This window comes from Pseudarthrobacter sp. MDT3-1, assembly GCF_054510755.1.
The window spans coordinates 1-98051 of record NZ_JBTNDX010000015.1 but is presented as its reverse complement, the minus strand read 5'-3'; the positions used below and the strand labels follow the sequence as shown (position 1 = coordinate 98051).

93 protein-coding genes and 2 pseudogenes are annotated in these 98051 nt (G+C 64.3%); 36 read left to right on the top strand and 59 right to left on the bottom strand.

Annotated features, from left to right (window positions below; genetic code table 11):
* A pseudogene (locus tag ACX80X_RS13355) lies at window positions 1–498 on the bottom strand (HNH endonuclease signature motif containing protein); the annotation flags it as partial.
* Window positions 499–742: 244 nt separating this feature from the next.
* On the opposite strand from ACX80X_RS13355, the gene ACX80X_RS13350 reads away from it, so the two are divergent.
* Window positions 743–1243 (top strand): hypothetical protein, encoded by a 501-nt coding sequence (locus ACX80X_RS13350; protein ID WP_252614681.1) that lies wholly within the window; start codon window positions 743–745, stop codon window positions 1241–1243.
* Between the two features lie 173 nt (window positions 1244–1416).
* On the opposite strand, the gene ACX80X_RS13345 is transcribed toward ACX80X_RS13350, so the two are convergent.
* Entirely contained in the window at window positions 1417–1728 is a 312-nt protein-coding gene (locus ACX80X_RS13345) for a thioredoxin family protein (RefSeq protein WP_252600480.1), read from the bottom strand.
* Between the two features lie 132 nt (window positions 1729–1860).
* Window positions 1861–3210 carry an MFS transporter gene (locus tag ACX80X_RS13340; protein WP_459312289.1) on the bottom strand — a complete coding sequence of 450 codons (1350 nt, stop codon included), beginning with the start codon at window positions 3208–3210 and terminating at the stop codon, window positions 1861–1863.
* A gap of 214 nt (window positions 3211–3424) precedes the next feature.
* Between ACX80X_RS13340 and ACX80X_RS13335 the strand changes: the two genes are divergently transcribed.
* From ACX80X_RS13335 to ACX80X_RS13285, 11 genes are all read left to right on the top strand, one after another.
* Window positions 3425–4156, top strand: coding sequence for a GntR family transcriptional regulator (locus ACX80X_RS13335; protein ID WP_459312287.1), 732 nt, complete (start codon window positions 3425–3427; stop codon window positions 4154–4156).
* A 136-nt stretch (window positions 4157–4292) separates the two neighbouring features.
* Window positions 4293–5639, top strand: a complete 1347-nt coding sequence (locus ACX80X_RS13330) for an enolase C-terminal domain-like protein (protein ID WP_459312285.1) — start codon at window positions 4293–4295, stop codon at window positions 5637–5639.
* A complete protein-coding gene (locus ACX80X_RS13325) occupies window positions 5636–7135 on the top strand; it encodes an aldehyde dehydrogenase (NADP(+)) (protein WP_459312283.1) in 1500 nt (499 codons plus the stop codon). The genes ACX80X_RS13330 and ACX80X_RS13325 overlap by 4 nt, the downstream gene beginning before the upstream one ends.
* A complete protein-coding gene (locus tag ACX80X_RS13320) occupies window positions 7132–8337 on the top strand; it encodes a fumarylacetoacetate hydrolase family protein (protein WP_459312281.1) in 1206 nt (401 codons plus the stop codon). The genes ACX80X_RS13325 and ACX80X_RS13320 overlap by 4 nt, the downstream gene beginning before the upstream one ends.
* Entirely contained in the window at window positions 8334–9176 is an 843-nt protein-coding gene (locus ACX80X_RS13315) for a fumarylacetoacetate hydrolase family protein (protein WP_459312279.1), read from the top strand. The genes ACX80X_RS13320 and ACX80X_RS13315 overlap by 4 nt, the downstream gene beginning before the upstream one ends.
* Window positions 9177–9190: 14 nt before the next feature.
* Complete coding sequence (locus ACX80X_RS13310) at window positions 9191–9940, top strand: SDR family NAD(P)-dependent oxidoreductase (RefSeq protein WP_252600526.1); 750 nt, start codon at window positions 9191–9193, stop codon at window positions 9938–9940.
* A 294-nt stretch (window positions 9941–10234) separates the two neighbouring features.
* Complete coding sequence (locus ACX80X_RS13305; protein ID WP_459312277.1) at window positions 10235–11074, top strand: transporter substrate-binding domain-containing protein; 840 nt, start codon at window positions 10235–10237, stop codon at window positions 11072–11074.
* An 85-nt stretch (window positions 11075–11159) separates the two neighbouring features.
* On the top strand, window positions 11160–11831 hold the full coding sequence (locus ACX80X_RS13300; RefSeq protein WP_252600468.1) for an amino acid ABC transporter permease: 672 nt from the start codon (window positions 11160–11162) through the stop codon (window positions 11829–11831).
* Window positions 11824–12513 carry an amino acid ABC transporter permease gene (locus ACX80X_RS13295; RefSeq protein WP_058931152.1) on the top strand — a complete coding sequence of 230 codons (690 nt, stop codon included), beginning with the start codon at window positions 11824–11826 and terminating at the stop codon, window positions 12511–12513. Before ACX80X_RS13300 ends, ACX80X_RS13295 begins: the two co-directional genes overlap by 8 nt.
* A gap of 8 nt (window positions 12514–12521) precedes the next feature.
* On the top strand, window positions 12522–13250 hold the full coding sequence (locus ACX80X_RS13290; protein ID WP_459312275.1) for an amino acid ABC transporter ATP-binding protein: 729 nt from the start codon (window positions 12522–12524) through the stop codon (window positions 13248–13250).
* 144 nt (window positions 13251–13394) lie between these two features.
* The gene (locus ACX80X_RS13285; protein ID WP_252600466.1) at window positions 13395–14630 is read left to right on the top strand and encodes an NYN domain-containing protein; all 1236 of its coding nucleotides are present in this window, start codon (window positions 13395–13397) and stop codon (window positions 14628–14630) included.
* Window positions 14631–14691: 61 nt separating this feature from the next.
* Here ACX80X_RS13285 and ACX80X_RS13280 read toward each other — a convergent pair whose 3' ends face one another.
* The 8 genes from ACX80X_RS13280 to ACX80X_RS13245 all read right to left on the bottom strand — a co-directional run bounded on the left by ACX80X_RS13280 (window position 14692) and on the right by ACX80X_RS13245 (window position 22457).
* Complete coding sequence (locus ACX80X_RS13280) at window positions 14692–15606, bottom strand: hypothetical protein (protein WP_252600465.1); 915 nt, start codon at window positions 15604–15606, stop codon at window positions 14692–14694.
* Window positions 15607–15776: 170 nt separating this feature from the next.
* Window positions 15777–16367, bottom strand: coding sequence for an AAA family ATPase (locus tag ACX80X_RS13275; RefSeq protein WP_252600464.1), 591 nt, complete (start codon window positions 16365–16367; stop codon window positions 15777–15779).
* Between the two features lie 55 nt (window positions 16368–16422).
* Window positions 16423–17199 carry an SDR family oxidoreductase gene (locus ACX80X_RS13270; RefSeq protein ID WP_252575942.1) on the bottom strand — a complete coding sequence of 259 codons (777 nt, stop codon included), beginning with the start codon at window positions 17197–17199 and terminating at the stop codon, window positions 16423–16425.
* On the bottom strand, window positions 17196–18695 hold the full coding sequence (locus ACX80X_RS13265) for a mannitol dehydrogenase family protein (RefSeq protein WP_459312272.1): 1500 nt from the start codon (window positions 18693–18695) through the stop codon (window positions 17196–17198). Before ACX80X_RS13265 ends, ACX80X_RS13270 begins: the two co-directional genes overlap by 4 nt.
* An 86-nt stretch (window positions 18696–18781) precedes the next feature.
* Window positions 18782–19762: an ABC transporter substrate-binding protein gene (locus ACX80X_RS13260; protein ID WP_252575940.1), complete on the bottom strand. Its 981-nt coding sequence runs from the start codon at window positions 19760–19762 to the stop codon at window positions 18782–18784.
* A gap of 45 nt (window positions 19763–19807) precedes the next feature.
* Window positions 19808–20893 (bottom strand): ABC transporter permease, encoded by a 1086-nt coding sequence (locus ACX80X_RS13255; RefSeq protein WP_252600462.1) that lies wholly within the window; start codon window positions 20891–20893, stop codon window positions 19808–19810.
* Entirely contained in the window at window positions 20890–21654 is a 765-nt protein-coding gene (locus ACX80X_RS13250; RefSeq protein WP_252600461.1) for an ATP-binding cassette domain-containing protein, read from the bottom strand. Before ACX80X_RS13250 ends, ACX80X_RS13255 begins: the two co-directional genes overlap by 4 nt.
* 98 nt (window positions 21655–21752) lie before the next feature.
* Entirely contained in the window at window positions 21753–22457 is a 705-nt protein-coding gene (locus tag ACX80X_RS13245) for a nucleoside/nucleotide kinase family protein (protein ID WP_252610989.1), read from the bottom strand.
* A 362-nt stretch (window positions 22458–22819) separates the two neighbouring features.
* Between ACX80X_RS13245 and ACX80X_RS13240 the strand changes: the two genes are divergently transcribed.
* Together ACX80X_RS13240 and ACX80X_RS13235 are read left to right on the top strand one after the other, a co-directional pair.
* The gene (locus tag ACX80X_RS13240) at window positions 22820–23830 is read left to right on the top strand and encodes a LacI family DNA-binding transcriptional regulator (RefSeq protein WP_459312292.1); all 1011 of its coding nucleotides are present in this window, start codon (window positions 22820–22822) and stop codon (window positions 23828–23830) included.
* A gap of 78 nt (window positions 23831–23908) precedes the next feature.
* Entirely contained in the window at window positions 23909–24235 is a 327-nt protein-coding gene (locus ACX80X_RS13235) for a TOBE domain-containing protein (protein WP_459309606.1), read from the top strand.
* Between the two features lie 232 nt (window positions 24236–24467).
* On the opposite strand, the gene ACX80X_RS13230 is transcribed toward ACX80X_RS13235, so the two are convergent.
* The 5 genes from ACX80X_RS13230 to ACX80X_RS13210 form a co-directional block, all read right to left on the bottom strand.
* Window positions 24468–25229 (bottom strand): GntR family transcriptional regulator, encoded by a 762-nt coding sequence (locus tag ACX80X_RS13230; protein WP_459312270.1) that lies wholly within the window; start codon window positions 25227–25229, stop codon window positions 24468–24470.
* A gap of 180 nt (window positions 25230–25409) precedes the next feature.
* Entirely contained in the window at window positions 25410–26195 is a 786-nt protein-coding gene (locus ACX80X_RS13225) for an ATP-binding cassette domain-containing protein (protein ID WP_252600457.1), read from the bottom strand.
* Window positions 26192–27280 (bottom strand): ABC transporter permease, encoded by a 1089-nt coding sequence (locus ACX80X_RS13220; RefSeq protein WP_459312268.1) that lies wholly within the window; start codon window positions 27278–27280, stop codon window positions 26192–26194. The genes ACX80X_RS13225 and ACX80X_RS13220 overlap by 4 nt, the downstream gene beginning before the upstream one ends.
* Window positions 27281–27398: 118 nt before the next feature.
* Window positions 27399–28421, bottom strand: a complete 1023-nt coding sequence (locus ACX80X_RS13215) for a substrate-binding domain-containing protein (RefSeq protein WP_459312266.1) — start codon at window positions 28419–28421, stop codon at window positions 27399–27401.
* 246 nt (window positions 28422–28667) lie between these two features.
* Window positions 28668–29690, bottom strand: coding sequence for a LacI family DNA-binding transcriptional regulator (locus ACX80X_RS13210; protein WP_459312264.1), 1023 nt, complete (start codon window positions 29688–29690; stop codon window positions 28668–28670).
* 174 nt (window positions 29691–29864) lie between these two features.
* Here ACX80X_RS13210 and ACX80X_RS13205 point away from each other — a divergent pair, with 174 nt between their 5' ends.
* The 4 genes from ACX80X_RS13205 (at window position 29865) to ACX80X_RS13190 (ending at window position 34297) form a co-directional block, all read left to right on the top strand.
* Window positions 29865–31199 carry a cytochrome P450 gene (locus tag ACX80X_RS13205; RefSeq protein ID WP_252600450.1) on the top strand — a complete coding sequence of 445 codons (1335 nt, stop codon included), beginning with the start codon at window positions 29865–29867 and terminating at the stop codon, window positions 31197–31199.
* Window positions 31192–32166 carry an NHL repeat-containing protein gene (locus ACX80X_RS13200; protein ID WP_459312262.1) on the top strand — a complete coding sequence of 325 codons (975 nt, stop codon included), beginning with the start codon at window positions 31192–31194 and terminating at the stop codon, window positions 32164–32166. The genes ACX80X_RS13205 and ACX80X_RS13200 overlap by 8 nt, the downstream gene beginning before the upstream one ends.
* A 55-nt stretch (window positions 32167–32221) precedes the next feature.
* Window positions 32222–33214 carry a PDR/VanB family oxidoreductase gene (locus ACX80X_RS13195; protein WP_459312260.1) on the top strand — a complete coding sequence of 331 codons (993 nt, stop codon included), beginning with the start codon at window positions 32222–32224 and terminating at the stop codon, window positions 33212–33214.
* Between the two features lie 174 nt (window positions 33215–33388).
* Window positions 33389–34297, top strand: a complete 909-nt coding sequence (locus tag ACX80X_RS13190; protein WP_459312258.1) for an alpha/beta fold hydrolase — start codon at window positions 33389–33391, stop codon at window positions 34295–34297.
* Between the two features lie 10 nt (window positions 34298–34307).
* Here ACX80X_RS13190 and ACX80X_RS13185 read toward each other — a convergent pair whose 3' ends face one another.
* From ACX80X_RS13185 to ACX80X_RS13135, 11 genes are all read right to left on the bottom strand, one after another.
* A complete protein-coding gene (locus tag ACX80X_RS13185; protein WP_256473039.1) occupies window positions 34308–35093 on the bottom strand; it encodes a GOLPH3/VPS74 family protein in 786 nt (261 codons plus the stop codon).
* Between the two features lie 224 nt (window positions 35094–35317).
* The gene (locus ACX80X_RS13180) at window positions 35318–36127 is read right to left on the bottom strand and encodes an HAD family hydrolase (RefSeq protein WP_252568455.1); all 810 of its coding nucleotides are present in this window, start codon (window positions 36125–36127) and stop codon (window positions 35318–35320) included.
* Window positions 36124–38673 (bottom strand): phosphoribosyltransferase domain-containing protein, encoded by a 2550-nt coding sequence (locus ACX80X_RS13175; protein ID WP_459312256.1) that lies wholly within the window; start codon window positions 38671–38673, stop codon window positions 36124–36126. The genes ACX80X_RS13180 and ACX80X_RS13175 overlap by 4 nt, the downstream gene beginning before the upstream one ends.
* Complete coding sequence (locus tag ACX80X_RS13170; RefSeq protein WP_252600442.1) at window positions 38670–39920, bottom strand: HpcH/HpaI aldolase/citrate lyase family protein; 1251 nt, start codon at window positions 39918–39920, stop codon at window positions 38670–38672. The genes ACX80X_RS13175 and ACX80X_RS13170 overlap by 4 nt, the downstream gene beginning before the upstream one ends.
* A 9-nt stretch (window positions 39921–39929) precedes the next feature.
* Window positions 39930–40682, bottom strand: a complete 753-nt coding sequence (locus ACX80X_RS13165; RefSeq protein ID WP_459312254.1) for a hypothetical protein — start codon at window positions 40680–40682, stop codon at window positions 39930–39932.
* 3 nt (window positions 40683–40685) lie between these two features.
* A complete protein-coding gene (locus tag ACX80X_RS13160) occupies window positions 40686–41237 on the bottom strand; it encodes a TerD family protein (RefSeq protein ID WP_252575924.1) in 552 nt (183 codons plus the stop codon).
* Window positions 41237–41740: a hypothetical protein gene (locus ACX80X_RS13155; RefSeq protein WP_252568461.1), complete on the bottom strand. Its 504-nt coding sequence runs from the start codon at window positions 41738–41740 to the stop codon at window positions 41237–41239. The genes ACX80X_RS13160 and ACX80X_RS13155 overlap by 1 nt, the downstream gene beginning before the upstream one ends.
* Before the next feature lie 31 nt (window positions 41741–41771).
* The gene (locus tag ACX80X_RS13150) at window positions 41772–42965 is read right to left on the bottom strand and encodes a toxic anion resistance protein (protein ID WP_252568462.1); all 1194 of its coding nucleotides are present in this window, start codon (window positions 42963–42965) and stop codon (window positions 41772–41774) included.
* Between the two features lie 121 nt (window positions 42966–43086).
* Window positions 43087–43668 carry a TerD family protein gene (locus ACX80X_RS13145; RefSeq protein ID WP_252568463.1) on the bottom strand — a complete coding sequence of 194 codons (582 nt, stop codon included), beginning with the start codon at window positions 43666–43668 and terminating at the stop codon, window positions 43087–43089.
* A gap of 38 nt (window positions 43669–43706) precedes the next feature.
* Window positions 43707–43895: a TerD family protein gene (locus ACX80X_RS13140; RefSeq protein ID WP_374208695.1), complete on the bottom strand. Its 189-nt coding sequence runs from the start codon at window positions 43893–43895 to the stop codon at window positions 43707–43709.
* A 24-nt stretch (window positions 43896–43919) separates the two neighbouring features.
* Window positions 43920–44510: a TerD family protein gene (locus tag ACX80X_RS13135; RefSeq protein ID WP_252568464.1), complete on the bottom strand. Its 591-nt coding sequence runs from the start codon at window positions 44508–44510 to the stop codon at window positions 43920–43922.
* 309 nt (window positions 44511–44819) lie between these two features.
* Here ACX80X_RS13135 and ACX80X_RS13130 point away from each other — a divergent pair, with 309 nt between their 5' ends.
* Complete coding sequence (locus ACX80X_RS13130; protein WP_252568465.1) at window positions 44820–45938, top strand: type I restriction enzyme HsdR N-terminal domain-containing protein; 1119 nt, start codon at window positions 44820–44822, stop codon at window positions 45936–45938.
* A 97-nt stretch (window positions 45939–46035) separates the two neighbouring features.
* Here the strand turns inward: ACX80X_RS13130 and ACX80X_RS13125 are convergent, their stop codons facing one another.
* Complete coding sequence (locus ACX80X_RS13125) at window positions 46036–46797, bottom strand: FadR/GntR family transcriptional regulator (protein ID WP_252611007.1); 762 nt, start codon at window positions 46795–46797, stop codon at window positions 46036–46038.
* Between the two features lie 196 nt (window positions 46798–46993).
* Between ACX80X_RS13125 and eat the strand changes: the two genes are divergently transcribed.
* The 6 genes from eat (at window position 46994) to ACX80X_RS13095 (ending at window position 53230) form a co-directional block, all read left to right on the top strand.
* Complete coding sequence (eat, locus tag ACX80X_RS13120) at window positions 46994–48442, top strand: ethanolamine permease (RefSeq protein WP_252611009.1); 1449 nt, start codon at window positions 46994–46996, stop codon at window positions 48440–48442.
* A gap of 60 nt (window positions 48443–48502) precedes the next feature.
* Entirely contained in the window at window positions 48503–49885 is a 1383-nt protein-coding gene (locus tag ACX80X_RS13115; protein WP_459312252.1) for a glutamine synthetase family protein, read from the top strand.
* Complete coding sequence (locus tag ACX80X_RS13110; RefSeq protein WP_252611013.1) at window positions 49866–50627, top strand: gamma-glutamyl-gamma-aminobutyrate hydrolase family protein; 762 nt, start codon at window positions 49866–49868, stop codon at window positions 50625–50627. Before ACX80X_RS13115 ends, ACX80X_RS13110 begins: the two co-directional genes overlap by 20 nt.
* Entirely contained in the window at window positions 50608–51993 is a 1386-nt protein-coding gene (locus tag ACX80X_RS13105; RefSeq protein WP_459309618.1) for an aldehyde dehydrogenase family protein, read from the top strand. The genes ACX80X_RS13110 and ACX80X_RS13105 overlap by 20 nt, the downstream gene beginning before the upstream one ends.
* Before the next feature lie 26 nt (window positions 51994–52019).
* A complete protein-coding gene (locus ACX80X_RS13100) occupies window positions 52020–52799 on the top strand; it encodes a 3-oxoacyl-ACP reductase (protein ID WP_252611017.1) in 780 nt (259 codons plus the stop codon).
* A gap of 158 nt (window positions 52800–52957) precedes the next feature.
* A complete protein-coding gene (locus tag ACX80X_RS13095) occupies window positions 52958–53230 on the top strand; it encodes a hypothetical protein (RefSeq protein ID WP_252611019.1) in 273 nt (90 codons plus the stop codon).
* A 161-nt stretch (window positions 53231–53391) separates the two neighbouring features.
* Here the strand turns inward: ACX80X_RS13095 and ACX80X_RS13090 are convergent.
* The 4 genes and pseudogenes from ACX80X_RS13090 to ACX80X_RS13075 all read right to left on the bottom strand — a co-directional run bounded on the left by ACX80X_RS13090 (window position 53392) and on the right by ACX80X_RS13075 (window position 57849).
* A pseudogene (locus ACX80X_RS13090) lies at window positions 53392–54194 on the bottom strand (putative hydro-lyase).
* Window positions 54191–55555, bottom strand: a complete 1365-nt coding sequence (locus ACX80X_RS13085; protein ID WP_374210100.1) for an MFS transporter — start codon at window positions 55553–55555, stop codon at window positions 54191–54193. The pseudogene ACX80X_RS13090 and the gene ACX80X_RS13085 overlap by 4 nt, the downstream one beginning before the upstream one ends.
* A gap of 360 nt (window positions 55556–55915) precedes the next feature.
* A complete protein-coding gene (locus tag ACX80X_RS13080) occupies window positions 55916–56956 on the bottom strand; it encodes a metallophosphoesterase family protein (RefSeq protein ID WP_252614666.1) in 1041 nt (346 codons plus the stop codon).
* Window positions 56957–56991: 35 nt separating this feature from the next.
* Window positions 56992–57849 carry a phosphatidylinositol-specific phospholipase C/glycerophosphodiester phosphodiesterase family protein gene (locus tag ACX80X_RS13075; RefSeq protein WP_252611025.1) on the bottom strand — a complete coding sequence of 286 codons (858 nt, stop codon included), beginning with the start codon at window positions 57847–57849 and terminating at the stop codon, window positions 56992–56994.
* Between the two features lie 239 nt (window positions 57850–58088).
* Here ACX80X_RS13075 and ACX80X_RS13070 point away from each other — a divergent pair, with 239 nt between their 5' ends.
* Window positions 58089–58301, top strand: a complete 213-nt coding sequence (locus ACX80X_RS13070; protein WP_252600407.1) for a helix-hairpin-helix domain-containing protein — start codon at window positions 58089–58091, stop codon at window positions 58299–58301.
* A 139-nt stretch (window positions 58302–58440) separates the two neighbouring features.
* Complete coding sequence (locus ACX80X_RS13065) at window positions 58441–58764, top strand: hypothetical protein (protein WP_252600406.1); 324 nt, start codon at window positions 58441–58443, stop codon at window positions 58762–58764.
* A 71-nt stretch (window positions 58765–58835) separates the two neighbouring features.
* On the opposite strand, the gene arfA is transcribed toward ACX80X_RS13065, so the two are convergent.
* From arfA to ACX80X_RS13040, 5 genes are all read right to left on the bottom strand, one after another.
* Window positions 58836–60374: an arabinosylfuranosidase ArfA gene (gene arfA, locus ACX80X_RS13060; RefSeq protein ID WP_459312249.1), complete on the bottom strand. Its 1539-nt coding sequence runs from the start codon at window positions 60372–60374 to the stop codon at window positions 58836–58838.
* Between the two features lie 60 nt (window positions 60375–60434).
* On the bottom strand, window positions 60435–61331 hold the full coding sequence (locus tag ACX80X_RS13055; RefSeq protein WP_252614665.1) for a carbohydrate ABC transporter permease: 897 nt from the start codon (window positions 61329–61331) through the stop codon (window positions 60435–60437).
* A 2-nt stretch (window positions 61332–61333) separates the two neighbouring features.
* On the bottom strand, window positions 61334–62290 hold the full coding sequence (locus tag ACX80X_RS13050; RefSeq protein ID WP_252611029.1) for a carbohydrate ABC transporter permease: 957 nt from the start codon (window positions 62288–62290) through the stop codon (window positions 61334–61336).
* 27 nt (window positions 62291–62317) lie between these two features.
* Complete coding sequence (locus tag ACX80X_RS13045; RefSeq protein ID WP_252614664.1) at window positions 62318–63649, bottom strand: extracellular solute-binding protein; 1332 nt, start codon at window positions 63647–63649, stop codon at window positions 62318–62320.
* 184 nt (window positions 63650–63833) lie between these two features.
* Window positions 63834–64835: a LacI family DNA-binding transcriptional regulator gene (locus ACX80X_RS13040; protein ID WP_252614663.1), complete on the bottom strand. Its 1002-nt coding sequence runs from the start codon at window positions 64833–64835 to the stop codon at window positions 63834–63836.
* 177 nt (window positions 64836–65012) lie between these two features.
* Here ACX80X_RS13040 and ACX80X_RS13035 point away from each other — a divergent pair, with 177 nt between their 5' ends.
* Window positions 65013–66269, top strand: a complete 1257-nt coding sequence (locus tag ACX80X_RS13035) for a D-arabinono-1,4-lactone oxidase (protein ID WP_252614662.1) — start codon at window positions 65013–65015, stop codon at window positions 66267–66269.
* Window positions 66270–66401: 132 nt separating this feature from the next.
* Here ACX80X_RS13035 and ACX80X_RS13030 read toward each other — a convergent pair whose 3' ends face one another.
* From ACX80X_RS13030 to ACX80X_RS13010, 5 genes are all read right to left on the bottom strand, one after another.
* On the bottom strand, window positions 66402–67421 hold the full coding sequence (locus ACX80X_RS13030) for an agmatine deiminase family protein (protein WP_459309630.1): 1020 nt from the start codon (window positions 67419–67421) through the stop codon (window positions 66402–66404).
* Window positions 67418–68407, bottom strand: coding sequence for a nitrilase-related carbon-nitrogen hydrolase (locus ACX80X_RS13025; protein WP_459312246.1), 990 nt, complete (start codon window positions 68405–68407; stop codon window positions 67418–67420). Before ACX80X_RS13025 ends, ACX80X_RS13030 begins: the two co-directional genes overlap by 4 nt.
* Window positions 68408–68506: 99 nt before the next feature.
* A complete protein-coding gene (locus tag ACX80X_RS13020; RefSeq protein ID WP_252600391.1) occupies window positions 68507–69118 on the bottom strand; it encodes a TetR/AcrR family transcriptional regulator in 612 nt (203 codons plus the stop codon).
* Complete coding sequence (locus ACX80X_RS13015) at window positions 69111–70628, bottom strand: purine-cytosine permease family protein (protein ID WP_459312244.1); 1518 nt, start codon at window positions 70626–70628, stop codon at window positions 69111–69113. Before ACX80X_RS13015 ends, ACX80X_RS13020 begins: the two co-directional genes overlap by 8 nt.
* A gap of 217 nt (window positions 70629–70845) precedes the next feature.
* Entirely contained in the window at window positions 70846–71529 is a 684-nt protein-coding gene (locus ACX80X_RS13010) for an SDR family NAD(P)-dependent oxidoreductase (protein WP_459312242.1), read from the bottom strand.
* Between ACX80X_RS13010 and ACX80X_RS13005 the strand changes: the two genes are divergently transcribed.
* The gene (locus ACX80X_RS13005) at window positions 71479–72390 is read left to right on the top strand and encodes an alpha/beta fold hydrolase (RefSeq protein ID WP_252600385.1); all 912 of its coding nucleotides are present in this window, start codon (window positions 71479–71481) and stop codon (window positions 72388–72390) included. The genes ACX80X_RS13010 and ACX80X_RS13005 overlap by 51 nt on opposite strands.
* A 64-nt stretch (window positions 72391–72454) precedes the next feature.
* On the opposite strand, the gene ACX80X_RS13000 is transcribed toward ACX80X_RS13005, so the two are convergent.
* Complete coding sequence (locus ACX80X_RS13000; RefSeq protein WP_459312240.1) at window positions 72455–74050, bottom strand: alkaline phosphatase D family protein; 1596 nt, start codon at window positions 74048–74050, stop codon at window positions 72455–72457.
* A 592-nt stretch (window positions 74051–74642) separates the two neighbouring features.
* Window positions 74643–75344, bottom strand: coding sequence for a GntR family transcriptional regulator (locus ACX80X_RS12995; protein ID WP_252600382.1), 702 nt, complete (start codon window positions 75342–75344; stop codon window positions 74643–74645).
* A 48-nt stretch (window positions 75345–75392) separates the two neighbouring features.
* On the opposite strand from ACX80X_RS12995, the gene lhgO reads away from it, so the two are divergent.
* On the top strand, window positions 75393–76625 hold the full coding sequence (lhgO, locus tag ACX80X_RS12990; RefSeq protein ID WP_252600380.1) for an L-2-hydroxyglutarate oxidase: 1233 nt from the start codon (window positions 75393–75395) through the stop codon (window positions 76623–76625).
* A 14-nt stretch (window positions 76626–76639) separates the two neighbouring features.
* Here lhgO and ACX80X_RS12985 read toward each other — a convergent pair whose 3' ends face one another.
* The 15 genes from ACX80X_RS12985 to ACX80X_RS12915 form a co-directional block, all read right to left on the bottom strand.
* Window positions 76640–77800 (bottom strand): acyl-CoA dehydrogenase family protein, encoded by a 1161-nt coding sequence (locus ACX80X_RS12985; RefSeq protein WP_252600378.1) that lies wholly within the window; start codon window positions 77798–77800, stop codon window positions 76640–76642.
* Between the two features lie 4 nt (window positions 77801–77804).
* Window positions 77805–79019: a CaiB/BaiF CoA transferase family protein gene (locus ACX80X_RS12980; RefSeq protein ID WP_256471163.1), complete on the bottom strand. Its 1215-nt coding sequence runs from the start codon at window positions 79017–79019 to the stop codon at window positions 77805–77807.
* A gap of 36 nt (window positions 79020–79055) precedes the next feature.
* The gene (locus ACX80X_RS12975; protein ID WP_252600376.1) at window positions 79056–79952 is read right to left on the bottom strand and encodes a fumarylacetoacetate hydrolase family protein; all 897 of its coding nucleotides are present in this window, start codon (window positions 79950–79952) and stop codon (window positions 79056–79058) included.
* A 16-nt stretch (window positions 79953–79968) separates the two neighbouring features.
* Window positions 79969–80730, bottom strand: a complete 762-nt coding sequence (locus tag ACX80X_RS12970; RefSeq protein ID WP_308216185.1) for an SDR family oxidoreductase — start codon at window positions 80728–80730, stop codon at window positions 79969–79971.
* Between the two features lie 11 nt (window positions 80731–80741).
* Window positions 80742–81647: a dihydrodipicolinate synthase family protein gene (locus tag ACX80X_RS12965; protein ID WP_252600372.1), complete on the bottom strand. Its 906-nt coding sequence runs from the start codon at window positions 81645–81647 to the stop codon at window positions 80742–80744.
* Window positions 81644–83731, bottom strand: coding sequence for a TRAP transporter permease (locus ACX80X_RS12960; RefSeq protein WP_252614657.1), 2088 nt, complete (start codon window positions 83729–83731; stop codon window positions 81644–81646). Before ACX80X_RS12960 ends, ACX80X_RS12965 begins: the two co-directional genes overlap by 4 nt.
* On the bottom strand, window positions 83728–84243 hold the full coding sequence (locus tag ACX80X_RS12955; protein ID WP_252611056.1) for a hypothetical protein: 516 nt from the start codon (window positions 84241–84243) through the stop codon (window positions 83728–83730). The genes ACX80X_RS12960 and ACX80X_RS12955 overlap by 4 nt, the downstream gene beginning before the upstream one ends.
* A gap of 6 nt (window positions 84244–84249) precedes the next feature.
* Window positions 84250–85272 carry a TAXI family TRAP transporter solute-binding subunit gene (locus ACX80X_RS12950; RefSeq protein WP_252600367.1) on the bottom strand — a complete coding sequence of 341 codons (1023 nt, stop codon included), beginning with the start codon at window positions 85270–85272 and terminating at the stop codon, window positions 84250–84252.
* Between the two features lie 61 nt (window positions 85273–85333).
* Window positions 85334–85975 carry a carboxymuconolactone decarboxylase family protein gene (locus tag ACX80X_RS12945; RefSeq protein WP_252600365.1) on the bottom strand — a complete coding sequence of 214 codons (642 nt, stop codon included), beginning with the start codon at window positions 85973–85975 and terminating at the stop codon, window positions 85334–85336.
* On the bottom strand, window positions 85968–86741 hold the full coding sequence (locus tag ACX80X_RS12940) for an SDR family NAD(P)-dependent oxidoreductase (RefSeq protein ID WP_252600363.1): 774 nt from the start codon (window positions 86739–86741) through the stop codon (window positions 85968–85970). Before ACX80X_RS12940 ends, ACX80X_RS12945 begins: the two co-directional genes overlap by 8 nt.
* 97 nt (window positions 86742–86838) lie before the next feature.
* Window positions 86839–87519 (bottom strand): GntR family transcriptional regulator, encoded by a 681-nt coding sequence (locus ACX80X_RS12935; RefSeq protein WP_252600361.1) that lies wholly within the window; start codon window positions 87517–87519, stop codon window positions 86839–86841.
* Between the two features lie 25 nt (window positions 87520–87544).
* Window positions 87545–90463 carry an FAD-binding and (Fe-S)-binding domain-containing protein gene (locus tag ACX80X_RS12930; RefSeq protein ID WP_252600359.1) on the bottom strand — a complete coding sequence of 973 codons (2919 nt, stop codon included), beginning with the start codon at window positions 90461–90463 and terminating at the stop codon, window positions 87545–87547.
* A gap of 231 nt (window positions 90464–90694) precedes the next feature.
* A complete protein-coding gene (locus tag ACX80X_RS12925) occupies window positions 90695–91108 on the bottom strand; it encodes a nuclear transport factor 2 family protein (protein ID WP_252600357.1) in 414 nt (137 codons plus the stop codon).
* A 224-nt stretch (window positions 91109–91332) separates the two neighbouring features.
* Window positions 91333–91749: a CBS domain-containing protein gene (locus tag ACX80X_RS12920; RefSeq protein ID WP_459312236.1), complete on the bottom strand. Its 417-nt coding sequence runs from the start codon at window positions 91747–91749 to the stop codon at window positions 91333–91335.
* Window positions 91750–91924: 175 nt separating this feature from the next.
* The gene (locus ACX80X_RS12915) at window positions 91925–92953 is read right to left on the bottom strand and encodes a LacI family DNA-binding transcriptional regulator (RefSeq protein WP_252611060.1); all 1029 of its coding nucleotides are present in this window, start codon (window positions 92951–92953) and stop codon (window positions 91925–91927) included.
* 255 nt (window positions 92954–93208) lie between these two features.
* Here ACX80X_RS12915 and ACX80X_RS12910 point away from each other — a divergent pair, with 255 nt between their 5' ends.
* From ACX80X_RS12910 to ACX80X_RS12885, 6 genes are all read left to right on the top strand, one after another.
* Window positions 93209–94579 carry an NAD(P)H-dependent oxidoreductase gene (locus tag ACX80X_RS12910; protein ID WP_459312234.1) on the top strand — a complete coding sequence of 457 codons (1371 nt, stop codon included), beginning with the start codon at window positions 93209–93211 and terminating at the stop codon, window positions 94577–94579.
* A gap of 124 nt (window positions 94580–94703) precedes the next feature.
* Window positions 94704–95015, top strand: coding sequence for a putative quinol monooxygenase (locus tag ACX80X_RS12905; protein ID WP_252611063.1), 312 nt, complete (start codon window positions 94704–94706; stop codon window positions 95013–95015).
* On the top strand, window positions 95015–95551 hold the full coding sequence (locus ACX80X_RS12900) for a gluconokinase (RefSeq protein ID WP_252611065.1): 537 nt from the start codon (window positions 95015–95017) through the stop codon (window positions 95549–95551). Before ACX80X_RS12905 ends, ACX80X_RS12900 begins: the two co-directional genes overlap by 1 nt.
* A 140-nt stretch (window positions 95552–95691) precedes the next feature.
* Window positions 95692–95967, top strand: a complete 276-nt coding sequence (locus ACX80X_RS12895) for a recombinase family protein (RefSeq protein WP_252611067.1) — start codon at window positions 95692–95694, stop codon at window positions 95965–95967.
* 202 nt (window positions 95968–96169) lie between these two features.
* Window positions 96170–96403, top strand: a complete 234-nt coding sequence (locus ACX80X_RS12890) for an Abi family protein (protein ID WP_252611069.1) — start codon at window positions 96170–96172, stop codon at window positions 96401–96403.
* Between the two features lie 101 nt (window positions 96404–96504).
* Entirely contained in the window at window positions 96505–97326 is an 822-nt protein-coding gene (locus ACX80X_RS12885; RefSeq protein ID WP_256471180.1) for an Abi family protein, read from the top strand.
* Window positions 97327–98051: the final 725 nt, after the last annotated feature.

The following is a 98051-nucleotide window of genomic DNA, read 5'->3' as shown; positions in this document are numbered from 1 at the left end:
ATCCGGGTCCAGAAAGTGGGCCTCCAGCGACGCGGCACCGGCCGGGTCAAGGGTTGCGGCTTCATCCACCATGGCCCGCGCGTGCTGCCACGAAATGGTGCCCGCTTGCAGAGCGGACAGCGTCAGCGGCAAAACAGTCATCAGCAGCTGGGACTGGTTCAGCAACGCCCTCGCAGCCCTGTCGCCGATGGCCAGGACGCATGCGATCTCCGCGGTCACCGCCATCTCCTGCGCCTGCACCGGCGCACCTGGCGAAGCGATAGCTTGGGCGGTGTCCGCATATTCCACTGCGGCCCGGGCCTTCAGGGCAGCCATCCGCGCCTCAACTCCCGCGGCGCCGGAGAGGATGTCCAGACACGTATCGCCCAGGCCACGCAAAAGATCAGCCTCCGATGACACTTCAGAACCGGACCCGCCAGCCCCGTTCAGTGCGGAATTCAGCACGGCAATGGCAGCAATGATGTCCGCATATGCCTTCGCCACCGCCGCGTTTCCCATGTTTCCATCATCTAGTGAGGGTCTGACATTTAAGCGAGAATGGATTTCGGGGCGTGTGGCCAAAACGAGAGTCGGTTCTTGGCGATCGATGCAACCGCCCCGGATCATTTCTCCGCCGGGAAACTATCGTCCCCGCTGTCCCCCGGCCCGCCTCGTCGGACTGAGACACCGCATCGTGCCGGGATGGCGCCACGAACGACGGCGCGAGGCCCCGCAGTCGCGCGGCACGTGGAAGTATTCAGGTATGACTATCGATAATGATGATGCCAACACTCCGGCGCCAACGGACTCACAGGGCACAGACGCCGCGGCCGAAGTCAGCCGTGGCTGGTTCCACATCGGGGCCATCATTGTGGATGCCACGCTTCAGCGCCGCCAGAACTACAACGAAACCGTCAAGCCGCGCGTCGAAGCCCTCGTCGCGGAATGGCCGGATGCCGCCACAACCAGTGGATTCCGCCAGCACCTCGATACGGGGAAGCTCTCGGAAGTCATCGACTGGCCATCGCCTGGCCGCCTGGCCCAGATAGAGGACATTACGCAAGTATTCGAGCGTGAGGGCATCGAAACGGTAGCGGAGCTCCGCGGCACGCTCGAGGACCACATCCAGGGTGCGGCCCTCCGGGAAGCCCTTGCGCTAGTGCGGCACGTCAGTCCCAAAACGCTGGATTACATTGGCACATTGAGCGGGATCTCAACAGGTGCGGCCGCCGACCGGGCTGCCGGCGTGGAGGACCTGACCTAAGCGCAGATCGCTTTTAGTCGGCAAGTCAGCAAATGCGTTCAGGGCTGTCTGGCCGAAGCCGGAGGACAACCCATAAACCGCAGCGCCGGCAAATGTAGACGGGTTCGATGCCGAGCACATGCAGCTGCTTGCGACTCATCACCCTGCCGCAGCAGGAGCATCTGCAGGTCCCTTCAGAGTCCATTGTTTTTGAGCGCTTCGGTTATTTGGCTGATCGTCGGAAGACCCGCCAGCCCGCTTGGAGTCGCGTATATCCGGCAGGCCAGATCGTCTGCAGTCGCACCGGTCGGAACAATGTCGGACCCATTGAGGGTGATCGTGGGGGAACCCGCGAATCCCGTGCCCGCCGTATCCGGCGCGGACTCCAGGAGTCGTATGGTCACTGGAATATCGCTGTGTCCCAAGGCGGTCAGGGCTGATTCCAGTCGCTCCTGCGCCTTAGCAAGGTTGGGGCACTCGTCGATGTGGAGCAGTTCGATCCTCATAGAATCATTCTCCACCCCCCAGCATCAGCCTCCGGGACTCACCGGCGGTGTGTGATGTGGACAAGCGGACGACGGCGGGACCTCCCGCCGTCGTCCGCCCGGTGGTTGAGCTTGTCGAAACCTGCCGCTCGACTACGCCGCGGCGGAAGCAGGAACCTTCAGGGGCTCCACCTTGCCCAGGACGAACAGGTAGTTCGCGGCTCCGGCCAGCGACACCAATCCGATGACCGCGAGCGGCGCCACGTAGGATCCCGTCTGGTCCACCAGGACACCGATCAGGACCGGCGTGAAGATGCCTGCCAGGTTGGAGGCGAAGTTCTGGAGCCCGCCGATGGATCCGACGTGGCGGGAGCTCGGGGCAACGTCCGCGGGGAGCGACCAGATGCCGGTGGCGGCGACGGTGAGGCTGGAGTATGCCACCGACAGGAGGGCAAGTGCCATCCATGCCTCGGGGACCACGGCGGCGAACATGATGACCGAACCGCCGATCAGACCGCCAGCGATGGCGGTCTTCCGGACCCGTGTGACCGAGACCCCGCGCTGGACGGCCCGGTCGGCAACGTAGCCGGCCAGCCAGCCGAAGGCCACCGCGCAGATGCCCGGGATGGCACCGAAGAGGCCGAGCTTGAGCAGGTCGAAGCCGCGTTCCTTCACGAGGTAGCTCGGGAAGAAGGTGATGAAGAAGTAGATGGCGCTGTTCAGGCAGAAGAAGCCAAACATCATGCTGAGGATGGTGTGGTATTTGAACAGTGAGCGCCAGGGGAGCTTCGCTGCGTCGACGTCGTCGTTCGCTGCGCTCCGGGCACCGCCTCCCCGGATGTAGGCCCGCTCCTCGTCATTGGCCGTCGGGTGGTCCTCGGGGCTCCGGTACATCTTCCACCACACAACAGCCCAGATCAGGCCGGCAATCCCAATGATGATGAAGACCGCGTGCCAGGACGTGAAGGCGACGATCAACGTGACGATCGGCAGCGCGATGACCGCACCTACACGGGAGCCTGAATCCCAGATGCTGGTGGCAAAGGCCCGTTCGCGGACCGGGAACCAGGTGGCCACCACCTTGGCGGCGGTGCTGGGGGCCGGACTTTCACCGACACCGAGCAGGAACCGCGCGGCGAACAGCGACCAGAAATTCTGCGCAAAGGCGGTGACCATGGTGAACACGGACCACCAAACCGCTGCCAGGGTGAAGGACTTCCGCGGCCCAACCTTGTCGACGTACCACCCGGCGGCCAGCTGGCAGAAGTCATACGCCCAGAAGAAGGCGGCAAAAATGAGGCCCTGCTGGGTTGCCGAGAGCTCAAAATCCTTACCCATAAACGGCAGGGCAACGCTGAGGCTGGAGCGGTCAAGGTAATTAATGCTGAGCCCGACGAACGCGAGCCAGATGATCACCCAGCGCTTGCGGGTCATGGTGCGCGGAGCCTTGGAGGAAAGATCGGGGGAAGTATTGGGGGCGAGCCTGCTGCCTAGGACAGTCATACCGTCTCCTTTGACGTAAACGTGGCTTTCGAGTGCCTGGACACCGGGGAGGGCGCCGAGGATTCCGGCGCATTATCATGTAGGAATCTGAATAATCATATAGTTAATGTGATCCAGAGCAACTTCTGGACGAAAACGCCCCACCCCGCCTGCTCCCACCCGTGGAATATGATTCCCACAGCGACTCCACCAACCAGCACAAAGAGGTAACCGCGTGCCCACACGTCAATCATCCGATGCATCCAAAGGCAAGGCAGCCGTCAGTGACGTCTACGCCGCCATGCGGGCCTCCATCCTCAAGGGCGAAATTGCGCCCGGCGCACGGATCAATATTGATGCGGTCTCCCGCAGCCTGGGCGTCTCACAGACACCGGTCCGCGAAGTTCTGCAACGGCTGGAGGGTGACAACCTGGTGGTCTACAGTCCCGGCCGAGGATACAGCACCACACCCCTGCTGGACCTGCCCGCGCTGCGATCGCTCTTTGAGTTCCGGCTGCTGGTGGAGCCGTGGGCCGCGCGCTCCGCGGCCGTGGACCGCCTCGCCAACCCAGCCGCGGCCCTGGAGAAGGAACTGTCTACCATCCGCAACTCCATGAAGACCACCAGTGGTGACGCCCGGCAGGACCTCGTGGCCCATGACACCCGATTCCATGACACCATCCTGCTGGCAGCGGGGAACCCGGTAGTCCAGCACGCCTTCGCCCAGACCCATTGCCACCTGCACACCTTCCGCCTCTACCCGGCAGACATCGACGGCGCCATCACCATCGCCGAGCACGCCACCGTACGGGAGGCCATCGCGGCCTGCCTGCCCGACCGCGCCGAGGAGGCCATGGCCCAGCACATCCGGAATTCCTTCGCCCGGTTCGCCAAGGCCTTCGAAGGCAAGGCGGACCTCTCGCCACTGGAGAGCGACGGACCACCAAGACGGCATATCGTCACCTGAAATCGAAGCCCCGGCCTGCTGGCCGGGGCTTCTTTTTTCTCCGGCACTTGATCTGCGTCACGGTTCCTATATGATTATGAGAATTCATATAGGAATCGTGCCCACGAAGTGAATTGACCAGAGAGAGAAGAAACCCATGACCTCCATCATTTCCATCCACACCCAAGACGTGCGGTTCCCCACGTCCCTGGAGCTCGACGGTTCCGACGCGGTCAATGTTGACCCGGACTACTCCGCCGCGTACGTCGTCATCCGCACCGACGCGGGCGACGAAGGCCACGGCTTTGTTTTCACCTGCGGCCGCGGCAACGAAATCCTCACGCACGCCATTGACGCCTACGCCGGCCTGCTCCTCGGCCGGGACATCGATGAACTGATCTACGACCTCGGTGGCGCGTCGAAGCGGCTCATCCACGATTCCCAGCTGCGCTGGCTCGGCCCCGAGAAGGGTGTCACGCAGATGGCTGCCGGCGCCCTCGTCAGCGCACTCTGGGACATCCGCGCACGGCGCGAGAACAAGCCCCTGTGGCTCCTGCTCAGCGAGATGCCCGCCGAAGAAATAGTCGACGTCGTCGATTTCACCCACATCCGCGACGCGCTCAGCCCCCAGCAGGCACTGGACATCCTGCGGGCCGGCGAAGACGGCAAGGCCGCCCGGATCGCCGCCCTGAAGGTGGACGGCTACCCCGCCTACACCACATCGCCGGGCTGGCTGGGCTACAGCGACGAGAAGCTCGTACGCCTGAGCAAGGAAGCCGCCGCGGACGGCTTCTCCATGATCAAGCTGAAGGTGGGCGGCGACATCAATGACGACCGCCGCCGCATGGCGCTGGCCCGAAAGGCCGTGGGCGACCTCCCGATCGCCATCGACGCCAACCAGCGGTGGGAAGTCTCCGAGGCCATCGAGTGGGTCAACCAGCTCTCCGAGTTCAACCCGTACTGGATCGAAGAACCCACCAGCACGGACGACATCCTGGGTCACGCGGAGATCCGGAAGGGCGTTGCCCCCGTCCGCGTCGCCACCGGCGAGGCCGTCGCCAGCCGCATCGTGTTCAAGCAGCTGCTCCAGGCCGGTTCCATCGACGTCCTCCAGCTGGATTCCACCCGTGTGGGCGGCGTCAACGAGAACATCGCCAACCTCCTGCTCGCTGCCCGCTTCAACGTACCGGTCTGCCCGCACGCCGGCGGCGTGGGGCTGTGCGAACTCGTCCAGCACTTCTCCTTCTTCGACTACGCGGCCATCACCGGAAGCCAGGACGGCCGGATGATCGAGTACGTTGACCACCTGCACGAGCACTTCGCCGAGCCGGTCCGCATCGTCAACGGCCGCTACGCCGCCCCGGAACTCCCGGGCACCGGCGCCGAAATGCACAGCGCGTCGCGGTCCCGCTGGGAGTTCCCCGCCGGGGCAGGATGGCTCGAAGTGGGCGACCGCGCCGCAGTGACCGGCGCCTCCGTGACGGGAGCCGGTGCACTGCGATGACAACCACAGTCGATGACCTCACCCTGAGTGTCGACGCCGCCCACGCCGCCTTCGAAAAGGGCCGCACCGCAGACCCCGGCACCCGCGCAGCCTGGCTGGAGGCGATAGCGGCCGCGCTGGAGAACGACGCCGATGCGCTGGTGGAAATCGCCGCTCAGGAAACCCACCTGGGCGATCCACGGCTCCGGGGCGAGCTGAAACGCACGGTCTTCCAGCTCAGGCTCTTCGCCACGGAAGTCCGCGACGGCGAGCACTTCGACGCCACCATCGATCACGTGGACGCGGACTGGGGCATGGGCCCGCGGCCGGATCTGCGCCGGCTCAACGTGCCCATCGGCGTGGTGGGCGTCTTCGGAGCCTCCAACTTCCCCTTCGCCTTCAGCGTGATGGGCGGCGACAGCGCCTCGGCACTGGCCGCCGGGTGCGCCGTGGTGCACAAGGCACACGACGGGCACCGGAACCTCGCGCTCCGCACCGCCGAGACCGTCATCGCCGCGCTGGATGCCGCCGGAGCCCCTTCCGGGCTGTTCTCGCTCGTCACCGGCCGGCCTGCCGCGGAGGCTCTGGTGGACCATCCTGCCGTGAAGGCCATCGGGTTCACGGGTTCGACGGCGGGCGGCCGGGCACTGTTCAACCGTGCCGCCGCCCGGCCCGAACCGATTCCCTTCTTCGGCGAACTGGGCGGCATCAACGCCGTGTTCGTCACCGAGAACGCCTGGGCGGTGCGGCGCGACGAAATCCTCAGCGGATACGCCGCTTCATTCACCATGGGAATGGGCCAGTTCTGCACCAAGCCGGGGCTGCTGTTTGTTCCGGCTGGAGAGGCCGACGGCGTCCGGCAGGTTCTGAGCGCCGCGCTGGCGGACTTTGCCGCAGCACGGCTGCTGAGCCCGCGGTTGCACGAGGGCTACCGGCAGTCCGTGCAGGATCTGCGCGGCACTACCGGCGTGGAGGTTCTAGTGGAAGGAGACTTCGACGAGGCACCGGCGCCAACCGTGCTCCACACGACTTCCGCGGCTGTCCGCAGTGATCCGTCAATTCTGCGGCAGGAAATGTTCGGGCCCGCCAGCCTGGTGGTGGAGTACGGCGACGAATCGGAACTCCTGGAACTCACCGGACTGCTGGAGGGACAGCTGACCACCACGCTCCAGGCGGAGCCGGAGGATGACGTGTCAGAACTGGCCGCACGGCTGACGGACATCAGCGGCCGGGTCCTCTGGAACGGCTGGCCCACGGGGGTCACGGTCAGCTACGCCCAGCACCACGGTGGACCGTACCCCGCCACAACATCGGCCACCACCTCGGTAGGAACGGCCGCGATCCGGCGCTTCCTCCGGCCTGTGGCCTACCAGTCGTTCCCGGAAGGTCGCCTGCCCGAACCTCTGCAGGACGCCAATCCCTGGCGGGTTCCGCAGCGAGTGGATGGGGTGTGGCAGCGGCCCGTCCGGCAGGGACAGACTGCAGTCCAGACTGCAGGAATCGAGGTCCGGCCATGAGCGCCGCATTGGACCTCGGCGGGGCCTCGGTACTCCCGGACGACGCGGCACGGGCACTCCTGATCGGCCGCGTCTGGGATGTTGAAACCGGCGGACCACGCGTGGTCGCCGTCCAGGAGCAGGACGTCTTCGACCTCCAGCATCTGGCCGAAACCGTCTCCGAGCTCCTGGAACGGCCGGATCTCGTGGCCGCCGTCCGCGCGGCGATGACACTGCCCCGGTGGAAGACCAGCGAGATCATTCACGCGTCGCTGACGCAGGACGCGGCTCGCCCTCATTTCCTGGCTCCCGTGGATCTCCAGGTCATCAAGGCCTGCGGCGTGACGTTTGTGGACAGCATGATCGAACGGGTCATCGAGGAGCGTTGCGGTGGAGACGCCAGCCGCGCGGCCGAGATGCGGGAACTGGTGGGCCGTGCCCTCGGCGGCAGCATCAGCTCAATCCGGCCCGGCTCCCCCGCGGCTGCCGAAGCCAAGAAGGTGCTCATCGCCGAAGGGCTCTGGTCGCAGTACCTGGAGGTGGGGATCGGGCCTGATCCCGAGGTCTTCACGAAGGCCCCGGTGCTCTCCTCGGTGGGGCTGGGTGCCGGGATCGGGATCCCTGCGTTCTCCTCGTGGAACAACCCGGAACCGGAACTGGTGCTTATAGTCACCTCGGCCGGCACAGTTGTGGGCGCAACCCTGGGCAACGACGTGAACCTGAGAGACGTGGAGGGCCGAAGTGCCCTGCTGCTGGGGAAGGCGAAGGACAACAACGCGTCCAGCGCCCTAGGTCCTTTGATCCGGTTGTTCGACGACGGTTTCACCCTGGAGACGCTGCGCCAGGAGGAAATCCTGCTGCGGATCGAAGGCGAGGACGGCTACTCGCTGGAGGGACGCAATTCCGTGTCCCGGATCAGCCGTCCGTTCGAAGAGCTCGTCGCCGCGACGGTTGGGAAGCACCACCAGTACCCCGACGGCTTTGCACTGTTCACCGGCACTCTCTTCGCGCCGACGCAGGACAGGGGCCATCCGGGACAGGGGTTCACGCACCACATGGGCGACACCGTGACCATCCGCAGCCGCCACCTCGGCGCCCTCGTGAACGTCGTTGGGCCGGCGGAACAGTTGCCGGAATGGTCGTTTGGCCTGCGGCAGCTGTTCGGCTATCTTCAGGCCCAACGCGAAGTCCGTGCATCAAGCAGTAAGGAATATGCCTCATGAGGTTCGCCCAGATTGGCGCCCCGGGCGCCGAACAGCCCGTCCTGGTCCACGGGGACCGGCACTACTCGCTCCAGAGCATCACACCGGCCATCAACGGTGACTTTCTGTCCAACGGTGGCCCCGCGGCTGCCGCCGCCGCACTGGCCGCAGGCACACTGCCGGACGTCACCTCCGACGTCGTACGCTACGGCGCCCCCGTGGTGCGCCCGTCCGCCGTCGTCTGCGTTGGCCTGAATTACGCTGCCCACGCAGCGGAATCAGGCGCCCAGCCGCCTGAGCATCCGGTCATCTTCCTCAAGACGCCCAATACCGTCGGCGGGCCGGACGATGCAGTGGCCATCCCCCGGGGCTCAACCAAGACCGACTGGGAGGTGGAGCTCGGGATCATCATCGGCAAACGTGCCTCCTATCTGGACTCCCCCGAAGCCGCCCGGGACCACATCGGCGGGTTTGTGGTGGTGGATGATCTCTCCGAGCGTGACTTCCAGCTGAACGTTTCCGGCGGCCAGTGGTCCAAGGGCAAAAGCTCACCCGGGTTCTGCCCCACGGGTCCCTACCTAGTCACCCCGGACTGGGTCGACGCCGGCAATCTGCGGCTGCGCAGCTGGGTCAACGGCGAGATCCGCCAGGACTCATCCACGGCGGACATGATCTTCGACGTGGAGACCATCGTCTGGAACCTGAGCCAGTACATGGTGCTCGAGCCCGGCGATCTCATCTGTACCGGCACCCCCGAAGGAGTCGCGCTGTCCGGGCGGTTCCCGTATCTGAAGGCCGGCGACGTTGTGGAAATTGAGATTGACGGGCTGGGGCGGCAGCGCCATGAATTCATCGCATGAACGGAGACCCGGCAATGGAGTTTGAAGGCATCCGTGCCATCGTCACCGGCGGGGCTTCCGGCATCGGAGCGGCCATAACGGCGCATCTGACCCGGCGCGGAGCGAGGGTGGCGGTGCTGGACCTGAATCCTGAGGCGGCGTCCGGAGCGGCGCTGTCGATCCGATGCGACGTGGCCGATGACGCTTCGGTGCGTGCCGCCGTCGAACGCGTTGCCCGGGAATTCGGGGGGATCGACGTTGTGGTCAACAACGCAGGGATAGGGGCCCAGGGAACCGTTGCGGACAATGACGACGCCGAGTGGCAGCGCGTTCTGGACGTCAACGTGATCGGCGCCGTGCGGGTGAGCCGTGCCGCCTTGCCCCATCTCCGGCAGTCCCCCGCCGCCGCGATCGTCAACACGTCCTCCATCGCCGCCACGGCCGGGCTGCCCGCCCGCGCACTCTACGCGGCCACCAAGGGCGCCATCCGGGCGCTGACGCTCAGCATGGCGGCCGATCACGTCCGCGAAGGCATCCGGGTCAACTGTGTCAATCCGGGCACGGCTGACACGCCCTGGATCAACCGGCTGCTGAGCCAGGCGGATGACCCGGTAGCGGAACGCGCGGCGCTGGAGGCCCGGCAGCCGCACGGCCGGCTGGTGACGCCGGAAGAGGTTGCAGCGGCGGTGGCGTATCTGGCCAGTCCGCTGGCCGGTTCGACGACGGGCACTGAACTGGCGGTCGACGGCGGCATGCAGGCCGTGCGCCTGCGTCCCGTCGAGTAGCGTCCCGCCGCGTAACGCCCCGGCGGGGTAACTCCCCGTCGGAGTAGGAAGCTGCGAGGCGCCGTCGTGTCCTGATTTATAGGGGCACCGCGGCGCCTCTGGCGTGTCCGGGAGGGAGGCGCGGTCCCCTTCCGGCGAGCGCACACAAGCGGTTTTCAGGAGGGGCTTGACCTGCGTCACATACACTATATGATAGTGCGTATTCCTATATGATCTTCGACGGCGAACGACCGGGATCCCCGGACTCCGTCACCCCCGCATCCGATCCGCATCAATAATCCCCAGGAGAGCACCATGTTCAAAGCAACACCGAAGTTGCTTCTTGTTCCGGCTATCGCGTTGGCCCTCACGCTGGGAGGCTGCTCCTCCGGCGGCGCCTCGGCCGGCGCTGCGAGCGCAACAGGAGCCGTGGCTGACAGCCACCTCACCCAGATCCTCAAGACGAAGACGATCAAAATCGCCGTCAGTGCCGACTCTCCGGGATACGGCGTGATGACGTCATCAGGTGAGCACGAGGGTTTCGACATTGACGTCGCGAACGCGCTCGGCGCCTCGCTGGGCGCAAAGATTGAGTTCGTCACGGCCACGAACGAAAGCCGCATCCCGCTGCTGCAGACCGACAAGGCGGACGCCGTCATTGCAACCTTCACGGCATCGGATGCGCGGGCCCAGGTGGTGGATATGTCCGAGCCGTACGCCGCCAGCTCCACCGTCTTTATGGTGCCCGCGGGAAGCCCGATCGCCAGCTACGCGGATCTGGACGGGAAATCCGTGGCCACGTCGCGCGGAAGTGTGGGCGAGCAAATCCTCAAGGCCACCTTCCCGAACGCCAAGATCGCCGGCTTCAACACCACGGCCGATTCCATCCAGGCCCTCAAGAGCGGCAAGGTGGACGCGCTGATTGAAAACAACGCGATCATCGGCGGGCTCGTGAAGAGTGAACCGTCCGCATTCCAGGTGCTCAAGGGCGACCCGATCAAGCCGGCGCTGTTCTCCATCGGCGTCAAGCAGGGCGACCAGACGTGGGTTAACTACATCAACAACTTCATCCGGAACTACACCATCTCCGGACAGAACGAGGCCTCCCTGCAGAAGTGGTTCGGGCTGGAACTTCCGCCCTTCCTCGCCCACTAACAGTATTCGGACGCACTCTCCGGTGTGGGTGAAGGACAGGCATTCATTCACCCACACCGCCGTTCACGGATAGGACCCTTTGCTCATGGCTTTATATTTCGGAGACCTTCTCCCGTTCAGCTCGCTATTGCTTGAGGGGCTCTGGACAGCTCTTTACATCACGCTCGTGGCCATGGTGGCAGGAAGCGCACTCGGCGTCTTCCTGTACCTGGGGAAGGTCGGGCCCGGAAAAGCAGTCAGCATCTTCTGCTCGTGCTACATCGAGGCCATCCGCAACACGCCTCTGCTGGTGCAGCTGTACCTGATCTACTTTGCCCTTCCCGCGCTGGGCATCAACCTCGAACCCATCTGGGCCGCCGTTATTGGCCTGACCCTCAACAACGCGGCATACACGGCGGAAATTTACCGGGCCGGCTTCGAGTCGGTGCCACACGGCCTGCGTGAGGCCGGCAAGGCCCTGGGTATGAAGAACGCCCAGATCGTGCGCTACATCGTCCTGCTGCCAGCCACCCGGAATGTTTTCCCTGCACTGACCAACCAGCTGATTCTGCTGTTCCTGGCTTCGTCGATTGGATCCATCATCTCGCTTCCTGAACTGACCAACGCGATCATGAGCGTCAGCAACACCACGTACCGGACCATCGAGGTGCTCGCAGTGGGCGGGCTGCTCTACCTTGGCGTATCCGCCCTGCTGTCCCTGGCCTCGAAACGGGCCGAAACGACGCTGTTCCGGTGGGCGGTGGGCGCACGTGTTTAGGGCCTTTGATTGGCAGGACCTCATTCCGCTGGCCAAGGGGGCCTGGCTGACCATTCAGCTCTGCGCCATGTCCGGCATTCTCGGCATCATCTTCGGACTGATCCTCGGCATTGCCAGGACCTCCCCCAGCAGGATCGCCCGGTGGATCAGCACCATCTATATCAGCTGCGTCCGCGGCATCCCGATTCTGGTCATCATCTTTTTCATCTTCTTCGGAATCCCGCTGCTGTTTCCCGGCCTGGAACTGGACAAGTTCGCCTCGGCCGTCATTGCGCTGACCTGCTTCGCAGCCGCCTATGTGGCAGAAATCGTGCGGGGCAGCATCGAAGCCGTGCCGAGGGGACAAAGTGAAGCGGCAGATGCCCTCGGGCTCAACTACTGGGCGAAGCTCCGGTATGTGGTCATGCCGCAGGCCAGGAAGATCATGGTTCCCCCCGGCGTCGGCTTCATCATTGGCCTGGTGAAGGATTCCTCCCTGGTGACGGTGACCGGGCTGGTCGAACTGACCCACGCGGGCAACATCGTCACCAACCTCACCGGCGACCCCATCATGACGTTCCTGACGGTCGCCGCCATGTACTTCGTCATTTGCTACAGCATCTCCCTGCTGGGGCGCCTGTACGAGAAACGGACCGGCATCCAGGTGGACCCCCTCAAACTTCCCGAGCCCGCGAGCGTTTAGATCGGAATATGACTGTGATTTTTGTTGAGAATTTGAATAAGAAATTCGGCCCGAACCATGTCCTCAAAGGCGTTGACTGCCACATCCGTGAGCGTGAGGTGGTGTGCGTCATCGGCCCCTCAGGTTCGGGCAAGAGCACGTTCCTGAGGTGCATGAACGGCCTGGAATCGATCACGTCCGGCAGCATCGTGATCAACAAGCACCGGTTGGACGATTCGAAAACGAACATCAACCTGGTCCGGCAGGAAGCGGGAATGGTCTTCCAGCATTTCAACCTGTTCCCGCACCTGAAGGTCATCGACAACGTTATGCTGGCCCCGCTCAAGGTTGCCAAGGTCAACAAGGACGAAGCCCGCGCCAAAGCCGAAATGCTGCTGGCAAAGGTGGGACTGGCCGAAAAGATGGAGGCCTTCCCCGGGAGCCTGTCCGGCGGTCAGATGCAGCGTGTGGCCATAGCCCGCGCGCTGGCCATGGATCCAAGAATCATGCTCTTCGACGAGCCAACTTCAGCCCTCGACCCGGAAATTGTCGGCGAGGTGCTCACCGTCATGAAGGACCTGGCCAATGAGGGTATGACCATGGTGGTAGTTACCCACGAAATGGGCTTCGCCCGGGAAGTGGCCGACCGGGTGCTTTTTATGGACCAGGGACTGATCGTCGAGGAAGGCTCCCCCGATGAGATCTTCTCCTCGCCGCGGAACGCCAGGACTCAAGGGTTCCTCAGCAAGGTTCTGTAACGGAGACAGGCAGTGAGCGGACGACGGCGGGAGGTTCCCGCCGTCGTCCGCTCACTGCCGCGGTTCGCGGGGCCATGCCGTCGCCCTTAGCGTGTCGCAGCCGGACCGGTCGCCAGTTCGCGCCGTTCCTGACACACTGAGCCAATGAATGAGGCCCTCCCACCGTCCCGCAGGCCTGGCATCCGAGCTGCGATGTTCGTTGATTTCGACAACGTCTTCACCGGCCTGCAGGCACTGGATCCGCTGGCAGCGAAGCGCTTTGCCGAAGACCCGAAGCACTGGGCGGATGCGTTGTCAGCAGGTGGTTCCGGCGAGGACGCCCGCCGGTTCCTGATCCGCAACTGCTACCTGAACCCGGTGGTGTACTCGAAGTACCGGACGTATTGGACCCGCGCCGGATTCCGCGTGATCGACTGCCCGTCGCTGACGCAGCGGGGCAAGAGCAGCACGGACATCAATCTGGTGCTCGACGCCATGGACGCGCTGTCCGGCAACGTTGGCATCGAAGAGTTCTTCATTGCCTCGGCCGATGCCGACTTCACGTCCCTGATCCAGCGGTTCCGGGCCGCTGACCGCATGACCACGGTTATCGCAGCCGGTGCCGTTGCTTTCGCGTACCGGGAGATGGCGGACCATGTGGTGGAATCCCACGACTTCGTCGCCATCCTCAACGGCTCAACGGTGGAGCCGGTTCATGCGGTGGCGTCCGGGAAGCACCAGACTGTCCCCGCCGCAGCGAAGGCGAAGGCCAAGTCCGCCTCGCCCGCCATCCGTGAGGTCCTCGAGTTCGTCCGCGCCGCTCCCGGACCGGTTAACGGCGCGATGGTGGCCCACCGGGCACTCACTGCAGAGCCTTCCCTGAAGACGGACTGGGGAGGCTGGGGAAAGTTTGGGACGTGGGTGTCCCAGATCGGCCAGGGCGTCGAATATTCTCCGGCACAAGGTGGCTGGGTCTGGGACGCGAAGCGGTTCTCGAGCGAGGATCTTCCTGCGCCCGCGGACCTGCAGCCGGGCATCGAGGAACAGGTCACCAGGGTGACGGACGTGCCGGCACTTTCCGCAGCCCAGTTCCGCCAGATGTTCCATGCCATGGAAGCCAGGCTTCGTGAGCATCCACTCAACCGCACCGAACTGTCCCGGCAGGTGAGGGACGACTGCGTCAACGCGGACCAGCCCGTCTCCCGCAACGCCGTGAGCTTTGTTCTTCAAGGTCTGGCCTACGTCAATTTCCCGCTCACCGACGAGGCGACCGCGGAAGGTCTGGCAGCAGCCTGGACCGCGAACGTGGAAGAGCTCTGCCGCGTGGCGCTCCTGGAGTTCGACGCCGCCGAGAAGCTGGCCGTGCGGCGCTGGGCAAGCGGCGGACTGCTGGACGCCTGAGAACAGAAGACGGACGACGGCGGGACCTCCCGCCGTCGTCCGCCAGCCTCATGGGCGCTGATCAGATGGTGGCGCGTTGGGACGCCACCAGCGTCCCGTCCACAATGGCTTCGAGCTCTTGCAGGCGGGGAAGCGCACGCGTCGTCAGCAGTCGCTCGCGGACTTCTGCCGAGACAGCAAGGCTGTCCTTCCAGAGCGAGCGTCCCGCCATGGCGCCGCCGGCACCGTTTGCGACAGCGATCTCTACCTGCCTGATGAACGTCTCGTGGTCCACGCCTGCAGACAGTACGGCCCACGGCACGCCTGCGGCCGCCTCGGTGACCGAGGCACTGGCCTCACCGGATCCGGGGTACTGCAGCTTAAGCACCTTGGCGCCGCATTCGACGGAGAGCCGGGCAGCACCGGCGACGAGTCCGGGGAACGCAGCAGCGTAGGCTTCCTCGCTTTCGTCTTCGAGGCGATAGACCAGGATCTCGACGATGAGGAGGAGTCCTTCGTCGGTGCATGCCGTGACGAGTTCGCGGATTTCATCCGCGACGCGCGAGCTGGCGTCCTGAAGATCGGGGCGCATGTACCAGAGCATCTTCGCCACGTTGCCGCCGAGTTCGCGCACCCTGCGGGGCGTCATTCCCGAGACGAACTTTGTGTACTGAAGGCCGTCGACCGTGTCGAAGCCCGAAGCGTCAAGACCGACAACCAACGCGGTGTCGCGAGAGAGAACGCCCTCATCCGCCACACGGGGCAGGGCAATCTCAGGATCGAGCAGGATGGCCGGTGCGGCGTTTCCCAGGTAGCGGACCAGATCCACCTTCGCGTCGGAGAGCTGCTCGGCTGTAATGGAGTTCGGCCCGCCGGGTGCGTCGTTCATTACGGCCTTCATGCCGTTGCGCTGGTCGGCTGCAACGATGAGCATCTTGCCGCCAGGGGTCGAGATCGCTGCCATGCCGCGGCGCTCGAGAGTCGTAAGAGTGTTCACTGGTTTCTCCTAATTAGATGGTCTTGGTCTTGTGAGGATCTGGGGTCCGGCGGCCGGATGCACCGGAAACTGCCGTCGTGAGGGCGCGACAAATCGCGCCTCGTAGGGGGTGCGCCTTGGGAGGCATGGCCCCTCGGTGGAGGAATGGCGGGGTGACCGCTAGCGGCGGCTCAGTGCACGGCCTCGCGCACAGCGAAGTCCGAGAGGAAGTGCTCAAGCTGTTGACGCGGCGTAAGCAGGCCATCAATACGGATATGCCCGACGCCGGGGGCCTGCGTAACCTCTGGAGAAAGGAAACGCTCCGGGTTCTTGACCTTGTCGAGGTCGCGGGCCGCTCCGCGGAGCCGCATGCGTCTCACGACCTCGCCCGGCGGGGTGTCCATCCAGGCGAGGTGCACCCGCGGTTCAGGGATCGCGAGGCGTTCAATAAGCCGTGCCCACGCAGCCGGGAACGTGCGTTCGGACGTGAACGGGGCAACAACAACCACGCTGTTGCCCAGTGCGAGATTCTCCCGGGTGGTGTCGAAGAGGCAGGTGTAGCGAATATCGTTCACGCTCGCACGCGCTGCGGGTTGTGCTGTAGGGACATCGACCAGGAATTCGCCGCCCATGTGCTCAAACAAGGGATTCGTGACGGTGTCCAGGTCAAGGATGGTCCAGTGGAGCTCGCGGGCCAGGTCATGAGCAAACGTCGTCTTGCCACTCGCCGGCACTCCGCAGACGATAATCGCCTCGGATGCGCGTTCTTCGGTCAGGTTCATTGTCATCCATTTCACATTGAGGTCGGGTCGCGGCGCCCCGCGCCGGGAACGGCGGTCAGCGGCTGGTGTAGCCGCCGTCGATCGGGAGGGAAGCACCGGTGATCATGGCGGCGGCGTCACTGAGCAGGAAGACAATGGGGCCGGCCACGTCGTCGACGGTGGCCCATCGTCCGAGTGGCATTTGCTCAAGGAAGGGGCCGCCGACGTCGGGTCGCCCCCAGTAGAAGTTGGACATGTCGGTCATGACCACTGTCGGGTTGACGCTGTTGACGCGGATGTTGTGCTTGCCAAGTTCCAGGGCCGACACCCGGGTGATGTTGTCCAGGGCGGCTTTGGAGGAGCCGTAGGAGATGTGGCCATGAAGTGCGACCATGCTGGCCTGGCTGGAGACGTTGACGATTGCACCGCCATTGCCCTGGCGGATCATGGAGGGCACCGCATGTTTGATGACCAGGAGGGCCCCACGGGCGTTGATGCTGATGACCTTGTCGAAGACGTCGATGTCGGTGTCCTGCGGTGTGGCGATTTCGCCGCCGAAGCCGCCGCAGTTCACGACGCCCCACAGGTCCAGGCCCTCGAGGGCGTCTCTGATGCTTTCCTCGGAGGTCAGGTCGAATGCCAAGGGCTGGGCGCCAGTTTCATCGCAGAGCGGCGCCAAGGACTCGAGCGTGCGGGCGCTGGCGGTGACCTTCGCCCCCGCGGCGGTGAGTTGCCGGACGGTGGCGGCCCCGATGCCGCCGCTGGCTCCGGTGACCAGGATGGAGCGGCCGTTGAAGTCGGTTGTTGCAGATCGGGCTTCGACTGCCGTGCTGGCTGTGGGTGAGTCGGTCATGAAGTACTCCTTGTAGGCATCAAGAGTTCGGTCAGGTCCTGAACGGCGGTTCGCGCCCCGGAGCGTTCCAGGGCTTTGCGGGCCTGCCGGTACGCGGCGGCGAAGCGGGCGTTCCGGCCCAGGTCGCCAAATATTTCGGTCAGGTTGAGGAAGGCACCCGGCTCTATCTGGTCCGCACGGGCAGCCGCGCGGAGTTCGTCCAGGCGCCGGTCGGTGATGGCTACCGGTTCGCCATCTTCGTCCGTGCTTTCCAGGAACCGCGCCCAGGCGGCGATCACGAGTACAGCCCGGTCTATTGGGCCTCCGAGTTCAAGCTGTTCACGCACCACCGGAAGCACGAATTTGGGGATCCGTTCGGATGCGTCGACCATTTGGCGGGCGAGGGTGTCACGAATGGCGGGGTTGGCGAAGCGGTGGATGAGTTCGTTCCGGTACGCTTGCAGATCGATTCCGGGCACGGGTCGCAGGGTGGGTGTCGCCTCGCGTTCCATAAATCCGCTGATGAACTCGGCGAACAGCGGATCGGCGCAGACCTCATGGACGAACCGATATCCGGCGAGGTAGCCGAGATAGCTCATGACCTGGTGGCTCGCGTTGAGCAGCCGAAGTTTCATGAGTTCATAGGGCTCGACGTCGTCCACGATCTGCACACCGACGTCTTCCAAAGGCGGACGCCCGGCGGTGAACTTGTCCTCGAGAACCCATTGTTCAAATGGCTCGGCAACGACCGGCCATGCGTCTGAGAATCCGTAAGCTTCGGTCACCGCGGCCCGGTCATGGTCGGTGGTGACGGGGGTGATGCGATCGACCATGGAGTTGGGAAAGGCTACGGTGTCGGCGATCCAGCCGGCCAGTTCGGGATCCTTGAGTCGGGCGAAGGACACGAGCGCTTTGCCGGCGACGTTGCCATTCCCCTGAATGTTGTCGCACGACATGACGGTGAACGGGGCCGTGCCCTGGTCACGGCGGTGCGCCAAGGCTGAGGTGATCAGGCCAAACGCGGAGCGTGGAACGGCGTTCTGCGTCAGGTCGTGGAGAATGTCCGGCGTACGGGGATCGAATTCACCCGTGCCGTCGCTGATGCTGTAGCCGCCCTCGGTAATGGACAGGGAGACTATGCGCGTTGCAGGATCTGAGAGTTTGCGGATCACCGCTGCCGGGTCGTCGGGGGCATACAAGTACTCGGTGATAGAACCGATGATTCTGGCGTCTTCGGTGCCATCCGCTCCCTTCAACACCAGCGTGTACAGGCCATCCTGGTCTTCGAGGACATCGCGCATGCGGGCATCCGAGGCGAGCACTCCGACGCCGCAGATTCCCCAGTCCTGGGAGCCGCCCAGGTTCAGGAGGCGGTCGATGAACATTGCCTGGTGCGATCGGTGGAATCCGCCGACGCCGAAGTGAACAATCCCGGTCCGCACCGCGCGGCGCTGATACGAGGGGATGGGTAGCAGGCCTGCCGTTTCTGGAAGGGCCGCTTCATTCAGGGACGTCATGTCGTTCTTCTCTTTGGTCGGGAGAGGTGGGATGGTGCCGTTGCCAGCTTGCGAGTGGGCGGACAACGGCACCGGAACGCTCGCTGTTAGCAGGAGGACTTGTAGACATACTTCGCGCCGTCACCGCTGATGTTGTCCGCGGTGATCTGCTTGAACCCGGTCTGGATCTCCTTCTCTGTGGGCTCGCCCTTGATGGCCTTGAGGGCCTGCTCCACACCCTGGGTGCCGATTGATGCCGGTTCCTGTGCGATCAGGGCCTGGACGATGCCCTCCTTGAGCTGCTTGACCTGTGCCGGCCCGGCATCGAAGCCGACGATCTTCACCTGATTCTGTTTGCCGGCCTGGCGGATGCCTGTGGCTGTTCCCTCTGCCGCGAAGGTGTTGGCCGCGAAGACTCCGACAATGTCCGGGTCCTTGGCCAACGCAGCGGAAACGAGTCTGGCGGCTTCAGCCGGATCGTTGTGGCTGTACTGCACGCCCAGGTACTGGAAGGTTGAGTCGGCTTTGGCGCCCTCTTCGAAGCCCGCAACACGGGCATCGGCTGTTGAGACTCCGGGGTCGGTGGAAATTACGAGGACTTTGCCCCCGTTGGGGCTAAGGTTTTTGATTGCCTTGAAGGCCTCAAGGCCACCGCCCTTGTTGTCCGAGGCGATCGCAGACGCGGCGAATGAGGGGTCCTGCACCGTGGTGTCAACCAGGATGACCTTGATGCCCGCGGCCGCAGCAGCCTTCAAGGGTGCCTGCATTGCGGCCACGTCCGTTGGCGCGATCAGGATGGCATCCGGCTGGGATGCCACAACAGAATCGACAATGGGCTTTTGAAGGGTCGGGTCGAACTTGGCCGGCCCCTGCGTGTTGATCGTTGCGCCGGCTGCCTTGGCAGCGGCGTCGATGCCGCATTGCATGCTGACGTAGAACTCGTCACCGGCCACACCTTGGATGAAGGTGAGCTTGGGCTGGTCTCCGGCTGAGCTCCCGGCCGAGGCGCTTCCGCCGGCACAGGCCGTGAGGGACGTTGCGGCGAGGAGAGCAGCCGCGAGCAGGGTGGCTTTAGGGGTCAACTTCATTGTGTAGCTCCTAGTTCGCTTGGATAGGTTGATGCGGGGGGAAAATCAGTTGGAGCGTCGGCCGTACAGCTTCTTTTTGCCGTCAGGCTTGGCGGACTGCCCTCGGGCTGCCGCCGCCCGGCGGCGCTGATCGACATAGACGGCGAGGACGAGAACGGCGCCGACTGCCACCTGCTGCCAGAACGGCTGAATGCCGACGATGACGAAGCCGTTTTGGAGTACCGCGGGGATGAAGAGGCCAATGACGGTTCCGAAGATGGTGCCGACACCGCCGAAGAGTGACGTTCCACCGATCACGACGGCGGCGATTACGTTAAGGTTTGTCGCTGACTGACCGGCGATAGCGGTCGTGCCGTACTGGGACAGCGACAGGATGCCTGCCACGCCGGCGAGGCCACCGGAGAGTGCGTAAATGGAAATCAGTTGGCGATCCACTTTCACGCCAACCCGGCGGGCGGATTCCTCATTGGAGCCAACGGCGAAGGTGTAGAGGCCGAATCTGGTCCGGTGGAGTACGGTCCCGAAGATCAGGATCAGGACCATCGCGATCAGGGAAATTGTCGGCCAGGTGGTTCCCGGAACGTTGCCGTATCCGATGGTGTCCTGGAGAACCGCAGGGACTTCGCGGATGTCCACGCCGCCTGTGATGACCTGCGCCAGCCCCAAGGCGCCGCCAAGTGTTCCCAGGGTGACAATCAGCGGCGGCACCTTGGCTTTCGCGATGAGAACACCGTTGAGAAGACCCCAACCGAGCCCGCATCCGACGGCGACGAGGATACCGACAATGGCAGTTCCCCATCCAGAATCGCCCATGGCCTGCATCACTTTTGCCGCCACGACTCCGGAGAAGACAAGGTTGGATCCAACGGACAGGTCGATGCCCGAGGTGACAATGACGAAGGTCATGCCGATACCCAGGACACCCAGGATGGAGACGTTCTGGATGATCTGGCGGACGTTGCCCCAGGTCGGAAACACGTCCGGCGCCAGCGCTGTGAAGGCCAGGAAGATGACCATCAGAACAAGCAGGATCTGGAACGATTGAACGTGGAGAACTTGTCGGAGGGTGTGTGCGCGTGAAATCTCGGGTGCCGTCCCGGCTGTCCGGGGTACGGCTTCGGTTGTGGTCATGAGTGTGCTCCATCAAGTGCGCCGGTCATTGCACCGACTAGTTCTTCCACAGTCGTTTTCTTCGCCTCGTAGGTGGCCACCCGGCGTCCGAGCCGGAGTACCTGGACTCGGTCGGCAACATCGATGACGTGCGGCATCGAGTGGCTGATGAACACGACGCCCACACCTTTGTCACGGACACGCCGGATCGTCTCGAGCACGTTTTTTGTCTGTACGACTCCCAGCGCGGCTGTCGGTTCGTCCAGGAAGATGACACCCTTGGCCCAGGCAACAGCACGTGCAATGGCGATCGCCTGCTTCTGGCCTCCCGACATGCTGCCGACTGGGTCGGACAGGCTTCGAACCGTAGCTCCGAGTTCATCGAAGGCTTCCCGTGACTTGGCACGCATTGTCCTGTTGTCCATGAATCCGAGCCGCCCTTGAAAGCCGGGCTTGGGGATTTCGCGGCCCAGGAACATGTTTTGGGCTGCGTTCAGGTGTGGTGCCAGGGCAAGGTCCTGATAGACGGTTTCGATGCCCAGGCTGCTGGCATGGCTCGGGGAAGTCAGTTCAACCTCGCCGCCGGCAAACAGGATCTTGCCGGAGTCCAAAGCAAGGTTTCCCGACAGTGCCTTTACGAGGGTCGATTTTCCGGCGCCGTTGTCACCTATGAGGGCAACCACTTCGCCTGCGTTGACATCGAAGTCGACGCAGTCGAGGGCGCGTACATTGCCAAAGCTGCGGGTGAGGCCGCGGGCTTCCAAAACGGGGATTGTTGTCATGGTGTAACACCTGTCAGCTGGTACGGGACGAATGCGGCGGCCCCGGCCCTGCAGCCGGAGACACTTCGTTGTGCTGTCACTTCTGTCTTCCTCTTCATTCAGGCCTTCGTGAAGGTCTCACGGCTGTGGGAATAGCTCAGGTCGATGATCAAATCGGCGCGTTCCCGGGTAGCAGCAACGACCGCGGCATTCCTTTGGTCGCTGCCAAGTACCCACGCTTCTGCTTCCGCGGGCGGCTTTCCGAAGGCTTCGTGGCGCCGGAGCAGCCGCAGCTGCCGCTCGTCGTCGCTTAGGTCCAGGAACCAGACCTCGTCGATCTGCGCCCGGCTCTCCCGCCAGCCTTCGGCGTCCAGGAGAAGATAATTCCCTTCGGTAATGACCAGGGGAACCTCGCGGGCCACCGGGATCGCGCAGCCGATCGATTCCTCCAGGCTGCGATCGAACATCGGGGCATAAACAACCGGCTCGCCGTTCGCCTTGAGCCGGCGCAGCAGGTTGGCATATCCCCAAGGGTCAAACGTGTCCGGAGCGCCCTTGCGGTCCGTCGAGCCACGCGCAGCAAGAACTCCGTTAGCCAGGTGGAAAGCATCCATTCCGACCCGGGCAGCCTGGCCATCCAAGGCATCGGCGATAGCCTGCGCCACAGTGGACTTTCCTGCACCCGGCGCTCCCGCAATGCCCAGGATGCGCCGGCTTCCGCTGACAGCGAGGGTACGGGCCCGCTCTACCAGCTCATCCAAGGTGCACGTCAGATGCTCGGCTTCCTGCTGGGAAACCTGGGGTCGAACTTCAGCAGTGTTCATCACTGTCTCCTCCGTTGGTCATGCCACGGTGAAGAAGCTCTGCTGCTACACCCTTGAAGCGCTGCCTTGAATCAAGCTCGCAGGTCTGGATCGAGTGACTCTAACCCTCGGCTTCGAGGAACTCGCTGTGACCTGCCTTACAGAAACTTAGATGCCCCATGTCATCGATGTCAAGGAAAACCGAAAAACTCATGTCATCGATGACATGAGTTGCTTGAAGTTACTGCGGACATCGGGCAGGATGGGGTGGGCGGCGGATTGTCACCGATGACATCTTTAGCAGTGGAGGTGTTCCCGCTTTCGAACAGCCCAGCCTGTAGGGTGTGCCCAGCGAACAATGAAGGAGCCGAACCGTGACTACGATGCAGGATGTGGCCACACGCGCCGGGGTGAGTGCCAAGACGGTTTCCCGGGTTTTTAACGACGACCCGCACGTCACGGAAGACACGCGGCAGCGCGTTCAGTCGGCAATGCGCGAACTCAAGTACGTGCCGAACATGCTCGCGCGCACCTTCCGCGAGGGCAAATCCGCCGTCATTGGCATCGCTGTGCCTGACGTCGCCGATCCTTTCTTCGCTGCCGTCACGAAGGGGATTGAGCTGGCGGCACGCGAACACGACATGGCCATCGTCGTGACCAGCCTCGGGGATAACCCGTCCCTGGAGCAAAGCATCATTGAAGCGACGGTCCGCCGCCAGATCGACGGCCTCATTATCGCCCCGATCGCAGCCGATCAGTCCTACCTCGCACGGTGGCAGGACAGCTTCCCCATCGTCTTCATTGACCGCGTACCCACCAAGCTCAACGCCGACTACTTCGTCGAAGACGATTTCGGCGGCGCCTTCGAAGCGACGCAGCACCTCATTTCCCACGGCCACCGCCGCATCGCCATCGTCGGAGACTCACCGGACGTCCCCACCACTAGGCTGCGCCTGGAAGGCTATCGTGCCGCCCTTGACGATGCCGGTTTGGAGATCGACGAGGATCTGATTGTGCTTGGGTCGCGCGACGCGGACGCTGCCGCCCAGGTCTGCAAGACCCTGCTGGCACTGAGCGATGCGCCTACGGCTATCTTCTCCTCCAACGCGCGGTTCTCAACGGGCGTTTTCCCGGCCCTTCAGGCTTTGAAAAGAAGCGACATTGCGCTCATCAGTTTTGGCGACTTTCCCATGGCGGATGTCCTCCAACCCTCGGTGTCAGTCATCGACCAGAACCCTCGTCAGGTCGGACGGATTGCTGCCGAGCGCATCCTCGCCCGAATCGCGACGCCCGACAAGAGGTTCCGGCGCAAAAACGTCATTCCCGTCAGGCTGATCGAACGCCAGTCGTGCCAGCCAGCAGGCGCGGTGCTGGCATCCTCAGTCGCAGTGTGACGCCTCGAGGTTCCACTCCCCCACCGAATCTTTCCCGCACCGGAAATCAGCAGCCAATGGACGCACAAGCACCTTTGAGTGGGCCTGCGACCGGAGCACCTCACGGTCTCGGCCGACGTCGGCGGCCCGGGTCTGGCCGGTACCGTCCGGCGCATCGAATACCTCGGCGCGGACACCCTGATCGGAGTCCAGCCGGACCCTGCCCTCGGCCTGAAAATGTTGGAACTCAACCAGGACGACCTCATCTGGATCCGCCAGACGGGACAAGCACGCCTGATGGCCGGAGATCCCTGCACCATAGCCCTCGAGGCCAGAATGGCCAGCTACTTCGACAGCGAGACCGGCGCGAACCTGGCATCATCCGACCAGGTCTCGGCCGCTGGGTTGCTGCCAGTGCGTGGCTGACCCGCGACACCTTTGTCCCATCTCAGCAACAAGGAAGCGGCTCAACGCTTCGCTCGAGGGACTCCTGGCGGAACCCGTGGAGGTCGTCCGCCTGGTGCCGATCCCCGCCGGAACTTCCCAACAGGGCGCACTCTAGGCAGTACCCGCTACCGGCAAGAAGCGGACGACGGCGGGACTTCCCGCCGTCGTCCGCTTGCGTTGGTGTCATTGACCTGCAGAGCCGGCCGGCCGCCTACTTGTCGACCAGCGTGATGTCGAATGAGTACAGGTCCGGGCGGTAGGAATGGCGGCCGATGTCGACAGCCTTCCCGAGGCTGTCGTAGACCCGGCGGTTGACGGTAAGGACGGGAGCTCCGGGAGGCATTTCAAGGAGCCGCTCCTCGTCTGGCTCGGCTGTGCGGGCGCCGATGTTCTGCTTGGCCACCCGCATGGTTGCGCCGCGGGCTCGCATCAGCCGGTAGAGGCCGCCTTGCTCCAACTGTCCGTGCGACAAGGCGGCAAACCTTTCCGGCAGGTAGTTCTCGAGGATGGCGAACGGGACGCCGTCTGCGAGACGTATCCTGCGCAGGTGCAAGACCCTGGCGCCAGGTCCGGTGCCGAGGGCTTCGGCAACTTGTGGAGGGGCTGTTATGAGCTCGTGCGTCAGAACGCTGGAACTCGGGCGCTTGCCAATCCTGGACAGGTCTTCAAAGAGGCTGGACAGTGCCACATCCCGGGTGAGCTGGCCGTGGACAACCTGGGTGCCGATTCCCCGGCTTTTCACCAGGAGTCCTTTGTCGACGAGCTCCTGGATCGCGTGGCGGATAGTTGGCCGTGAGAGGCCCAGCCGTCGCCCCAGAACCATCTCGTTCTCCAGGCGTGCACCGGCGGGCAGGCGGCCGGTGAGAATTGCTTGCTCAATGCAGGACGAGACCTGGGAGTAGAGGGGAACGGGACCTGCGCGGTCGACATCCACGAAAAGGTCCTCGGGCAAGACGATGTGATCCTGCAGCATTGTGGTCCTCCGGAATGACGTTGCGAACGGGTGGGGGCAGGAAGCCGGCGGACGTCCGTTGACGATGAGAAACCGTGACGTCTGCTCGACTCGACGGCCCTGCCGCCCCATGGGCAAGGCCGTCGCCGGGGAAACTCTTCCGAGGCGGGTGCCGGGTCCCGTCATCACCGGATTGTCGGGTCAGGCCGCGGTGGCGTTCTCACGGTATCGGCGGATGCCAAGTTCACCTTCGACGACGGCGGCAGTCAGTTCTTCGACGCTCGTGTCTTCGCGGCGAACGTCGAGGATCTTGCGCCCGTGGTTCATGACGATGTGCCGATCGCAGACTTCGAAGGCGTGGTGGAGGTTGTGGGTGACCAGTACGGAGCTGACTCCGTCGGCCTTCAGTGCCCGCAGGTAGTCCAGCAATGCTTCCGTGGCGCGCACCGCGAGCGCAGACGTAGGCTCATCAAGGATCAGGAGGCTGCGCTTGAAGTGGACGGCCCGGGCAATGGCCACCGCTTGCGCCTGACCTCCGGACAGCGACGAGACAAGCTGCTTGGAGCTCTTGATGCCTTCAATGGTCACCACGGAGTCCAGGATTTCGGAGGTGATGGCATCCATCTCCTTGATCTTCATCAGACCTAGGCGGTTCGTGATCTCGCGGCCCATAAAGATGTTGCGGCTAATGGACATCTGCGGGACCAGCGCCGAGTCCTGGAAGATCGTTTCGATGCCCAGGCTCTCGGTCAGGGCCCTGTTCACGTGCGGGTGCTTGGTGCCGTCCCAGGAGAAGTCGCCTGCGGTGGCCGCGACCACGCCTGACATGATCTTGACCAGTGTCGACTTACCGGCACCGTTGTCACCAAGGAGGCCCACAACCTCGCCTTTTCCGATGTCGAAAGAAACATCGTCCAGGACGGTGTTGACGCCGTACTTCTTGGTGATGCCCTCAATCCGGAGCAGGTAGTCCTCGTTGATGGTCATGATGCTTTGCCTTCCATGAGCTTGTTGAAGATGGCGGCGACCACGATGATCAGGCCGACGAAGAGCTGGATGTAGAAGCCGGGCGCCTTGCCCAGGATCAGGCCGTTTTCGATGATGCGGATCAGGGCGGCGCCGACGATCATGCCGATGATGGTGCCCCGGCCTCCGAGGAGGGAGGTTCCGCCTACCACGGCAGCGGCAATGGCCATCAGGGTGTAATCCTCCGTGGAACCGGGCTGCATGGAGGAGGTCCGGACCGAGATCAGGATGCTGGCCAGGCCCACCATCGCTCCGAACAGGGCGTAGGAGAGGAGCTTGACCTTGAGCGGGTTGATGGAGATGGCCCTCGCGGCCGATGCGTTGCCGCCGACGGCGAAGATGTGGTTGCCGAGCTTGTGGCGGTGCAGGAAGAACCACGCCACTACTCCGACCACGATCATCCAGACCAGCTGCGAGCGGAAGAAGCCGAAATCGCCGGCGAAGAGGGTGACGAGTGCTTCGTCTTTGCCCTTGCGCAGCAGCGCCGGTGCCGTGCCGTTGATGAAGATGCTGGCCCCGGTCCAGAAGAACGCCATGCCAAGAGTGGCGATGAAGGACGGGATGCCGGTGATTACCACGATCAGTCCGTTGATCAGGGCAATACCGGTGGCCGCGGCGATTGCGGCCAGGACCCCCCAGCCCCAGCCGAACGAGTTGGAGACGTGAATGAACGTGATGGAAGAGAACCCGATGCTCGCGCCCAGGGAGAGGTCGAATTCTCCGGCGATCATCAGGATGCCGACTCCGATGGCCAGGATGGCCAATACCGGAATGCTCTGGGAGATGACGCCCGAGAGGTTGTTGGCCGACAGGAATGGGAAGGCGGGGCTGGCGATGCTGGCGATGACGAAGCCGATGATGACGACCGCCAGGATCGCGCCGATTTCGAGGGCTCCACGGCCACGGGTGTAGCGGATGTAGTCCTTGAATTTCTCGGCTGTTGTGACGGGTTGGTTATCGGCAAGACGGCGGACTTTGGTGATGGCCCCCGTTTCCAACGGCGCCGTGAGGACGTGTTGGCCGGTGCCTGTGTCTTGTGGTGACATGACCTGATCTTTCGATGACAGCGGCGTCGGTGCCGCGGAATGGAAGAGGTGGGCACTGAGGCCCGGACGGGGGACGGAGCGGGGGCGTGGCCGCCGCTCCGTCCCCCTTATGACGCAGTTACCAGCGGACGCCCTGGAGGTCCGGCGCTTCGAGGTTTCCCACGTTTGTCTTGTCGATGAGGGAGACGCCGCCGGAGTTGATGTTCGCCGGTGCCAGGCCGAAGTCGATGGCAAGGGCGCTCTGCATCAGCGACTGGAATCCCTGGACGAAGCCCTGCTGGTCGGCCGTGGCGATGATGTCCCCGGCCTTGATGCCGTCGATGACCTGGGGGGAGGTGTCAAAGCCGACGATAGGAACCTTCACGCCGGCTGCCTCCATGGCAGCAAGGATGTTGCGGTGCGGGGTGCCTCCCAGGGGGGCCACTGCCTTGACGTCCTTGTTGGCGATGAGCCACGAGGTGAGGGAGTTCAGTGCTTCCTCATCGGAAGCGGAGGTCCGGAGGTACTCGCCCTTCGCACCCACCTCGTCGAGCGCTTTCTGCACGCCGCCGCCCCGCTGGATGGCGTAGTTCTGCTCGGGCTCTTCGGCTGGGAAGAGGACCTTGTCACCGGCGCCCAGCTTGGCCTCCGCAGCGAGACGCTCGCCAACGAGCGTGCCGACTTCAAAGAAGTCCTGACCGACGAAACCGCTGACGCAGTCGGCGGCACTCTCGGGTGCCGGCACGTTGTAGGCAACAACCTTGATGCCTGCCTTCGAGGCGTCACACGCCACCTTGACCCACTTCTCGCCTTCGTTGAACGGCATCACGATGACGGCGGGCTTGGACGCGGTGGCTGTTGCCACGAGGTCCACCATTTTGTCCGGATCGGCATCGGCGGTCTGGTGCGTCAGCTGCAGGCCACCGAGAGTGGAGGCGTCTTCCGCGCCCTTGAGGATCTGGGCCCAGAATGCGTCGCCGGCAGGGTTGTAGTAGGTCAGGAAGTACACACTGCGGTTTTCGGCGCGGCTGCCGAACTTGTCGGCCAGGCCGGTGGTTGATGATGCATTGGACGTTGCGGTGCAGCCTGCCAGCGCCAGCGTAGCCACGCCCGCCATGGCAATTACGCCGAGTCCCCGCTTGAAGGTAGAAATAGGTTTCACTTCGTCGTGTCCCTCTCATAGGTGCCGAAGCCTGCCTCCATCCGGAACTGGTGTCCGGTGGGAGCGGCCGATCTTCGACTTATTGTCAGGACATTCTTACGCCTAATCCCTGGCACGTGCAAGGCTTTTTGAAAAAGTCCTGTCTCGTGCCAGTTTTGTGACGCGGGGCACACGGCGTGGATTGCGGATGCGGGCATGCAACTTCCGCGGGAAACGCTGCGCCGGGACGTCGGCGGCAGCGCCGGCCTACCTGGGGTGCAGCTGCGCCTCTGACCGGGGCTGGCCCGTACTTCCCCTGATGACCAGCGTGGGAACGATCATGCGTTCCTGGGGCGCCGACTCCTGGTCTGACATCATCTGAACGGCGGCCTCAACGGCTGCCGTGCTCATTTCCGCGGGATCCTGGCGGACGCTCGTCAGGTCAAGGAACGACAGCCTGGCGATGCGGCTGTCATCGTAGCCCGTGACCGAAACATCCTCGGGCACCCGCAATCCGGCACGCAGAAGCCTATGGATCAGGCCCATGGCAGCGTGGTCGTTGGAGCAGACCACCGCGGTGGGCATGACCGGCTCCGCGAGAAGCGACTCGGCGGCACTGGCGCCGGATTCCTCGGTGAAGTCCCCGCCGATCTCCCGGACCCGCGAGGGCAGTCCGTGCCTGTCCATGGCCGTCACGTATCCCTGGTGGCGGGCAGCGAATTCAGGAAGTGACCGCGTCAGCACGTAGGCAATATCCCGGTGCCCGAGTTCCACCAAATGGTCCACGGCCGCCGCGATCCCCCGCTGCCCGTCTGACCGGACAGCACTGCAGACACCCTGCGGCAGGGGTCTGCCGATGCTGACCACCGGCAGCCGCTTTGCCAGTTTCCGCAGCTCGTTCACAGGCGTTTCCGGCGAAATCAGGATGACGGACTCAGTGCGGAACCCGAGCAGTTCCGTGATGGCATCCCGCTCGTCCCGCGTCGCCGTCAAGGCGCCGAGAATCAGGTTGTAGCCACGCGCGTGGGCCGCCGCATAGAGGGCTTCCACAATGTCGTCCGCGGATGAGTGGGCGGGGTTGAAGAGCACGCCGATGTAGTTGCTGCTCCGCCGGCGAAGTGACCGCGCTGCGATGTCAGGGCTGTATCCGAGCTCGGAAGCCGCCTCAAAGATGCGTTCCCGCGTCGAGGAACTGACGCCGGCCTCATTGCGGAAGGCGAGCCCCACAAGCTGCCGTGAAACGCCGACGCGAGTGGCGACGTCCATCATGGTCGGCCGTTTAGAGATCACTTGGACATCCTATACGCGGAGGGTTGATGGCCCTCCGCCGGGTTTGTCAGGACATCCCTTGACGAAAAACTGGCACGTGCTAGTCTTTAGGAAATCGCGCTCAGATCCCCTTCCTCACACGGCTGAGGCCTCGTTCCCTCATCCAGGCAAACCCCACGAAAGCAGGGCCTACCAATGTCGTTAGCCACTGATCCGAACACCACCGACATCCAGCAATGCCCTTTCAGCGGCGCCGCACTCGCCGGCGAAGAATCACTCAGGCCGGACCCTGTCGCGGCGCCCGGGATTGGCCCGAATCCCGCTCTGGAGACAGATCCCGGCGTCTTCTACGATCCGCTCTCCTACGCCGCGTATGACCATCCCTATGAGCTGTACAAAATCCTGCGGGACAAGGCGCCGGTCTACTACAACGAGCGCCGCGACCTCTACGTCGTCTCGCGTTACACCGATGTCCAGGCAGGCCTGCGAAACCACGGGCAGCTCTCCAGCGCCCTGGGCAATGACATGGACGGTACCCATGCTTCCTACGGGGCGGGCAACCTGATCATGGTGGACGCTCCCCGGCACACCTCACTGCGGTCAGCCGTCCGCCGCGTCTTTATCGGACGCGAGATACTGTCCAAGGAAGACGGCATCAGGGAACTCGCCCGCCACCTGATCACGGAACTCCGCGAGAACGGCGGCGGTGATTTTGCCACTGAGGTGGCGCTTCCGTTGGCTATCGGTGCGGCGACGAAAATGATGGGCATGGCCGTCGAGGACAGCGGAATGCTGCAGGAACATCTGCTGCGCTCCATGGTGCGGACGGTGGGCGAGTTCGGAGTGCCGGATGACGCCGCCGTCTCCAACCAGGAAGCCGAAGAGCACATCGCGGAAGTGTTTGGGAAGCGGAGCGAAGAGGTCGAAGCCGGCGGCACCGCCACAGGGTCGGATGCCATCACCCAAATCATCCTCGGCATGCACACCGGGAAGGTGGAGCCGGATGAACAGGTGGGCCTCGCCCATCTGATCCTGTCGGCAGCTATCGACGCCCCCGCCGCCCTCCTCACCAACCTCGTGGCCACCCTCGACAAGTTCCCGGCTTTCCAGCGCTGCCTTGCGGAGGACCCGGCGGACATTCCAGCCTTTGTGGAGGAGACACTCCGCTTTGACACCCCCGGCCAGAACCTCTGCCGGCAGACCACCGCCGAGATCACCATCGCCGGCGTGACCATACCGGCGGACTCCCGGGTGATGTTCCTGCTGGGCTCCGCCAACCGGGACGAAAGGGTCTTCCAGAACCCGGACTTCTTTGATATCAGCCGCGAGTTGACGCCGGAGAACCGCATCATGACCTTCGGCGACGGTATCCACGCCTGCCTGGGCGCACCCCTGGCCCGGCTGGCCGGACGCGTCCTCGTGGAGACTCTCCTCGAAGGCCCTGAGATCCGCGTCGTCGGGTTGCCGGAGCGCTGGGCCAAGCAAATGGTCCGCGGCTTCGCAAAGCTTCCGGTGAAGTTCGTTGACTGAGGTCAACGGCTGGGAGAACCTCTCCGGCCTGCTGCCACAGTCACGCGGCTGGATGCACTCCGGTGTCGCAGTCCTCAGCGACGGCAGAGTCCTCTGCGCCCACCCGGAAGGCCGCGACCTGTTGGTCGTCGATCCTTCAGGTCGCTCCGAAACCATACCAACGTCCCTGACCGAAATGCACAGCATTTGCACCTGCGAACGCGACGGCGAGGAAGTCATCGCCGTGGCCGACCCCGGGCACCGCTTCGTCGAGGATCCCGCCGACACGTCGGCCTACGCCGATCATTTCTCGCCCGGGCGCGCAGTGATCCTGAACGGGGACGGAAGCGTCCTCCTCGAACTGGAATGCCCTCCACTGCTGCACTATGCACTCGAGTCGTGGCGCCCGACGTCGATCGCCGTCGACGACTCCCGATACACCGGCAGCGGTGACATCTGGGTAGCCGACGGGTACGGCGCCAGCCTGGTGCACCATTTCGACGCCTCGGGCCACTACCTCGGAACGCGGAACGGCGCAGAAACGGGCACCGCCTTCGCCTGCCCGCACGGGATAATGCTGCGGACTGACCACGGGCACCTCGAAATCTACGTGGCGGACCGCACCAACCGCCGGATCGTGGTCATGGACCCGAACGGAAAGCAGTCGCGGATCCTGGGCGAAGGAGTCCTGGACAGCCCGTCCTCGCTCGTTCTCGTCGGGGACCGGATCTACGTCACCGAACTCTTCGGCGGAGTCGCGAGGTTCGACGGCGATGCATTCACCCGCGTTCTGGAGCGGGCCCGGCCCCGGTCGAACGAGGACGATGCCTGGCCCAACCGCCGCGCTCCCGGGGGCCTGGACGGACCGGTTGTGGACCCCGGGTTCTTCAACAGCCCCCACGGAATCGCTGCTGACGGTCACTGGCTCTACGTCACCGAGTGGTTCATCGGCGGGCGGCTCAGCCGCCTGTCACTCACGCAGTACTAGAACACACTTCCCCGCACCCATCCCACGCGACGACTTTCAGATTGAGAGCAGGACCATGAGCACAACAGAGACCATCTCCGGGCCGATTTCGGACCTCACCCTCGAAGAGGCCCATTTCGTTGCCCGCGTCGCGTCGAAGACACACGCAGCCGACGACGTCGTACTCCTCACCCTCCAGCACCAGGACGGCGAAGACCTTCCGCCGTGGCGACCCGGCGCCCATATCGACCTGGTTCTTTCCAACGGCCTGACGCGGCAGTACTCCCTCTGCGGCGATCCGGCAGATCGGAGCAGCTACGTCGTTGGTGTCCTCAATGCGCCCAACAGCCGCGGCGGCTCGCAGTTCGTTCACGAATCGCTGGCTGCCGGCGATTCGGTGACTGTCCGCGGTCCGCGGAACCACTTCCGGCTGGTCGATGCCCCCAGCTACCTGTTCGTCGCCGGTGGTATCGGAATCACGCCCATTGCCGCGATGATCCGTGAAGTACAGCAGCAGGGGAAGCCCTGGACACTCGTCTACGGAGGCCGGACACTTTCCTCCATGGCCTTCAGGGATGAGCTAACCGCCCACAGCACCCGAACCACCTTGTGGCCCCAGGACCAGAAGGGGATCATCGATCTGCCCACGGCCCTGGGCTCCCCGGACAGCCACACAGCCGTCTACACCTGCGGTCCGGAACCGCTCCTGGCCGCCGTCGAGGCAATCTGTGCCGAGAAATGGCCCTCCGGGTCCCTGCACCTGGAACGGTTCACGGCAAAGAAAGTGGACACCGCGCACGATGTGGCGTTCGAAATCGAACTGGCAACGAGCGGCGTACGGCTGACCGTCCCTGCGGATAAATCCGTCCTGCGTGTTCTCGAAGAAGCCGGCACGCGCATCCTTTCCTCCTGCGGCGAAGGGACCTGCGGCACCTGCGAAACCACGGTCATCGAGGGAACCATCGACCACCGCGACTCCGTCCTCACCCACGAAGAAAAAGCCGAGAACAGCTGCATGATGGTCTGCGTCTCCCGCGCCACATGCCCCGTTCTGGTGCTGGACCTCTAACCTTCCTGCCGCCCAGTTACGCGGACGACGACGGGACCTCCCGCCGTCGTCCGTTTCAGTTTGGTGCCTCACCAGGCAGCTGTGCTCTGCACGTCCGGTCCGGTCCAGTAACGCCACGGCTCCGAATCCTTTGTAGAGATCAACAGCGTTAGAGATCACCAGAGGAAGGCGGGCATGAGCGTTCGGCAGGAATCCGCGACGTGGGCGGCCACGCTGCGGCGGCACATCATTCCAACCGGGCTGGGCTCGTGCACGGTGCGTGTCCAGCAGGGCACCGGCGGGTCCCCGGCGTCCGGCACAGCGGAGGTGTATCTTCACGGCGCCGCGGGATCCTGGACCACTTTTGAGCCGCTGCTTTCCGACGCTTCGCCCCGCGATCGTGTCCTGATTGATCTGCCGGGCTGGGGCGAATCCACCAAGGGAGCCAGGCTGGAACACTTCGGCATCGAGGCGATGGCACGCGCCGTCACTGAGGTGCTGGCCTTGCTAGGCTACCCGCAATGGCACCTCGTGGGCCACTCCATGGGAGGCTTCCTGGCGTTGCATATTGCCGCGGCATGGCCGGAACGGACCGCGAGCGTCGCCGCCATTTCGGCCACGACATTCGGCGTGTCCGAGGCCGCCCGCAAGCCGCTGCTCAGTCTGTCCCGATTCCCGGCGTTCGTCGGCATGAGGCTGCTCATGCGCTCACTGGCGGCCCTGGGTCCGGCAGGGCCGGCCCTGGTCCGTGCAGTCGGCGCAACCCCCGTGATGGGACCGTTGACGGCACCGCTGTTCGCCGATCCCGCAGGCATGTCCGAGGGGGTGATCCGCGGGCTCGGCCGTGGCGCCCGTCCGGCCAGCTTCTCCGCGGCTGCCCGGGCAGTGGCGCACTACGACTTTGACCAGTGGCGCGGCATCCGCTGCCCCGTGCTGGCGACCCGCGGGGACACTGATGTGTTCACGTCTCTTTCCGACCTTGACCGGCTGGCCGCCACAATTCCGAACGTCCGGACTGTGACGATCCCGCGCTGCGGCCACTTCGCCAACGTCGAGCAGCCGGAGCACGTGCAGCAACTGCTCGAGGGCCTGTGGTCACTGTGAAGGCGTTGAATCACAGGTTTGCGGCTTCTTGCTCCGCCAGCCTGATCATACGAAGTTCGTCCTCCACCGCGCGGGACGGCCAATAGTCCTTCGACAGCTCAGTTGCCCGGGTCAGATCTGCCGCCGGGAAGAGCTTGCCGAGCATTCCGGCCGCCTGGAGCAGGGCGATCAGCACTATGGTCCTCGCATCGGGCGCCTTGGAATCAGGCTTGGCAGCAGGGGCCCCGGCACCAGGCTTCGTGGAATCGGGCGTCCCTGCGTCAGCCGTCCCCGCATCACTGGTCCCCGCATCAGAGCCGGCATCGGTCGCCATGGTATCCGGCGGCTCAAGTTCGGACGGCGGGCCGCTGAGGGCGGCCTGGATCTTTTCCAGGAGCGCCGACTCCGGAGCGTGGTCCTTCTCCGGGTACCGCACGGCCCGGAACCGGCCCAGGTGCTTTTCGCCGACATGTTCTACGATGCCCAGTGACGCCATGCCCTCGTAGACACGCTGCACTACGGCGCGGCCCTCCAGCATGCCTACCCACCCCTTGGGAGTGTGGGGCCGGGATTTGCCACGGATGACTTCCAGCTCGCGCTGGAAGTCCGTTGCCGGGGCGTCGCCGGTGGCCCTGATGCGCTTCCCCTGCAGCTCGATCGCACCGATCAGGTCCAGCTCGGCCAATATTGCCCCTGCCACAGTGGTCCTGAGTGCGAACACCGGCACTTCAGGTTTGCCGTTCATGTCGTTCGTTGCCAGAAGGAGGAAGGCCTGGGGAAGGTTCAGCTCCGCCGCCTTCGGTGTTTCAGCGTCCATACGAACATGGTGGCCCTGTTGGGCGCCCACCACAATGAGGATTTACAAAGGCGAGCGGACGACGGCGGGACCTCCTGCCGTCGGACGCAAGGATGGCCCCGTTGATGTTGGTGATGGTGGGGCCGGGGTCCACTGCATTGAAGCGCAGGCCCTTGGGCCCGTACATCACGGCCGAGTTCCTGGTCAGGCCAAGGCTGGGCAGGTGGCCGCCTGTAGACGTGTGCTCAGCGCTGGACCAGCGCATGTATGCGTCGGGAGATTTCTTCGCCTGCCAGGATGCCGCGGGCATCGGTGACGCGCAGGTGATCCCTGCGGAAGTCGACGTCGGCGAGTTCTCCGTGGGAGGGACGGAAGGCGACGTCAGCTTCGGCCAGCATCGGCCCGTCCAGCAGCGAATCCCCGGCGGCGATCACCCGGGAGGCCCCAGTCCGCCGGGCGACTTCTGCGACGGCGCTGTTCTTCGTCACCGCGTGCGGCACACAGTAGAGCTTGCGGCCCTGGACGGACACCGTCCAGCCGAGCGAGGCACACCATGCGTCCAGCTCCCGCACGAATTCCGCGGGCATGAGCTCCCGGTCCACGATGGCGTAGAGGAAGAGCTCTTCGGCCTGGCGCAGCCGGAGAATCCAGGACCGGTAGGCCTCCCGGGACAAAAATTCCTCGATGACGGCCAGCGGCGCCGAGCCCTCCGAGACCCGTTGCCCGACTGTGGTCTGCCACTCGATGTCCGGCTCGCCGTTCTTGAGCAGGACACCGCCGTTGGTGGTGACCGCGTATTCAGGCACGGCACCGGGCAGCCGGACCCGCCGGTACTGGGCCTCGGTCCGGGTGGTCACTGGGACGAAGATGGTTGTCCGGGTCAGTTCGAGCAGCAGCCGCTCGGCGGTGCGGGTCATAAACGAGATCGGCACCCCCTCGTGGAGCTCCGCAACCACCATGTCCGGTGCCAGGTGGTCGGGGACGTCCAGAAAGAAGGCCTTCGCGGAGTAGATGAGGGTCCGGTCAAGGTCCGAGGCCAGCAGGACGGAATTCACAGGGCGGCCGCCGCAGTGACTCCATCGGCGCCGGATACCCCGCTGAACGTCGGATCGATGAGCCCCACGCAGCTGAAGGGCAGGTGCGGCACCTCCAGCACCGGTACATCGCGCTGCTGAGCCAGCAGCAGGATGTGGGCTATCTCGGGCGCGGCATCAGGACGCACCAGGATCTTCCACGGCACCCTGCGCAGCAGCACGCGTGTTGTCTCGCCGACTCCGGGTTTGATGAGGTTCAGGTCGTCGATCCCGTGTTCCCGGCCGAGGCTTTCCACGGCGAGCCTGCCGGCCCAGGTGGGCGTCCGGTCCGCGGCCAGCAGCGCCCCGGCTTCTGCCCGGGCGAACGATTCGACGGTTGGGAAATGGCCAGAGACGGCGGCCAAGAACTCCCGCGAGACGTCGTCACCGCGCAGCTGGTGGTAAAACTTGGCCCCGTGGAAGTCGTCGGGGCCGATGAACTCCGTGTTGAAGACCGTGCGGGACACGAGCCCGGACACCGTCGAGTTCAGGCAGGCGGAGGGTATGAGGTAGTCCTCGCGCGTGCCGTACATGGCGGCGCAGTGCCCGGGATCGGCGAGCACGGCGAGGTCCTTGGGGAAGGCAACACCGTCGGTTTCGGCGAAGCGGTCGAGGCCGGCCGAGAGCTCGCGGGTGATCGCGCCCTTTCCGGTCCAGCCGTCCACAAAGAGGATCTGCTCCGGGTCATGGTGGGCGGCCAGGTATCGCAGGGCCGTCTGGTCCGGCCCGACGCCGCGCACGATGCTCATCGTGTAGTGGGGAAGGTCGATGCCGTGGATCTGCTGGGCCCAGCGGCGCATCAGGATGCCGACCGGTGTGCCGGCCCTGGCCAGGGAAACCAACACAGGCCGGTTCCGGCGCGCGGCCAGCGCCATCTCGGTCACGGTGCCCACGGCCTGCGCGACGCGCGCGGCGGAGCGTTTCAAGGCGTCCCGGTACAGCTGCTGGTACTGCTGCGAGGGCGAATATTCGATCGGCAGGGACTCTGCATAGCTCGCCCTGCCCGATTGCATCGCGGCTTCACGATCGGCCGCGGGCGCTTCCAGCGCGGCATCACCGATGTCCTGGAGCAACCAGGTGACTTCCTCCGGTGCGTAGGAACCGAACGCCGGTCCGGCCAGCGGCGCCGGGAGGACGGGTGAGGCGGGCAGGAGGACGACCACGACCGCGCTGCACACGGCGACAAGCGCCTCCGTCACGCTGCCGGGACCCGAGAGGACCTCCGCGGGGGTCCCGGGTTCGGGCATCAGGACGATCGTGCCGAATCTGCGGCCGACGGAGGAAACATTGTGGGCGAAGCGCACACCGGGGCCGTCCACGGTGACGTCATGGCTGGCGAACCGCACCGTGCCCGTGATGGCGTAATCCGGGCGGTCCAGGGCGACGATCGGGGATCGGGTGGTAGTGGAGAACCGGACGCCGCGGTCCGGATTCAGCCGGTCCAGTGCATCGGCCACGGCCAGGGGCACGTGGATGAACTCCTCGCTGCCCAGGACCAGCACGGACTCCGCGCCGGCCGCCTGCGGAAGGGCCCGGTGGATCGACTCCCCGACGTCGGCCAGCGTAGCCGCGGCGGGGGAACCGCCGTTGCCGAACCGGTCGCTGCGGACAGCTGCGCCGACCGTCCCGGGCCTGAGGAAGGTCACCGTTCTGGGTGCCCAATCCGGGGTTTCCGGCGCCTGCGGCAGTGCGGCCACCACCTCCTCGGCACGCTGGAGAATGTCCGCGCCCAGGGTGATCTGCCCCGTGCCCAGAGCCACCACCCGGATGCGGGTCCCGAGCCGCTCCGCGAGTTCGTCGAACCGGGCCCGGTCCCCCGGTGTCCGCAGGTCCACGAGCGCAGCCACCGTGTAGCTGGGATGGGGAGCCAAGGCGTGGAGTTCGGTGATGGTGTTGATGATCGTGGCCCCGGTGCTGAGTTCGTCGTCGACCAGCACCACCGGTTCAGGGGCGTTCAGGCGCCGCGGATCCGTGGGGAGCAGCCGGTGTGAGGTGGCGTGCGAATGTGATTCCTCGAAGGACCCGTAGGCGGCGGCGCCCGCCGGGGCGTGCCGGGAGGAATGGATGTAATACGAGCCGATCGTGTCAGCCACAAGCCGTCCCAGGCCGGTGGCCGTCTCCGCGTAGCCGATGGTAATGATCTGCGGGTTGCGGGTCTTCAACCCGGCGAGCTGCAGACGGAGGCTCTGCAACGCGGCCCGCCGGCCGCCGTCGTGCGTTTCCCCGCGCAGGAGCGCGGCGAGCCCGGCCGCAATGGTCGGAGTGACGGATACGGATTCCGGGGTATCAGACAGAGCCTCGCCGACGAGCACTCCCAGCAACTCACCGGCGGCTATGACCAGCCCGGGTTCAGAGGGGACGTGTTTGCCGAGCACCCGGGACACCAGCAGGTGGGCCCGCTTGGGGTTGCGGCGCAGTGCCAGTCCCACGAGGTCCTCGACCGGCAGCAGGCTCGCGGAGTGGTCCGTCGTGATGCCGACGCCGAGGGCGTCCCGCACAAAACCGCCGGTCCAGATGTCCTGGCTCAATTCATGCTCGCTTCCAGAAGGTCAACGTAAGTGATGTTCTCGGCGGCAACACCAAACGCTGCGGCACGCAGCAGCGTCTGGCCGGCCCAGGCCTGATGGGGCTTCATCTCATTCATCTTGTTGCCGTACGGCGAGGCCGAGGCGCCGCCGCCGTTCTTGCCGGCGATCTCCAGCGCGTCCACGTATTCCTCGTGGCTGACGACGCACATGGCATGGACCAGCGGGACATGGGTGGGGTGGATGACCGTCTTGCCCAGCAGCCCGTTGGCCAGGTCCAGTTCGATTTCGCGGATCAGCCCGTCGAGGTTGGCCGTCAGAATCCGATCGCGCAGCGGCATCTCATTTGCGTCGGCGAAGGGAGTGCGCCGCAGCAGGGGGCGCAGCACCCGCTCGCTGTTGCTGTAGTGCTCCCAGACCGGGCCGGAGATCACGAATCCGTTGTCCGGCCGGCCCAGCATATTCACGATGTCCCCGATCACGGAGGCGACCACCTTGACGTCATAGATGGTCAGGTCCCGGGAGCGGCGCAGGCCGAAAGCACTGGACATGTCCGTGGCGCCCACGCGGACGGCCAGGACATCCTCCTTGTTGGCTTGCAGCACGTCGCAGATACCGGACAAAGTCCTGGCCCGGGTCTCGCCGTGGATCACGAGCGGAGATTCCATGATGGGCATGATCCGCAGCCTGCGGCCGCCCCCGCGTGAAGCGTTGATGGTATGCAGGGCATCCAGGAACCGCTGGGCCTGGCCGGTCTCATTCTCGAACTTCGGAATGACAAAGCCCACCAGCAGGTCCAGTGCCTTACCGCAGCGGCTGGCCAGGCTCAGCATCTGTTCCGGCGTGCGGACCCGGAGAAACAGCAACGGCCCCTCGTCGGAGTGGAAGGCGCCGACAGCGTCGCTGCCGCTGTCGCCACTCCTGTCGTCGTCGCTGCCGATGCCGCTCCCGCGGCGCGGCCCGGCGGAACCGGCATGCAGCCGGGTCAGCGTGTTCACGACGTTGGTCTCTGCAGAGTCCACCGCATCATCGGCGATGGAATCCTCGAGGCAGATCACCATGCTCAGGCAGCCGCGGGCAGCCTGTTTGCGGATATCCTGAGCCAGGTTCGGGCGGTCCGCCGGAGTGTAGAGCGTGGCGCCCAAGGCCACGGCCAGCACCGCTGGCGCCGAGCCCAGGCTCAGCTCCTGCGGAGCGATGTGGAAAAGGCGCGAGGCATTCTCGTCGCTAAGAAAACTGAAATGGCGCATGCCGTCCCGTCAGTGTCCCTGCCGACGGGCGGCAGCGTTGGTGGTCATGGAAAAGCCGAATTCCTGCCAGAGCTCGGCGGCGTCGGCGCGGGCCGGCACCGGTTCGGCGCGCAGCTCGATGACTCCATCGATCGCGGTCAGGGACAGGATGTATCTGAGCTCCCCGCTGGCCGCGGGCAGCGTCACGGTGCCGCCGTCGAAGATCTCCACGGTCAGCGGGGCCGAAGGCTGTCCGATAAAAAGCGCCCGGCGCAGCTCGCGGATATGCCGAAGTGCCACGACGGCGGTCCCGTCCATGTAGCCCACAAGCGGGCGGTTTCCCGAGCACTTGATGGAAGTGCCGGAGACGGCGCCGTCCACGGTCATTGCCCCGGTCACGCGTTCTGGGCTTTCCCATGCCGCCGAGGTTGCCCCCGTCACCAGCAGGCTGCCAATCGCCGACTGGCGCCGGTCGAGGCGGATCATCGGTGTCTGGGCGTTGAGCAGCCTCGTCTCGCCGATCCCGGGAGCCGGAAAGAGCCTGGTGGGCCGGGTCTCGGCTGCCGGCCGGGCTCCGGCCCATGGGGTCGCCGCTGACGTGGCTGGTGCTGGCGATGTGGGCGCGGACGATCGGCTTAGGGACAGCGACGTCACGGCCGCAGGGGACACCGGAGACGACGGCGGCGCTGTCGCCGGGGCGGATGTTTCAGCGCGGGCGGCCGGCTTGACCCGGCGGCTGAGGTACGTGATGTCCGTGCGGGTGCTGGACCTGTTCAGTGCCATCGCCTAGACATCGAACCGGAAGTCGGCTGCCACGCCGCGCAGGCCAGTCGTGTAGCCCTGGCCCAGGGCCCGGAACTTCCAGTCTTCGCGGTGGCGGTACAGTTCGCCGAACATCATGGCGGTGATGTTGTCCTGCGGGGACTGGGGAATATCGAAGCGCACGAGCTCCTGATTCTGTGCGGTAGCCACCCGGATGTACTGGTTGCGGATGGCGGAGAAGGTGCCGGGCCCGCGGAGATCGGGGTCCACGTAGACAATGAACGTAATCTTGGCGACGCCGGCCGGCACCAGGGACAGGTCGACGTCGATCTGCTCCTGGTCCTCGGTGCCGGCGAAGGCCACCGAGCCCTCCGGGCTGGCGATCTGGTTGAAAAACACCAGGTGATCGTTCGAGACGGCACGGCCGCCGGCGTCGCACATGATCGCCAGCGGAACCAGCTCGGACTGGGGCCCCCGGCTGGGAATGGACTGCCAGCCCAAGCCGACCAGGATCTTGCTCAGTCCCGGGTTCTCGGCCGTCAGCGCGGCGTTGGCCCCGGCCACAAGATTGCCCATCAGCGGCCTTCCAGACGAAGGCTGGACGGCGCGAACTTATCCTCGAGGAACCGGCCGTGGGTGGACAGCTCGGCAATGGCACCGATCCGCACCTGGTTGGCCAGGTCACGAGCTATTTCCTCGAGCGTGGCGAACTGTTCCGCCAGCAGCCGCGTCGGCCCGGATTCCTCAGTCCTGGCACTGTCCGGGAGCGCCAGATAAGTGCGCAGGGGATCCGGGATGTAGCTGCAGACGATGGAATTCAACAGCACCTGCTGCTCCATCGAAGCCCCCTGCTCGACCATATGGCTCACCAGCGGGCGCAGCACATCGTCGATTTGGCGCAACTGCGAGGACACCGACGTCGGCAGCTCAGCGCCGGCCCGCCGGATGGCGCTGCGCAGGTTGTCCAGGGATCCGGCGGTCTGCGCCATCTCGGCGTCGGCCGTTGGCTCGGGAGCCTGCTCGGTGATGCCCGGCACGGGGGCGCCGCCGAACAGGGAGCCGATGAACTTACCAATCACTGCGTTACCGCCTGCTGCTTTCCGCCGTCACTTAGTCTGTCTTGCCCTGCCGCGCGCGTTCCAGGTACGGCTTGGCCTTCAGCACGCTGGCTTCGAGGGCCCCGACGGTGCTCTCCATGTTCTTGGCCGCCTCCGACCGGAAGGTGTCGATGGCATCCATCGTGGCGAACACATTGTCGAAGGCCTTCTGCAGCGTCTCCACGCTGACCCCGGAGCTGGACGCCTGCTGGTGGATTCGGGAAGTCTGGTCCTTGAGCATTTCGCTGGTGCTCAAGATCATGTTGTTGGTGGTGGTATTGACAGCGTCGATCTGGTCCAGGACCATCTTCTGGTTGGCCAGGGCCTGGGCCACGATCACCGCCGTGCGCAGGGCCGAGATGGTGGTGGTCCGCGCCCGCTCCACACCCTTGATCAGTTCAACGTTGTTCTTGCGGATCAGGTCCATCGCCAGGTACCCCTGCACCGAGACGGCGAGCTGGGTCAGGATGTCCTGGTGGCGCTGACGCACGGGGAACAGGACGTCCGCCTCCATCTTTTGCGCCTCGGTAATCTGCCCGGCGGCGCGGGTGGAGTCGATCTTCTCCATGCAGGCGGCATCCAGTGCCTTGGCGAAGACGGCATATTCGCTCAACGCCTGCATCGTTTCCCAGAGCTGGACTTTTTCGTTGGCCAGGCTGGCATTGTCCTTGAGCAGCTCGTCCTGGCCCGTCATCAGGGCCTTGATGATCTGGTTCAGCTGGGTCTGCGCCGACTCGTACTTCTGGAAGTACTTGGCCAGCTTGTTGCCGCCGGGGATGAAGCCCAGGATCTTCTTGCCAACGCTCATGTTGGCCTGGTTGGGAGTGAGCTCCTCCACCGTGCTCCGCAGCTCACCCAGGGTGTTGGCGACCGCAACCTGAGCGCTGTTCCCGGACTTCTTGGCGCCGGCAATGGACGTCGAGGAACGCTCCAGCAGCCTGCTGGAGGAGTTGCTGGACGCTGTGATCTCGGCGCTGCCGATCTTATTGATGCCATCGACCTGCGCGGAGAACTCCGGGCTGCGCGCGTCCAGTTGGGCCAGACCGGCCACGAACTCCCTGGCCTGCCTATTGATCTCGGCCCGTCGTTCGTCGGGGACCGGCACCATGCCGGGAGCGTCTTCGGGCTGAACTATGGCAGGGGCGTCCGGAGCCTGAAGCACCAATGAAGCCTCTGCGGCGTCGGGGGGAGTCAACGGAGAATTCATGATGCTGCCTTTTCAAGAGGTCGGTGGTGTCCCGGTTTCGATTGGCCGGGACACCACCTCAGGTGGAAACGATGCGGAGCCGAAGTAGTCAGTCCGGACTCTAATCAGTCCGGGACACTAATCAGCTAAGGTCGACGCCGAAGTCCTTGGCGATGCCGGCGAGTCCGGTGGCGTATCCCTGTCCGACGGCCTTGAACTTCCAGTCCCCGTTGTTGCGGTAGACCTCGGCGAAAATCATCGACGTTTCGGGCGCCGCGTCCTCGCTCAGGTCGTAGCGGACGATTTCCTTCTCATCGATCTGGTTGACCACCCGGCAGTAGGCGCTGCGCACCTGGCCGAAGTTCTGGCCGCGCGTTTCACCCTGGTCGATGGAGACCACGATGACAACACGCTCGACGTCGGCAGCAACCAGGGAGAGATCGATCAGAATCTGTTCGTCGTCGCCGGCGCCTTCGCCGGACCGGTTATCCCCCAGGTGGCTGACGGAGCCGTCCGCGGCAGCGGGCTGGTTGTAGAAAATGAAGTCCGCGGAGGACCGGACCTTGCCGTCGGCCGCCACCAGGAGGGCGGAGGCGTCGAGGTCGAAAGGTTCTCCCGTCGTCGTACGCGGGTCCCAGCCCAGCCCGACCACAGCCTTCGTCAGGCCTGGTGCGCTCTTCGTCAGGGACAGATTGCTGCCTTTGGTAAGGGTTAGTCCTGCCATGTTTGTACCATTCCTTCGTGTTGAATCGATCTTGCGAACTAGTCCAGCGAAATGCCGAAATCGGTGGCGATGCCGTGGAGGCCCGTGGCATAGCCTTGGCCAACCGCCCGGAACTTCCATTCGGCACGGTTGCGGTAAATCTCGGCGCAAATCATCGACGTTTCAGGTGCCGCGTCCTCGCTCAAATCGTAGCGGACCACTTCCTGATCCGTGTCCTGGTTCAGCACACGGCAGAAGGGAGCCTCGAACGACTAGAGGACGGCGGCAGCTGGTGCGATCAGATCCGCGACCGAGCGGCCCTGGGCCCGCTCCCCGATGGCCTTAAAGGTCCAGCCCGCGCCGTCACGGGATACTTTGGACATGATCATGGCCGAATGGGTCCCCGAGTCGGTCAGCTGGTACTTGGCAATTTCCGGGCTTCCTGGCGTGGAGTCGTCCACCAGCCGGCAGAAGGCATTCTGCACCTGGTCGAAGGTCTGGCCGGTGTAGCTGCTGATGACGAAGACGATGTGTGCCACTGCCGGGGAGACGAGCTCCAAATTGACCAGGATGGTCTCGTCATCGCCGTCGCCGTCGCCCGTCAGGTTGTCCCCGGTATGACGCGTGGAGCCGTCTTTGCTCTGCAGCTGGTTGTACCAGACCTGATCCAGCGACTTGCCAGCCGCGTCGAAGAAAATGGCCGACGCATCGAGGTCGACCTCCACCGACTTGGCCTTTCCGAAAAAGCCCTTCTTGACCGGGGCCGCCGAGTCCCAGCCCAGCCCCATCTTGGTCTTAGTGAGCGATCCGCCGTCTTTTTTGGTCAGCGACAGCGACTGGCCCTTCTGCAAGCTCAATCCCATAATTTTCTCAACCTCCAGCTAGTTTGAATACTCGAGTTCTCAGGTCCCAACGACTCCGGCCGTGCGCTAGTTCCGTGCGTACATGTGAAGTTAGTGGGGGCGAGGACGCGGACCATGCCGATCAGGCGGGTTCGAGAGCGATCCTAGCCGGAATCGAGGTGATGGCGAAGCCGTGGCGCGGGCGGAGCCGGACAAGGCGGCCGTGTATGGTCTCGTCTAATTGGCGAATCTCAAAAGCAGGACGGCTCTTGCCGGAAGGCATTCACACGAAGTCAATTTCCAGTAGGGATTGAATTCAAATGGGGGAAAATGACAGACATCAAGTATCAGGCGCGTCTGCAGGTGCTGTCTCAGTGGGCGACTGAGGCAGCTGGGCAGGGTCACCTTGTTCCGCGCATCGCCGATCTGGAGGCCATCTCCGCGGCGAGGACCGTCGATGCCCCGGGTGTGAGCAGGGAGGCCGTCCAGCCATGGTTGCCGACAATCCAGTGGCTGTTGAAACAGGCGGCTTTTGGTGTTGTGGACCCACATGTCCAGCTCCCCGACGAATTGTCGCGGCCCGTGCGTGCGGCCCACGCTCTCCAAGTCGTTCCACCCGACGAAAATTCAGCCGACGCGCCAGCGCCGCCGGCGATGGAATTAAGCCTCGTGGCGGTCGTTTCCCCGGACACGGAACACGGAAGCAGCCACGCCGCCGAAGCCGTCACAGTCATCGCGGAGATCAAACCCGCTCCCCCAATTGCCAAGGGACCGAAGTGGGAGTCCGAGGCCCATGAGCAGGTTAAAGACGCCGTTCAGCGATTCACCAAACCACTCCACGATCTCCTCACCCGTGATGCCAATGAGGGCGACACCCGCCTTTTGATTACGGACATGCTCTGCGAGGGTTTGGGCTATGACAAATTCCGCGACCTGACCACCGAATACATGGTCAGGCAGGATTTCGCGGACTACGGCGTCAGAATTGACAAGCAGCTGATTGCCTTCATAGAGGTCAAGCGGGTGAGCCAGAAACTCAATGAGCGCCACCTTCGCCAGGTCCAAATGTATGCGGTCAACGAGGGTGTGGAATGGATGATCCTCACCAACGGCCAGGTTTGGCAGGCCTACCACCTGACCGGTGGGCTCCCCGTGATTTTGAATCTCGCCTTCGAGGTTGACCTCCTCGGCCCTGAATCGCTGGAGGCAAAAGCGGACAAAATGTTCTTCCTCCACCGGGAGGCGCTGAAGCGCCGTCGGATCGATGAGCTGTGGAAGCACCGCGCGGCAACATCGCCGGATGCGCTGCTGGACGTCATCCTGTCCGACTCGGTGCTGGACATCATCCGCAAGGAAATCAAGCGGAATACCGGAATCACCACAACGGTCCAGACGCTGGCGGCAGTGATCCGGACAGAGATAGTTGACCCTAAGCTTCGCAACAGGTAGAGCGGACGACGGCGGGATCTCTCGCCATCGTCCGCTCGCGGTGGGTGCCACTCCCCCAGCGCTGCGGTGTCGCGGTCAGCGGGGAAGCCGTGTCAACTCAACGCTGTGGTGCAGTCGATTGCGGGGAAACCTCAGGCTGGGAATGTCCGAGGAATCCGTGTAGCAGCGACGCTGTTCCCTGCAGGTGATCTTGCGCCGCCTTGAAGGCTGCCTCATCGTCGCCCCGGAGTATGGCGTCCACGATTTCCTGGTGCTGCCGGTTGGAATGTTCCAGGTTGGGTTGGATAAGAGGTATCCGGTCCAGCAGGTCACTTACCTTTGAGCGGACATCCGCCACCGCGAGCGCAAGGCTTGGCGATCCTGCCACTTCTGCGATCGCCACATGGAATCTTGCGTCCTTAGGCCGGTACAGATTCGCAGGTGCACTGGCCACCTCGGCCAAAGCCCTTAACAGGTGACCGCGCTGGGCAGGTGATAACGTCGCCCTGGCCGCCAAGGATGCGGCCGCCGGCTCGAGTACGCCGCGAAAGGTTAGGACGTCGTCCACCTCGGCCGGATCGAGTTCCGGGTAGGACCCCGAACCCGCAGGGGGCCGGCTGCACACGTACGTTCCTCCATAGCGGCCGCGCTGAACTTCAACGTATCCGGCCTTCTGCAGCTCGGCCAGGGCATCCCGCAAGGTGGCGCGCGATACGCCCAGCATCTCGGCAAGTTCCCGCTCAGCTGGCAGCTTGGTCCCTACACCGAACAGACCGAGTTTGATGTTCTGGAGCAAGCGTTCGATGGTCTCCTCGAAGGCGTTGCCGTGCCGGACCGGGCGGAGAATCGGGGCGGGGCTTCCGAGCAGTTCCTCTTCCATACCCTTATCCTAATCGGTCCAAAAAAAGGCCTATGGCAGGGGCCCATTGAAGCGGGAAAAACCGCCGCACCGGCCGGAAGCACGGTTGAACCGAGGAAAAGTTGGCCGAGATCAGGGAACCCTCTTGACCACGCTCGTGATCTGGCACACACTGTAACGAGCTTATGGTCTTATTTCATACCAATACCCTTGGACGATGGGAACTACAGTGGCATCCTCTGATTCAGCCCAGCTTACCGACGACAAACGATATCTCCAGCACCGACAACTGAAACGCGGGGCCGCGGGGTGGATCCTGCTTGCAGGACTCGGAGTTGCCTACGTCATCTCCGGCGACTTCGCAGGGTGGAACCTCGGCCTCGCCCAAGGCGGATGGGGCGGTCTCCTCATTGCAACTGTTCTCATGGGCATCATGTATACGTGTATGGCCTTCGGCCTCGCCGAGCTATCCTCGGCACTTCCTGCCACTGGCGCGGGATATGGATTCGCCCGCCGGGCCCTGGGCCCCTTGGGCGGATTCGCCACCGGAATGGCCGTGCTCATTGAATACGCCGTTGCACCCGCTGCGATAGCCATTTTCATTGGCGGCTATGTTGAAGCGCTGGGACTCTTTGGCCTGACCAACTCTTGGCCGGTCTATTTGGTGACCTATGCAATCTTCGTTGGAATCCATCTCCGCGGAGTGGGCGAAGCCCTAAAGATGATCTTCGGGATCACCGCAGTCGCTGTCGTCGCCCTGGTTGCGGTCGTGGTGGGGCTGGCCCCGCATTTCAACGTCCAGAACCTCTTTGACATAGTCCCGGACGGCTCACCCAGCTCGAGCGCTTTCCTGCCGATGGGAATCAGCGGCGCCGTCGGTGCACTGGTGTATGGCATCTGGTTCTTCCTTGCGGTCGAAGGGGTTCCCCTGGCCGCTGAAGAGACCGCCGACCCGAAGAAGGACATGCCGCGGGGCATCATGGTCGCGGTGGTGGTACTGGTCGTCTTCGCGGCCCTGATGCTGGTGCTCGTTCCGGGGGCCGCAGGGTCAGCGGCAATGAGTGGGTCCGATAATCCCCTCCCGGAAGCCCTGCGTCTGGCGTACGGCGGCAACACTTTCCTGGCCGACTTCGTCAACTATGCTGGCCTCGCCGGGCTCATAGCCAGCTTCTTCTCCATCATCTACGCCTATTCCCGCCAACTCTTCGCACTGTCGCGGGCAGGGTATCTTCCCAAGTGGCTGTCCCTGACCGGCAAGCGGCGAACCCCCTATTGGGCACTGATCGTCCCCGGAACGATCGGCTTCATCCTGGCGGCAGTAACCGGTGACGGCGCGCTCCTGATCAACATCGCCGTCTTTGGTGCCACTGTGTCCTATGTCCTGCTGAACCTCTCGCACATTGTGCTGCGGAAGAAGGAACCCGACCTGCCCCGCGGTTACCGGACCCCCGGAGGGGTCGTGACCACCTCCATCGCGCTGGTTCTGGCGGCAGTCGCGGTTGTCGCAACATTTGTGGTCGATGTCAACGCGGCGTCCATAACTGCTGGAATTTTCGGCGCAGCGCTCCTCTACTACTGGTTCTACAGCCGGCACCGCATCGTTGCAGGCGCTCCCGAAGAGGAATTCGCGCAGCTGGCCGCGGCCGAGGCAGAACTCAAGAACTGACACCCATCCCGCGGTCCGATCTCTTACTCTCATAATAACGATCAAAGTTACGGAAATCACATGACGAATCAAACAACCGGCACGTCCGCGCAAGCCCAGCTCAGCGTCGATGAGCTGCGGGACCTGGTCGCTTCCGGTGACATTGACACCGTTGTCGTTGCCATCACGGACTCGATGGGACGCCTGCAGGGGAAACGATGCGGGGCAAGGTCTTTCCTTGAGGACGTGCTGGGGCACGGCGCCGAAGGCTGCAACTATCTCCTGAGCGTGGATGTGGAGATGAACACCATTGACGGGTACTCCATGTCCTCCTGGGCGAACGGCTATGGAGACATGGTGATGCGGCCCGACGTCTCGACCCTCCGCCGGGTGCCGTGGCTGGAAGGCACCGCCATGATCCAGTGCGACATCCTCTGGCTCGACGGCCGCCCCGTCTCCCAGTCCCCGCGCCAGATCCTGCGCGCACAGATCGAACGCCTGGAGGCGCTGGGATACCGCGCCCATATCGGCACCGAGCTCGAATTCATCATGTTTGACGACACCTACGAAGAAGCCTGGGAAAAGAAGTATGAGGGCCTCACTCCCTCAACCCGCTACAACGTGGACTACTCACTTCTGGCCACGGCAAAGCTGGAACCGGTCATCCGAAGCATTCGCACGGGTATGGAAAAGGCAGGCCTGGTGGTCGAATCGTCCAAGGGCGAGTGCAACCTGGGCCAGCAGGAAATCACGTTCCGATATGCCGAGGCGCTTACTGCCTGCGACAACCATGTCTTTTACAAGAACGGAGCCAAGGAAATCGCCGCCCAGCAGGGCAAGAGCATCACATTCATGGCGAAGTACAACGAGCGTGAAGGCAGCTCCTGCCACATCCACTTCAACCTGACCGACCTGGACGGCAACCCGGTCCTGGCCGGCGATGGTGAGCATGGCTTCAGTCCCGTCATGGAGCATTTCATCGCAGGCCAACTCGCCGGGCTGAAGGAGCTGGCCTACTTCCTCGCTCCGAACATCAATTCCTACAAACGCTTCGTGGAAGGCAGCTTCGCGCCAACAGCCATCGCCTGGGGGCTGGACAACCGCAGCTGCGCACTCCGCATCGTCGGGCGCGGTCCCGGCCTTCGGGTGGAAAACCGCGTGGGGGGCGGGGACGTGAACCCTTACCTCGCCGCCGCCGCATTGATCGCCGCAGCCATCCACGGTATCGAGAATGAACTCCCGCTCGAGCCCGTTTTGACCGGCAATGCCTACCAGTCCGACGCCGACCGCATCCCAACGAACCTGCGGGACTCCCGTGCCCTGCTGGCCAACAGCGAGATTGCCCGCAAATCCTTCGGCGATGAAGTTGTGGACCACTACGTCTTCGCAGCCGATGTCGAACTGAAAGCTTTTGACAGCGCCGTGACGGACTGGGAGCGCAAGCGTGTCTTTGAACGTCTCTGATGGCTACCGTCCCCGGATTGGACTGACAACCTACTTTCAGCAGGCTTCCTGGGGCGTTTGGACAGCGGATGCGGCAGTTCTGCCGGGAACCTACGTCCAGGCGGTCGTCGCTGCCGGCGGCACCCCTGTCCTGTTGCCGCCCGTCGGCACTGACCCATCGATCGTGGAGGTCCTGGACGGACTGATCATCTCCGGAGGCAGCGACGTGGGCCCGGAACAGTACGGGGCGCAGCCCCACCGGCTCACCCGCGCCCAACCGGCCAGGGACGTGCACGATATCGCCCTCACCAAGGCAGCTTTGGACGCCGAAGTCCCCCTTTTCGCCATCTGCCGGGGAGCCCAGATCCTCAATGTCGCCATGGGCGGGTCGCTGATTCAGCACATCCCCGATGTGAACCCGGAGGCGGACTACCAACCGGCGCCGGGCGTATTCGGCAACGTGGAGTTCACAACGGCGCCGGGCAGCATCAGCCGGCATCTGCTGGGAGCATCGGCCAGCGCACCCTGTTACCACCACCAGGCCATGGACCGGATCGCTGACGGCCTTTCCGTCACGGCGGCGGCGGCCGACGGCACGGTGGAAGCCCTCGAAACGGCAACGGGCGGATGGGCACTAGGGGTCCAATTCCACCCGGAACAGAATCCCAACGATCTCCGGCTTTTCAATGGGTTCATTGAGGCTGCAACCAACTACCGCAAAAATCGAACGGAGAGCCCCGGCAATGTCCACCAGCACGTTTGAGTCCACCAGCACGTTTGACGTACTGAATCCGGCAACGGAAGAGGTCATCGAGACCATAAGCCTTGCAACACTTGCGGACACGGACAGGGCGATCGAGAAGGCCGTCCAGGCCTTCGAGACCTGGCGCCATGTTGCCCCTGCAGACCGGGCCCTCCTGCTGCGAAGGTTTGCCGCGGTAGTTGACGCCGATCTGGAAAACCTGGCGCAACTGGAGGTCCGCAACGCCGGGCACACCATCGGCAATGCCCGATGGGAAGCAGGGAATGTCCGCGACGTCCTCACGTACTACTCCGCAGCCCCCGAACGGCACCTTGGCCAGCAGATTCCGGTAGCCGGAGGGGTCAACGTCACCTTCAACGAACCCCTCGGGGTCGTGGGAGTGATCGTGCCGTGGAATTTCCCCATGCCCATCGCGGCCTGGGGTTTCGCCCCTGCGCTGGCCGCCGGCAACACCGTTGTCCTTAAACCGGCGGAACTGACTCCCATGACCGCCATCCGGCTCGGACAGCTGGCTCTGGAAGCGGGGCTGCCCGAAGGGGTCCTGCAGATCATCCCGGGCAAGGGCTCAGTCGTCGGGGAACGGTTCGTCACCCACCCTGCAGTGCGGAAGGTCGTCTTCACCGGTTCAACCGGCGTCGGCAAGCGGATCATGGCCGGCTGCGCGGAACAGGTCAAACCCGTGACCCTGGAGCTGGGCGGCAAGAGCGCCAACATCATCTTCGCCGACGCGGACCTCGAAGCCGCTGTCGCGGCAGCACCCGGCGGCGCTTTTGATAACGCCGGGCAGGACTGCTGCTCCCGCTCCAGAATCCTGGTCCAAAACAGCGTCTATGAAAAATTCCTTGAACTCCTGGAACCAGTCGTGAAGGCCCTGAAGGTCGGCGACCCCAGCGACGAGGCGTCGTTCATGGGGCCGCTGATTTCCGCAGCCCAACACCGCACAGTCTCCGGCTTCGTCCCGGACGGGTCATCTGTGGCTTTCCAGGGATCCGCGCCGGACGGCAAGGGGTTTTGGTTCCCTCCCACCGTTCTTACGCCCGCCCGCGAGGACAGGGTCATGCATGAGGAGATCTTCGGCCCCGTCGTGGCAGTCGTTCCCTTTGAGGACGAAGCCGACGCACTCCGCCTGGCGAATGACTCGATCTACGGCCTGTCCGGATCCATCTGGACACGGGACATCGGTCAGGCGCTGAGGATGGCCCGGGGACTCGAGTCGGGAAACCTTTCGGTGAACTCCCACTCCTCGGTGCGCTACTCCACGCCCTTTGGCGGATTCAAGCAGTCAGGACTCGGACGCGAACTCGGCCCGGACGCCCTGAACGCGTTCACCGAAACAAAAAACGTCTTCATCTCCACCAACCCATAACGTCCCCACCACAAAAGGAAGAAAAAATGATTGAAGTAATTTCCAACCGCCTCAAGGGACGCAGCGCTGTCATCACCGGCGGCGCCAGCGGCATCGGGCTGGCCACAGCTCGCCGGTTCGCCGCGGAAGGCGCCCATGTGGTCATCGCTGATCTGGACCCGACCGCCGGGCAGCGCGCAGCCGACGAGGTCGGCGGCCTCTATGTGAAGGTGGATGTCACCAGCGAAGAGGAAGTGAAGAACCTCTACGCCATCACCAACGAAACGTACGGAAGCGTGGACATCAGCTTCAACAACGCGGGAATCTCGCCGGCAGACGATGCCTCAATCATCGATACAGGAATCGATGCGTGGCGCAGGGTCCAGGAAGTAAACCTGACCTCCGTTTTCTACTGCTGCAAATACGCCCTCCCTTACATGCAGGCACAAGGGAAGGGCTCCATCATCAACACGGCGTCGTTCGTTGCGGTCATGGGTGCTGCCACCTCGCAGATCTCCTACAGCGCCTCCAAGGGCGGGGTGCTGGCCATGAGCCGGGAACTCGGCGTCGAATTCGCCCGGCAGGGAATCCGGATCAACGCACTCTGCCCGGGACCCGTCAACACGCCCCTGCTGAAGGAACTGTTCGCCAAGGATCCCGAGAAGGCAGCCCGCCGCCTCGTTCACGTTCCCTTGGGCCGGTTCGCTGAACCGGAAGAACTGGCAGCAGCAGTCGCCTTCCTCGCCAGCGACGATTCATCCTTCATCACCGCCTCGACCTTCCTGGTTGACGGCGGCATTTCAGGCGCTTACGTAACACCCGAGTGACGGCCAGGTCTTCCGCGTGGACCCTATCCCCAAGGCACGTGCGCGGCAGATCGGGGGCGTCGCAGATTACTTAGCGGACGACGGCGGGAGGCACCCGCCGTCGTCCGCTTGGCGACGCCCTGGCGGGGCTGCGGGAGGCGGCGCTTGCCGGGGTTTCGGTGATTCCAGACCTGGCGGTCACGCGCGGGCGGCTGCGGCTGATCGCCGAGCATCCCGAGCTGGCCAGCCGGAGTTACGAGTCCCTGGCGCCGCAGCGCGAGCGCGCCCGGGCGTACCTTGTTTCGGCAGGAGTCGACGAGGATGTGGCGGGGTATCTGTGCGCCGCGTTCGTGGGCGCCACGTTCGAGGCCTGGATGCGGTGGGCCGCGGGGACGGATCCGGATCCCGTCCCCTATCTGGTGGCGGCCGCCGGGGTGCTGCGCCTGCCGTAGCACCCCGATTAAACGCAAGCGGACGACGGCGGGAGGTCCGCTTGCGTTTGCGGCATTTACTGTCTGTGGTGTTCAGCAGTGGCCACGCGGGCCTCGCGCGAATCCGTCTTGTTTGCCGGGAGGCCGGCGGGCCCGCTTCTCGGCCACGGGAAGTCTCCGCTTCACGATGGCTCTCCCGCCGGTTCCCGGTAGGTGCTTTCCGGAACATCAGTGATGAACATGTGTCCGGGAGCGTGGCCGATGGCGAAGGAGGGCCTGGATGCCATCACTGCGCTCTGCGGTGTCACGCCGCAGGCCCAGAAAACCGGCACCTCCCCTGGCCGGATCTCCACCGCATCCCCGAAGTCGGGGCGGTTGATGTCGGCAATGCCCAGATCCTCCGGTGACCCGACGTGGACCGGGCTGCCGTGGACCTTCGGCACTTCCGACGTGACCCTGACGGCGGTTTCAACCAGCCCGGGCAGCATCGGGCGCATGGAGACCACCATGGGGCCGTGGATCCTGCCGGCAGGGGTGCACTCGACGTTTGTGCGGTACATGGGGACGTTGCGGCCGGTTTCGGTGTGCCGCAGCGGGATCCCTTCGCTGGCCAGCGCGGCTTCGAAGGTGAAGCTGCAGCCGATGAGGACGGCCACCATGTCGTCACGCCAGACTGACGCGACGTCGGTGACCTCCTCGGCCAGTTCGCCGTCCACCCACACCCGATAGGCGGGGATATCGGTGCGGATATCGGAGCCGGGCGCCAGGGCGCTTTCATACTGTCCCGCCGGAATGATGTCGATGACGGGGCAGGCTTTGGGGTTCAGCCGGCAGAATTCGATGAACTCATCGGCGTAGTCTGCCGTGACCGCTATCAGGTTCGCCTGGGTGTAGCCGTCGCTCCAGCCGGAGGTGGGGTGACCAGGCCGTTGCGGAACTTCAGGCGTGCGTCGGCGGGGGCCAGGAGGGCGTGTGGCTGGCTCACTTGGACTCCACAAGTTCAGCCGGCGCCTGCCCGGCCTGCAGGTATTCCTCATCCTCGGCAACGTTGGAGTCGCGGCCCAGGGCCAGGCCAACCAGGGTCAGCAGGCAGGCGACGCTGAGGTAGACGGCCACCGGGACCCAGCTGTCATAGGTGCTCAGCAGGAGGGTGAACATAAACGGTGCGATGGCGCCGCCGATGATGCCGGCGAACGTGTAGGCCAGTGAGCTGCCGGTGGAACGGAGCCGCGGCGAGAACTGCTCGACGACGAACGCTGCCTGGGGTCCGTACATAAACGAGTGGCAGAGCAGGCCCAGCACGATGCCCACGACCAGCATGACCGGGGACCGTCCCTCAAGAACGATGAAGAACAGGTAGGACCAGACGGCAGCGCCAACTGCGGCGATTCCGTAAACCATGCGGCGGTTGATGCGGTCGGAGATGGCTCCGGCGAGAGGCATGGTGAAGATCTGGAGGGCTGACCCGATCAGGACGGCGACGAGAACCTGGCCGCGGTCGAAGCCGAGCTCCTGGATGCCGTAGGTGAGCGTGAAGACGGTGCACATGGCGTACAGAACGTCCGGGCCAATGCGGCTGAGCATGGCGGCGATGAGGGGCCGGCGCTGGGTGGCCAGCACTTCGCGGATGGGGGCCTTGGGCTTGTCGCCCCGGGCTTCCATGGCCTTGAAGATGGGGGTGTCTTCGAGCTTGAGCCGGATCCAGAGCCCGAAGGCCACCAGCAGCGCGGAGATCAGGAACGCGATCCGCCAGCCGAAGCTCAGGAAGTCTTCTTCGGACAGGGTCAGGGTGAGGACGGCGAGTGCACCGTTGGCCATGAGGTTGCCGGCGGGCGGGCCGATCTGTGCGGCAGAGGCCCAGAATCCGCGCTTGTTCGGGTCGCCGAATTCGCTGGAGAGCAGGACCGCGCCGCCCCATTCGCCGCCGACGCCAACGCCCTGGGCGAAGCGGAGGAACACGAGGATGGCGGGGGCGATGACGCCGATGTTGTCATACGTGGGCAGCAGGCCGATGAGGAACGTGGCCACGCCGATCAGCATCAGCGTAATGACCAGGATCTTCTTGCGGCCGATCTCGTCCCCAAGCCGTCCGAAGATGATGCCGCCTACGGGACGGGAGATGTAACCCACGGCGTAGGTGGAGAAGGCCAGCAGGGTACCCGTGACGGGGTCCGAGGCCGGGAAGAAGATAAGCGGGAAGACGATCGCAGCGGCCGCGGAGTAGACGGCGAAGTCGTAGAACTCCAGCGCGGTTCCGGTCAGGCTGGCCGCGAATGCCTTGTACATGTCCTTGCGCGCCACCGGGGGCTTTGCGTCAACGGGGGCCATGGCTTGGGGAGTGGCCATGTTAAACCTCCATGAAGAGAGTTGATGTCATCCGTGTTCGGGATGGATGGTGCTGGTGAGCATGCTTCTGTCTCGCCTGCGTGCGGCGTTGCAGGGTGGGACATTTGGGCGCTTGCCGTCAGGATGGCTGCGGAAGTCGGAATTGCGGCGATCGTTGGATTGTTGAACAATCCTCTTGTTGAACAAGCTACGCGACGCAGATCACACCGTCAAGGGGTTCATGGGATTCAGACGCCGCCGGCAGTTGCGGAGTTGAGGGCGCGGGCCATCGCAAGAGGAGCCGGGCGTAGGGCTTACTTCGAGGGAAGGGAAGCGGACGACGGCGGGAGGCTCCCGCCGTCGTCCGCTTCCGTTTGGTGCCTACTGGCTGAAGGGGACCTTCTCCCAGCTCAGGACATCATCGCTGTCGCTGCTGTTGCCGACCACCGTGAACCTGACGTAGTTGGTGGCGTTGGCCGATCCGTCCACGGTGATGCGCTGCAGGTCATCCGCGGCGGGCTGGCCGTAGACCTCCAGCCATGGTGAGCCTTCCGCCAGCGGCTGGTTCTCGGCAAAGACGTGGCTGTCGCCGTTGATGAGATAGACCGGGCGGTCAAAGCGGTTGGTCTCTTCAATGATGGCCGCAACGATCTCCCGGAACCCGGAGACTGTTTCCGGGTTGGCAGCGGCCGCGGCGAGCAGCGACGGATCAAACATGTCGGCCTGCGTCATCAGCACCACGGCGCGGTCGTTGCGGCGCTCGGCGTCGGTGAACGTGTCACGTATCTGGCCCAGGACGGCATCCGTCCGGTGCTCAACTTCGGCCAGCTGCTCGGGCGTGGGTGTGGTTTCGCCCAGGCCGCTCCATGGAAGCAGCGAGTTGTTGCTGCCCTGGACGTTCACCACGGAGAAGGCCACGCGGTTCTGGGTGAAGCGGACATTTTCCGGAAGCCCAAGCTTCTCTTGCGTCTTGACCGGCATGGTTGCGCCCAGGGTCTTGCCGGGCTCGTCGAAGAAGACGTCCCGCAGCTTGTCCAGCCGTTCCAGCGGGTTGTAGGCGCCGTTGTTAGTGCGGTGGCAGTCCACCCACTCGTTGTCGCCCGGGGTGAAGACCAGCGGGTGCTCGAAAGTGTCGAACTGTGAGCGGATGTCGGCGAAGTACTCATCTGAGCACACCGAGGAGCCGTTCTTGATGTCGCCCACATGGGTGACGAACTTCAGCGCCCTGTCGCCGTTGATGTCCTGGATGCGGGACGGGAACTTGGCGATTTCGGCGGCGCCGTAGGGAATGTCGCCGATGACGCCAAAGGTGAAAGCCTGGCTGTCAGAGGTGTTATTGGCTGCGATGGCGGGCTGGGACGCAAGGAGGCCGAGCGCCAGGACGGCCGCCGCCGTCGTCGTTTTCACGGTCTTTGAAGGCATGGTGGTGTTCCTGTGTCTGCTGAGTGGGGGCGGCTTTAGAGCGTGCGGGCGGCGAGGAACTGTTCCAGCGCCTCAAGGTCGTCGGTGTTGATGTGGTCCACGCCGGCGTCGAAGAGTTCGTTCCAGACAGCTTCGCGTGCGGCGCCGGGCTGGTCAGGGGTGGCCCAGAAGCGGACCCGGTAGCCCTGGGCGTGTGCCTCTGTCACGTATGCGTGGAGCTTGGTGCGTTCTGCCTCGGGCATGGGGCCCACGCCCTGCCAGGTGAAGAGCTTGGTCCAGTTGTCGCTGATCAGCGGCATCAGCCCGGCAGGCATGCCGGAGGTGAGGTCGGCGGAGCGTCCGTCATAGAAGCCGAACCGCTTTTCCTGCGCCTGCATGGTGGCCAAGGGGCGGTTTCCGCTGATGACGGCGGTGACGGGCCCGGTTTTGGTGGTGCCGTTGCTGTAGCGGCTCATGATGTCCCGGTGCTCGGCCAGTTCCTGCTCGATGGCGGCGTAGGTGGCCTCGCCCTCACTCTTGATGTCGATCAGGAGCTGCAGGCTGCCGTCCCAGTGCGGGTAAACGCTGTGGCCCTGGTTCCGCACCAGCTCGTCCAGGGGATCGAGGTAGAGGCTCTCGAGCGTTACTCCGGGCTTGGCGTCCTCGAGGTCGTGGGCCACCAGCAGTTCGCCGTCCACCAGCCACACGTCGGCTTCGACGCTGGTGAAGCCGTGCTCCAGGGCGTCGAACAGGGGTCGGTCGTGCTCATAGTCGTTGTGGGCATGGGCTGCGGCCAGCGGCTGTCCGAGGACCACGGACGACGGCGCATTGGCGGGATTTGCGGCCGGCGGGGCGGCGATTCCGGTCAGGGAGGTGAGGGCTACGAGGGCTGTGACGGCGCTTTTCAGGAACACGGGGTTCTCCTTGGTACAGCAGGGTCGGTTCATTTCCCAGGCGATGGAGGCGCTGGGCGGCGGTGCGTGAAAAGACTTCCTGCTGCCGGAGAACGGGCGTTGCGCCAACGGTTTCGGGACGGTGAACAGGAGGCGTCGTTTGGACCATATGGCTACGGCCGCTCGCCTACGTCCGCGGGTTTTGAGGGAGGAGAGGATCAGGCCACAGCGTTATGGCGTGATTTCGATACCATGCCAGCATGAGCACACGTGATACTCCTGCGCAGATCGGCGACCTTCCGCCGATCGGACGCCCGGCGAACAGCGCCCTGCTCGAGGCAGGCATTAGCACTTTGGCTCAAGTTGCTGCCTGCAGCCGCAGCCAATTGCTCGCCATGCACGGCGTGGGGCCCAAGGCTGTCCGGATTCTGGAAGCCGCGCTCCAGGCTCAAGGGCTACGGTTCGCTGACTGACCACCCACCCTGCATTCTCCGGGCTGGAAACACCAGGATGCCCGCCGCCTGGGTGACGTTATCCAATTCCCGGGCGCCCGCACGGATCAGCAGGCATAAGCTGATATCAGCACGTCTCTTCCAGCGCCGGGAGGTCATCATGGACACTGAAACCGCCGATGTTATCGGCCATGATGTCACCACCATCGTCTGCGTGTGCGGCAACACCGTCAGCAAGGACGGGTTGATTCAGGCCAACTCACAAGGCGTCCCCGTCCACAACGGAGAGAACACTCCGGTCCCCGCGGAGCTGGCGGAATGGCCTGCGGATGAGGATCTCTACACGCTGTGTCCCTCATGCGGCCGTGTGTACCGTGACTCGGTCATCGAAGAGACCGGGACCGCGCCCGTTGCTTTCCGGGTCGACGTCGCCGCCGGCCCAATTGCCGAGGCAATCCGGGTGCACTGGGACCTAAGCACCTAGCCCAGAAACTGGCAGAGCGGACGACGGCGGGAGGTCCCGCCGTCGTCCGCTCATAACTGGTGCGGCAAGAGTCAGTTCTTGACGACGTCCAGCTCGATCACGGCCCAGGACAGCGCCGGCAGCGTCAACCGGAGCTCGGAGCCGCTCGCCTTCGCGCCTTCCAGCGGCTTGAGCCCCACCTGGTCCTGACGGCTTTGGGTGTTGGCCGTGAAACGGTCCCCGCCTTCCGGGATTTCCAGGACCTCGGCACGGACCACCCGGCGGGCGTCGAACCCGCGCAGGGCGACCTCGACGTCGGCAGCTTCCTCAAGGCCGCGGTTCGCGAAGAACAGTGCCACGCGACCCGTTTCCTCGTTCCACGTTGCACTGACGTCCACCAGGTCGGTGCCGCCGAAGCGGGCATTCTCGTACTTGTCCGAGTCAACAGACAGCCGCAGGATCTGGCCCTTGGCCAGCTCCGCCATGCGGGCGAACGGGTGGAAGATGGTCTGCTTCCATGCCGGTCCGTTTTCCTCGCTGAAGATCGGTGCAATGACGTTGACCAGCTGAGCCTGGTTGGCGATCTTGACGCGGTCGCCATGGCGGAGCAGCGAGTTCAGCAGGGTTCCCACCACCACGGCGTCTGTCACGTTGTACTTGTCCTCGATGACCCGGGGGTGCTCGCGCCAGCCCGCCTTGGCGACGTTGTGCGGCTGGTCCTCCGTGTCCAGACCGTGCTGGTACCAAACGTTCCACTCATCGAAGGACAGGTTGATGTGCTTTTTGTGTTTGCCCTTCGCACGCACGGCGTCAGCGGTGGCGATCACGGACTCGATGAAGTAGTCGGTGTCCACTGCGCTGGCGAGGAAGCTGCCGACGTCGCCGTCGTTCTCCTGGTAGTAGGCGTGGAGGGAGACGTAGTCCACCTCGTCATAAGTGTGCGTCAGGACAGTCTGCTCCCAATCGCCGAACGTCGGCATGCCGGAGCTGGAACTTCCGCAGGCCACCAGTTCGATGTCAGGGTCCACGAAGCGCATGGCCTTGGCGGCTTCCTGAGCCAGGCGGCCGTATTCCTCAGCGGTCTTGTGGCCGATCTGCCACGGCCCGTCCATCTCGTTGCCCAGGCACCAGAGCTTGATGTCGAAAGGATCCTTGTGGCCATTCTTGGCGCGGAGGTCTGACCAGTAGGTGCCGCCGGGGTGGTTGGCGTATTCCACGATCTCGCGGGCTGCATCCACTCCCCTGGTGCCCAGGTTGATGGCTTCCATGATTTCCGTGCCGGCCTGGCGGGACCAGTCCACGAATTCGTGCAGGCCGAACGCGTTGGTCTCCACGGTGTGCCAGGCGCCGTCCAGCCGGCGGGGACGGTTCTCCCGCGGGCCGATGCCGTCTTCCCAGTTGTAGCCGGAGACGAAGTTGCCGCCGGGGTACCGGATGACGGTGGCGCCGAGCTCCTTGACGAGCTTGAGCACGTCCTGGCGGAAGCCGTTCTCATCAGCCTCCGGGTGGCCCGGCTCGTAGATGCCGGTGTAGACGCAGCGGCCCATGTGCTCCACGAAGGAGCCGAACAGGCGGCGGGGTACTTCGCCGATGGTGAAGTCGCGGTCGAGGGTGATCCGTGCGCGTGACATGTGCAGTATCTCCTTGGTTGTAGAACAGGTCTTTTGGTGAGTGGTAAGTAAGGTGCCGGTTCAGGTTCCGGCGAGTCCCGTCGTCGCGACGCCCTTGATGATCTGGCGCTGGAAGAACAGGAAGACGAGGATCAGGGGCAGTGCCGCGAGGAGCGCGGAGGCCATGTTCTGCGCGTACTGGATGCCGTACGCGCTCTTGATGGTTTGCAGCCCCACCGGAAGGGTGAGGAGCGCGCCGTCGTTCGTGGCGATGAACGGCCACAGGAAGTTGTTCCAGGCACCGATGAACACAAAGATCGCGACGGCGGCCAGGATGGGCTGGGACAACGGCAGGATGATCTGGGTGAAGATCCGCAATCGGCTGGCACCGTCCATCACAGCGGCTTCTTCAAGTTCGCGGGGAATCTGGTCGAAGAACTTCTTGAGCACGAACACCATGGCCGGGTGGATGACCTGCGGCAGGATGATGGCCCACGAGGTATCGATCAGGTGCAGCGCCAGCATTTGGTAGAAGAGCGGGATGATGAGGACCGGCGGCGGGATGATGATGGAGGCAATGATCACCGTCATCAGCACCTTCTTGCCTTTGAAGTCGATCCGGGACAGGGCGTAGGCCACCAGCGCCGAGATCACCAGCGTGATCGCCGTGATGGCCGCCGAGGTGTAGAACGAGTTCCAGGTCCAGAGCGGGATGTTGCCGTCCTGGAACACCTTGACGAACGCTTCAGCAGTAAAGCCCGACGGCGGCATCCAGCTGACCTTCGGAGCTGCGGCATCCGTCTCGGTCTTGAAGGCGGTGGCCGTGGCCCAGGCGAACGGAATCATCCACAGCACGGCGATGAACGCCGCCACAACGAGCGCGGCAATCTTGCCTGCGGTCATCTTCTTGCGGGGTTTTCGGGCCTCTTGGCTGGTGTTGGTGCGGGGAGTGGGACGCGTGAGGGTAGGGATTGCCATGGTTATGCACTCCTGCGGCGGGTGATGACGAACTGCATGACCGAAACGAGCACGATCAGTCCGAAGAAAATGTAGGAGATGGCTGCGGAGTACCCCAGCCGGTAGCCGGTGAAGCCGGTTTCAAAGATGTACTGCACCACCGGGCGGGTTGATCCTCCGGGCCCGCCGGCGGTCATCTGGTACACCTGATCGAAGATCTTCATGGACGCGAGGATCTGGAGGAGCACGATCATCACCGTGGTGGGGGTCAGCTGCGGCAGGGTGATCGAGAAGAACTGCCGCCATGCTCCGGCGCCGTCCAGGGACGCTGCTTCGTAGTGCTGTGCGGGGATGTTCTGCATCGCGGCCAGGTACAGCAGGAAATTGAACCCCACGGTCCACCACAGCGTGGCGATGACGATCGCCCACATGGCCACGTTGGGATCGTTGAGCCAGGCGACTTTGGGGAGGCCCATCTTGGAGAGGAAGTCATTGATCAGGCCAAGCTGCGGGTTGTACATCCAGGTGAAGAACAGCGAGACCACGGTGGAGGCCAGCAGGTACGGGGCGAAGTAGGAAAGCCGCCACAGCCACTGGGCAGGCAGCCCGACGTTCAGCAGGGCAGCCATCACCAGGGCCACGAGGACCAGCGGGACGGTGCTGATGACGGTGAAGTAGAACGTGTTTCCCAGGGAGCGCCACATATCGGCGTCGGCCAGTGCCTCGGCGTAGTTCGCGAAGCCGATCAGGCTGTCATTGGCGCCGGTCAGGGACTTGCCCGTGAGGCTCATGTAGATGCCATAGAGAATGGGCCACACCAGGAAGACCAGGAAGAAGACCAGGAACGGGGTGGCGAATGCCCAGCCGCTCAGGTTGCTCCTGGTACGGCTCTGCGAAGTGCGGCGCGTTGGTTGGGGTTGGGTCGCTGCGGCGATGTCCGGCTGGCCGGTACTGCGCCGGGACGCTAGTGAAGAACTCATGAAGGACTCCTTTGTCGCTCGGTGCGGTTAGACCGGGTTGGGCCTGGAAAGAAGGGTGTTGGTGCGGCGCTCAAAGGCGTCCCAACCTGCGGCTGCCTTGTCGCGGCCCAGGAGCACGTTCTGGACGTTCTCCGCAAAGTAGGTCTGCCAGTCCGAGCCGGAGCCGCTGAACCAGGCTTCGGGATCGTAGGCGATGATGTCCGCTGCGTTCGCGTAGTGGATCTGCGGCGTGAGGTCGCGGTATGCCTGCGACTGGACCACGGGCTGGTAGGCCGGAATGTGCCCGGCTTCTGCCCAGGAGAGTGATCCTTTGAGGACGTCGCTCACGAACTTGTAGACGTCCCGCCGTTTCGCGTCATCCACGTTCAGCTGCCGCGGCAGGACGAACGAGTGCGAGTCTGCGTAGGCTGCCGGCGTTCCGTACAGCGTGGGAATGGTGGCAGCGTCCACCGGAAGTCCGGCTTTCTTGAGCGTGGGCAATTCCCACACTCCGCTGAACAGCATTCCCGAGTCGCCGCGGGCGAACTCCGCGATGCCCGTGCTGATGTCGCCGGCCTTGGCAGCGATGGTGTCGTCAAAGAGCGATGCCATGAATTCCAAGGACTCAATCGCGGCGTCGCGGTCCACTTTCATCGGCTGGCCCGGGATCAGTTCCATATCCGCGCCATGCTGCTTGTAGAGCGTGTAGAACAAGCGCCACATCTGGGAGCCACTGCCGAGGTATCCGAAGGACAAACCATGGGCCTGGGTGACCTTCTGCATTTCCCTGGCCATGGCCATAAACTCCTGCGGAGAATTTACTTCCTGCAGTTGTCCGTTGCCGCCGAGGACGCCGGCTTTGCGGGCGATGTCCGTGTTGTAGAACATAACGAACGGGTGCGAATCCAGGGCGATGGAGAACACCTTGCCGTTCTGCTGGCTCTTCTCCCAGATGCGCGGCGCAAAGTTTTCCCCGGTGACGCCGTGCTCGGCCAGCAGGTCCATGTCCCACGGGTCAATGAGCCCGCCGGGGGCGTATCCTGGAACCCGGCTGGCATGCATGATCGCTACTTCCGGTGGCCGCCCGCCGGCCGATGCCATGGCCAGTTTGGTGTAGTACGGCGGGCCCCAGGCAAGGACTGTGGGGTGCACCTTGAAGCCGGGGCTGGCCTGGTTGGCGCTGTTGATCATGGCCTGCATCTTGATGCCGTCACCACCGGACAGCAGGTGCCAGAACCCGATGTCCCGCAGGTCAGAGGCTTTGGCGTTTCCGCCGCAGCCGGTCAGGCCGCCTGCTACCAGGACACTGCCTAAGGCTGCCGTTCCTGTCAATAACTGCCGTCGGGATAACTGCTTCCCGAAAAGTTCAAACTGCTTCACCCGTCACTCCTTTGGATGGGTCCGCTGAAAGGTCACTTCTTGTTGCTCAAAACTCCGGTTCCGGTGCGTCCCCGTTCCCGGGCCGATGCCTTCAGGGGGTGACGCACGCCTCACATTACATCGATGTAATGGACAGGGCAAGAGAAAATTGTTAGCGCACACAATCCGGTGGGCTGCTCTCGTTTCAGATGCGGGTGCTGTCCCGCTCCACGATGGTGTAGTCCACGGAAACCACGCGCTGCTCGTGGCCCCTGTCGGCCATCCGCTCCGTGAGCAGGCGGAGGGCTTCGCTGGCAATGGCACGCTTGTCGAAGGAGACCGTGGTCAGTGACGGAACCGCGTAGCGGCCGTCGGCGATGTCATCAAAGCCCGCCACCGCGATGTCCTCCGGGATGCGCAGGCCCCTCTTCCACAGCACGCTCAGGGCGCCGATGGCCATGGAATCCGTGAAGCAGAACAGCGCCTCGGGAAGGGGGTGGGAGTCGAGGTAGGCGGTGAGCGCATCGGCAGCAGTCTGCGGCGTCCACTTTTCGCAGGGAATCAGCAGTGACTCGTCGCGTTCGATGCCGAGGATCTCCAACGCCTCCTCATAGCCCTGGGTTCGCTGTATGGCCGCAGCCGATCCCCTGCCCTGGGTGGTTCCCAAAACGGCGATCCGTCGGCGCCCGGACTGCGCCAGGGCGAGCGTCATGTCGCGGGCGGCAGCGAAGCTATCCACGAAGACGCGGTCGGCGAGCCTTTGCGTGACCTCGCCGAGCAGGACCACGGGCGGAAGGGCAACGCCCACCTGGACGGCGCTCTCGTCCAGCACCACAGGGTTGAGGATCAGCCCGTCGATCAGGTTGGAGCGGGCACGCACCATGAGTTCGTGCTCGCGCTGGGGATCGGAGCCGGTTTCCTCGATCTGCACGATCCAGCCCTGCTCGTGCGCCACTTCCACAATGTGGTGGGCAATTTCTGCGGAGTACGGCGTGCCCAGATCAGGCAGGGCCAGCGCAATCACGCCGGACCTCCCGTTGCGCAATCCGCGGGCGGAGAGGTTGGGCACATAATCCAGCTCGACGATGGCCTGCTCCACCTTGGTCCTGGTGGCGCCACTGACTGGAATGATGCCGTTCATGACGTTCGAGACAGTCTTGGGTGAAACGCCGGCACGACGCGCGACATCCTTGACCGTTGCGCGCACTGCTCCCCTTTCTAAGCCTCTTAGGCCAAAGCCGGCAGGCAGTAAATGCCGCTGCGGATGACCTGCTGACGATGTTACCGCCCTCCTCGGCGGGAGGCGGCCGAAGCGTCTTGACAGGGAAATTGTTAGCGCTCACAGTTGGTGGAGCGAAACTTACTTCACCCGAAAGCCGAGCACATGAAGAACTGGGCAGGAAATCTCAACTACTCATCAGCGGACGTCGTGCGCCCGGAGTCGGTGGCTGAGCTCGCCCAGGTGGTGGCGCGCTCCAGCCGGGTCAAGGCCTTGGGGTCGCGACACTCCTTCAACCGCATCGGGGACACAGACGGCGTGCACGTGCTGCTGGATGCACTGCCACAGCACATCGAACTGGACGCGGAACAGCAGAGCGTCCGCGTCAGCGGCGGAGTGAGCTACGGCGCCCTTTGCCGTACGCTGCAGCAGGCCGGCCTGGCCATCCACAATCTGGCGTCGCTGCCCCACATTTCGGTGGCCGGGGCAGTCCAGACGGCCACCCATGGATCCGGTTTGAACAACCCCTCCCTGGCCGGAGCGGTGGAGGCCATTGATCTGGTCCGGCCCTCCGGCGAGCAGGTCTCGCTGTCCCGCGCGGACGGCGAGGAGTTCCTGGGCAGCGTAGTGGGCCTGGGCGCCCTGGGCATCGTCACCGGCCTCCAGCTTGCCGTCCGGCCGAGCTTCAGCATGCGCCAGCGTGTTTTGGAAAACCTGCCGTGGGAACGGGCGCTGGCGGATTTCACGCAGCTGGTGTCCAGCGCCTACAGCGTGAGTCTTTTCACCGATTACGCGGGCGATAGCATCAGCCAGGTCTGGCTCAAGGCGCTGGACTCGGAGCCTCCCATCGGTGAATTGTTCGGCGCCACGGCAGCCACCGGCCCGCGGCACCCGTTGCCGGGGATGTCGGCCGAGAACTGCACAGTCCAGATGGATAAGCCCGGGCCATGGCTGGACCGGCTGCCGCACTTCCGCCACGAGTTCACACCCAGCAAGGGTGAGGAACTGCAAAGCGAATTCATCCTGCCGCTGGAACAGGCACCAGCTGCGATCCAGGCCGTCCGGAGCCTGGCGGACAAGCTTGCACCCCTGCTGTTTGTCTCCGAAATCCGGACCGGCGCCGCGGACGAATTCTGGCTCAGCCCCTTCTACCGGCAGCAGAGCGTTGCGCTGCACTTCACCTGGAAGCCGCTGCAGCCGCAGGTGGAAGCCGTACTTCCGGAGCTCGAGGACCTGCTTCGGCCCTTCGTGGCCAGGCCGCACTGGGGCAAGCTTTTCACGCCCGACGGTCACGACTGGGACTCCCTCTACCCCCGCTTAACGGATTTCCGCTCGCTGGCATCGGCGCACGATCCGGAGGGAAAATTCCGCAACGGGCTGCTGGACAGCATCCTCGGCGTCCCGGCGGTGAGCTCACGCTAAGCAGCACACACCACCAGTCCTCAAACGGACGACGGCGGGACACCCCGCCGTCGTCCGTTTGCGTTGGGTACGGCTCCCCTACAGCGCCGACCAGCCGCCGTCGGAGGCGAGGATGGTGCATGGCTGCCGCGGTCAGACGGCCGGCTGATGCTGGGTGATGCAATGGATGCCGCCGCCCCGGGCGAAGATGGCGCGGGCATCGACCGTCACCACTTCGCGGCCCGGATACGCCTGCTCCAGGATCCGGCGGGCTCCCGCGTCCGCGGGGTCGTCGAAACTGCAGGCGATGACGCCTCCGTTCACCACCAGATGGTTGATGTAGCTGTAGTCGACCCAGTCGAGCTCGTCGCGCAGCGTGTCCGGGGCCGGTACCTCCACGATGTCCCAGGCACGGCCCTGCGCGTCCCGGGTCCCGGCGAGCATCGCGATAATATCGGCGGTGATCTGGAAGTCCGGGTGCAGTGGGTTGCGCTGGGAGTGGACCAGCAGCACACCGGGGGACGGGATAGCGGCCACGATGTCAACGTGTCCGCGGGTTCCGAGTTCCTGCGAATCACGGGTCAGCCCGCGTGGCAGCCAGATGACATGCGTGGCGCCGATGGTGCGGGCCAGCTCGGCTTCGACGTCAGCCTTGGTCAGGTGCGGGTTCCGGAACTTATCCAGCTGCACCGTCTCGGTGACCAGCACGGTGCCCAGACCGTCCACCTGGATCCCGCCGCCTTCATTGACCAGCGGGCTGTCCAGCAGCTCCGCCCCGGCCTCCCTCACCACTTCCGCACCGACCCCGGAATCCTTGCCCCAGCTGGCCCATTCCTGCTGCCCCCAGCCGTTGAAGACCCAGTCCACCCCGCCCAGCCGGCCGTCGTCGCCGGTCACGAATGTGGGCCCGATGTCCCGCATCCAGGCATCGTCGAGGGGCGCTTCCACCAGGTCAATGCCAGCGGAAAGATAGGTCCGCGCTGCAGTCATGTCCGGCGGGTCCACGACCATGGTGACAGGCTCGAAATCCGCCACAGCATGCGCCACCGCTGCCCACGCCGTGCGGGCCTCATGGGTTTCCTCCGCGGTGTGCCCTATCGAGGATCGCTCCGGCGGAAATGCCATCCAGACCCTTTCCTGGGGTGCCGTTTCGCTCGGCATCATCCAGGTCATGGCTGGGCCGCGGTCTGCTGTGCGGATACCGCCCCGTACGGACGGTCGAAATCGACGTCCCGGGTGAGCTCGGCATAGGTGTCGGGGCGGCGCGTGGTCAGGAGCGGGAACAGGTCCAGCCAGTCCTTGCGCTGGTCCAGGTCGAGATCGGCCACCAGGACGGCTTCCCGGTCCCGCGGCGCTTGGACCAGGACGCGGCCGTAGGGATCGGAAATGAACGAGGAACCGTAGAAGTTGATGTCGCCTTCGTCGCCCGTCCGGTTGGGGACCACCATGAACGTGCCGTTCGTGATGCCGTGGCCTGTGATCACGTGCTGCCACAGCGGCTGGTGGTCGAACTCCGGGAAGGTCGGCTCCGAGCCGATAGCCGTGGGGTAGACCAGGATTTCCGCGCCGGCCAGCGAATACAGCCGGGCGACCTCCGGGAACCATTCGTCCCAGCAGGTGGGGAGTCCGACGGCGGCCCCGTCCAGTTCCGCGGGGCGGTGCACGGGGTAGGCGTCGACGGCCGGCCCGGCACGGAAGTACGTGTCCTCGTAGTAGCCGGCGCTGACGGGAATGTGGGTCTTGCGCGTGCGTGCCAGCAGCTCCCCCTGGGGCGAGACGAGGATGGCGGTGTTGAAGCCCAGCCCGTCGTTTCCGTCTGAGCGCTCGTAGAGCGAGGCGTGGACGGTGACGCAGTGCTTCCGGGCCGCGTTGGCGGCGAACTCGAAGGTGGGGCCGCTGAGCAGGTCCTCGGCATTCCGGGCGGGGTTACTGCCGGCCCGGACGTTGGCAGGATATTTGGACAGCGTAAGTTCCGGCAGGAACACGGCCCTGGCTCCGGCGTCGGCGGCTTTGCCGATGGCCCCGGTCAGCACCGACCTGAGCTCGGCGGCGTTTTCGCGCCAGCGGTGCTGGACCAGGGCCACTCGGAGCGGCCGGCGGGTGCTTTCCTGGCTCCGGGCGAAAGAGGCGGGCGGTTCGGTGTTGGCGATGATGTCCAAGGCGGTGTTTCCTAACGGGACCCTAGGGGTCCTTGCATAATCGCGGGATTCCGCTGGAATCGCGTCGTTTGATAAGTGGTTGAGAGTTGGGTCGGTGGTTCATTTGCCCAGACCCTGTCCGGAAGGTTCCTGCAGTGTCGTCGGGCGTGCTGTGGTGAGTGAGTCGATGGCCGTCGTCAACAGGGAACGCGCGTGGTCTGTGGTGATGAAACCGTTGAGCCAGCGGCCGGAGATCCCTTCCACCAAACTGGTGAGGATCTCCGCAGTGACTGCGGCCTCGTCCTCGCTGGTGCCTTCGCTGGCGGCCACGATGGCCTGGGCGATCTCGCGGTTCCATTCCGCCGTTGTCCGGGAAAGCGGTTCCGCCAGCTCCTGTTCGAAGATGGAGCACGCCCGGAGCTCGTTCCAGGCCACCGAATTCCGGCGGACATCAGCGTCGTCCTTGATTTCGTCAAGGAGCAGGTGCCTGAAGTGCCGGGCGCGGTCTTCCGCGTCAGGGGAGGAGGGGGCGGCGTCGTCCTTGCTGACCTGCTTGTTGATGTGTTCAAGCGTTGCGGCAAGCAGGCCGGCCCGGTCGGTGAAGTGGTAGTACAGGAGGCCCGGCGAAACACCGGCTTCTGCAGCCACATCGTTGACCCGCATTCCCCGGACGCCGTTCCTGGCGATGCAGGTGGTGGCGGCGGTGAGGATCTTGGCTAGTTTGTCAGTCATGGTTTGACAGTAATACGTGCTCACCCCGCTCCGGTCCGGCCTCGGCCAGGGAGGCAGGCGGTTCGGGCCAGAGCCGGAGCGCCGCGAGATAGCCGACGGCTCCGATGACTGTGGAGCCAAGGAAGCTGAGGTCGATTCCTCCGGCGAGCTGCGAGAGCGGACCGGCGTAGAGGGATGTGTCCGTGGCCAGCAGGCCGAATGCTGATCCGATGGCCCAGGGGATCACGGCCCGGAGGTTCCAGCCGTTGCTGAACCAGTACCGTCCGCGAGGTCCGTTGGCGCGAAAGAGCTGGAGGTCTGCGGCGTGGTATGTGCCGCGGCGGGCGACCAGGAAGCCCAGGACGTTGATGGCCACCCAGGGGCCGGCGAATCCGTTGAGCACCAGGGTCATGGCGGTGATGGAGTCCACCGCGTTGAACACGAAGACACCAAGGTAGAGGAGTCCGACGGCGATCACCGACGTGATGAGCGTGGTGTGGATGCGGCGCAGGCGCGGGAAGAGTGCTTCGAGGTCCAGGCCGCTGGCGTAGAGGTTGAGCACGCCCTGGCCTAGCCCGCCGGCCAACGCGATGATGAGGATTGGGAGCAGGTACCAGGCCGGCGCGGACCGCACCAGGTCTGCGACATAGGAGCCGCCGAGTTCCGGGAAGGCCGAGGCTGTGAAGGCGCCGAAGAGGGCAGTGACAAACAGGCCCAGGAACACACCAAGGCAGGTGGCGCCGACCACGGACCGGTCCGAGTGGAGTTTCCCGGAGATGCGCCGGCTGTAGTCGCCCAGCGTGGGCGCGTAGGACAGTGGGCCTCCGACGGAAATGACGGCGGACAAAATCCAGGTGGGCCAGAAATGGCCCAGAAGGTAGTCGGCGTGCACGGTGGTGGGGCTGAACGTTGGAGCGAAAGCAACGACGCCGATGAGCAGCAGAATGCCGACCACTGGGGCGACAAATTTCTGCATCGCCACCACGGTGCCGTGGCCAAAAAGCGCAACCAATACGATTTCCACGGAGATCACGGCGTAGCCGATGGCCAGCGTGGTGCCGTCAACGGACACGCCCAGCAGCCGCTCGGCGGCGGCAACCAGCGCGTCGCCCGAAGTCCAGACCGCGATGGCGGCGTACGCAAGGGCGAACAACAGGGTCAGGGCGGAACCGATCAACCTCCCGCGGGTGCCGAAGTGTGCGGCGCTGGAAACGGTGTTGTTGGTGCCGGTCCGTGGCCCCAGGAGGGCCATCGGGGCGATCAGGGCTGTACCAACGAGGAGACCGGTGAGGCTGGCCGTGGCGGCGCCGACGAAGTCCAGGCCGAAGGTGATGGGAAGCCAGCCGAAAACGATGACCGAGAAGGCGAAGTTGCCGCCGAAGAACACGGTGAACAGGTTCCGGGGGCGGGAGGTGCGTTGTTCGTCGGGGATGAACTCAATGCCGGCCGACTCAATGCGGCCGAAGCGGTCCTTGTGCGCGGATGCGGCACCGACGGAATCCGCGTCTTTGCGGAAGCGCGTGCTGATCATGGCAAGCCTTCGTGAGCTACATCACGTTGATGTATCGCATCAACCATAAGGCCTGACTGAATTTTCAGTCAATAGCTGATCCACAACACGCATCTCCGCCACCATGCAGCACCGGACGGGTCGGAGCGGCCGGCGTCCGGCTGAACTGTGGTGGGGCCTTGCGGTGGTGGGTGATGGACGACGGCGGGACCTCCCGCCGTCGTCCATTTCCGTTTTGTCAGGCGTCGCTTAACGCGAGGTTCCTGGAGAGTTCGCGGTGCGCGTCGGCCTGGAGCTGGAGGGCCTTTCCTCGGGTCTCGAAGACGCCCACGGCGTCGGCTCCGGCGGCGAACCGCAGCGGGGGTTCGTCCAGTTCGGCCAGCTGGATCAGCGCTTCGGCGAGCTTGGCCGGGTCCCCGCCCTGGAGGCCGTTCATGCCCTTCCACGCGGTGACCGTCTGCGCGGTGCGTTCGGCGTAGTCCCCGATGGTGGATTCCGCGTAGCTGGTGGATTCCGGGGTGAGCAGCTCGGCGCGGAAGAACCCCGGCTCCACGATCATGGAGCGGATGCCGAACGGTGCGACCTCGAGTGCCAGGGATTCCGCCCAGCCTTCCACGCCGAACTTCGACGCGGCGTAGGCGGACAGGAACTCGCCGCCTGCGAGGCCGGCGGTGGAGGAGATGGTGACCACCAGGCCGGAGCGCTGGGCGCGCAGGACCGGCAGGGCAGCGCGGGTGACGTTCATGGGACCGAACATGGTGGTTTCGATCTGTTCCGTTTGATGCCAAACCCAGCAGCTGTAGCCTGTACGTCCGGTCCGGTGACGCCACGGCTCCGAATCCCTAGTAGAGATCAGCAACGGAAGGCGGGCATGAGCGTTCGGCAGGAATCCGCGACGTGGGTGGCTACGCTGCGGCGGCACACAATTCCAACAGAGCTGGGCCCGTGCACTGTGCGAGTCCAACAGGGCATCGGAAGCGGGGCTCCGGCGTCCGGCACACCGGAGGTGTACCTGCACGGCGCCGCGGGATCCTGGGCCACCTTCCGGCCGCTGCTTTCCGAAGCATCGCACCACGATCGTGTCCTGATTGACCTGCCGGGCTGGGGCGAATCCACTAAGGGAGCCCGGCTGGAACACTTCGGCATCGAGACGATGACACGCGCAGTCACCGATGTACTGAACTTGCTCAACTACCCGCGATGGAACCTCGTGGGCCACTCCATGGGAGGCTTCCTGGCTTTGCATATTGCCGCGACGTGGCCGGAGCGGACCGCCAGCGTGGCTGCCATTTCGCCCACAACATTCGGCGTGTCTGAGGCCGCCCGCGAGCCACTGCGCAGCCTGTCCCGGTTCCCGGCGTTTGTCGGCATGATGCTGCTCATGCGCTCACTGGCGGCCCTAGGTCCAGCAGGGCTGGCAATGGTCCGCGCAGTCGGTGCCACACCCGTGATGGGACCGTTGATGTCACCGTTCTTCGCAGATCCCCCAGGCATGTCAGCTGGGGTGATCCGCGGGCTCGGCCATAACGCCCGTCCGGCCAGCTTCTCCGCGGCTGCCCGGGCAGTGGCGCACTACGACTTTAACCAGTGGCGCGGCATCCGCTGCCCCGTGCTAGCAACCCGCGGGGAAACTGATGTATTCACGTCTCCCTCCGACCTGGACCGGCTGGCCGCCACAGTGCCGCAAGTCCAGACTGTGACGATCCAGCATTGCGGGCACTTCGCCAACGTCGAGCAGCCGGAACAGGTGCAACGACTTCTCGAGGACATGTGGTCACTGTGACCGGGCAGCGTGGCCAAGCGGACGACGGCGGGACGTCAGCTGCGGGCGCAGGTTGAACTAGCCGCTATGAAACCTGCACTGCGCCCGGCTTGCCGTCTTCGACCTCGAACACCGCATGCGTGTACTGCCCTGCGGTCCGGGTCCCCACTCCGGTGGCCATGCGAAGCTCCGTGCGCCAGCGCTCGGGAGTGACCTGGCAACGGACGTAGCCCCGCCGGTCGCCATCGAAGAATTTGATGTGCGGGTTAAACCCGATCATGGGCCCGTAGTAGGGCCCGTAAACCGGCACGTCGCCGTTCGTGCTGATGGAGCTCCCCACGAACTCGGTGGCCACCACCGGGGAGTCCGGCTTGTCGAAGTCGAGGTGAACGTCGTTGACGAAGGTGGAGTGCCAGTCGCCCGTGATGAACACGGCGTTGCGCACCGCCGGCTCGGCGATCACATCCAGCAGCCTCTTGCGGGCTGCCGGAAAACCGTCCCAGGCGTCGTGCCACAGCAGCTCGCCCGCGGCACCGTCGTGGTCGAGGCGGGAGACCATGACGTTGTTCCCCAGGATGTTCCACCGCACCTCTGAGTCACGCAGTCCGTCGTAGAGCCACTGCTCCTGCTCTGAGCCGAGCATGCTGATTGACGGGTCGTACGCCGCTTCGCATGCCTGGGCTTCTCCCCAGCCGCACGGCGGGGCGTCGCGGTACTGGCGTCCATCCAGAACGTCCAGCTGCGCGAGGCGGCCATAGCGCAACCGCCGGTAAAGCTGCATTTCCGTACCGCGGGGCAGCGACCGTGCCCGCAAGGGCTGGTGCTCGTAGTACGCCATGTAGGCCGCGGCCCGCACTGCGGTGAAGGCCTGGGTCTGCCCCTCCCAGCCTCCGGCATAGTCATTCTTAACCTCGTGATCGTCCCAGGAAACGACGAACGGGAACCGGGCGTGCGCCGCCTGCAGGTCGGGATCGGACTTGTAGAGAGCGTAGCGGGCCCGCCACTGCTCAAGCGTCTGCGGGGCCGGCTGGGCAGCCGCCGGGACAGGTGTGCGACGCAGCCCGCCGCCTGCGGCGATCTCGTACTCGTAAACGTAATCGCCCAGATGCACCACAAAGTCGAGGTCCTCTGCGGCCATATGGCGGTAAGACGGAAAGAAGCCATCCTCCCACTTCTGGCAGGAGGAGAAAGCAAAATCGAGCTGCCGTACATCCGCCCCGGGGGCCGGCAAGGTTTTGGTCCGGCCCACGGGGGACAAGTGGTTACGGAACTTGAACTCGTAGAAGTACTCGCTGTCCGGTGCCAGGCCCTCGACCTCCACGTGGACCGAATGCCCCAGCTGCGCCGGGGCGTGCGCGCTCCCGCGCTGGACAACATCGCGCATCCCGGCGTCACTGGCCAAACGCCACTCCACCACCGCATGGCCCGGCGGCATGCCGCCGTTCGGGTCGAACGGTTTCGGGGCCAGGCGGGTCCACAGCACCACGCCGGAAGGCGTGGGGTCACCGGATGCGATACCCAGCGTGAAGGGATCGTCCTTGGCCCGCGCCGGCGCCGACGCAGCGTCCGCCCTGGTAGCCGGGGCGGCCGCCAGCGCGGCGGCAGCGGAGACACCGGCCACCCCCGCGAGGAAGAGGCGGCGGTCGATCAGATGCGAGTTACCGGGCAGTAGGAGAGGCATGGAGCCAGCATGGCCGCGGACCGTGAACAGGAAGGCAGCCTCCGGGAACCGCCAGGGAACCCGCCGGCTAACAAGCCATGAACCGGGAGAAGCATGCGTCCCCTCGTCCGGCCCGGTGACGCCGCGGCTCCGATCCCTGATAGAGATCAGCAACGGACGGCGGGCATGCGCGTTCGGCAGGAATCCGCAACGTGGGCGGCTACGCTGCGGCGGCACACAATACCAAGAGCTGGGCCCGTGCACTGTGCATATCCAACAGGGCTTCGGACGTGGGTCTCCAACGTCCGGTACGCCGGGCTTCCTGGCTTTGCATATTGCCGCGACGCGGCCGGAGCGGACCGCCAGCGCCGGCACTGATCCGCGCAAGCTGTGCGGCCACTTCGCCAACTTCGAGCAGCCGGAACAGGTGCGTCGTCTGCTCCAGGGCCTAAGGTCACTGGGACAGGACAACAGGGCCGAGCGGGTCCTCGTGGAACCGAGTCACCAAGCGCCCGATATGTGTTGCATGTTGCATGCAACAGGGGTAATTTATACGGATGCAGATTATTCGAGGTGCCGATTCCAGATCTCCGCCGCTCGTTTACCAGGCGAGTTAAGCCCAGCTGAGAAGTGAGTCAACGTCGCCCGTGGGAATGCCGCGTTCGTGGGCTTCGCGCAGGATAAGCAGCCGGGCCGTATTGAGTATATGGCGCCGCATGTCCTGTCCGGCTTTCTCGGCCTTCCCGGCCACGAAAGCCTCGTAGACGTCCCGATGGTCCTCAAAAGCTTCCCGGGAAGAACGCGATTTGGGGACGGTTTCCACCCCAGTGAGCAGGACGACGTTACGCAAGTCCTCCAGTATTTTCACCACCCGGTGATTGCCGGAGGTAGTTAGCAGCGCCAGGTGGAAGTCGCGGTCGGCCCGCAAAGTAGCAGCAGGACCGCCGCTCTCGGCAATTTTCTGAAAGGTGTTGAACGCCTCTGTGACCCTTTGGACATCGGCGTCCGTGCGGACTGCGGTAGCTTGCCGGGTCACGGGCACCTCGAGCATCAGTCGGACCTGGAATCCCTCGATCAGGTCTTCCAACGTTGTTGACCGGACACGGATCCCTCTATTGCGCTCGACTACTACAAGGCCGGCCTTCGCCAGTTGCTGCACTGCCTCCCGGACCGGCGTTCGCGACACACCCAGCCATTCGCCCAGCTGGGTCGCGGAGTAAAGCTCCCCCGGCTTCAACTCGCCGCCCAATATCGCAGTTCGGAGTCTTGTGATGGCCTGATCTGTCAGATTGACTGCACGTTCAAGGTTGTCCACGAGCACATTCTCGCACGGACAACTTTCCACCCAATGATAAGGATCGACATGCCCACGGAACCATTGCGCTGCGCCGTCGTCGGCGGTGGCATTATCGGTGTCGCCGTTGCACGGGAGCTGACAAACCGACTGGAAGGAGCCTCGGTCACTGTCTACGAGAAGGAGGAGAAACTCGCCTCTCACCAGACGGGCCACAACTCCGGAGTGGTGCACGCCGGCCTTTACTATGAACCCGGCGGCCTGAAGGCCACGCTGTGCCGCCGCGGAGTCCATCTGCTGAAGGAATACTGCGCCGCCAAGAAGCTGCCCTACGATCAGTGCGGCAAGCTCGTCATCGCCCAGACGGCCGAGGAAAGCCGGCGGCTTGACGCTATCTTTGTCCGGGCACAAGCCAACCTGGTACCGGGGGCCAGGATGCTCAGCGGCGCCGAGATCAGGGACGTGGAGCCTAATGCTGTCGGGATCTCGGCACTGCACTCGCCTGAGACGGCCATCGTCGACTATGCCGCCATCACCAACGCCTTTGCCGGCGACGTCCGTGAGGCAGGCGGACAGATCAGGCTGGGTCAGGAAGTCCGCTCTCTTGAACAGCAGGGGCAGGGCGTCGTGGTTCACACCAGGGACGGAGGTGAACACTACGACCTTGTGGTGGCCTGCACCGGGCTCCAATCCGACCGGCTGGCCGCGTCGATGGGGGAACCCTCCACCCCGCGCATCGTGCCGTTCTTCGGACAATACTTTCTTCTCGGTTCAGAGGCCCGCAGCCAGGTAAAGGGCCTAATCTATCCGGTTCCTGATCCACAGCATCCCTTTCTTGGAGTGCACCTCACCAAGCGCATCGACGGCGAAATGATGCTGGGCCCCAACGCCTTCATCTCGTTCGGACGGGAGTCCTACTCCTGGAAGGACGTCAATGTGCGCGACGTCCTGGACTATGCGCTGTTCCCTGCTTTCTGGAACTTCGCCCGCAAGAACCTGCCCTCGGCTGCGCGTGAGTTCCAGACCGTCGTCAGCAAGCGCAAATTCATCGCCGAGGCAACGCGTTTCGTCCCTTCGCTCGAGGGTGCGTCCATCGTTCCCGGCACGCGGGGTGTACGTGCCCAGGCGATGAACGCTGACGGGTCCCTCGTGGATGACTTTGTGATTGCCCGCCGCCAGGACACAGTCCTTGTACGCAACGCCCCCTCACCCGGCGCCACCTCCTCCCTGGCCATCGCCGAATACATCGTCAACCAAGCGCTCGAAGGGCGCGCCGTCCCCGGGCGGGCCGGCGCCCAGTAACCGGAAGCGCCTCCTCAGCGGAAGGCCGGAATCCCGGTGATGTGGTTGCCCAATATCAGCGTGTGCACCTCGTCCGTTCCCTCATAGGTGCGCACGCTCTCGAGGTTGTTGGCGTGGCGCAGCGGGGAATAGTCCAGGGTGATGCCGTTGCCGCCAAGCATGGCCCGGGCATCGCGGCAGATCTTGATCGCTTCGCGGCAGTTGTTCAGCTTGCCCACGGAGATTTGGTGCGGCTGGAGGACTCCGGCGTCCTTCAGCCGGCCCAACTGCAAAGCCAGGAGCGTGCCCTTGTTGATCTCCAATGCCATGTTGACGAGTTTCTCCTGGGTCAGCTGGTAACCGGCTAACGGCTTGCCGAACTGCATGCGCTGCTGCGAGTAGTCCCGTGCCGTGAGGTAGCTGTCACGTGCCGCCCCCATGGCGCCCCAGATGATGCCGTAGCGGGCCTCATTGAGGCACTCAAACGGGCCGCGGAGGCCCTTGGCCTTGGGCAGCATGGCACTCGCCGGCAACCGGATGTCCGTCAGTTCGATATCGCACTGAATGGACGCACGCATGGACAGTTTCTGCTGGATGGGGGTGGCCTTGAACCCGGGGGTGTCGGTGGGGACGACGAAACCGCGGACGCCGTCGTCCGTCATGGCCCAGATGATGGCCACCTGCGCCACCGAGGCCAGCCCGATCCAGCGTTTGGTGCCGTTGAGGATCCAGTCGTCGCCGTCGCGTTTTGCGAAGGTCAGCATGTTCCCGGGGTCGGACCCGGCGGAGGGCTCGGTGAGGCCGAAGCAGCCGATGGCGGTTCCAGCGGCCATGCGCGGAAGCCACTCGTGCTTCTGCTCTTCCGATCCGTGCTTGGCTATGGCGCTCATGGCCAGTGAACCCTGGACGCTGACAAAGGTCCGCAGCCCGGAGTCGCCGGCCTCCAGCTCCAGGGCGGCCAGGCCATACTCCACCGAGGTCCGGCCGGGGCACCCGTAGCCCTTGATGTGCATGCCGAGCAGGCCGAGTTCAGCCATCTGCGGGACTATCTCCAGCGGGAACTCCGCGTGCTCGTACCAGTCAGCAATATTCGGTTTGATGACCGAGTCCACGAATCCGCGGACCTTCTCCCGCACGGTGACTTCCTCCGGCGTGAGCAGCGTGTCGATGCCGATGAGGTCTGAAGTGTCAGTCATGGTTCTACTTTCCGGTGGGATGGGTTTGGGGGGCTGCCCGGTGGGTCCGCGCCGGGAACGTCGCTCCGCTGTGTTCGCCGAGCAGCGGCGGCAGCCGCCGGTACGTGGCGGGGGTTTCCGAGAGCTGGATGGGGTTGGCTACCTGTCGGGAGGTTCGGGGGCTGGACTCGTCCGCAATCTCCACTACGGGCTCCAGCCCCAGATCGGCGGCCAGCTGGATCGCTTCGACGATGGAGTTGACCTTGCCGGCGGGTACGCCCGCTTCACTGAGCAGGCCCGACCACTCCACTGCCGGCTTTTTTTGAAGCTGCTCCTCAAGCAGCGCCTTCAGCGCGTCCCGGTGGGCCACCCTGTCCACGTTCCCGCGGAACCTGCTGTCGTCCGACAGTTCGGGAATGCCCAACACCCGTGCCAGGGCGGCAAATTGCTTGTTCGTTCCCACCGCCAAGGCGAGGGGCCCGTCCGCGGTGCGCAGCGTCTCGTACGGCGCGATGCTGGGATGAGCGTTGCCCATTCGCTGCGGGGATTCGCCCGTAGCCAGGGTGCTGGAGGCCTGGTTGACGAGCCCGGCAAGGAGCGAGGACAACAGGTTGACGTTGATCAGCTGTCCCCTGCCGGTCTGGTCACGGCTCCGCAGAGCGGCAAGGATGCCTACCACCGCGTTTTGGCCGGTCACCACGTCCACCAGCGCCACCCCCACCTTGCTGGGTTCCGACTCCGGGGATCCGGTGACGCTCATGAGTCCGCCCACGGCCTGGACCAGAAGGTCATATCCAGGCAGGTGCGCCCCGCCCTTGCTTCCGAATCCGGTGATGGAGCAGTAGACCAGGTCCGGGCGCTCCACCCGCAGGGTTTCATAGTCCAGTCCGAAGCGCCGCATGACGCCCGGCCGGAAGTTCTCAACGACGACGTCGGCGGCCAACGCTATGTCCCGCGCCTGCGCGAGCCCTTCCTCGGTGCGCAGGTCGCACACGACCGAGCGCTTGTTCCGGTTGACGCTGGAGAAGTATGTCCCCGCGCCGTGTTCGTCCACGGGGGGCACCCAGGCCCTGGTGTCGTCGCCGCCCGGGCTCTCCACCTTGATCACATCGGCGCCGAAATCAGCGAGCATCATGGTTGCAAAGGGCCCGGCGAGGACCCGGGAGAAATCCGCCACCTTGATTCCGTCCAAGGGTGCGGCGGCGGGAGGGCCGTGAGGGAAAGATGGGGTGCTGCTCAACGAGCGTCAGCCTCCTTCGGTTGTGGTTCGGCAAGCTCAGTTGGAGGCGGTCACGGGATTGCTGAGGGTTCCGAGGCCCGTCACGCGGCATTCAGCGAGGTCCCCCGGCTCGATGTGCACTGCTCCGGGTGTTCCCGTGGAGATGATGTCACCGGGGAAGAGCGGCATGACCTTGCTGTGGAAACTGATCAGGTAGGCCGGGTCGTAGCGCATGTGCGACACCGTATTGCTGCGGCGCACCTCCCCGTTGACCACGGTGGACACCGTGACCTCGGCCAGGGAGCCGGCGGCCTCTTCCACCTCGGCGAGGGGCACGATCCGGGGGCCGAAGGAGAAGAATCCCGGAAAGTTCTTGGAGCGGGTGAGGAACCGCGGATTGCGTTGCAGGATGTCCTCCGCGGTCTGGTCCAGGACCGGTACGACGCCGGCGAGATAGGACAGGGCATCCTCCGGCTCGACATTGCGGCAGTATCGACCGATCACGACGGCGATCTCCGCCTCGGTGGTGGTGCGCTGGCTCTGCTCCGGGATCGGGATGTTCTCGTCCGGGCCGATGACCGTATGGTCACCCTTGATAAACGAGGCAGGCTCGTCGGGCACGGCCTCGGTGAGGTCGGAGGCGTGCTCGACGTAGTTCAGGCCGATTCCCCACAGCATGCGGGGGCGGCGGTACGGGGCGCCGTAGGTGAGGTGCTCCGGATCGCGGAAGACGGCGTCCTCGGCGTTGGCTGCGGCCGTTTCCAGGTCCCCGAGCAGGCCTCCGGTCAGGACATCGAGGATGTCGCCGGTAAAGCCCGGGAGCAGGTCGCGGACCAGCGCGGCTCCGCGCCGCGGGTGGACGACGGCCGCCTCTTCGCGGGCCTGCCCGGGGGCGGCCGCATCGGGGGTGTGTTCGTCGCGGATGGCGCATAGATGAAGGACGCGGGAAGTCATGGAATGGTTCTTTCGGTTAGTAGGAACGGACCAGTCCGCCGTCGCAGCGGATCTGTTCCCCGGTCACGTAGGAGGCAGGCCCGCTCGCGAGGAAGGCCACGACGGCGGCAAATTCTTCGGGCTTGCCGTACCGGCCGGCAGGGATCGAAGCTTCCGAGTCCGCCCTCGTCTCCTCCGGCGAGCGGCCGGTGCGTTTGGCCGCCGCTGCATCCAGTGAGCCGACGCGGTCGGTGTCGATGCGGCCGGGAAGCACCATGTTGACGGTCACGCCGTCCCTGGCGACCTCCGCCGCCAGGGTCTTCAGGTAGCCGGCGAGCCCCGCCCGCCCGATGTTGGACAACGCGAGGTTGGGCAGCGGCTGCTGCACGCCGCTGGAGCCCACTGCCACCACGCGCCCCCACCCACGGACCCGCATGCCCGGAAGCACGAGGGCAGTGAGCCGGATGTGCTGCAGCAGCAGCTGGTGCACGGCGCCAAGGGACTGTTCAACGGAGACGTCCGCGGCGCCGCCGGGCGGCGGTCCGCCGCTATTAAGAATGAGCACATCGATCGCGCCAAAGGCCTCCTCCGCCGCTTCCACCAAGGCCGGCGGGGCGCCGTCGTCCATGAGGTCAATGCCGACGCCGACGGCGGAACCCAGGCGCGCAGCTTCCGCCCGCACCAGGTCCTCGCGCCGCGCCGCCAGCACCACGTTGGCGCCTTCCTCGGCCAACGCCCGGGCAATGGCGAGGCCTATCCCCGAACTTGCGCCCGGAACCAGGACGTTCTTTCCCTTCAAACCGGTCTCCATCAGGCCATCACCACCCGAACGGCTTCGAGGTGGGCATCGATGAGGTCCGCCAGCGCCGGCGGCAGTTTCGGAGCGGGCGGCCTCACGATGGATTCAGCGATGATGCCGCGGCGGCGCAGCACCTCCTTGCGCAGGGCCAGCCCTACGCCGGGCTGGGCCTCAAAGTTCACCAAGGGCAGCCACGGAGCGAAAGCCTCGCGCGCGGCGCGGAATCCGCCGTCGGCCCATGCGCTCAGGGCGGCCTGAAGTCCTTCGGGATGCGAGAATCCGGTCATGGCACCGGCCGCGCCGGCGGCCAGCTCATCCAGCAGCCCCACTCCCCCGAGTCCGCCGTATACGGGCACGGACGTGGCACCCGTCAGCCTCGCGATGGCGGAGGCCGTCGGCGGCGCCTCCGACTTGATGGCTACGATGAACGGGCACTGCGCGAGGACCTCGAGGATCTGCGCCGCGCTGATATTTACCCCGGATGCCACGGGGTAGTCCTGCAGCACAATTCCCGCGCCCGTGGCGCGGTGCACGGCGGTCAGGTGGGCCGCGAGCACCTCTGGATCGGAGCTGTTGGCCTGCACCATAAGTGCCGCAAGGTTGCTGCCCGCCGCCTTAACCGCGGTACGGGCTTGCTCCAGCGCCACTGCCGTTGACCGGGCTGAGAGGCCCACCACCAGAGGCGCGCCCTTCCCCTCCTCGGCAACGGTGCGCACAATCAGGGCTTGCTCCTGGGCATCGAGGGATGCTCCCTCGCCGAAGACGCCAAGCACCACCATCCCGGTAGCCGGCAGCGCGGTGTAAAGCTGCACTTCGCGGCGCAGGGAGTCGGTGTCCACGGCAAAATCCGTTCCGCTGAACGGTGTGGCCAGAACTCCCCAGAGGCCGGGGGCAAGGTGCGGAATCGGTGTCGTCATAGTGATGCGTCGTCCTTTCGGTCAAGGGCCATGTCTGTGCGGTGTCTGCGAAGCCCAATGATGTGTACCAGGACGCCCACGGCAATGATGGCTGCCCCGATGCCGATGTAGAGCGGCTCCATGACCAGCATCGGCAGTGACCCGACGCCCAGCAGGACCCGTTCGGGCCAGCGGGCCGGGCCGAAGAGCCAGGCCCCGGTTGCCACGGCAAGGGAGGCCACCGCCAGCAGTGAGACGGTGAATGCCAGTGCAATCGATCCTGGACTGCCCTGCAGCAGCAGCCCGACGCCGTCGTCGGACAGGACAAAGATGAACGGGACCAGGAACGCCGACAGTGTGTACCGCCAGGTCAGCCACATCGTCTTGATCGGTCTGCCGCCGGTGATGGCCGACGCCGCGAACGGGGACAGCGCGGTGGGCGGTGACACCTCGCTGAGGACCGAGTAGTAGAAGATAAACATCGCAGCCGCGAAAGCGGGAACGCCGACATCCTGCAGGGCGGGTCCGATAATCACCCACGAGATGATGAAGCTTGCCGTTACCGGCACCGCAAGTCCCAGGAGGGTGACGGAGATGGCAGAGAAGATGGCGGTCAGGAGCAGGCTGCCGCCGGCAAAGTCCACGATGATGTTCGCGAGCTTCAGGCCCAGGCCGGTGAGGGTCATGATTCCCACGATGAGGCCGGCGGCCGCCATGACCGGGATCACGGACAGGGCGCCCATGGCGCCCGTGGCGAGCGCGTCCCAGATCCGCTTGGGCGTCAGCCAGGATTGGCGATCCAGGAAACTGAGCACGAATGCGAGCGCGGTGGCGAACACCACGGCCCGGAACGGGGTCATGCCCATGGCCATGAACACCACGATCGCAAGGAGGGAGCTGAAGTGGTATCCGAACCGCAGCAGCAGTTTGCCGGCCGGCTTGACGTCCAGCTCCACCGCCTTGGTCTTGAACCGCCGAGCGTCCATTTCGATGGCGAGGATGATGCCGAAGTAGTAGAGGACCGTGGGAATGGTGGCCCAGATGAGCACCTGCAGGTACGAGACTCCAAGCAACGCGGCGATGATGAAGGCTGCGGCGCCGAGCGTGGGCGGGGACATGATGGCGCCGATACCGGCAGCGGCCAGGATGGCGCCGCCGTGTTCCTTCGGGTAGCCGGCCTTGCGCAGCAGCGGCCAGGAGATGCCGCCCAGGGTTACGGTGGTAGCGACGCCGGAACCCGACACGGTGCCCAGCAGGAAACCCGCGAGGGTCACGGTCCGGCCGGGACCCGACTTTGACTGTCCGAAGGCAGAGAAAGAGAGGTCGATGAAGAATTTGGTGGCGCCCGAGGCGCCCAGGACGGCGCCGTAGATGGTGAAAAGAATGATGTACGACGCCGCAACGTCGGTGGGAACCCCGAACAGGCCTTGCGTCCCCATGACGTTGTGGCCAACAAGTCGGATCCAGTTGAAGGAGGACGTGTTGAAGGGGGCAGGGACGAACGAACCGAACGCCGCATACGCGAAAAAGCCGACCACGACCAGCGGAACGAGGATGCCCACCGTCCGGCGGGATGCCTCCAGGGTGACCAGGATGGCGATCACGCCCATGATCAGATCAAGGTAGGTCGGCGTGATCGCGCGGCGGAAGAAGCTGTCCCAGTCCGAGATGATGTACGCGAACGGAACGACCGCGATTGCGGCAAGCAGCCAGTCAAGTATGTGGGGGTTGTCAGAACGTCCGGACGCCTTGGCGGCAGCCGAGCGGCCCCACCCGCGGTAGACCAGGAACGTCATGGGCAGCCCGACCATCAGGAACGCGGGCAGGTAGAACTGGGTGGGCATGGGATTGAAGACCCAATAGAGCGCAAACAAGGACAATGCCACGCCGATGGCCTTCACCGCGATGCCGGGTTTCCCGTTCAGGTGGCGGGCAGGCTTTTCAGCCTCAAACTCCGCGATCAGCGCCTCTTCATCGATCACCGCTTCCTTGTCCCTGGGGTCGGCGGTGACACCGTCATCCGCGTTCCTCCGTCCGGTGCGCCCCGGGGGCTCAGGCGACGTGCGTGCCTGAACGGCGCCGTTGCCGTTGGGGTTCTCGGTCATGGGGTCTCCTTGAGGGATAGCACAACGAACGGGTCGCTGTCTTCGACTAACTTCCATAGTTCAAGCGGCGGAGCGCCCGGAACGTACACGGTGCGGAGGCCCAGATCAGTTGCTGCCAGCGACAGCCGGCCAAACTCCGCAGGGTGCCCCGGATCTGGGTCCGCCACCCACTCCCTGCGGTCGCCTTCCCCGGCCGCGGACGGCGGCCCGGGGACGGCGTAGTACTCTTCGAGCACCGCCAGCTGATCGGCGGCCAGCTGCACCAGGCGGTAGCTGCCGTCCTCCTGGACGGTGTACCGCTCTTCAGCGACGGTGCCGTAGATGGAGTTGCGGTAGCTCACTGCGAACGTGTCCCCGGCAAGGGGAATGCTGGCCAGCACGCCGCCGTCGTTGCTGATCACGACGGCGCGGGGACGGTGGGATTCCATCGGCGCGCCGGCCACGGCAATCCCGCCTGCTCCCAGCATGCCGAGGCAAACGAGACCGACGACGGCGGCGGCTGGCTTACGCATGGGGTGCTAGCTTCCGGACTTGTCGAAGTACGCCTTCGAACCTGGGCAGGCGTCCACGAACTCAACCTTCCCCGCGGTGGCCTTATCCATCTCGCCGGCTGCGGGGTGGACCTTGATCAAGGCCTCTTTGTTGTCAAAGAGTGCGGTGGTGATGTCCTGCTGGAGCTGCTTGTCCATTTTCTTGCTGGCGACCAGGATGTTCGGCGAAGCGATCGCCGGGACCGCCTCGGTCTGTCCTTCGTAGGTGTTGGCCGGGATGTCCTGCTCCACGTAGTAGGCGCCGTATTTCTCCGCAAGGGGTTTGGCGTACTCCCCGATTGAAAGCAGCTTCATGTCGCCGTCGCCGGCCAGGTCGATCAGCGCGCCGGTGGGCAGCCCTCCGGACCAGAATCCGGCGTCGATCGTTCCGTCGCGCAGCGCAGCGACGGTCTCCGCCGCGCCGAGTTGGCGGCGCTGGATGCCCGACTTCGGGTCAATTCCGGCGGCCTCAAGGATGCGCAGCGCCGCTACCTCGGTGGCGGAGCTGGGCGCGCCGACCGAGATGACTTTGCCCGCCATGTCCTTGACGTTCTGGATTCCCTTGTCGTTTACGGTGACGGCCTGCATAAAGTTGTTGTAGATGTTGCCAAGGGAGCAGACCTCCTGGGGCTTTCCCGCGAATTTGCCCTCGCCCTTGACGGCATCGGACACCACGTCGCCCACTGAGAAGGCGAGCTGTGCGGACCCGTTCTCGAGCAGCAACATGTTGTCCACGGAAGCGTTGGTTTCCTGCACCGTGGCGTCATAGCCCTTGATGTTGTCCCGGATCACAGTTGCAAAGCCGCCGCCCAACGGATAATAGACCCCGCCGGTGCCGCCCGTCGCGATGGACAACATGCCTCCCTGGCCGGCTGTGCCCCCGCCGCCGCCACCGCCGCCGCTGCTGGGGGCGGGGCTGCCGCACGCGGAAAGGAAAACTGCCGGTACAAGGACAGCTGCTGCGCACAGGCGGCGCATGCGCCTCCGGGCAGTGATGTTCATAGCAATCATGGTTGTATCTCCCTGTTTTTGATCATGCTGTTGGCTGGGTGGGCGTCAATTGGCTTGGCGGTCAAGTGGCCTGGTGCAGGGGTTCTCCGGCGGCGGCTGGTGGAACGGGAACATCTCCGGCGGCGAGGATGCCTGCCAGCAGGCGGTAATAGCCCACCAGCACCGAAAGCTCCGTAATGCCACCGTGTCCGAAGTGTTCAAGGGCGGCAGCATGCACGTCCTCGTCAACGGCGGTGCCTCGCAACAGGGAACGCGTCAAACTCAGCGCCGCGCTTTCGTCCGCAGACAAGGTGTCCGGGACATCGCCGTCGTGCAGCTGCTTCAGCTCGGTGCCGTTGATGCCAACGGTCGTGGCGACCAGGCTGTGCGCGTACCACTCGTAGGCGGACTCCAGCTCGGCGGCGACGGCGCAGATCACCAGCTCCCGGGTGCGGGCCGGCAGCGACCCGTCAAAGCGCAGGACGGCGCCCAGGGCCTGTACCGCGTTTCCGATCGCGGGCGAGTACAGCAGCGCGTTGAAGGGGCCGCTGAGGCGTCCGTTTTCGTCGACAATGGAAAACGGCCCGTTTCCCCTCGGTGGGCCGGCGATGACCCCGTACAGATCGCGCTGCTGGTTCGAGAGTTCATGCGGCATGAGGAGCGGGAAGCGGCCGCCCAGCCCGGAAGCGTTGGATCCGGCTCCAAGGTGGTTCGATTCACACAAGGGTCCTGCCCCCGTCCACGTACAGGACATGACCGGTGACAAACGCCGCCTGCCGGGAAGACAGGTAGAGCACAGGACCGGTGAGGTCATCCACCGTCCCGAGCCGGCCGGCGGGGACCATTGAGGTGTAGTGTTCGCGAACCCCGGGGCGATCCAGATGCATCCTGGTAAGTTCAGTGTCCACGTAGCCGGGGGCGATGGCGTTCACCGTTACTCCGTGGGCGGCCCACTCGCGGGCCATGACCCGGACCAGCTGGTTGATGCCGCCCTTGCTGGCCGCGTAGGGGCCGTGGTCGGGGTGCGCCAGGAGGCTGGAGACCGACGAGCAGTAGATCTGGCGCCCGAAGCCGGCCTCGACCATGACGCGGCCGGCTGCGCGGCCGAGTCGGAAGGCGCTGGTGAGGTTGAGCTCGAGGATACGGTTCCAGTCCTCATCCGCGGTTTCGAGAATCGGCACCCGGTGGTTGACGCCAATGGAGTGCACCAGGATGTCCAGTCCGCCGAGCCGTTCCTGGGCCGACGCAACGGCATCCTCACAGCCCTCCGTGGACGTGAGGTCAACCCGTTTGGTGGCCACGCCCGGACCAAGGGCAGCCAGCCGGGACTCGTCGCGGTCAACCGCGAGTACGCTCGCCCCGGCTGCCACGAACTCCCCAATGCAGGCACTCCCGATTCCGCCGGCGCCGGCCACCAGGACGCGGGCGCCGTTCAACCCGAGCCAGTCGTTCACGGAGGCCACATCCGTGTGGAGGGTCGCGTCACTCATGGGTAGAAATCCGCACCATTGCGGTTAATTGAAAGACCATTTGGATAATGTATCCAATATCACCCCGAACTGTAACCGGCGTCACACAATCGTTACGTTATGGGCGGCTCGGGGCTTCCAAGAACGTGCGGAGGGCGTCCACGGCATGCTCGCGGTGTTCGTCCATCAGGGCGACGAGCAGCCCGACGTCCCCGTCCGCATAGGCCTGGACGATGCCGGCGTGTTCGCGTTCCACTGTGGCCCGATTGTGTTCCGCCCCGTAGTAGACGAACCGGTAGGCCTCGGTCGCATCCCACAGGACCTGAACGATCCGCTCCAGGCGCGGCATCTGGGCCGCTGCCAGCAGTTCGAAGTGAAACCGCCGGTTCGCCTCGGTCATCTTCAGCAGATCACCGGCCGCGCTGGCCGCTTCAACGTCACGGGCGGACGCCCTCATCGCTGCGAGTACACCGTCACTCCGGTTTCTGACAGCAGCCTGCGCGGCCTCCGCTTCCAACAACTGCCTGAGCCGGTAGACCTCCAGGAGGTCCGTGAGCGACAGGCTGGCGACTTTGTGCCCGCGGTGCGGCTCGTAGACCACCTGGCCCTCGCTTTCGAGGACCTTGAATGCTTCGCGGACGGGAACCCTGCTGACGCCGAACCGCTCGGCGAGCGTGTTTTGACGGAGCGGCTCACCGGGCAGGAAGTCCCCCGCGATGATTGCGCGCCGCAGCTCGGCAAGGACGAAAGCTTGAGCGGTGGGAGGGCGCCTAAACTCTTTCGCGGCGTCCTCGCTCATCCCGTCACCGCAAACGCATCTGCTTTCACACCTGAATCCTAGCTGGCGGGCTTCCGCCGCCGTCCTCGTTCCCGCCGGTCGCACCCCCGCTGTGGTCCGAAGCCTGTCGCCGCCCGGCGCGCAGGGCGTCGGCGATGACTTGGACCAGGTGCCGGCTCTCCAGCCCGGCCAGGTCGCGGACCTGGGTGCGGCAGGAGAAGCCGTCGGCCATGATGCCGTGATCGGGAAGGGCCTCCGCCTTGGCGAGAATCCCCCTGCGGGCGATGTTCTCGGACACGTCGTAGTGCCCTTTTTCCATGCCGAAGTTGCCAGCCAGTCCGCAGCAGCCGGCTGACGTTTCGACGTCACATCCCATGGCTGTCAGCAGGGCTTCATCGGCCGCGTAACCCATGACGGAATAGTGGTGGCAGTGCGGCTGAACGAGGAGCTTTTCCACGGCGAGCGGTGGAGTCCACCCGATCCCGGCCAGGAGTTCAGCGACAGTTCTCACGGCAGCTGACACTTCCGCGGCGCGGGGATCGTCGGCCAGGAGTTCCACCAGGTCCGAGCGCAGCGTCGCGGTGCAGCTGGGCTCGAGACCAACCACCGTCCGGCCGTCCCGGACGTGCGGCAGAAGGAGGTCTACCGTTGCGCGGAGCTTCGCTTTCGCGGCCGTCAGCTGGCCTGTGGAGATGAGAGTCAGTCCGCAGCATGCACCGGGGCCGGCAAGCTCGACATCGCAGCCTGCGGCCACGAGAACTTCGACGGCGTCGCGCGCCACCTCGGGCGCCAGTGCGTCGGAGAACGAATCGACCCAAAGCAGGACTTTGTGTCCCCCTTTCCGGCCATGGCTGCGGTTCCGGCCTTCTTGCGTTCGTCTGAACGGAGCACGGGGCAGCGGCGGAAGGGACCGGCGGAGGTCGGCCCCCATGAGCGCCATGATGGTCTTGCGCAGCACCGGAAGGCGTCCGGCGAGGTTGACCAGGGGTGCCGCCGGGGCGGAGAGGCGCAGCCACTGGGGAAGGCGCCCCAGCGTGTAGTGGCTCAGCGGGCGTATTCGTCCCTTGTAGGACTGGTGCAGGGTTTCGGACTTGAACATGGCCATGTCGATGCCGGTGGGGCAGTCGCTGGCGCAGGCTTTGCAGCTGAGGCAGAGGTCGAGCGCGTCATGCACTTCCGGTGAGGACCAGCCTAGAGTCACCACACCGCCGTTCAGCATCTCTTGGAGTACCCGGGCCCGGCCGCGGGTGGAGTCTTTCTCCTCGCGGGTTGCGGTGTAGGACGGACACATGAAACCGCCCTGTGGGCCCAGGTCCGCGCGGCATTTTCCGACCCCTACGCAGCGGTGCACGGCTTTGGTGATGTCGCCGTCGTCGTGGGCGAAGGCGAATCCGTCACTGGCGCGCAGGGACAGTGCCTGGGGTCGGCGCAGGTCAGCGTCGAGGGGCGACGGCCGGACTACGACGCCGGGGTTGAACATGTCCTCCGGGTCAAAAAGAGCCTTGAAATCGCTCATGGCCCGAAGCGCTGCGGGGCTGTACATGGTGGGGAGCAGTTCGGAACGCGCCCTGCCGTCGCCGTGCTCACCCGAGAGCGATCCCCCGTGCGCGACTGCCAGGGCCGCGGCGCGCTCGAGGAAGCGGCGCATGAGCACCCCGTCGCTGTCCAGCGGGAAGTCGAGGCGGACGTGCACGCACCCGTCACCGAAGTGACCGTAAGCCAGGCCGGAAAGCCCTTCCTCATCCATCAGTTGTTCCAGGCCGCGCAGGTAGCTGCCCAGCCTCTCCGGAGGCACGGCAGAGTCTTCCCATCCCGGCCACGCCTGCTGACCTGAAGCGGTGCGGCCGGCCAGTCCGGCCCCGTCCGCCCGGATCTGCCAGAGGCGGGTGGCTTGAGGGCCGGCCGGCAGCACGATGGCAGCATCAGCACTGGAGGCGGAGACCAGATGTTCGGCTGACGCGATGGCTTCTTCAGCCGTGGCGCCGCCAATCTCGGCCATCAGCCAGCCGCCTCCTGCGGGAAGCGCCGGGACACTGGCCGGGCCGTGAGCCCGCCGCACGACGTCGACGAGCTTCGCGTCCAGCCCTTCCAGTGCCAGTGGGCGAAAAGGGAGCAGCGCCGGAACATCGTCGGCCGCGGTGGCCATATCCGCGTAGCCAAGCACAGCCAAGGCAGGGGCCACCGCCTGCGGAACCAGCCTGAGTTCTGCCTCGAGGATCACCCCGCAGCTTCCTTCTGTGCCGGTCAGGGCAGCCGCGAGGTTTTGGCCCTTCTCGGGGAGCAGGTGCTCCAGGGAGTAACCCGAGATCTGTCGACCGAATCGCCCGAATTCGGTCCTCAAGACGGCCATGTTTTCCGCCACGAAGGCTGCCAGCCCCGGCACGGCCTCCAAGGCGTGCGGGCCGGAGCCTGCGGTGACAATGTCACCCGAACCTGTCAGCCAGGTCATTGACACAACGTTGTCCGCGGTGCGCCCGTAGGAGAGTCCGTGCGGTCCACAGGCGTTGTTTCCGATCATGCCCCCGAGAGTGCAGCGCATAGCTGTCGAAGGGTCCGGACCGAACCGCAGCCCAAACGGGGCGGCCGCATTCTGAAGGTCACTGAGCACCACCCCGGGTTCCACAACCGCGGTGGCCGCTTCGGGATCGATAGCAAGGATGCGGTTCATGTAACGCGAAACGTCCAGGACCATGCCCGGGCCGATCGCGTTCCCGGCGCAGGAGGTGCCACCGCCGCGCACGGTCACTGGCATGCGGTGCTTCCGTGCGATTGCCACTGCCTCCTCGACGTCCCGGCGGGTCCTGGGAAGCACCACGATTTCGGGAACCACCCGGTAGTTGGAGGCATCGGTGGCGTATTGCGCCCGTGCCAGCGAGGAGTCATCCGCGGTCCCTTCGAGAACCGCGCGGAGCTCGGCGACAATCGCGTGCGTGGGTTGTTGCGGGATCGGTATATTCAGGGTCACGGCGGAAATGCTCCTCATTGGGCCGGTATGGTGCTGTTCCTTCGTGCGGCCTCCGTCAGCACTGTAACCGTGTTGGCGCGCGCTGTGTCGGACACCGGAGTGAAAATCTACTCCGTGGCGGCGGGCTTGGGTGACCACCTCTGCACCGGCTTCGCTCGGCATAGCCCCTCATATGCAAGCTGCGGTCGGCTGACGTCCGCAGAAGCAGAAAATCCGTCCGGGAGGACGGGCTTACGACGTCCCCTTGGTCATACGGTCAATCTGCGCCTCAATGCCACCAGCGTCGCGCACAACTTCCGTATAGATCCGGCCGGCGCGGAACCTGCCGTCCAAGACTTGGAAGATGTTGACCCCCACGAACTCCATGACCGTCCCGTCCCGGCGGGTTCCCTGCAGGCCCCACTCCATCCACACCTCGTCGCCGTCCGACACCGTCCGGACAATCTTCGCCGTGAGGTCAGGCAGGTCCCTGAGCAGTTTCTCGAGATTTCGCCGCACAGCGTCTTGGCCTTGGACGGATTCCCCGCGTCGCGCGGGAGCTTGGTCAATGTAGGCCCTATCGAAGCAATCCACCGCGGCTTCCAAGTCATGTAACGACAAGGCCCTAACCCACCGTTGCGCCACTGCCTCCGGATCGATGCCCATGCACTCAATGCTGGAGCTCCGGCGCCGGTTTGGCAACCGCCCGAACGTGCGGGGGACATCGAGGAAGATCGAACTGCCAAGGACAGCGTCCAAGATGCAGAACGTCTGTCCTGGGTCGTCCCTGAACGGAAATCAGATCCATCGGTCTAAAGGTACCTGCATGCTAGTCGGACGACGGCGGGAGGCGCCCGCCGTCGTCCCCTTTCTGTTTGTCAGGCGTCGATTCAGTAGAAAGAGATGAGCTCGACAAGCTCCTCGACCCTGTCCTCGGGGTAGTTCCGGGCAATGTCTGCCTGGCTGAGAATGCCAACCAGGTCGTGGCCGTCGATGACCGGCAACCTACGCACCTGGTGCTCCCCCATGGTCCTGATCGCTTCCTCGATGGAAGCGTCCGCACCGATGGTCACCGGCTTGCCCTGGCCAAAATCCCCGGCCTTTGCCGTTCGCGGGTCACCACCTTCCGCGAAGCATTTGATGACAATGTCGCGGTCCGTGATCATGCCCTTAAGCCGGTTGTCCTCCCCGCAAATCGGCAGGGCGCCGACGTTCAGCTCCTTCATCTTCCGAGCGGCCGCTTCCAGCGATTCGTTTTCACCGATGCATTCAACGCCGCCGGTCATAATTTCACGTGCTGTGGTCATGGCATTCTCCTCATACGATCCGAATTGGACTTCTAGAGCTGCTGGCCCGTAGGCCCGTTGTCCTCGACTTCGCCGCGCCAGGATGGAAGATCGCGGTGCCCAGTGGAACCGGTACACTTTTGTACCACGGGCCGGGCGCGGCTGTAAACCTTTTGAGTCGGATCTAAGTCTGAAGTTACTTCGAGAACTGCAGCCGGGCAACGCTGGACCGCTCGACCAGTTCGGCGGCGACCCGTATGACGGTGGGTTTTCCCGACGATTTTCCCTGGGTGTTGGCCAGGGCCAGTTGCACGGAGTGCCGGGCGAGCAGATCTATGGGTTGCCTGACAATTGTCAGGGCCGGGGTCATGAGTTCGGTCCAGGGAGAATCGTCGAAAACGATGACGGACAGCGTCCCGGGGATGTCGATTCCGGCGTGGGAGAGGCGCCGCAGAACCTCGGTTACCTGTGCGGTGTTTGCTACCACCAGAGCCGTGGGCGGGTCCTCGATGCTGAGCAGCGCCGATGCCGCATCTCCTCCGGCCGGGCCGCGGAACGCGGCGTGCCGGATGAGGAGTTCGTCCTGTTCGAGGCCGGCTGCTTCCATGGCTTGCCGGTAGCCGGCAATTCGGTCCCGTCCGGTGGTGGAGGACGCCGGTCCGGAAATGATTCCGATGCGGCGGTGGCCATGCGCCGCCAGCAGCGCTGTAGCGGACCGGGCAGATTCAAAGTTGTCGATGCTCACAACGTCAACCTCAGGAAGCGACGGTATTGAACGGTCGACAAAAACCACATCAGTCCCCAGGTCCTGAAGCTGCTTCCAGATCGCCACGTTGTTGCCGGTCGGCGTCGCGATAATCCCACTGACCCTGCGCTCGATCAGGGTCCCCAGACGCTCTGACTCCAACTGGTCATCCTCCTGCGTGGTCATCAGCAGCACCTGGATTCCGCGCGAGTGCGCCTCCTGCACCACCTGGTCGGCAAGGCGGGCGAAAAAGGGGTTGGAGACATCCGCGAGCAGCAGCCCCAGGGTAGTAGGCGGACCGTACTTGAGCTCCCTGGCTGCCGTGCGGGGGTGATAGCCCAGGTTCTTCATCACGTCGTTAACTCTGCTGCGGGTAGCTGCGGCGACGGGACCTGACCCCGGGTTCAGCACCCGGGAGACGACTGCAACGGACACCCCGGCCGCCTGGGCAACATCGCGGATGGTCGGTTGTTTCTGCACGCCTACTCCTTGCCTGGCACTTCCTGGACATCTGGGAACCTTTTTACCCTAGGGCTTGACCTTGGGCCTATCCCTGTGAAATAAAAGTGTACCGGTTCCACTTATTTTACCTTAGTTCAGTCCCGCTTGTTCTGCAGCCTCATTACCTAGGGCAGCAAGCCGCAAGGTTAAAAGTAGAGCCCCAAAAGCTGCGGTCAATCCCAGACCAGCCCGCATCCCTTCCGGAACAGTGCCGTATCCCTTGAAAGGCAACCCATGAATCTGCATAAACTTCTGTCCCAGCGTGAGGCCGACGGAAAGCCCATCCGGGTCGGCCTGATCGGCGCCGGGCGCTACGGGACGATGTACCTGGCCCAGGCAAACAACATTCCGGGCATCCACGTCGTCGCCATCGCAGATATCAACGTCAAGCGCGCTGAAGGTGCTTTCGATCTCGTTGGATGGCCCAAAGACCAGATCGCGTCCGACATAGCAACCGCTCTAAGGGATCGGTCCACTGCGATCGTGGCCAACGCTGACGAGCTTTTCGACGTCGACATTGACATCATCGTGGAAGCCACCGGCAACCCCATCGTTGGTGTCAAGCATGCGCTGCGTGCCATTGAAACGAAAAAGCACGTCATCATGGTCACGGTTGAAGCCGACGCGTTGGCAGGGCCCGCTCTTGCCAAGCGGGCAGAAGCAGCCGGTGTTGTCTACTCGATGGCGTACGGCGACCAGCCGGCCCTCATTATGGAACTTGTCGACTGGGCCCGCACCAGCGGATTCGACGTCGTTTGCGCCGGCAAGGGCGCCAAATTCCTTGAGCACTATCACGAGATGAACCCGGATAACGTGTGGGAGAACTGGGAATTCTCCAAGGAGCTCACTGATTCCGGGCAGCTGAACCCCAACATGCACACCTCCTTCCGGGACGGCACCAAGGCCGCCATCGAGATGGCCGCCGTCGCCAACGGGGCAGGACTGGTCCCCTCTGACACCGGGCTGACGTTCACGCCGGGAGACGTGGAGGAAATCGCCTCAATCTGCCGCCCCGCCGACGTCGGAGGAGCCCTCGCACACGAAGGCACTGTCGACGTCATGTCCAGTGTTAACCGCGACGGCACCTGGATCCCCCATAACACCCAGGAAGGCGTTTTCGTCGTCGTGAAAGCCACCAACGCCTACGTCTCCGGCTGCTTCAACGAATACCCCTGGCACCCGGACCCCACCGGCCAGTACGCCGCCTTGTACCGCCCCTACCACTACGTCGGCCTGGAACTGAACGTATCCATAGCCAACGCCGTCCTCCGCGGAATCCCCACGGGATCGCCCATCGGGTTCTTCGGCGACGTTGTAGCCACCGCCAAGAAAGACCTTAAAGCCGGTGAATTCCTTGACGGCGAAGGCGGATACACCGTGTGGGGCCAACTCGTTTCCGCGAAGCACTCCGTCACTACCGGTGCGCTGCCGGTCGCGCTGGCCCACCACGTGGAACTGCGCAATGACGTATCCAAGGGCGGGATCGTCCGCTGGGAAGACGTCATCATGGACGACTCGCTCGCCCAGGCCCTCGAACTGCGACGCGAAACCGAGGCCCTTGCCCTTGAGACGTGGACCCCGGGAAACCCGGCCACACTCAGCTAAGTCTGAAGGACACCCTGCGGATGTTCGTCGCGGACCGACGGACTTCGACCGCCGGTCCGCGCCGCGTCCCCCAAGGACCCTCCCACGCCCTCAAAGGCACCCTCAAAGCAAGGAGAACCTCACCATGACCATCGTCGTCACCGCTGCTTTCAGCCCCAAGGAAGGCGCCTTCGACCAGGTCGTCGCCGCCCTCTCCCCCGCAATCAGCGAAGTGCACCAGGAACCCGGCTGCCTGCTCTACGCGATACACGAAGCCCCAAACAACCAGATCCTCATGATCGAAAAATGGGAATCAGCTGCGCTGCTCGACGCCCACGGCCAAGGTGAACCGGTCAAACGCCTGAACGTCTCCCTCGAAGGCCTGCTGGAAAAACCCGTCGTAGTGACCCGGCTGGCGCCGATCCCCGCAGGAACAGCACAACAAGGAACGCTGTAGTGCATAGCCCCATCGTCGTCATGGGCGTCTCGGGCGCAGGCAAGACTGCCGTCGGCGCCGCACTGGCAGCCCGGCTCGGGGCAACCTTCAAGGACGCTGACGACCTGCACCCCTTGCCGAACGTCGAAAGGATGACAGCTGGCATACCGCTCACAGATGAAGACAGATGGCCCTGGCTACGCCTGGTCGGCGCAGAACTCGCCGCCCAGCACCCGCACGGGATCGTCGTTGCCTGCTCGGCCCTCAAACGCGCCTACCGCGACGCCATCCGCGAAGCCGCTCCCTCCACCAGGTTCATCCTCTTAAAGGTCGACCCTTCGATACTGAAGGAGCGGCTGGTCCAGCGCCCAGGACACTTCATGCCTCCATCCCTCCTCACCTCACAACTGGAGACACTCGAGACCCTTGAAACAGCCGAAGCCGGAATGACCGTGACATCCGAAGGCGGCATCGAAGCACTCACCGATCAGATTCTCGCAAATCTGCGCCAAGTACATCTCGCAGTACCGGCCGGTACCGATCAGAACGAAAGATGAGTTTCTAATCCGACGCCCCCGGGCGCCTTGGTACGTCAACTCAAGTACACCCCAACCTGACGAACGAGGTTCCGAAGCCTTGACTTTCTTCTCGAGCGAGCCTAGAACTCAACCTGACAGAACGATGGGTGGAGGCATAGGTGGCTGGACAGCGAATCGGGTACGTACGAGTAAGCACTCTGGACCAAAACGAGAAACGCCAGCTCGAAGGCCAGGTTCTGGACCGCGTCTTCACCGACAAGGCATCCGGCAGGGACACAGCCAGGCCACAACTCACCGAACTGCTACGCAGCGGGGTTCCGAAAGTCGTTCTTGCTCATGATTACGGGATTAGCAGGGAGACCGTTTACCAGTACCTGCGCCAAGCCAAGCAAGCGGGGAGCCCTCCTCCTGCAGTGTCGCCCGCCATTCTGTAGCTTGACTGCCCAAGTCTCACGTATTCACATGTGCTGGCGCTCCTGCTTCGGCAGCACTCCGTGCGTATGTTCTCTGCTTTCAAACGACGCTCATACCACCCGCCTAGCGCGATGAATGTGTTAGATTCTATTTATCAGACATCGCCCCCCTCTGAGCCTCGGCTCAAGGGGGCGATTTTCATTGTGCGACAATCGATGCAGCGTGGAGTATACGAAGGAATTCAAAGAGCGCGAGGAGCTGCTTCAACAGCTCGAAGACCGTGGCCTCGCGATTCCTGACCGCGCCGAGGCGCTCAACTTCCTCACACGCGTCGGCTACTTCCGCTCCGGCGCGTACCGATACGTCTTCCGGAGGCTGCTCCCGCCGGACAAGATCGATGCTCGCCTGCACCAGTACCGGTCAGACGACTACATACCTAGGTGCGTGGGTCAGTAATGGTAACTCGTTGATGAATCCTACAAATTTATCGCCGGAATGCATCAAATCAGTTTCAAATCTTGTAGGTTTTCACCACAAAAAATCGGAAAAATCGACTACTGACCCACGCACCTAGTGCGAGCATCGAGCACGTCGTGAAGCTGGAAGCATTCGACTTCAAGTTGGCCCGAATCTGCCAGGAAGGCCTGCTTGAATTCGAGGTGCGCTTGAGGGCGGCCATCGCCCATACGCTCGCCTCGAAGAACGTGGCAGCTCACGCATCCAAAGAATTTTTGGATGCGCAAAGCTGCGATAAAGCAGCCGGCGAGCACACAAAGTTTGACGCATGGACGAAGACCTGGCGGGAAGCTGTTACTTCCGGTGCAGAAGACGAGGACTTCATCAAGCACCACCTGTTGAAATACCCGGAACAAGATGTGCCCATCTGCGCCGTCACTGAAGTGTTGAGCTTCGGAAATTTGCCATTCCTCTACGACCTCATGCAGACCCCGGACGCGCGCTCGGTCGCCCGCATGTTCGGATTCGCCCACCCCAGCCGCTTCGGTGCGGTGTTGCGTATGATGGTGGATTTTCGAAACACGTGCGCCCACGGCTCGCGTCTTTTCAACCGCGCGTTCAAAAGGCCACTCTCACTCCGCGAACACGACACTGCCAGCGAGCTCCTGGCGCACTTGCTCGAACCCGGCTTCACGGTCACGCCCAAAGCGCATCAAAGGCTCTATATCTACGCCGCCGTCCTGGCCTTCATGCTCAGATCTCACACGAGTGGCACAAACTGGCACCTGACCTTCAAGACGCAAATCAGAAAACTCGACATCAAGCTTCAAGCACCGGACGGTTCCGAACTCATCTCACCAGATGTGAGTATGGGCTTTCCCGCCCGTTGGTCAGACTTGGACCTATGGAAGCCCAAGCCCTGAACCTGGTTCGCAGTGACGGTGACCCTTGCGAATAGAACTGGCACCCCGGCGCTCTTAGGTTAACGAAAGGCCGTTATCGGCGCGCCAGGAATTAGCAGGGGGGCGTGGAGGACGTCTAGGTGCGTGGGGCAGTAATGGTAACTCGTTGATGAATCCTACAAATTTATCGCCGGAATGCATCAAATCAGTTTCAAATCTTGTAGGTTTTCACCACAAAAAATCGGAAAAATCGACTACTGACCCACGCACCTAGAAAGGGGTAGGCTGAGGCGTCATTTGGTGCAATGAGCTCCGGCAAAAGTATGTGTTTTTCGGTCAGTAGGGAGTTCCGGTGGGCAGGTCCCATTCGTAGCGCGCAAAAGCCACCTTCTCGCCTTACTTTTCGGCCATTTCCCGTGACCAGGGCCCTTCGGGCGCTAGCCACAGAACTGAGTTGTCCGGCCCCTGTCGTTCGGCCGCCCCGCAGCGAACGGCTGCCGGAGAACGAGCGCCCGACGGGCCTAGAGTCCGCGGCCAGGGTTGTTCCGACGATCACCACCCTCCTGTTCCGCCGTTCAGGTCTTCTAGAATGGCGGGCCCACCTACTTAATTTGTTTTCACGCAAACTTATTCAGGGCTTCTGTGAGGTGTACTACTGATGTGAGACACAGTTTGAAAGGATTGTGCCCATGTCTGCTCGACCAACCTATTCCGATGAGTTCAAGGCTGATGCCGTTGCGCTGGTG

Bases quoted from the DNA above. Each gene is read 5' to 3' on its own strand.
- ACX80X_RS13170 (WP_252600442.1), bottom strand. From the start codon at position 39,920: ATGCGCCATTTCAGTTTTCTTAGCGACGAGAATGCCTCGCGCCTTTTC.
- ACX80X_RS13230 (WP_459312270.1), bottom strand. From the start codon at position 25,229: ATGCTGCAGGATCACATCGTCTTGCCCGAGGACCTTTTCGTGGATGTC.
- ACX80X_RS13165 (WP_459312254.1), bottom strand. From the start codon at position 40,682: ATGGCACTGAACAGGTCCAGCACCCGCACGGACATCACGTACCTCAGC.
- ACX80X_RS13220 (WP_459312268.1), bottom strand. From the start codon at position 27,280: ATGTCACCACAAGACACAGGCACCGGCCAACACGTCCTCACGGCGCCG.
- ACX80X_RS12955 (WP_252611056.1), bottom strand. From the start codon at position 84,243: ATGCGTAAGCCAGCCGCCGCCGTCGTCGGTCTCGTTTGCCTCGGCATG.
- lhgO (WP_252600380.1), top strand. From the start codon at position 75,393: ATGCCCACGGAACCATTGCGCTGCGCCGTCGTCGGCGGTGGCATTATC.
- ACX80X_RS12935 (WP_252600361.1), bottom strand. From the start codon at position 87,519: ATGAGCGAGGACGCCGCGAAAGAGTTTAGGCGCCCTCCCACCGCTCAA.
- ACX80X_RS13115 (WP_459312252.1), top strand. From the start codon at position 48,503: ATGACGAATCAAACAACCGGCACGTCCGCGCAAGCCCAGCTCAGCGTC.
- ACX80X_RS13125 (WP_252611007.1), bottom strand. From the start codon at position 46,797: ATGGAAGAGGAACTGCTCGGAAGCCCCGCCCCGATTCTCCGCCCGGTC.
- ACX80X_RS12985 (WP_252600378.1), bottom strand. From the start codon at position 77,800: ATGACTGACACTTCAGACCTCATCGGCATCGACACGCTGCTCACGCCG.
- ACX80X_RS13340 (WP_459312289.1), bottom strand. From the start codon at position 3,210: ATGACTGTCCTAGGCAGCAGGCTCGCCCCCAATACTTCCCCCGATCTT.
- eat (WP_252611009.1), top strand. From the start codon at position 46,994: ATGGGAACTACAGTGGCATCCTCTGATTCAGCCCAGCTTACCGACGAC.
- ACX80X_RS13085 (WP_374210100.1), bottom strand. From the start codon at position 55,555: ATGGCCACTCCCCAAGCCATGGCCCCCGTTGACGCAAAGCCCCCGGTG.
- ACX80X_RS13275 (WP_252600464.1), bottom strand. From the start codon at position 16,367: ATGAACCTGACCGAAGAACGCGCATCCGAGGCGATTATCGTCTGCGGA.
- ACX80X_RS13135 (WP_252568464.1), bottom strand. From the start codon at position 44,510: ATGGGATTGAGCTTGCAGAAGGGCCAGTCGCTGTCGCTGACCAAAAAA.
- ACX80X_RS13350 (WP_252614681.1), top strand. From the start codon at position 743: ATGACTATCGATAATGATGATGCCAACACTCCGGCGCCAACGGACTCA.
- arfA (WP_459312249.1), bottom strand. From the start codon at position 60,374: ATGTCACGCGCACGGATCACCCTCGACCGCGACTTCACCATCGGCGAA.
- ACX80X_RS13320 (WP_459312281.1), top strand. From the start codon at position 7,132: ATGAGCGCCGCATTGGACCTCGGCGGGGCCTCGGTACTCCCGGACGAC.
- ACX80X_RS13070 (WP_252600407.1), top strand. From the start codon at position 58,089: ATGAGCACACGTGATACTCCTGCGCAGATCGGCGACCTTCCGCCGATC.
- ACX80X_RS13345 (WP_252600480.1), bottom strand. From the start codon at position 1,728: ATGAGGATCGAACTGCTCCACATCGACGAGTGCCCCAACCTTGCTAAG.
- ACX80X_RS13105 (WP_459309618.1), top strand. From the start codon at position 50,608: ATGTCCACCAGCACGTTTGAGTCCACCAGCACGTTTGACGTACTGAAT.
- ACX80X_RS13255 (WP_252600462.1), bottom strand. From the start codon at position 20,893: ATGACCACAACCGAAGCCGTACCCCGGACAGCCGGGACGGCACCCGAG.
- ACX80X_RS13050 (WP_252611029.1), bottom strand. From the start codon at position 62,290: ATGAGTTCTTCACTAGCGTCCCGGCGCAGTACCGGCCAGCCGGACATC.
- ACX80X_RS12910 (WP_459312234.1), top strand. From the start codon at position 93,209: ATGAATCTGCATAAACTTCTGTCCCAGCGTGAGGCCGACGGAAAGCCC.
- ACX80X_RS13030 (WP_459309630.1), bottom strand. From the start codon at position 67,421: ATGACCTGGATGATGCCGAGCGAAACGGCACCCCAGGAAAGGGTCTGG.
- ACX80X_RS13270 (WP_252575942.1), bottom strand. From the start codon at position 17,199: ATGACCGACTCACCCACAGCCAGCACGGCAGTCGAAGCCCGATCTGCA.
- ACX80X_RS13195 (WP_459312260.1), top strand. From the start codon at position 32,222: ATGAGCACAACAGAGACCATCTCCGGGCCGATTTCGGACCTCACCCTC.
- ACX80X_RS13205 (WP_252600450.1), top strand. From the start codon at position 29,865: ATGTCGTTAGCCACTGATCCGAACACCACCGACATCCAGCAATGCCCT.
- ACX80X_RS13035 (WP_252614662.1), top strand. From the start codon at position 65,013: ATGAAGAACTGGGCAGGAAATCTCAACTACTCATCAGCGGACGTCGTG.
- ACX80X_RS13245 (WP_252610989.1), bottom strand. From the start codon at position 22,457: ATGAACACTGCTGAAGTTCGACCCCAGGTTTCCCAGCAGGAAGCCGAG.
- ACX80X_RS13285 (WP_252600466.1), top strand. From the start codon at position 13,395: ATGAATGAGGCCCTCCCACCGTCCCGCAGGCCTGGCATCCGAGCTGCG.
- ACX80X_RS12940 (WP_252600363.1), bottom strand. From the start codon at position 86,741: ATGAGTGACGCGACCCTCCACACGGATGTGGCCTCCGTGAACGACTGG.
- ACX80X_RS13185 (WP_256473039.1), bottom strand. From the start codon at position 35,093: ATGGACGCTGAAACACCGAAGGCGGCGGAGCTGAACCTTCCCCAGGCC.
- ACX80X_RS13150 (WP_252568462.1), bottom strand. From the start codon at position 42,965: ATGAATTCTCCGTTGACTCCCCCCGACGCCGCAGAGGCTTCATTGGTG.
- ACX80X_RS13240 (WP_459312292.1), top strand. From the start codon at position 22,820: ATGCAGGATGTGGCCACACGCGCCGGGGTGAGTGCCAAGACGGTTTCC.
- ACX80X_RS13100 (WP_252611017.1), top strand. From the start codon at position 52,020: ATGATTGAAGTAATTTCCAACCGCCTCAAGGGACGCAGCGCTGTCATC.
- ACX80X_RS12905 (WP_252611063.1), top strand. From the start codon at position 94,704: ATGACCATCGTCGTCACCGCTGCTTTCAGCCCCAAGGAAGGCGCCTTC.
- ACX80X_RS13145 (WP_252568463.1), bottom strand. From the start codon at position 43,668: ATGGCAGGACTAACCCTTACCAAAGGCAGCAATCTGTCCCTGACGAAG.
- ACX80X_RS12950 (WP_252600367.1), bottom strand. From the start codon at position 85,272: ATGATTGCTATGAACATCACTGCCCGGAGGCGCATGCGCCGCCTGTGC.
- ACX80X_RS13160 (WP_252575924.1), bottom strand. From the start codon at position 41,237: ATGGGCAATCTTGTGGCCGGGGCCAACGCCGCGCTGACGGCCGAGAAC.
- ACX80X_RS13305 (WP_459312277.1), top strand. From the start codon at position 10,235: ATGTTCAAAGCAACACCGAAGTTGCTTCTTGTTCCGGCTATCGCGTTG.
- ACX80X_RS13080 (WP_252614666.1), bottom strand. From the start codon at position 56,956: ATGCCTTCAAAGACCGTGAAAACGACGACGGCGGCGGCCGTCCTGGCG.
- ACX80X_RS13190 (WP_459312258.1), top strand. From the start codon at position 33,389: ATGAGCGTTCGGCAGGAATCCGCGACGTGGGCGGCCACGCTGCGGCGG.
- ACX80X_RS12960 (WP_252614657.1), bottom strand. From the start codon at position 83,731: ATGACCGAGAACCCCAACGGCAACGGCGCCGTTCAGGCACGCACGTCG.
- ACX80X_RS13325 (WP_459312283.1), top strand. From the start codon at position 5,636: ATGACAACCACAGTCGATGACCTCACCCTGAGTGTCGACGCCGCCCAC.
- ACX80X_RS13330 (WP_459312285.1), top strand. From the start codon at position 4,293: ATGACCTCCATCATTTCCATCCACACCCAAGACGTGCGGTTCCCCACG.
- ACX80X_RS13290 (WP_459312275.1), top strand. From the start codon at position 12,522: ATGACTGTGATTTTTGTTGAGAATTTGAATAAGAAATTCGGCCCGAAC.
- ACX80X_RS13260 (WP_252575940.1), bottom strand. From the start codon at position 19,762: ATGAAGTTGACCCCTAAAGCCACCCTGCTCGCGGCTGCTCTCCTCGCC.
- ACX80X_RS13000 (WP_459312240.1), bottom strand. From the start codon at position 74,050: ATGCCTCTCCTACTGCCCGGTAACTCGCATCTGATCGACCGCCGCCTC.
- ACX80X_RS13250 (WP_252600461.1), bottom strand. From the start codon at position 21,654: ATGACAACAATCCCCGTTTTGGAAGCCCGCGGCCTCACCCGCAGCTTT.
- ACX80X_RS12925 (WP_252600357.1), bottom strand. From the start codon at position 91,108: ATGGGCATCGATCCGGAGGCAGTGGCGCAACGGTGGGTTAGGGCCTTG.
- ACX80X_RS13130 (WP_252568465.1), top strand. From the start codon at position 44,820: ATGACAGACATCAAGTATCAGGCGCGTCTGCAGGTGCTGTCTCAGTGG.
- ACX80X_RS13300 (WP_252600468.1), top strand. From the start codon at position 11,160: ATGGCTTTATATTTCGGAGACCTTCTCCCGTTCAGCTCGCTATTGCTT.
- ACX80X_RS13225 (WP_252600457.1), bottom strand. From the start codon at position 26,195: ATGACCATCAACGAGGACTACCTGCTCCGGATTGAGGGCATCACCAAG.
- ACX80X_RS13005 (WP_252600385.1), top strand. From the start codon at position 71,479: ATGAGCGTTCGGCAGGAATCCGCGACGTGGGTGGCTACGCTGCGGCGG.
- ACX80X_RS12920 (WP_459312236.1), bottom strand. From the start codon at position 91,749: ATGACCACAGCACGTGAAATTATGACCGGCGGCGTTGAATGCATCGGT.
- ACX80X_RS13015 (WP_459312244.1), bottom strand. From the start codon at position 70,628: ATGATCAGCACGCGCTTCCGCAAAGACGCGGATTCCGTCGGTGCCGCA.
- ACX80X_RS13065 (WP_252600406.1), top strand. From the start codon at position 58,441: ATGGACACTGAAACCGCCGATGTTATCGGCCATGATGTCACCACCATC.
- ACX80X_RS12975 (WP_252600376.1), bottom strand. From the start codon at position 79,952: ATGACTTCCCGCGTCCTTCATCTATGCGCCATCCGCGACGAACACACC.
- ACX80X_RS12965 (WP_252600372.1), bottom strand. From the start codon at position 81,647: ATGACGACACCGATTCCGCACCTTGCCCCCGGCCTCTGGGGAGTTCTG.
- ACX80X_RS13315 (WP_459312279.1), top strand. From the start codon at position 8,334: ATGAGGTTCGCCCAGATTGGCGCCCCGGGCGCCGAACAGCCCGTCCTG.
- ACX80X_RS13310 (WP_252600526.1), top strand. From the start codon at position 9,191: ATGGAGTTTGAAGGCATCCGTGCCATCGTCACCGGCGGGGCTTCCGGC.
- ACX80X_RS13265 (WP_459312272.1), bottom strand. From the start codon at position 18,695: ATGACGTCCCTGAATGAAGCGGCCCTTCCAGAAACGGCAGGCCTGCTA.
- ACX80X_RS13055 (WP_252614665.1), bottom strand. From the start codon at position 61,331: ATGGCAATCCCTACCCTCACGCGTCCCACTCCCCGCACCAACACCAGC.
- ACX80X_RS13020 (WP_252600391.1), bottom strand. From the start codon at position 69,118: ATGACTGACAAACTAGCCAAGATCCTCACCGCCGCCACCACCTGCATC.